Annotated in this window: 108 protein-coding genes, 2 tRNA genes and 2 pseudogenes (1 of these 112 cut by a window edge); 33 read left to right on the top strand and 79 right to left on the bottom strand. The window is 62.4% G+C overall.

From position 1 onward, the window contains the following. The 7 genes from QMK32_RS11255 to QMK32_RS11225 form a co-directional block, all read right to left on the bottom strand. Positions 1-754 carry the 5' portion of a deoxyguanosinetriphosphate triphosphohydrolase gene (locus QMK32_RS11255; protein ID WP_283475338.1) on the bottom strand. 524 nt of this gene lie to the left of the window's left edge, so the window shows 754 of its 1,278 coding nt (coding positions 1-754); it begins with the start codon at positions 752-754; its stop codon lies off the left edge, out of view. Next, a complete protein-coding gene (locus QMK32_RS11250; RefSeq protein WP_283475000.1) occupies positions 751-1,470 on the bottom strand; it encodes a YdcF family protein in 720 nt (239 codons plus the stop codon). Before QMK32_RS11250 ends, QMK32_RS11255 begins: the two co-directional genes overlap by 4 nt. Positions 1,471-1,587: 117 nt before the next feature. Then, a complete protein-coding gene (locus QMK32_RS11245; protein ID WP_283474999.1) occupies positions 1,588-2,556 on the bottom strand; it encodes an oxidoreductase in 969 nt (322 codons plus the stop codon). Positions 2,557-2,776: 220 nt separating this feature from the next. Beyond that, complete coding sequence (locus tag QMK32_RS11240; RefSeq protein WP_283474998.1) at positions 2,777-3,385, bottom strand: response regulator transcription factor; 609 nt, start codon at positions 3,383-3,385, stop codon at positions 2,777-2,779. Further along, positions 3,382-4,503: a sensor histidine kinase gene (locus QMK32_RS11235; protein WP_283474997.1), complete on the bottom strand. Its 1,122-nt coding sequence runs from the start codon at positions 4,501-4,503 to the stop codon at positions 3,382-3,384. The genes QMK32_RS11240 and QMK32_RS11235 overlap by 4 nt, the downstream gene beginning before the upstream one ends. Positions 4,504-4,546: 43 nt before the next feature. Then, positions 4,547-5,335: an ABC transporter permease gene (locus tag QMK32_RS11230; protein ID WP_283474995.1), complete on the bottom strand. Its 789-nt coding sequence runs from the start codon at positions 5,333-5,335 to the stop codon at positions 4,547-4,549. Then, the gene (locus QMK32_RS11225) at positions 5,332-6,243 is read right to left on the bottom strand and encodes an ABC transporter ATP-binding protein (protein WP_283474992.1); all 912 of its coding nucleotides are present in this window, start codon (positions 6,241-6,243) and stop codon (positions 5,332-5,334) included. Before QMK32_RS11225 ends, QMK32_RS11230 begins: the two co-directional genes overlap by 4 nt. Positions 6,244-6,345: 102 nt before the next feature. Here QMK32_RS11225 and QMK32_RS11220 point away from each other — a divergent pair, with 102 nt between their 5' ends. Further along, a complete protein-coding gene (locus tag QMK32_RS11220; RefSeq protein ID WP_283474991.1) occupies positions 6,346-8,376 on the top strand; it encodes a TPM domain-containing protein in 2,031 nt (676 codons plus the stop codon). 86 nt (positions 8,377-8,462) lie between these two features. Here QMK32_RS11220 and QMK32_RS11215 read toward each other — a convergent pair whose 3' ends face one another. After that, a complete protein-coding gene (locus QMK32_RS11215) occupies positions 8,463-9,848 on the bottom strand; it encodes a glycine--tRNA ligase (protein ID WP_136171884.1) in 1,386 nt (461 codons plus the stop codon). A gap of 326 nt (positions 9,849-10,174) precedes the next feature. Between QMK32_RS11215 and QMK32_RS11210 the strand changes: the two genes are divergently transcribed. Next, positions 10,175-10,462 (top strand): ArsR/SmtB family transcription factor, encoded by a 288-nt coding sequence (locus QMK32_RS11210; protein WP_136172813.1) that lies wholly within the window; start codon positions 10,175-10,177, stop codon positions 10,460-10,462. Positions 10,463-10,470: 8 nt separating this feature from the next. Continuing rightward, on the top strand, positions 10,471-10,911 hold the full coding sequence (locus QMK32_RS11205) for a Fur family transcriptional regulator (protein ID WP_283474989.1): 441 nt from the start codon (positions 10,471-10,473) through the stop codon (positions 10,909-10,911). 22 nt (positions 10,912-10,933) lie between these two features. Here the strand turns inward: QMK32_RS11205 and QMK32_RS11200 are convergent, their stop codons facing one another. From QMK32_RS11200 to recO, 3 genes are read right to left on the bottom strand one after another with little or no spacing between them, the layout of a single operon-like run. Beyond that, the gene (locus tag QMK32_RS11200) at positions 10,934-11,329 is read right to left on the bottom strand and encodes a hypothetical protein (RefSeq protein WP_269304265.1); all 396 of its coding nucleotides are present in this window, start codon (positions 11,327-11,329) and stop codon (positions 10,934-10,936) included. After that, the gene (locus tag QMK32_RS11195) at positions 11,322-12,140 is read right to left on the bottom strand and encodes an isoprenyl transferase (protein WP_283474986.1); all 819 of its coding nucleotides are present in this window, start codon (positions 12,138-12,140) and stop codon (positions 11,322-11,324) included. The genes QMK32_RS11200 and QMK32_RS11195 overlap by 8 nt, the downstream gene beginning before the upstream one ends. After that, a complete protein-coding gene (gene recO, locus QMK32_RS11190) occupies positions 12,097-12,921 on the bottom strand; it encodes a DNA repair protein RecO (RefSeq protein ID WP_269304551.1) in 825 nt (274 codons plus the stop codon). The genes QMK32_RS11195 and recO overlap by 44 nt, the downstream gene beginning before the upstream one ends. A gap of 68 nt (positions 12,922-12,989) precedes the next feature. On the opposite strand from recO, the gene QMK32_RS11185 reads away from it, so the two are divergent. The 3 genes from QMK32_RS11185 (at position 12,990) to QMK32_RS11175 (ending at position 16,825) form a co-directional block, all read left to right on the top strand. Next, on the top strand, positions 12,990-14,393 hold the full coding sequence (locus QMK32_RS11185) for an amidase (protein WP_283474985.1): 1,404 nt from the start codon (positions 12,990-12,992) through the stop codon (positions 14,391-14,393). Positions 14,394-14,491: 98 nt separating this feature from the next. Further along, positions 14,492-15,382 carry a hypothetical protein gene (locus QMK32_RS11180; RefSeq protein ID WP_283475337.1) on the top strand — a complete coding sequence of 297 codons (891 nt, stop codon included), beginning with the start codon at positions 14,492-14,494 and terminating at the stop codon, positions 15,380-15,382. 111 nt (positions 15,383-15,493) lie between these two features. Further along, positions 15,494-16,825, top strand: a complete 1,332-nt coding sequence (locus QMK32_RS11175; RefSeq protein ID WP_283474984.1) for a diacylglycerol/lipid kinase family protein — start codon at positions 15,494-15,496, stop codon at positions 16,823-16,825. Here the strand turns inward: QMK32_RS11175 and QMK32_RS11170 are convergent. Beyond that, positions 16,813-18,027 carry a cation:proton antiporter domain-containing protein gene (locus QMK32_RS11170; RefSeq protein ID WP_283474983.1) on the bottom strand — a complete coding sequence of 405 codons (1,215 nt, stop codon included), beginning with the start codon at positions 18,025-18,027 and terminating at the stop codon, positions 16,813-16,815. The genes QMK32_RS11175 and QMK32_RS11170 overlap by 13 nt on opposite strands. Positions 18,028-18,112: 85 nt before the next feature. Then, positions 18,113-19,465 (bottom strand): hypothetical protein, encoded by a 1,353-nt coding sequence (locus tag QMK32_RS11165; protein WP_283474982.1) that lies wholly within the window; start codon positions 19,463-19,465, stop codon positions 18,113-18,115. Positions 19,466-19,730: 265 nt separating this feature from the next. Here QMK32_RS11165 and QMK32_RS11160 point away from each other — a divergent pair, with 265 nt between their 5' ends. Continuing rightward, entirely contained in the window at positions 19,731-20,039 is a 309-nt protein-coding gene (locus tag QMK32_RS11160) for an amphi-Trp domain-containing protein (protein ID WP_283474981.1), read from the top strand. A 167-nt stretch (positions 20,040-20,206) separates the two neighbouring features. Next, positions 20,207-20,587 carry an SHOCT domain-containing protein gene (locus QMK32_RS11155; protein WP_269304278.1) on the top strand — a complete coding sequence of 127 codons (381 nt, stop codon included), beginning with the start codon at positions 20,207-20,209 and terminating at the stop codon, positions 20,585-20,587. Positions 20,588-20,800: 213 nt separating this feature from the next. Here QMK32_RS11155 and era read toward each other — a convergent pair whose 3' ends face one another. The 8 genes from era to hrcA all read right to left on the bottom strand — a co-directional run bounded on the left by era (position 20,801) and on the right by hrcA (position 28,641). Further along, positions 20,801-21,715 (bottom strand): GTPase Era, encoded by a 915-nt coding sequence (gene era / locus QMK32_RS11150; RefSeq protein WP_186628249.1) that lies wholly within the window; start codon positions 21,713-21,715, stop codon positions 20,801-20,803. A gap of 68 nt (positions 21,716-21,783) precedes the next feature. Continuing rightward, the gene (locus QMK32_RS11145; protein WP_283474980.1) at positions 21,784-23,094 is read right to left on the bottom strand and encodes a hemolysin family protein; all 1,311 of its coding nucleotides are present in this window, start codon (positions 23,092-23,094) and stop codon (positions 21,784-21,786) included. Continuing rightward, entirely contained in the window at positions 23,091-23,633 is a 543-nt protein-coding gene (gene ybeY / locus QMK32_RS11140; RefSeq protein ID WP_084344756.1) for an rRNA maturation RNase YbeY, read from the bottom strand. The genes QMK32_RS11145 and ybeY overlap by 4 nt, the downstream gene beginning before the upstream one ends. A gap of 39 nt (positions 23,634-23,672) precedes the next feature. Then, positions 23,673-24,689, bottom strand: a complete 1,017-nt coding sequence (locus QMK32_RS11135; RefSeq protein ID WP_283475336.1) for a PhoH family protein — start codon at positions 24,687-24,689, stop codon at positions 23,673-23,675. Positions 24,690-24,816: 127 nt separating this feature from the next. After that, positions 24,817-25,584 (bottom strand): alpha/beta hydrolase, encoded by a 768-nt coding sequence (locus QMK32_RS11130; RefSeq protein ID WP_283474977.1) that lies wholly within the window; start codon positions 25,582-25,584, stop codon positions 24,817-24,819. Next, the gene (locus tag QMK32_RS11125) at positions 25,584-26,357 is read right to left on the bottom strand and encodes a 16S rRNA (uracil(1498)-N(3))-methyltransferase (protein WP_283474975.1); all 774 of its coding nucleotides are present in this window, start codon (positions 26,355-26,357) and stop codon (positions 25,584-25,586) included. The genes QMK32_RS11130 and QMK32_RS11125 overlap by 1 nt, the downstream gene beginning before the upstream one ends. Before the next feature lie 2 nt (positions 26,358-26,359). Continuing rightward, positions 26,360-27,514 (bottom strand): molecular chaperone DnaJ, encoded by a 1,155-nt coding sequence (gene dnaJ / locus QMK32_RS11120; RefSeq protein WP_283474973.1) that lies wholly within the window; start codon positions 27,512-27,514, stop codon positions 26,360-26,362. Between the two features lie 83 nt (positions 27,515-27,597). Then, positions 27,598-28,641 (bottom strand): heat-inducible transcriptional repressor HrcA, encoded by a 1,044-nt coding sequence (gene hrcA / locus QMK32_RS11115; protein ID WP_269304291.1) that lies wholly within the window; start codon positions 28,639-28,641, stop codon positions 27,598-27,600. 211 nt (positions 28,642-28,852) lie between these two features. Between hrcA and QMK32_RS11110 the strand changes: the two genes are divergently transcribed. Continuing rightward, positions 28,853-29,158 (top strand): type II toxin-antitoxin system VapB family antitoxin, encoded by a 306-nt coding sequence (locus QMK32_RS11110; RefSeq protein WP_084344746.1) that lies wholly within the window; start codon positions 28,853-28,855, stop codon positions 29,156-29,158. 53 nt (positions 29,159-29,211) lie between these two features. Here QMK32_RS11110 and hemW read toward each other — a convergent pair whose 3' ends face one another. Next, on the bottom strand, positions 29,212-30,420 hold the full coding sequence (gene hemW, locus QMK32_RS11105; protein ID WP_283474971.1) for a radical SAM family heme chaperone HemW: 1,209 nt from the start codon (positions 30,418-30,420) through the stop codon (positions 29,212-29,214). Between the two features lie 407 nt (positions 30,421-30,827). Between hemW and QMK32_RS11100 the strand changes: the two genes are divergently transcribed. The 6 genes from QMK32_RS11100 to QMK32_RS11075 are packed head-to-tail and all read left to right on the top strand — an operon-like array spanning position 30,828 to position 37,003. Further along, positions 30,828-32,552: a nitrite/sulfite reductase gene (locus QMK32_RS11100; protein ID WP_283474969.1), complete on the top strand. Its 1,725-nt coding sequence runs from the start codon at positions 30,828-30,830 to the stop codon at positions 32,550-32,552. 8 nt (positions 32,553-32,560) lie between these two features. Then, positions 32,561-33,259, top strand: coding sequence for a phosphoadenylyl-sulfate reductase (locus QMK32_RS11095; RefSeq protein ID WP_283474967.1), 699 nt, complete (start codon positions 32,561-32,563; stop codon positions 33,257-33,259). Continuing rightward, positions 33,256-34,200: a sulfate adenylyltransferase subunit CysD gene (gene cysD / locus QMK32_RS11090; protein WP_283474966.1), complete on the top strand. Its 945-nt coding sequence runs from the start codon at positions 33,256-33,258 to the stop codon at positions 34,198-34,200. Before QMK32_RS11095 ends, cysD begins: the two co-directional genes overlap by 4 nt. Continuing rightward, a complete protein-coding gene (locus QMK32_RS11085; protein WP_283474964.1) occupies positions 34,200-35,510 on the top strand; it encodes a sulfate adenylyltransferase subunit 1 in 1,311 nt (436 codons plus the stop codon). The genes cysD and QMK32_RS11085 overlap by 1 nt, the downstream gene beginning before the upstream one ends. Next, positions 35,507-36,256 (top strand): sirohydrochlorin chelatase, encoded by a 750-nt coding sequence (locus tag QMK32_RS11080; protein WP_283474962.1) that lies wholly within the window; start codon positions 35,507-35,509, stop codon positions 36,254-36,256. Before QMK32_RS11085 ends, QMK32_RS11080 begins: the two co-directional genes overlap by 4 nt. Positions 36,257-36,298: 42 nt before the next feature. Then, positions 36,299-37,003, top strand: a complete 705-nt coding sequence (locus tag QMK32_RS11075) for a hypothetical protein (RefSeq protein ID WP_283474960.1) — start codon at positions 36,299-36,301, stop codon at positions 37,001-37,003. Here the strand turns inward: QMK32_RS11075 and QMK32_RS11070 are convergent. From QMK32_RS11070 to QMK32_RS11050, 6 genes are all read right to left on the bottom strand, one after another. After that, the gene (locus QMK32_RS11070; RefSeq protein WP_283474959.1) at positions 36,993-38,051 is read right to left on the bottom strand and encodes a sulfate/molybdate ABC transporter ATP-binding protein; all 1,059 of its coding nucleotides are present in this window, start codon (positions 38,049-38,051) and stop codon (positions 36,993-36,995) included. The two genes, QMK32_RS11075 and QMK32_RS11070, sit on opposite strands and share 11 nt — an antisense overlap. Then, complete coding sequence (cysW, locus tag QMK32_RS11065; protein ID WP_283474957.1) at positions 38,051-38,851, bottom strand: sulfate ABC transporter permease subunit CysW; 801 nt, start codon at positions 38,849-38,851, stop codon at positions 38,051-38,053. The genes QMK32_RS11070 and cysW overlap by 1 nt, the downstream gene beginning before the upstream one ends. Further along, positions 38,848-39,711 carry a sulfate ABC transporter permease subunit CysT gene (gene cysT, locus QMK32_RS11060; RefSeq protein WP_283474956.1) on the bottom strand — a complete coding sequence of 288 codons (864 nt, stop codon included), beginning with the start codon at positions 39,709-39,711 and terminating at the stop codon, positions 38,848-38,850. Before cysT ends, cysW begins: the two co-directional genes overlap by 4 nt. Before the next feature lie 5 nt (positions 39,712-39,716). Then, positions 39,717-40,739, bottom strand: a complete 1,023-nt coding sequence (locus QMK32_RS11055) for a sulfate ABC transporter substrate-binding protein (protein ID WP_283474954.1) — start codon at positions 40,737-40,739, stop codon at positions 39,717-39,719. A 239-nt stretch (positions 40,740-40,978) separates the two neighbouring features. Continuing rightward, the gene (locus QMK32_RS25265) at positions 40,979-41,071 is read right to left on the bottom strand and encodes an Ms4533A family Cys-rich leader peptide (RefSeq protein WP_349307561.1); all 93 of its coding nucleotides are present in this window, start codon (positions 41,069-41,071) and stop codon (positions 40,979-40,981) included. 146 nt (positions 41,072-41,217) lie between these two features. After that, positions 41,218-41,448: a hypothetical protein gene (locus tag QMK32_RS11050; RefSeq protein ID WP_283474952.1), complete on the bottom strand. Its 231-nt coding sequence runs from the start codon at positions 41,446-41,448 to the stop codon at positions 41,218-41,220. 79 nt (positions 41,449-41,527) lie between these two features. Between QMK32_RS11050 and QMK32_RS11045 the strand changes: the two genes are divergently transcribed. After that, a complete protein-coding gene (locus QMK32_RS11045; RefSeq protein WP_283474950.1) occupies positions 41,528-43,570 on the top strand; it encodes a glycoside hydrolase family 15 protein in 2,043 nt (680 codons plus the stop codon). Positions 43,571-43,604: 34 nt separating this feature from the next. Here QMK32_RS11045 and QMK32_RS11040 read toward each other — a convergent pair whose 3' ends face one another. Together QMK32_RS11040 and lepA are read right to left on the bottom strand one after the other, a co-directional pair. Then, positions 43,605-44,618, bottom strand: coding sequence for a nitronate monooxygenase (locus tag QMK32_RS11040; RefSeq protein ID WP_283474948.1), 1,014 nt, complete (start codon positions 44,616-44,618; stop codon positions 43,605-43,607). Continuing rightward, positions 44,615-46,456: a translation elongation factor 4 gene (lepA, locus tag QMK32_RS11035; RefSeq protein ID WP_269304317.1), complete on the bottom strand. Its 1,842-nt coding sequence runs from the start codon at positions 46,454-46,456 to the stop codon at positions 44,615-44,617. The genes QMK32_RS11040 and lepA overlap by 4 nt, the downstream gene beginning before the upstream one ends. A 114-nt stretch (positions 46,457-46,570) precedes the next feature. On the opposite strand from lepA, the gene QMK32_RS11030 reads away from it, so the two are divergent. Continuing rightward, a complete protein-coding gene (locus QMK32_RS11030) occupies positions 46,571-47,134 on the top strand; it encodes a type II toxin-antitoxin system PemK/MazF family toxin (protein ID WP_283474947.1) in 564 nt (187 codons plus the stop codon). Position 47,135: 1 nt separating this feature from the next. On the opposite strand, the gene QMK32_RS11025 is transcribed toward QMK32_RS11030, so the two are convergent. Beyond that, positions 47,136-47,906, bottom strand: coding sequence for an aquaporin (locus QMK32_RS11025; protein ID WP_269304319.1), 771 nt, complete (start codon positions 47,904-47,906; stop codon positions 47,136-47,138). A gap of 315 nt (positions 47,907-48,221) precedes the next feature. Here QMK32_RS11025 and rpsT point away from each other — a divergent pair, with 315 nt between their 5' ends. Next, positions 48,222-48,482 (top strand): 30S ribosomal protein S20, encoded by a 261-nt coding sequence (gene rpsT / locus QMK32_RS11020; RefSeq protein WP_084344722.1) that lies wholly within the window; start codon positions 48,222-48,224, stop codon positions 48,480-48,482. Positions 48,483-48,537: 55 nt separating this feature from the next. Here rpsT and holA read toward each other — a convergent pair whose 3' ends face one another. The 20 genes from holA to QMK32_RS10920 all read right to left on the bottom strand — a co-directional run bounded on the left by holA (position 48,538) and on the right by QMK32_RS10920 (position 72,170). Beyond that, on the bottom strand, positions 48,538-49,512 hold the full coding sequence (gene holA / locus QMK32_RS11015) for a DNA polymerase III subunit delta (RefSeq protein WP_283474946.1): 975 nt from the start codon (positions 49,510-49,512) through the stop codon (positions 48,538-48,540). 51 nt (positions 49,513-49,563) lie between these two features. After that, positions 49,564-51,129 (bottom strand): ComEC/Rec2 family competence protein, encoded by a 1,566-nt coding sequence (locus QMK32_RS11010; RefSeq protein WP_283474945.1) that lies wholly within the window; start codon positions 51,127-51,129, stop codon positions 49,564-49,566. Next, positions 51,126-52,001: a ComEA family DNA-binding protein gene (locus QMK32_RS11005; protein ID WP_283474943.1), complete on the bottom strand. Its 876-nt coding sequence runs from the start codon at positions 51,999-52,001 to the stop codon at positions 51,126-51,128. The genes QMK32_RS11010 and QMK32_RS11005 overlap by 4 nt, the downstream gene beginning before the upstream one ends. A gap of 133 nt (positions 52,002-52,134) precedes the next feature. After that, positions 52,135-52,968 (bottom strand): DegV family protein, encoded by an 834-nt coding sequence (locus QMK32_RS11000; protein ID WP_283474941.1) that lies wholly within the window; start codon positions 52,966-52,968, stop codon positions 52,135-52,137. Continuing rightward, positions 52,965-53,726, bottom strand: coding sequence for a diglucosylglycerate octanoyltransferase (gene octT, locus QMK32_RS10995; protein WP_283474939.1), 762 nt, complete (start codon positions 53,724-53,726; stop codon positions 52,965-52,967). Before octT ends, QMK32_RS11000 begins: the two co-directional genes overlap by 4 nt. Next, the gene (locus QMK32_RS10990; protein WP_283474937.1) at positions 53,713-54,378 is read right to left on the bottom strand and encodes a histidine phosphatase family protein; all 666 of its coding nucleotides are present in this window, start codon (positions 54,376-54,378) and stop codon (positions 53,713-53,715) included. Before QMK32_RS10990 ends, octT begins: the two co-directional genes overlap by 14 nt. Beyond that, positions 54,375-54,764, bottom strand: a complete 390-nt coding sequence (rsfS, locus tag QMK32_RS10985) for a ribosome silencing factor (protein ID WP_084344710.1) — start codon at positions 54,762-54,764, stop codon at positions 54,375-54,377. Before rsfS ends, QMK32_RS10990 begins: the two co-directional genes overlap by 4 nt. Beyond that, complete coding sequence (nadD, locus tag QMK32_RS10980) at positions 54,761-55,534, bottom strand: nicotinate-nucleotide adenylyltransferase (protein WP_283474934.1); 774 nt, start codon at positions 55,532-55,534, stop codon at positions 54,761-54,763. The genes rsfS and nadD overlap by 4 nt, the downstream gene beginning before the upstream one ends. A 75-nt stretch (positions 55,535-55,609) precedes the next feature. Beyond that, the gene (locus QMK32_RS10975) at positions 55,610-57,028 is read right to left on the bottom strand and encodes a vWA domain-containing protein (protein ID WP_283474932.1); all 1,419 of its coding nucleotides are present in this window, start codon (positions 57,026-57,028) and stop codon (positions 55,610-55,612) included. A gap of 1 nt (position 57,029) precedes the next feature. Next, the gene (locus tag QMK32_RS10970) at positions 57,030-57,917 is read right to left on the bottom strand and encodes an AAA family ATPase (protein WP_283474930.1); all 888 of its coding nucleotides are present in this window, start codon (positions 57,915-57,917) and stop codon (positions 57,030-57,032) included. A 21-nt stretch (positions 57,918-57,938) separates the two neighbouring features. Continuing rightward, a complete protein-coding gene (locus QMK32_RS10965) occupies positions 57,939-59,222 on the bottom strand; it encodes a glutamate-5-semialdehyde dehydrogenase (protein WP_283474929.1) in 1,284 nt (427 codons plus the stop codon). Between the two features lie 95 nt (positions 59,223-59,317). Continuing rightward, positions 59,318-60,280 (bottom strand): D-2-hydroxyacid dehydrogenase, encoded by a 963-nt coding sequence (locus tag QMK32_RS10960; protein WP_283474927.1) that lies wholly within the window; start codon positions 60,278-60,280, stop codon positions 59,318-59,320. Then, positions 60,277-61,728 carry an MFS transporter gene (locus QMK32_RS10955; protein WP_349307560.1) on the bottom strand — a complete coding sequence of 484 codons (1,452 nt, stop codon included), beginning with the start codon at positions 61,726-61,728 and terminating at the stop codon, positions 60,277-60,279. The genes QMK32_RS10960 and QMK32_RS10955 overlap by 4 nt, the downstream gene beginning before the upstream one ends. A gap of 98 nt (positions 61,729-61,826) precedes the next feature. Next, on the bottom strand, positions 61,827-63,050 hold the full coding sequence (locus QMK32_RS10950) for a M20 family metallopeptidase (RefSeq protein ID WP_283474925.1): 1,224 nt from the start codon (positions 63,048-63,050) through the stop codon (positions 61,827-61,829). After that, on the bottom strand, positions 63,047-64,318 hold the full coding sequence (locus QMK32_RS10945) for an aminotransferase-like domain-containing protein (protein ID WP_283474922.1): 1,272 nt from the start codon (positions 64,316-64,318) through the stop codon (positions 63,047-63,049). The genes QMK32_RS10950 and QMK32_RS10945 overlap by 4 nt, the downstream gene beginning before the upstream one ends. Before the next feature lie 3 nt (positions 64,319-64,321). Beyond that, the gene (locus QMK32_RS10940; RefSeq protein WP_283474921.1) at positions 64,322-65,650 is read right to left on the bottom strand and encodes a M24 family metallopeptidase; all 1,329 of its coding nucleotides are present in this window, start codon (positions 65,648-65,650) and stop codon (positions 64,322-64,324) included. Between the two features lie 136 nt (positions 65,651-65,786). After that, positions 65,787-66,512, bottom strand: coding sequence for a GntR family transcriptional regulator (locus QMK32_RS10935; protein WP_283474920.1), 726 nt, complete (start codon positions 66,510-66,512; stop codon positions 65,787-65,789). Between the two features lie 14 nt (positions 66,513-66,526). After that, positions 66,527-67,987 carry an NAD-dependent succinate-semialdehyde dehydrogenase gene (locus tag QMK32_RS10930; protein ID WP_283474919.1) on the bottom strand — a complete coding sequence of 487 codons (1,461 nt, stop codon included), beginning with the start codon at positions 67,985-67,987 and terminating at the stop codon, positions 66,527-66,529. Beyond that, the gene (locus QMK32_RS10925; protein ID WP_283474918.1) at positions 67,984-70,908 is read right to left on the bottom strand and encodes an FAD-binding and (Fe-S)-binding domain-containing protein; all 2,925 of its coding nucleotides are present in this window, start codon (positions 70,906-70,908) and stop codon (positions 67,984-67,986) included. Before QMK32_RS10925 ends, QMK32_RS10930 begins: the two co-directional genes overlap by 4 nt. Next, complete coding sequence (locus tag QMK32_RS10920; protein WP_283474916.1) at positions 70,905-72,170, bottom strand: aspartate aminotransferase family protein; 1,266 nt, start codon at positions 72,168-72,170, stop codon at positions 70,905-70,907. Before QMK32_RS10920 ends, QMK32_RS10925 begins: the two co-directional genes overlap by 4 nt. A 102-nt stretch (positions 72,171-72,272) precedes the next feature. On the opposite strand from QMK32_RS10920, the gene QMK32_RS10915 reads away from it, so the two are divergent. Further along, positions 72,273-73,148: a ribokinase gene (locus QMK32_RS10915; RefSeq protein ID WP_283474914.1), complete on the top strand. Its 876-nt coding sequence runs from the start codon at positions 72,273-72,275 to the stop codon at positions 73,146-73,148. Next, the gene (locus QMK32_RS10910) at positions 73,145-74,041 is read left to right on the top strand and encodes a LysR family transcriptional regulator (RefSeq protein WP_283474912.1); all 897 of its coding nucleotides are present in this window, start codon (positions 73,145-73,147) and stop codon (positions 74,039-74,041) included. The genes QMK32_RS10915 and QMK32_RS10910 overlap by 4 nt, the downstream gene beginning before the upstream one ends. Positions 74,042-74,055: 14 nt before the next feature. On the opposite strand, the pseudogene QMK32_RS10905 reads toward QMK32_RS10910, so the two are convergent. The 3 genes and pseudogenes from QMK32_RS10905 to crcB (QMK32_RS10895) form a co-directional block, all read right to left on the bottom strand. Beyond that, positions 74,056-74,382 (bottom strand): annotated as a pseudogene (locus QMK32_RS10905) (aldo/keto reductase); the annotation flags it as partial. Between the two features lie 161 nt (positions 74,383-74,543). Beyond that, positions 74,544-74,915, bottom strand: coding sequence for a fluoride efflux transporter CrcB (gene crcB, locus QMK32_RS10900; protein WP_283474911.1), 372 nt, complete (start codon positions 74,913-74,915; stop codon positions 74,544-74,546). Continuing rightward, positions 74,912-75,346 (bottom strand): fluoride efflux transporter CrcB, encoded by a 435-nt coding sequence (gene crcB, locus QMK32_RS10895; RefSeq protein WP_283475334.1) that lies wholly within the window; start codon positions 75,344-75,346, stop codon positions 74,912-74,914. The genes crcB (QMK32_RS10900) and crcB (QMK32_RS10895) overlap by 4 nt, the downstream gene beginning before the upstream one ends. Before the next feature lie 135 nt (positions 75,347-75,481). On the opposite strand from crcB (QMK32_RS10895), the gene QMK32_RS10890 reads away from it, so the two are divergent. From QMK32_RS10890 to QMK32_RS10870, 5 genes and pseudogenes are all read left to right on the top strand, one after another. Then, positions 75,482-77,587: a RecQ family ATP-dependent DNA helicase gene (locus QMK32_RS10890; RefSeq protein ID WP_283474909.1), complete on the top strand. Its 2,106-nt coding sequence runs from the start codon at positions 75,482-75,484 to the stop codon at positions 77,585-77,587. Between the two features lie 205 nt (positions 77,588-77,792). Beyond that, positions 77,793-78,293 (top strand): annotated as a pseudogene (ectA, locus tag QMK32_RS10885) (diaminobutyrate acetyltransferase); the annotation flags it as partial. Between the two features lie 48 nt (positions 78,294-78,341). After that, positions 78,342-79,616, top strand: a complete 1,275-nt coding sequence (gene ectB, locus QMK32_RS10880; protein WP_283475333.1) for a diaminobutyrate--2-oxoglutarate transaminase — start codon at positions 78,342-78,344, stop codon at positions 79,614-79,616. Between the two features lie 45 nt (positions 79,617-79,661). Further along, a complete protein-coding gene (locus QMK32_RS10875) occupies positions 79,662-80,060 on the top strand; it encodes an ectoine synthase (protein WP_136171832.1) in 399 nt (132 codons plus the stop codon). Positions 80,061-80,318: 258 nt separating this feature from the next. Beyond that, the gene (locus QMK32_RS10870; RefSeq protein WP_283475332.1) at positions 80,319-81,131 is read left to right on the top strand and encodes a Sir2 family NAD-dependent protein deacetylase; all 813 of its coding nucleotides are present in this window, start codon (positions 80,319-80,321) and stop codon (positions 81,129-81,131) included. A 30-nt stretch (positions 81,132-81,161) separates the two neighbouring features. Here the strand turns inward: QMK32_RS10870 and proB are convergent, their stop codons facing one another. The 6 genes from proB to ndk all read right to left on the bottom strand — a co-directional run bounded on the left by proB (position 81,162) and on the right by ndk (position 89,131). Next, positions 81,162-82,268: a glutamate 5-kinase gene (proB, locus tag QMK32_RS10865; protein ID WP_283475331.1), complete on the bottom strand. Its 1,107-nt coding sequence runs from the start codon at positions 82,266-82,268 to the stop codon at positions 81,162-81,164. Between the two features lie 40 nt (positions 82,269-82,308). After that, complete coding sequence (gene obgE, locus QMK32_RS10860; RefSeq protein WP_269304363.1) at positions 82,309-83,757, bottom strand: GTPase ObgE; 1,449 nt, start codon at positions 83,755-83,757, stop codon at positions 82,309-82,311. Between the two features lie 181 nt (positions 83,758-83,938). After that, positions 83,939-84,202 carry a 50S ribosomal protein L27 gene (gene rpmA, locus QMK32_RS10855; RefSeq protein WP_072802495.1) on the bottom strand — a complete coding sequence of 88 codons (264 nt, stop codon included), beginning with the start codon at positions 84,200-84,202 and terminating at the stop codon, positions 83,939-83,941. 60 nt (positions 84,203-84,262) lie between these two features. After that, entirely contained in the window at positions 84,263-84,574 is a 312-nt protein-coding gene (rplU, locus tag QMK32_RS10850; protein WP_084344673.1) for a 50S ribosomal protein L21, read from the bottom strand. A 215-nt stretch (positions 84,575-84,789) separates the two neighbouring features. Then, positions 84,790-88,212 (bottom strand): translation initiation factor IF-2 N-terminal domain-containing protein, encoded by a 3,423-nt coding sequence (locus tag QMK32_RS10845; RefSeq protein WP_283474905.1) that lies wholly within the window; start codon positions 88,210-88,212, stop codon positions 84,790-84,792. 505 nt (positions 88,213-88,717) lie between these two features. Continuing rightward, positions 88,718-89,131: a nucleoside-diphosphate kinase gene (gene ndk / locus QMK32_RS10840; protein ID WP_084344669.1), complete on the bottom strand. Its 414-nt coding sequence runs from the start codon at positions 89,129-89,131 to the stop codon at positions 88,718-88,720. Between ndk and QMK32_RS25360 the strand changes: the two genes are divergently transcribed. Beyond that, positions 89,118-89,273: a hypothetical protein gene (locus QMK32_RS25360; protein WP_442972356.1), complete on the top strand. Its 156-nt coding sequence runs from the start codon at positions 89,118-89,120 to the stop codon at positions 89,271-89,273. The two genes, ndk and QMK32_RS25360, sit on opposite strands and share 14 nt — an antisense overlap. On the opposite strand, the gene QMK32_RS10835 is transcribed toward QMK32_RS25360, so the two are convergent. The 6 genes from QMK32_RS10835 to QMK32_RS10810 all read right to left on the bottom strand — a co-directional run bounded on the left by QMK32_RS10835 (position 89,214) and on the right by QMK32_RS10810 (position 97,076). After that, positions 89,214-89,618, bottom strand: coding sequence for a DUF4233 domain-containing protein (locus QMK32_RS10835; RefSeq protein ID WP_283474901.1), 405 nt, complete (start codon positions 89,616-89,618; stop codon positions 89,214-89,216). The genes QMK32_RS25360 and QMK32_RS10835 overlap by 60 nt on opposite strands. Continuing rightward, on the bottom strand, positions 89,615-91,039 hold the full coding sequence (gene folC, locus QMK32_RS10830; RefSeq protein WP_502943570.1) for a bifunctional tetrahydrofolate synthase/dihydrofolate synthase: 1,425 nt from the start codon (positions 91,037-91,039) through the stop codon (positions 89,615-89,617). The genes QMK32_RS10835 and folC overlap by 4 nt, the downstream gene beginning before the upstream one ends. Continuing rightward, complete coding sequence (locus QMK32_RS10825; protein WP_283474897.1) at positions 91,039-93,741, bottom strand: valine--tRNA ligase; 2,703 nt, start codon at positions 93,739-93,741, stop codon at positions 91,039-91,041. The genes folC and QMK32_RS10825 overlap by 1 nt, the downstream gene beginning before the upstream one ends. Before the next feature lie 69 nt (positions 93,742-93,810). Next, positions 93,811-95,832: a S9 family peptidase gene (locus QMK32_RS10820; protein ID WP_283474895.1), complete on the bottom strand. Its 2,022-nt coding sequence runs from the start codon at positions 95,830-95,832 to the stop codon at positions 93,811-93,813. Positions 95,833-95,868: 36 nt separating this feature from the next. Continuing rightward, a complete protein-coding gene (locus tag QMK32_RS10815) occupies positions 95,869-96,654 on the bottom strand; it encodes a SigB/SigF/SigG family RNA polymerase sigma factor (protein ID WP_084344662.1) in 786 nt (261 codons plus the stop codon). After that, complete coding sequence (locus QMK32_RS10810) at positions 96,654-97,076, bottom strand: ATP-binding protein (RefSeq protein ID WP_283474894.1); 423 nt, start codon at positions 97,074-97,076, stop codon at positions 96,654-96,656. Before QMK32_RS10810 ends, QMK32_RS10815 begins: the two co-directional genes overlap by 1 nt. 294 nt (positions 97,077-97,370) lie before the next feature. Between QMK32_RS10810 and malQ the strand changes: the two genes are divergently transcribed. Together malQ and fdhD are read left to right on the top strand one after the other, a co-directional pair. Then, entirely contained in the window at positions 97,371-99,503 is a 2,133-nt protein-coding gene (malQ, locus tag QMK32_RS10805; RefSeq protein WP_283474892.1) for a 4-alpha-glucanotransferase, read from the top strand. Positions 99,504-99,568: 65 nt separating this feature from the next. Next, positions 99,569-100,393 carry a formate dehydrogenase accessory sulfurtransferase FdhD gene (fdhD, locus tag QMK32_RS10800; RefSeq protein ID WP_283474890.1) on the top strand — a complete coding sequence of 275 codons (825 nt, stop codon included), beginning with the start codon at positions 99,569-99,571 and terminating at the stop codon, positions 100,391-100,393. 73 nt (positions 100,394-100,466) lie between these two features. Here fdhD and clpX read toward each other — a convergent pair whose 3' ends face one another. The 5 genes from clpX to QMK32_RS10775 all read right to left on the bottom strand — a co-directional run bounded on the left by clpX (position 100,467) and on the right by QMK32_RS10775 (position 105,094). After that, positions 100,467-101,747 (bottom strand): ATP-dependent Clp protease ATP-binding subunit ClpX, encoded by a 1,281-nt coding sequence (gene clpX, locus QMK32_RS10795; RefSeq protein WP_269304391.1) that lies wholly within the window; start codon positions 101,745-101,747, stop codon positions 100,467-100,469. 313 nt (positions 101,748-102,060) lie between these two features. Further along, on the bottom strand, positions 102,061-102,702 hold the full coding sequence (locus QMK32_RS10790) for an ATP-dependent Clp protease proteolytic subunit (protein ID WP_084344656.1): 642 nt from the start codon (positions 102,700-102,702) through the stop codon (positions 102,061-102,063). A 48-nt stretch (positions 102,703-102,750) separates the two neighbouring features. Next, a complete protein-coding gene (locus QMK32_RS10785; RefSeq protein ID WP_283474888.1) occupies positions 102,751-103,401 on the bottom strand; it encodes an ATP-dependent Clp protease proteolytic subunit in 651 nt (216 codons plus the stop codon). An 81-nt stretch (positions 103,402-103,482) separates the two neighbouring features. Beyond that, the gene (tig, locus tag QMK32_RS10780; protein WP_283474886.1) at positions 103,483-104,859 is read right to left on the bottom strand and encodes a trigger factor; all 1,377 of its coding nucleotides are present in this window, start codon (positions 104,857-104,859) and stop codon (positions 103,483-103,485) included. A gap of 161 nt (positions 104,860-105,020) precedes the next feature. Next, positions 105,021-105,094 (bottom strand) — tRNA-Pro (locus QMK32_RS10775). A 224-nt stretch (positions 105,095-105,318) separates the two neighbouring features. Here QMK32_RS10775 and QMK32_RS10770 point away from each other — a divergent pair. Beyond that, a tRNA-Gly gene (locus tag QMK32_RS10770) sits at positions 105,319-105,392 on the top strand. A 65-nt stretch (positions 105,393-105,457) separates the two neighbouring features. Here the strand turns inward: QMK32_RS10770 and QMK32_RS10765 are convergent. The 3 genes from QMK32_RS10765 to QMK32_RS10755 all read right to left on the bottom strand — a co-directional run bounded on the left by QMK32_RS10765 (position 105,458) and on the right by QMK32_RS10755 (position 107,616). Next, positions 105,458-106,210, bottom strand: coding sequence for a maleylpyruvate isomerase N-terminal domain-containing protein (locus tag QMK32_RS10765; RefSeq protein ID WP_283474883.1), 753 nt, complete (start codon positions 106,208-106,210; stop codon positions 105,458-105,460). A gap of 102 nt (positions 106,211-106,312) precedes the next feature. Beyond that, on the bottom strand, positions 106,313-107,110 hold the full coding sequence (locus tag QMK32_RS10760; protein ID WP_283474881.1) for an Fpg/Nei family DNA glycosylase: 798 nt from the start codon (positions 107,108-107,110) through the stop codon (positions 106,313-106,315). Between the two features lie 2 nt (positions 107,111-107,112). Further along, on the bottom strand, positions 107,113-107,616 hold the full coding sequence (locus QMK32_RS10755; protein ID WP_269304399.1) for a ribose-5-phosphate isomerase: 504 nt from the start codon (positions 107,614-107,616) through the stop codon (positions 107,113-107,115). A gap of 16 nt (positions 107,617-107,632) precedes the next feature. Here QMK32_RS10755 and QMK32_RS10750 point away from each other — a divergent pair, with 16 nt between their 5' ends. Continuing rightward, the gene (locus QMK32_RS10750; protein ID WP_283474879.1) at positions 107,633-108,310 is read left to right on the top strand and encodes a DUF429 domain-containing protein; all 678 of its coding nucleotides are present in this window, start codon (positions 107,633-107,635) and stop codon (positions 108,308-108,310) included. 28 nt (positions 108,311-108,338) lie between these two features. Here the strand turns inward: QMK32_RS10750 and QMK32_RS10745 are convergent, their stop codons facing one another. After that, the gene (locus QMK32_RS10745; RefSeq protein WP_283474877.1) at positions 108,339-108,956 is read right to left on the bottom strand and encodes a mycothiol-dependent nitroreductase Rv2466c family protein; all 618 of its coding nucleotides are present in this window, start codon (positions 108,954-108,956) and stop codon (positions 108,339-108,341) included. 154 nt (positions 108,957-109,110) lie between these two features. Between QMK32_RS10745 and pepN the strand changes: the two genes are divergently transcribed. Further along, a complete protein-coding gene (gene pepN / locus QMK32_RS10740) occupies positions 109,111-111,684 on the top strand; it encodes an aminopeptidase N (protein ID WP_283474875.1) in 2,574 nt (857 codons plus the stop codon). A 99-nt stretch (positions 111,685-111,783) separates the two neighbouring features. On the opposite strand, the gene QMK32_RS10735 is transcribed toward pepN, so the two are convergent. From QMK32_RS10735 to QMK32_RS10725, 3 genes are all read right to left on the bottom strand, one after another. Beyond that, a complete protein-coding gene (locus QMK32_RS10735; RefSeq protein WP_283474872.1) occupies positions 111,784-112,275 on the bottom strand; it encodes a DUF5130 family protein in 492 nt (163 codons plus the stop codon). Further along, positions 112,262-112,513 (bottom strand): aa3-type cytochrome oxidase subunit CtaJ, encoded by a 252-nt coding sequence (ctaJ, locus tag QMK32_RS10730; RefSeq protein WP_269304407.1) that lies wholly within the window; start codon positions 112,511-112,513, stop codon positions 112,262-112,264. The genes QMK32_RS10735 and ctaJ overlap by 14 nt, the downstream gene beginning before the upstream one ends. A gap of 62 nt (positions 112,514-112,575) precedes the next feature. Next, a complete protein-coding gene (locus tag QMK32_RS10725) occupies positions 112,576-113,238 on the bottom strand; it encodes an HNH endonuclease (RefSeq protein ID WP_283474871.1) in 663 nt (220 codons plus the stop codon). 284 nt (positions 113,239-113,522) lie between these two features. Between QMK32_RS10725 and QMK32_RS10720 the strand changes: the two genes are divergently transcribed. Together QMK32_RS10720 and QMK32_RS10715 are read left to right on the top strand one after the other, a co-directional pair. Continuing rightward, positions 113,523-114,401: a mechanosensitive ion channel family protein gene (locus tag QMK32_RS10720; protein WP_283475330.1), complete on the top strand. Its 879-nt coding sequence runs from the start codon at positions 113,523-113,525 to the stop codon at positions 114,399-114,401. 50 nt (positions 114,402-114,451) lie between these two features. Further along, positions 114,452-114,847, top strand: a complete 396-nt coding sequence (locus QMK32_RS10715; protein WP_283474869.1) for a globin — start codon at positions 114,452-114,454, stop codon at positions 114,845-114,847. Between the two features lie 5 nt (positions 114,848-114,852). On the opposite strand, the gene QMK32_RS10710 is transcribed toward QMK32_RS10715, so the two are convergent. Next, a complete protein-coding gene (locus QMK32_RS10710) occupies positions 114,853-115,320 on the bottom strand; it encodes a cupin domain-containing protein (RefSeq protein WP_283474868.1) in 468 nt (155 codons plus the stop codon). Between the last annotated feature and the right edge of the window lie 23 nt (positions 115,321-115,343).

The raw sequence follows: 115,343 nt of genomic DNA, 5'->3' as shown, positions 1-115,343 counted from the left end.
ATTCCCTGATGCCGAGTTCGGCCAATGCGCGCTGTTCGGAACGATCGCCGAGTGCTCTGAGGTCGATTCTGGCGCCGATCACGCCGTCTTCGACATCGTGGACCGAGTACGCGACGTCGTCGGCCCAGTCCATCGACTGGGCCTCGAGGCACTTGCGCCGGTTCGGTGCCCCCGCTCGAACCCAATCGAGGATCCAGCCGTCGTCCTCGTACGCGCCGAACTTTGCTCCGGGCGAGGGCCGCAGCCACGGATATTTGATCGCCGCATCGAGAGATGCGCGAGTGAGATTGAGGCCGACGCTGGTGCCGTCGGCGTCGAGGGTCTTCGGTTCCAGACCGGTAAGGATTCGTAGGTTCTGCGCATTGCCCTCGAACCCGCCGCAGTTCTCGGCGACCTCGTCGAGCGCTCTCTCCCCGTTGTGCCCGTACGGCGGGTGACCGATGTCGTGTGCGAGCCCCGCCAGGTCCACCAGGTCCGGATCGGCGCCGAGTCCTTCGGCGATGCTGCGCCCGATCTGCGCCACCTCGAGCGAATGCGTCAATCGAGTACGCGGGGTATCTCCGTCACGCGGCCCGGTGACCTGAGTTTTGTCGGCCAACCTCCGCAGCGCGGCGCTGTGCAGTACTCGTGCTCGGTCGCGCGCGAACGCGCTGCGGTGGGATGCATTCTCCTGACCACCGTCGAGCCCTGCCGTCTTACGCGGTTCCGCGACGAACCGTTCGAGGTCGTGATCGGTGTAGCCACTCACCGCTATTGCCCTGCCGTGTAGGAGAAGTCGGCGGTGAAGTGGGTGAGCTGATACCACAGCAGTGCGCCGGTCTCGCGAGCAATTCCGTGGGCCTGCGATTCCCTGGTGTACACCGCAGGGCCCGTCCTCGTCGGCGAGGTCCATGCGTCGAGGCCTGCATCCCTGGCCATCGTGCGAGTGCGCAACGAATGCCACGGGTCACTGACCAGCACCACGGACGATCTTCCCTGCTCGCGGAGAGTATCGCTGACCGCCTCGATGCTTTCGAGAGTGTCCGAACCCTCCTCGACAGCAGTGATCTTGTCCGCGGGTACACCTTGTTCGATCAGATAGTTGCGCCCCGACGCGGCCTCGGTGAACAGGTCACCTTCCTGCTTGCCGCCGACGGTGACGATCTCGGGTGCCACACCCTGTTCGTACAGGGAGGCGGCCTGATCGAGGCGTGCCTCGAACACAGTCGACGGAGTACCCGAATACTGGGCCGCACCGAGAACCACGATCGCCTCGGCCGGGGAATTGTCGTCGATCCGCGCCACTTGCCAGACTCGAACGGCCGTGCCGCCGACGACGAGGAGACCCATCAGCACGACGCCCAGGATGAGCCGCGTCGTCCATCGTCTGAGCGTGCCGAAGAAGCCGAGCCGGTCCGGGACGGCTTCGTAGGTCTCGTAGGGATCCCCTTGAGGTTCGCCGTACCGATCGCGGTCGAGAGTCGAGTTCACTCCTCGAGTTTGCCAGCCTCACGCGCCTGCGGTCGCCGAGGCCTCACAACCAGCGGCGTTCCTCCGGGTTATCAGCTGAGGTACTGCCTTGCCCCCGGGTCGGCTCCTGTCTCGCGGTCAGGCGAGAGCGTCGAGGCCGGTGAGTTCGGCGGAGAGCGCCCACAACCGGGCGGCCTGCTCAGGGTCGGTCGCCCAGGGGTGCACGCCGGAGGGGGACTGGTCGTCCGGCGACGGGGCCGCGATGTCGACGTCGTCGAGGTAGACCCCACCCAGCCCGACCAACTGAGGGGAGGTCGCGGCCCAGGTCGCGGTGGCCGCACCGGCCTCGGGCGACTTGAACACGTCAGTCATCAGGGGGGTGCCCTCCTGATCGATCCACCCACGTTCGACCATGTCGGCCTTCGGCATGTGCCGTTGCAGCGGGGTGAGAATGCCGCCGGGGTTCACCGCGAAGGCTTGGAACCCGTGGGATTTGGCAAGCGAATTCAGGTGGACGGCCAAGAGCACGGCGGCGGTCTTCGACTGGCCGTAAGCCAGCCAGGGGTCGTAGGCTTCACGCTCGAACATCACGTCGTCCCAGCGGATGCCGGAAAGGGCATGCGCCGACGATGACAGCGCGACGACACGGGCGCCGCCCGCCGCGCGAGCAAGAGCGGGCCAGAGCCGGTTCAACAGCGCGTAGTGGCCGAGGTGGTTGGTAGCGAACTGTGCTTCCCACCCGTTCTCGACCCGGGTCTCGGGGCAGGCCATCACGCCAGCGTTGTTGATCATCATGTCGACCGCACGGTCGGTGGCCAGGAAACGCTCGGCGAACCCTTGCACGCTCGCTTGGTCGGCCAGGTCGAGCTCATCGACCTCGACCCCCTCGATCCCGGCCAGTTCCGCAGCCGCCACCTCGGCCCGCCGCGCCGGCACGACCACCCGGGCGCCCGCCTTGGCGAGCGCCCGGGTGGTCTCGATGCCGATGCCGGAATAGCCGCCGGTGACGATCGCGAGCCGGCCGGTGAGGTCGAGGCCGACGAGTACCTCGTCGGCGGTGGTCTGGTGGCCGAAGCCGGAGCCGAGCGGAGCCTGGGGTGTGGTCATTCCGCGACGGTACAACTTAGAGCGCACTCCGTGGCAAGCCTGCGGGGTACGAAGTCACGAAAAGTCAGGACACCAGCACGTCGAAGGCTGCTAGGAGCCGTCGCGGTAGCGAGGTCGCAGGCAGCACCTCGAAGGCCGATGAACGACCGATACTGTCGCACTCTCCGCACTGCCACTCGAAATGCTAGTTGCTCGCGCGCACTCAATGCTCGTCGAGACCTCACAACCAGCCACGATCGAGAGCGATATGAACTGCTTCGGCGCGTGTGCTCGTGCCGGTCTTGCCGATGGCTGCGGATAGATGATTACGCACTGTGCCCTCGGACAGGTGCAACGTTTGTGCTACCCGGGCTGCCGTGCCCCCTGCTGCCGCTTCTCTGAGCACTTGCTGCTCACGGGCCGTCAACGGCGACACCCCGGCCGTCAGTGTCTCCGTGGCCAGCGTCGGGTCGACGACGCGGAGTCCCATGTTCACGCGCCGGACCGCATCGGCGAGCTGACGAGCCGGGGTGTCCTTGACCACGAATCCGTCGGCGCCTGCGTCGAGGGCGCGCCGCAGATAACCGGGTCGGCCGAAGGTTGTGACGATCAACACTCGACACGAGGGCACGTGAGTGCGCAGTTCCGCGGTGGCAGCGATCCCGTCGATACCCGGCATTTCCACATCGAGGAGCGCAACGTCGGGTGTGTGTTGCAGCGCCGCGGCAACGACCTGATCGCCGCGGCCGACTTCGGCCACCACCTCGAGGTCGGATTCGAGCTCGAGTAGGGCCGCCAGAGCTCCGCGCACCAACGCTTGATCGTCGGCGAGCAACAGTCGAATTGTCATTGCGACATCACTTCCACGCGAAAACCACCGGATTCTCCGCTGCCGAGCACGAGTGTGGCGTTGGCAGCTTTCACTCGTTCACCGAGACCGCGAAGACCATTGCCCCCGGAGTCCGCATTGGTAGCCATCCCGCGGCCGTCGTCGGACACGACGATCGACGTCGGATCGAGTGCGACGAAGCATCGTCGCGCACCACTGTGCCTGATGACGTTGGTGACACCCTCACGCAATGCCCAACCGAACAGTTCACGGTTTCGCAGAGGGACATCGTCGGCGTCGGCAGGCAGGTCCGCTCCGATCCCCGCGGCGTCGAGCGCCGATCGTGCATTGCCGAGCTCCACCGCGATGTCCACGCGCCGAGCACCACTGACCGTGCTGCGCACATCGCCGAGAGCCTCCCGTGCGAGTGCTTCGACCTGTGCGATCTCGACGGCGGCTCGCGCAGGGTCGAGGTCGATCAGACGTCCGGCGAGTTCGGCTTTGACGGTGATCACGGTGAGTGAGTGTCCGAGGATGTCGTGGACATCGCGCCCCATTCGTTCGCGTTCGGCTACGACGGCGAGGTCCGCCAATTGTTGTCGGGCTTCGGCAAGTTCGTGGTTTCGGCGGAAGATCTGCGTAATACCCCAGGCGGCAAGGGCACTCACGATGAGTTGGAACCCGAAGAAGCTGTCAGGTTCCCAGTCCGGCACGAATCGCGGCAGTAGTTCGACAGCTGCGAGCATCGCAGCAACGAGCGTGACCGACTGAATCGAAGGCAGGATCATCACAGCAAGAACTGCGATGTAGATGGTCAGACCGAAGGCGGTCGTCCCCAGCATCAGCGAGAGCAGGGCCGTGATCGCCAGCATCGAGGCGAGTGAACTCCAAGCCAGCGCCGAGGACATCGGCCGATCGTGGCGGTGTCCGTGCCGAAATGCCCAGAACGTACCGAGAAAGAGCAGCGCGAACCCGACCACGAGTGCCAGCCCAGCTATCCGAGCGAACCACGAGGGCTTGGCGAGTACCTCGCCGATGGGATAGGCGAGGTAGATCAACCACGCCGCAGCGAAGATCGGGCCGAACCGCCAGAAGTGGTCGCCACCCTCCTGCGCCTGTGGATCGATCTGCTCACTCATGCTGCCTACGTTATCGGTGTCGGCAGCATGAGTAAGCGAAGAATCAGACACGTTGGGTATCGCGACGGAACAGCACGGCGGCACCGAAGATGAATACGCCTGCCCACACGGCGAGATTGAGCACGGCCACCGCGAGGGTAGCGGCGCTGGGATCGGTGAAGGGAGCGCGTGCCACCGTGGCGAGCCCGTAGAGCGGGGTGAATTTGGAGACGAAAGGGAACCAGCCGCTGTCGGCCAGCGGCACGAAGAGCCCGCCTGCGAACGCGAGAACGGCGAGAACTGGGCCGAGTACCTGCATGACGTTCTCGGACGGCAGGAGATATCCCATGAACAATCCGAAGGCCGCGAAGACCGAACTACCGAGCCATGCAATGACGCCCGTCGAGATCCACACCCAGATCGGCATATCGGCGCCGAAGACGGAAGCTACCGCGAACACGACGACGATGGAGGCAAGTCCCATGGTCATCGCCACTGCCATCTTGGTGACGATGTAGGCGACCGGCTTGAACGGGGTCAAACGAAGTTGTCGACTCCATCCCTGTGCACGTTCGACGGACACCATTGCGCCCCCGCTGGTAGCGGCGAGCATTGCCCCGTAGACCGCCATGCTGATGGCGATGAACGCGGTGACGTTGCCGTGTGCGAACGCGTAGTTCGACGAGTAATCCGACGCGGTCCCGAAGATGACGAAGAACACCGGCGGCATGACGAGGGTGAACAGCACCGTCCGACGGTTACGAATCAATCTCTTGATCTCCAGGCCGAGGAAGGTGGGGCTGAATCCACCGAGCTTCAGGGTCGGACGTGAAGTCGTGTGTGTTGCAGTCATATCGAACTCCCTGCGAGATCCGATGGATGGTCGGTGGTCAGTGCGAGAAATGCGTCTTCGAGTCCCCGAGAAACAATTTCGAGGTCGACGGCGTCGATGCCGAGTAAATAGCGCGCGACGGCGTCCGAGTCCTGTCCGTGGACGATCACTCGATCTCCCCGCGTTTCCACCCGGTCGACCCCCGGAAGGGCCAGGAGTGCTCGCTGGTCGACGTCGACTGCCGTGGCAGACACGGTGCGACCCGAGGCCAGGTTCTTGACCTCCGCGGCACTGCCGTCGGCGACGATCCGCCCGTGGCGAAGCAGCACGATGCGATCTGCATAGGCATCGGCCTCGTCGAGATAGTGGGTAGCGAAGAGAACGGTGCGCCCGCTTCGCGCATCGGAGCGAATGGCGTTCCAGAAATCACGTCGCCCCTCCACATCCATCCCGGTCGTGGGCTCGTCGAGAACGAGCAGATCAGGCTCGGGCAGAAGTGCCAACGCGAACCGCAGGCGTTGCTGCTCACCGCCCGAACACTTCGCGACACGCCGATCGGCGATGGCGGTGATTCCGGCGCGTTCGATGACCTCGTCGACCGGTTGTGTCCGCGGAAACAATGCAGCGGTGAGCCGGACCGTTTCGCGCACCGTGAGGTCTCTGAGCAGACCGCCGGACTGCATCACGGCCGAGACCCGCCCCGCGCTGATCGCGTCTGCGGGTGTCTCGCCGAAGATGCTCACCGTCCCGGAGTCCGGTCGCACCAAACCGAGCATCATGTCGATGGTGGTCGTCTTCCCTGCGCCGTTGGGGCCGAGGAAGGCCACCACTTCCCCCGGCTCGATGCGCAGACTCACATCCGCGACGGCTCGGACATTTCCGAAAGATTTGCTCAGGTGGTCCAGATGCACCGAAGGTGTCGTTGTCATGAGATCAACACTGCTCGCGTCGAGGGCGTCGAACCCCTTCCGTGCGTCATGTTCTCGGCATGACATGTGTCATGGGTTGCCCTCCCGGTAAGTTCGGTACCTATGGCAGTCGATCAGGCAGAGCACCGACCCGCGTTCATTGCGGTCCGGAGAGTTCTCGCATACAGCGCACTCACCACCGTCCTGGGATTCACCGCTTTACTCGGCCCCGCCGGGACCGCCTCGGCCGAACCGCCGTCGCGCCTCGACACGCAGATCACCGACGAAGTGCAGGTGCTCGACGAGCAGAGCACCGGAGATATTCAGGCCGCGATCGACGATCTCTACGACAACAGCCGTATCCGACTCTGGGTTACTTTCGTCTCCGATTTCGACAACTTGTCCTCCGAGAGCTGGGCAGAACAGACGTACACCGCGAGCGATTTCGGGCAGCGGGACGTACTTCTTGCTGTAGCGACGGACGGTCGGGCGTACTACCTCGGCGTCGACAAGTCCTTGACGGAGATCACCGCGGCGGAGCAAGAGTCGATCCGCGTCGATCAGATCGAGCCGGCGTTGGCACAGCGAGATTGGTCCGGTGCGGCCATCTCCACCGCAGGAAGCCTCGACGAGGCCTACACCTCCTCCGGCTCGGACGGGTCCGGTACACCGTGGCTGATCGGCGCGGGCGCAGTACTCGTCGCCGGCGGCGGAGCCGTCGCCTACTCCTCTCGCCGAAAGAGGAAGCTGCACAAGGCGAGCATCGAAGCTGCGCACACCATCGATCCGACCGATACTGCGGCACTCAGCGCGCTTCCGCTCGATGTACTCGATGCTCGCGCCCATTCGATGCTCGTGGAGACGGACAACGCCGTGCGCGCAAGCAAGGAAGAGTTGACCATCGCACGATCGGAGTTCGGCGATCGAACTGCAGCGCCCTTCATCAGTGCATACCAGGAAGCAAAGAAAGCACTCGCGTCCGCATTCGAAATGCGGCAGCGTCTCGACGACGCCATTCCGGAAACGCCGGATCAACGACGCTCCATGCTCATTCACATCATTTCCTCGTGCGGCCGAGCCGATCACGAACTCGACTCTCGCGTAGCGGAATTCGAATCGATGCGAGATCTGCTCATCAATGCCGGATCGAAGCTGGATTCCCTGACGCAGACCGTCGTCGGCTTGACTGTCCGAATCCCCGAGTCTCAGCAGATTCTCGAACAATTGCGCACCGAATTTGCGCCGGCAGCGCTCGCATCGATCGAAGCGAACGTCGATATGGCTCGCGAGGCAATCGAACTCGCCGAGTCGAACATCGCCGTCGGCCGAGAGGCAGCTGCACGACCCGCGGGCAAGCAGGGTGAACTGGTCTCCGCCGTCCGAACCGCAGAAAAGGCAGCCGAACACGCACGCGTCTTGCTCGACGCAGTCGACCACGCGCAGAGCGATATCCGTAATGCGATAGCGACGCTTCCGGCCGCCATCGAAGAGGTGCGTAAAGACATCGCCGATGCTGCAACGCTCAGTCGGCACGGTGGGCCCGATTTGGACAAGACGCGCGCGGCGGCCGAACAGGCACTGCGCAACGCCGAGGCGTCCCAGGCATCGGATCCGCTCGGAAGCTACAACCAACTCGTTGCTGCAGATCAACAACTGGACGCAACGATCGAAGACGCGACCGAGGTGAAGGAGCAGGAGGAGCTTATGCGCGCCCGACTCGCGCGTGACATCGGCGGAGCTCAGTCGCAGATCACCGCCGCCAAGGACTACATATCGACCAGGCGCGGCGGCGTCGGAGCCGAAGCGCGAACCCGCCTCGCCGAGTCGGAACGTCATTTCGAGGCTGCTCGCCAGCTGGAGTCCTCGGACCCGGCGAAGGCGCTCCAGCATGCTCAGGCCGCAGCACAATTGGCCACGCAGGCATCTCAGAGCGCGCAGGCCGACGTCCGAGACTGGGAAGATCGCAATCGCCCACGCGGCGGCGGTGGCGGTGGGAATGTGGCCGGCGCGGTCCTCGGCGGAATCCTCATCAACAGCGTCCTACGCGGCGGGGGCGGCGGCTTCGGCGGAGGCGGAGGCTTCGGCGGCGGCGGAGGCTTCGGGGGCGGTGGCGGAGGAGGCGGAGGTTTCGGTGGCGGCGGCGGCCGGTTCTAGGCGGGTGCGCGCGTCCGGTCGGTGAGAAATTCGAACCTGTGTCGAGGTGACCGAACACGACGTTCGGGCACCTCGACTCGGGCGTTCTAGGCTCCGAGCAACCGCTGCGCGAGGTAGCCCTCGACCTGATCGAGAGCGACCCGCTCCTGCGCCATCGTGTCGCGCTCGCGGATGGTGACGGCATGGTCGTCGAGGGTGTCGAAGTCGACGGTGATGCAGAACGGCGTACCGATCTCGTCCTGGCGACGATATCGACGGCCGATGGCTCCGGCGTCGTCGAATTCCACGTTCCAGTACTGACGCAATTGCTGTGCCAGATCCTTCGCCTTCGGCGTCAGATCGGCATTACGCGAGAGCGGCAGGACGGCAACCTTGACCGGCGCGAGGCGGCGGTCGAGCTTGAGTACGACGCGCTTGTCGACGCCGCCCTTGGCGTTGGGTGCCTCGTCCTCGGAGTACGCGTCGACGAGGAATGCCATCAGCGAACGAGTCAGACCGGCCGCCGGCTCGATGACGTACGGCGTGTAGCGGGTGTCGGTGGCCTGCTCGTAGTAGCTCAAGTCCTGGCCGGATACCTTCGAGTGCACCGAGAGGTCGTAGTCGGTGCGGTTGGCAACGCCCTCGAGCTCGCCCCAGGCGCTTCCCTGGAAGCCGAAGCGGTACTCGATGTCGACGGTGCGCTTGGAGTAGTGCGAGAGCTTCTCCTTGGCATGCTCGTACAGGCGCAGGTTCTCCGGGTCGATACCGAGGTCGGTGTACCACTTCATGCGGTAGTCGATCCAGTACTCGTGCCACTCTTCGTCCTCGCCGGGCTTGACGAAGAATTCCATCTCCATCTGCTCGAACTCGCGAGTGCGGAAGATGAAGTTTCCGGGGGTGATTTCGTTGCGGAAGCTCTTGCCGATCTGGCCGATGCCGAACGGTGGCTTCTTGCGGGATGTCGTCAGCACGTTGGCGAAGTTCACGAAGATGCCTTGAGCGGTTTCGGGCCGCAGGTAGTGCAGCCCTTCCTCGTTGTCGACCGGTCCGAGGAACGTCTTGAGCAGGCCGGAGAACGCGCGCGGTTCTGTCCATTGGCCCGGGTCGCCGGTCTCGGGATCGCGGATATCGGCTAGGCCGTTCTCCGGCGGATGCCCGTGCTTCTCCTCGTACGCTTCGAGAAGGTGATCGGCGCGGTAGCGCTTGTGGGTGATCAGCGATTCGACGAGCGGGTCACTGAAAGTCTCGACGTGACCCGACGCTTCCCAGACCTGACGCGGCAGAATGACCGAAGAGTCGAGGCCGACGGTGTCTTCGCGGCTGGTGACCATGTTTCGCCACCACTGCTTCTTGATGTTCTCTTTGAGCTCGACGCCCAGCGGGCCGTAGTCCCAGGCAGACTTGGTACCGCCGTAGATCTCGCCGCAGGGGTATACGAGACCTCGACGCTTGGCGAGGTTGGCGACGGTGTCGACTTTGGACTTGGGTGCCACTGGCGGAGCTCTCCATCTTCGGTGTTCGAGGGGGTCGTTGCAGGCGCTTGGCCTCGCGCCAGCCTATCGGTCGGGCGGCGTATCTCCGAACGGTCCCCATTTGGTTTGACATGCATACTCCTGCATATCAAAATGGAAGTGATTTGCATTAACACCAAGTGCGTGGGCCTGACACCGACGAAAGACGTTCGAAACGTAGGGAGATCCTCTTGGCAACGATAGAGACGAACCCGTCCCACCGGAGCGGTGATGCTGCCGACGATTCCCCATCTCAGGCTCTCGACGACCATTCCCACGACCCGTTCGCATCTTCTCCCCCGGCACCGATTCCGCCGAAGGAAACCCTGGCAGCCGCAGGCGACATCCTGCGCGCTCTCGCTGCACCGGTACGTATCGCGATCGTGCTTCAACTACGCGAATCGGAACGCTGCGTACACGAGCTGGTCGGCGCCCTCGGCGTCACCCAACCGTTGATCAGCCAGCACCTGCGCGTTCTCAAGGCTGCCGGAGTCGTCCGCGGTGAGCGCAACGGCCGCGAAGTTCTCTACCGTCTCGTCGACGACCATCTGTCTCACATCGTCGTCGACGCCGTCGCACATGCCGAGGAAGGCTGAAAACACCCATGACCGACAGTTCGTCGACCGATACTGCCCGTCCCCGAAAGCCCGTCATTGCCGGAGTGCGGGCTACCAAACAACGGAGCGCGATCTCCGACCTCCTGGACAGCATCGAGGAGTTCCGATCCGCTCAGGATCTGCACGACGAACTCCGCAAGCGCGGAGAAGGCATCGGCCTCACCACCGTCTACCGCACGTTGCAGACCCTCGCCGACGCAGGCACCGTGGACGTTCTTCGCCTCGACACCGGCGAATCGGTGTATCGGCGATGCTCGTCCGGGCACCACCACCATCTGGTGTGCCGGCTCTGTGGCTACACCGTGGAGGTCGAGGGCGTAGACGTAGAGAAATGGTCGCAGGATGTCGCCGAGGACAACGGGTTCAGCGACGTCAGCCACACGGTCGAAATTTTCGGCACCTGCAGCGAATGCCGAGCCAACTCCTAGCTCAGCCCTCCACAAGTAAGCCTCAGGGCAAGAGCCCTACCCGTGCCTTCTCGACGCCTGCGAGCACGAGAACCAGCATCGTCATCAGCGGTTCGTCGTCGAGGCCGCTGGCCGGAAATGTGTACCGCAGCAGTACGTCGGCCATCTTTCCGTTGACATTGACCGAGATCGAGCCGAACTGCGACTCGGCGTTTCGGTCTGCGACCTTCTTGTGCAGCGAGGCCTTCACCGGGCGATCCCACGCCAGAACCGCGGTCAGAGAAAGCACTTCGAGGCCCGGCGACAGCACGAGCGAACGCAACGAGCACAAGGCCCCCGCGTAGTCGAACCCCAGCGACCCCTCGTCTGCCACTGTGACGGTAGCGAACTGGGTCAGCGCAATCTGGGCGCGGGATTGCAGGGACAACTGTTCACTCATACTTGACTCCACCGAATCTGCGGTCTCTGGAAGCGAATTCGACACATGCCGCCCACAGATCCCGGCGGTCGAAGTCCGGGAACAGCTTCTTTTGAAAGACGAACTCCGCGTAGGCCGATTGCCACAGCAGGAAGTTGGAAGTGCGCTGCTCACCGGACGGCCGCAGAAACAGGTCGACGTCGGGCATGTCGGGCTCGTCGAGATACTTGGCGACGGTCGCTTCGGTGATCTTCTCCGGATCGAGTTTTCCCTGTGCGACCAGCCGCGCTATTTCCTTTGTCGCGTCGGCGATTTCGGCCCGTCCGCCATAGTTGACACACATCGTCAGCGTCATGACGGTGTTGTGCTTCGTCAACTCCTCGGCGACCTCGAGCTCCTTGATCACACTGCGCCACAGGCGAGGTCGACGGCCGGCCCATCGAACGCGAACACCCATCTCGTTCATTTCGTCGCGTCGACGCCGAATGACGTCGCGGTTGAATCCCATCAGGAATTTCACCTCGTCGGGACTACGCTTCCAGTTCTCCGTCGAGAACGCATAGGCCGAGAGCCATTTCACGCCGATGTCGATGCAGCCACTGACCGTATCCATGAGCACTGCTTCACCGCGCTCGTGTCCCGCGGTACGCGGCAGGCCTCGGTCCTGCGCCCACCGACCGTTGCCGTCCATGACCAATGCGACATGTTGTGGGATCAGCTCGGGTTGCAGGATCGGCGGCCGGGCGCCCGACGAGTGCGGGTCCGGTGGGCGTACAGCGATCTCCTCGTCAGGCCGGGTACGCGGTTCGCGTCGTCGAATCACGGTCTTCATCCTGCCCGACGGTGGATATTCGGACCGACTCAGCCTCGGCCTGATGCGGCTTCGATCGTTCGATCAGGGGCAACGTCCGCAACTGACGCTCGAGATGCCACTGCAGATGTGCGGCAACTAGGCCACTCGTCTGACTACGCACGACAGCCGACGTCGTCTCGGTGTAGACCCACTCACCACGCTCGAGGGCAATCATCAGGTCGAGTACACCGGCCATCGGGGTCGCTGCCCCGGGCGGCCTGCAGTGAACGCAGACGGAGCCGCCGGCCGCGACATGGAACGCCCGATGTGGGCCGGGAGCGGCGCACCGGGCGCACTCGGTCAACGACGGCGCCCACCCGGCGTACCCCATTGCACGCAGCAGGAAGGCGTCGAGGATCAGTTCCGGTGGCCGCGCCCTGTCACTGAGTGCACGCAGGGCTCCGACCGTCAGTTGATGCAGGCGCCTCGCTGGCGCGTGCTCCTCGCCTGCGAGACGCTCGGCGGTCTCCAACACCGCGCACGCGGTGGTGTAGCAACCGTAGTCCGAGACGATGTCGCCACCGAAGGCATTGACCGTGTGGACCTGGGTGATGATGTCGAGGTTACGACCGGGATGAAGTTGCACGTCGATGTGTGCAAACGGTTCCAGGCGAGCACCGAACTTCGAGGTGGTGCGCCGCACGCCTTTCGCCACCGCACGGACGATTCCGTTGTCTCGGGTCAGGAGCGTGACAATCCGATCGGCCTCGCCCAGCTTGTGCTGGCGCAGCACGACTGCGTTGTCCCGATAGAGCCTCACGTCCTCCATACTCCCACGCTGGTCCGGCGGTTCCCATCTCCCTCGCGCAGGTTCGATACTGTGCCAGCGTGGACTTTTCTCGCGCGACCCTCGTCGAACAGGCCGCAGCACTCGCAACAGGCCGCATCACATCAGTTCAGGCCGTCACCGAGTCGCTGGACCGGATCGAGAAGAGTCAGCCATCTCTCAATGCGTTCCGCATCGTGCGAGGTGACGCCGCACTGCGGGAGGCCTCGGAGGCCGATCGACTACGTGCAACAGGGCACACTGCTCCCCTGCTGGGCGTGCCGATCGCGGTCAAGGACGACGTGGATGTCACTGGTGAACCGACGGCCTTCGGATGTGCCGGAGAGTTCCCGCGGGCAACCGTCGATTCGGAGGTGGTGCGCAGACTTCGCGACGCCGGTGCCGTCATCGTCGGTAAAACGAATAGTCCAGAACTCGGACAGTGGCCGCTCACCGGTGGAAGCGCGTTCGGGCACACTCGAAATCCCTGGAGTCGCACGCACACGCCCGGCGGTTCGTCCGGCGGGAGTTCGGCGGCGGTTGCCGCCGAATTGGTCTCGGCTGCGCTGGGTTCCGATGGTGCGGGCTCGGTGCGCATTCCGGCGTCGTGGACCAATCTCGTCGGAATCAAACCGCAGCGTGGACGCATCTCGACGTGGCCCCAGCCCGAGGCCTTCAACGGCATCACCGTCATCGGCCCGCTGGCGCGGACCGTCGCTGATGCGGCACTTCTGCTCGATATCGTCTCGGGTAGTCACGACGGCGATGTGCACAAGCCCGCTCCGTTGCAGGTCTCGGACGCGGTCGGTCGCAATCCAGGCCCGCTCAGGATCGCGCTGAGCCTGCGCAAGCCGTTCATTCCGACACCCTCGAAACTGGACCCCGAGATCTCGGCGGCGGCCTACGAGATGGCAGCGGTGCTGCGGTCATTGGGCCATCACGTCGTCGTTGACGATCCGAAATACGGAATTACGTTGGGGCTCAATTTCCTTCCCCGTTCACTGGCCGGAGTGGCAGCCTGGCTCGATCAGCTCCCGGATGCGTCGCTGGCCGATCCGCGGACCCGCGCCAACGCAAAACACGGGCGCGCCCTCTCCGGCGCCCCGCTGCGCGCAGCTCGCGCCGCGGAACCGCGGATCCGGCGTCGTATCGGCCGAATATTCGACGAATACGACATCGTGCTGGCTCCGACGACGGCTACTCCACCGCCGCTGATCGAAGCAATCGACGACAAAACCAACAGCGAGACCGACCGCATCATCACCGAACACTGTCCCTACACCTGGCCGTGGAACGTTCTTGGATGGCCGAGTGTGAACATCCCGGCCGGCTTCACCACGAACGGCCTGCCGATCGGTCTGCAATTGATGGGCCACGAATCCTCGGAACCGCTGCTGGTCTCCGTTGCCGCACAACTGGAGAACGTGCTGCAATGGCACCTCGAGCGACCCGAACAGTGGTGGTGAGCGGCACCGTCGACCTACTCCCACTTCATCTGCCACGGACGAAGACACACCCACCCAACCGGAGTTGAGTCGACGGGGTGAGGCCGACAAAATTGTCCGTGGTTCTGGCCCGGGAGGCTCGCCACGCGCGAACCGAAGCAGATGGCTGGTTCGAGAGAACCTCACCCGGCAGGACGTTTCGGCGGGTGATCGAAGAGATCGTGGCAATCGAACTCTTCGATCGTGCAATGACGCTCGCCGCCAAGATCTTCACGTCGGTTCTCCCCGTCATCATTGCCGCCACGATGTTCTCCGGTTGGGACCTGGTAGCCCACGGAATAGACGATCAGTTCGGATTCAATCCTGCCTCGGGACCCGGCGGAAGTGGTGGACTCCAGGCGACGGATCCGTCGTTTGCGACCTTCGGCGTAGTGGGGCTGTTGATGATCGTCATCAGCGGCACCTCGTTCGCTCGCACCCTCACCCGGATCTACGGGAAAATCTGGAACATGCCGCCGAGCGGTCTGAATCATGCCTGGCGGTGGATGGTGGTCCTGTTCATAGTCGCCATGTCGGTACCGCTGCTCGGAATCGCCCGCTCGGTTGCCGAGCTCAGGTTCGTCGGCAGACCCCTGGCACTCTTGGTGGAGTTCGCCGTATGGCTGTTCGTGTGGGTACTCACCCCGCATCTGCTCACAGGAGGCTGGGTATCCGGCCGAGTGCTGTGGGCGACCGGTGCTCTCACCGCGGCGGGGCTCACTGCTTTTCGCGCCGGAGGACGCGTCGTCCTCCCCCGAATCACCGAGACAGCAGAAGCACAATTCGGCCAGTGGGGTCTGGTATTCACTTCGATCAGCTGGCTGTTCGGATATTCCGTCATCATCGTCGGTGCCGCTGCTGTCACCAAAGCTCTTGCCCTCGACGAAGGACCGATCGGCCGGGTTCTTCGTGGTCCGGAACCCGCGCTGGTTCCCGAGTCCACCGATCCCTCGACCCCGGGCGATCCGTGAAGGTAGGTGCGGGCAAATTCGCCCATGGTGGGCGACGCGCGCAGCGGGCACCTGGCATTAGCGTCGAGGACACGGTCGATGTAGAAGCACGCTGATCACTGAGGTGTCGTTATGAGTCTTCACTACGAACAACGCTCTTCCGTCAGGCAGCGCTGGTCGGCCCGGGCTGCATTCGGCGCGGTGATCGGCGCGGTGGCCGTGCTCGTCGTGTTCGCGGGCGCACGGACGCTGGCGTTGTTCGCGGTGACCGTCTGTGCCCTCGTCGTCGGCGTCGCGGCTTTGTTCTGGTTCCTCACGAGTCGAGGTGTGTTCCGATGGATTTCGCTGACCATCGCGGTTCTCGCGCCGATCGTGGTCGTCGTCTACCTTGTTCGCGCGCAGCTGTTGTGGGTGGCGATACTAGCTCTCGGACTTGCCGCACTTGCCGCACTGTCCGCCCGGGCCGCCCTCGGTGGCGCTACCAAGGATGCGCCGACGCCCGAGCACGCTGCGTCGATTCCGAAAAGCCCGTTCCTGATCATGAATCCGCGATCGGGTGGCGGGAAGGTAGGACGATTCGATCTGAAGAAGCGAGCCGAGGCCCTGGGTGCGGAGGTGGTGCTACTCGAAGGACCGGACACAGTCGACGTCGAAACTGTGGCCAGGAAAGCTGTGGAGCGGGGCGCAGACCTGCTCGGGGTGGCCGGCGGTGACGGGACTCAAGCTCTCGTTGCCGGTGTCGCCGCCGAGTACGACCTTCCGTTCTTGGTGATCAGTGCTGGAACTCGCAATCACTTTGCGTCGGATCTCGGGTTGGACCTCACCGATCCGGGCCGATGTCTGGACGCGCTGTCCGATGGCGTCGAGCTGCGTGTCGACCTCGGCACCATCGACGGGCGAACTTTCGTCAACAACGCCTCCTTCGGTGCCTATGCGCAGGTAGTGCAGAGCCCCGCGTACCGCGACGCGAAAACCGGAACGATCCTGCAGATGCTGCCGGACGTGATCGCGGGCCACGACGGTGCTCGATTGATCGCCCACCTCGGCGATCTCGAGATCGAAGGACCGCAAGCCGTACTGGTGAGCAATGGACCGTATCGAACTCACGATTTGGTCGGCCTCGGACATCGGGCGCGGTTGGACCACGGCCTTCTCGGCGTGGTGACGATCTCGGTGAGCAGTGCACGTCAAGCCGTTGGACTCCTCCGCCGTACACATCGACACGGACTGACTCAACATCTCTCGGGCGATATCACCGTCGACGCGGACGAACCGATGATTCCGGTCGGTGTCGACCGTGAGGCTCTCATGCTCGGGACCCCGGTGCGCTGCACCATCACCCCGCGCGCTCTCCGCGTCCGCGTACCGCGGGTTCGTCCCGGAGTTCGCCCGCCCACACCGGCGATGGACTGGGTTCGACTCTTCCGACTCGCTCGGCCGCAGCGAGTCGGTCACGTGCGTTGAGAGGACGATCGATACCACCTCGAGTATCGCCCGGCGAGCGGGGCCGCGGTAAGTCCATGGGCCACAACGGAAAGCCCGATCGTGATCACCGCGGTCGTCAGTAGAAGACTCTCGTGGGGCAATTCGTAAGGTTCTTCGACGATGAGGATGACGAAGACGATGGTAGCGAGACCACGCGGCCCGAACCACCCGACGAACCCAACGGTCGGTGCCCGGGCGTGCAGACCGATCATTGCCACTGCGACGGGCAGCATGCGGACAACGGTGAGGCTCACCACGGCATACCCGAGTACGGCCCAGGACAGACTACCGAGTGCGGGCCCGAGCAAGACAGCACCGTAGACGATGAATGTCACTGCGCTGGAAAGATCCCCGAATTCCTCGATCAGGTGTGACACGTCGCCGCCGGCCCGCCTGCGGATGACTCCGAACGCCAGCCCTCCGACGAATGCTGCGATGAACCCGGAGCCACCGACCCCGACGGCCGCGGTGTAGGCGAGTGCAGCAGCCGCTACCGGGACGATCTGAACCCACAACGGATCAATCGAATCTCGGCGTCCGGCGAGGACGAGGACAGTTCCCGCAACGGCTCCCGCAACGATGCCTGCGGCGACACCGTAACCGATCTGCTCGAGAACCAGGACGGCGGCGGCACCACCTCCGATCGTTCCGGTCTCCGTGTGTGCAATCGCAAGCACGACCAAGAAGATCGGCACGCAGATGCCGTCGTTCAGCCCGCTCTCGACGTTGAGACCTTGACGGACCACCGTCGGTAGTGACGGCAGAGTCACGACCGCCTTCCCGAGTGCGGCATCGGTGGGGGCAAGAATGACGGCGAGCAGAATCGCTTCCGGCAGCGAGAATTCGTCGAAAATTACAAGTACGGCAACGATTCCGAGCGCGATCGTCCCTGGAAGCCCGAGCGCGAGCAATCGGACAGGCAGCGCAAGCTGGCGCCGTAGTGCGGCAAAGTCGATGCGCGAGGCGTCGACGAACAACACCAACCCGAGCGTCAGTTCGGCGAGAAGTTTGACCGCTTCACCGGCGTAGTCCAGTTCGATCAAATCGGACCCTGCTACACCCAGCGCTAAGCCTCCGACGGTGAAGACGATCGGCGCAGTGATCGGGGTTCCGTCGATGCGTCCCGAGATCGCGGCGAACGCGATCAGGAGACCGGCGATGGCGGGCACCGCCCATGTCATGGCCGCACACCTCCGAACTGTCTCGAACATTCGGCAGCGTCCGGACATATCGTCTCGAACACGCTGCCCTCGAACAGGTTCCGCATTATGTCGGTCGAGCGTCGTCCGGCGAAACCTCACCGAGCGCGGGCCGCACAATCAGCTCCACTACCAGCAGAGCTGCGACGGCGACGAGCACTGTTACTGCCACGACAGCACCGGAGGGATACCCCCAGAACACCAGTGTCATCACCGCGATCGCGACGATTCCCGCACGAAGAGGGAGTCGCAACTGCGCGACCACGGACTCGAACCGATTCGGTGCCCGTCCGCCTGCACGACCCCTGATCGCGTCGACGCCTTTGCCGTAGGCGGAGCGAACCGCCACTGCCGATCCTGATGAACCGGTGAGATATCCGACGATTGCGATCACCACCGCAAGCACGAATACCGCGCGCAAGGTCGTCCTGAGCGGCACCAGGACAGTGTCGATCAGTACCGTAGCGGCTTGCGGGGACAACACATCGGCGGGGATCGCATCGAGATACAGCGACCGACCGATGCTGATCGCGACGGCGAGCAGCGCCATGGCCACAGCGAGGCTGACTCCGACGAGCGCACCTGCCCGTCGGCGCATGCCCTTCGGGCTAGCCCAAACCGCACCCACGGCTGCGAGCAAGGTCAACCATGGAAGCACCCCGGATGCTTTGTCCAGCAACGATGTTGCGCGTTGCGCCTTGACCAGGTCGGGTGCCTGGAACAGTACGAAGGACTTGTCGATCGACGGTATTTTGTCCGCGAACGCGAAGCCACGCTCGGTCAGCTTGGCGCGCACCTTGTCGATGATCGGGGTGAGCGAGATGCTCACCGTGCCATCGTCGCTGACCACGACGGCCGCTCGGGTGTTGCCGGTCAGCACGGCCGTCAGAGCTTGATGCGCCTCTCGGTTGGCCTGAATCCACAGTGTTTCGAATTCGTCGGAGGACACCAGAGAGTCCACCGTCTTGTGCACGAACGACTCGGCCTGGTCCGCGATGACCGGGGCGAGACCGACAACCGCGGGTGGCACGCGGGGCGCGTTCTCGGTGATCGAGGTCAAGGCTTCGGCGGTGATCGACTCGACATCGAGACGCGTCATGATCTCGTTCGTGATTTGATCTGCGAGCTCACCCTGCAGCACCGGATTCGAACCCAGCGGCGTCACCGTCTCGACATAACGGTCGGCATCGAGAATCTCGCTGCGCGCATACCGGGCAAGTACCGCGGAGAAGCCCAGAACTGCGACCAAAACCAGAAGCAGGATCGCTGCGATCCAGCGCACTGTCGAATGCCCGGCGCGGGTTCGAGGTACTGCGGTCGGTGTGCGCTCCTCGCGCAGTTCGGCCAACTCTCGCCGCAAACTGTCCAGCTCCCCCCGCTCAGTCGCGCTGAGTGGTTGTTCGGAGCCTGGTGAATCCATGTTCGGCCTCTTCTCCGGTGGGCACAATCAGGGCCAAGCAACTGCTCCCTCATCGATGACCTTGCGCGGCTCCGGGCCCAACTGCATCATTCGTATCGGGTGACATTCTTCTTCGAGAAGCGGTATCCGCCTCCGGTCCGCCCACACGTGGGACGGTGAAGTTCTAGGGTCGGAGCCAACTGATCAGGAAGCGGTCCTGCCCTGGTGGCGGCAGTCTAAGTGAGAAGTTTCGAGTATCCGATGCACATCGAAGTCAGGAGTCACGATGGCAAAGCTGGAATTCAAACGCGTATCCGAAATCTCCCGCAAGGAGGTGGCAGAACGAATCATCGCGCTCGGCCACGCTCTCGCCAGTGGTTCGGAAGTGGAGTTGGGGTCGGGTGGCGACTCGATCTCGATCGTCGTCGCCGATCGAGTCCGGTGGGAACTCGAAATCGAAGTGGACGGAAACGAAACCGAGATCGAAATCGAGATCAGCTGGCGAGACGCTCCTTCCGAGGCTGCTGACAGCGCGCCGGCAGAGAAGCGCGATCCGCCGCGTCGGGCGCGGGCACGCAAGTCGACCCCGAAGTAGGACCTGAAATGGACGCAGACCTCACCCGCCTCGGATGACGCCACGGCCCCCGAGGAATTTTAGAGTTGAAGCGTCGAGAGAGCTCGAACCAGCTGTCCGTCACCCCGAGTCGCGACCATCGGCCGGAGTCTCGCAGACCGATGTCCAAGTTCGAAGGAGTTCGAAACATGATCGATTCATTCTGGGAACTGATGTGGTACACGCTGATCGTGTTCGCGTTCGTCGCGTATTTGATGATCCTGTTCCAAATTGTCGGCGACCTGTTCCGTGACCGCACCATGTCTGGTTTCGTCAAGGTCATTTGGATCATCCTGCTTGTCGTAATTCCGTACCTCACGGCCTTCGTCTACGTGATCGTGCGCGGTCGCGGCATGACGACTCGACACATCGAGGCACAGCAGTCGGCCATGGAGGCAACCGATCAGTACATCCGAGAAGTCGCGGGCAAGTCCTCTGCCGAGCACATCGCCGACGCCAAGGCACTGCTCGACGCCGGCACCATCAACCAATCCGAATTCGAAGCGTTGAAAGCCAAAGCAATGAGCTGATTGCCTTGCTGCGACCGGGGTCCACAAAAGGAAGGAACGCACATGAGTTCTCTTGTCCTGGAGCTACATCACGTCGTGCAGCGGATGCGCGGACCCCGGCACAGGCATCACCATAATTGCCGATCTCGTCGGCGCAACCACGTGCATACGCTCCTCGCGCACCATTCGATCTAACCGAGGGCGCGATCTAGAGGGGGGCTCGACCCGATCGAATCAAAACCCGAGCTTGCCCATCTGCTTGGGATCGGTCTGCCAGTCCTTGGCGATCTTGACGTGCAGGTCGAGGTAGATGCGAGTACCGAGCAGCTTCTCGATCTGCAAGCGCGAGTTGGTACCGACCTCTTTCAACCGAGCACCGCCCTTGCCGATGATGATCGCCTTCTGGCTCGAGCGTTCGATGTAGAGGATGGCGTGGACGTCGAGCATGTTGTCGTGGCCCTCGCGGGGAGTGATCTCATCGATGACGACGGCTAGCGAGTGGGGAAGTTCGTCGCGAATGCCTTCGAGCGCGGCCTCTCTGATCAACTCCGCCATCAGGATTTCTTCTGGCTCGTCCGTCAGTTCCCCGTCCGGGTAGAAGGCAGGGCCGGGTGGCAATTCAGAGGCGAGCAGGGCGACCAGCTTCTCCACCTGCTCACCCGACTCGGCAGACACCGGAATCACGTGGCTGCTCTCCCCCAGCAACTTCGACAGAGCCATGAGCTGCTGTACGACGCGTTCTTTCTTGACCTTGTCGATCTTGGTCACGATACCGATCAGCGTCGTCTTCGGCGAGATGTGGCGAACCTGCTCGAGAATCCAACGATCACCCGGCCCGATCTTTTCGTCCGCGGGGATGCACAGTCCGATGACGTCGACCTCGGAATACGTGTCCTGCACCAGATCATTGAGTCGCTGCCCGAGAAGTGTTCTGGGACGGTGCAATCCAGGGGTGTCGACGAGAATCAACTGCGCATTCTCGCGGTGAACGATCCCACGAATGGTGTGGCGCGTTGTCTGCGGACGCGATGAAGTGATGGCGATCTTGGAACCGACGAGCGCGTTGGTCAGCGTCGACTTTCCGGTGTTCGGCCGACCTACGAAACAAATGAATCCGGACCGAAAATCTTCTTCGCTCGAATCAGACATCGAGCACCTCCCAGCTCTTCCCGCCGCGCGATGCGGCCGGGATGGTTGTATTCGTTCTGCCGCACAGCTCAGGCATCGGACGCTTCTGTCGACGATTCCTCGTCGTGATCGTTCTCGAACCTCTCCACCAGAACGGTCGTGACTCGCACTCGCCCCTTCTGATCGGCGCCGCCTTCGCCGGTGAATGCCAAGCCGTGCGACTGCACACGCGAGCCTGGAAGCGGTACTCGTCCGAGCTCGTAACCCAGGAGACCACCAACGGTGTCGACATCCTCGGATTCGATGTCGATGCCGAACAACTCGCCGACGTCATCGAGTGGTACGCGCGCAGACACCCGATAGCGTCCGTCACCCAAGTCTTCGATAGGGGCAACTTCACCTGCGTCGTACTCGTCGGCGATCTCTCCGACGATTTCCTCCAACACATCCTCGATGGTGACCAACCCTGCAGTTCCGCCGTATTCGTCGATGAGCACGGCCATGTGCTTACGGTCACGCTGCATTTCGGCGAGCAAACTATCCAACGGCTTGGAGTCCGGTACGAATACTGCCGGCCGCATCACGTCGGTCACCTTCACACCGCGTCCGCCATCGGTGGAGTAGTACGTCTGCTGCACAAGATCTTTCAGGTACACGACGCCGATGATGTCGTCGACGTTCTCACCGATCACCGGAATCCGGGAATGCCCACTGCGCACGGCGAGCGAAGTCGCCTGTCCCGCTGACTTGTCAGACTCGATCCATACCATTTCCGGCCGCGGAACCATCACCTCGCGAGCCGAGGTATCACCGAGTTCGAAGACGGACTGAATCATTCGGCGCTCGTCGTCAGCAACCACTCCACGCTCGCGGGCCATGTCGACCAGTTCACGCAGTTCGATCTCGGATGCGAACGGGCCGTTGTGGAATCCGCGCCCCGGCGTGATCGCGTTGCCGATCAAGATCAGCACGCGGCTCACCGGACCGAGAATCCAGCCGAGGCCTCTCAACGGAAGTGCCGCGAACAGTGCAATCGAGTACGCGTGTTGGCGCCCGAGCGTTCTGGGACCGACGCCGATGACAATGTAACTGACCAACACCATCACGACGGCAGTCACGAGAAGCGCGATCGTTTCGTCGAGAACACCTATCAGCCCACCCGCGAGTAGAACTGTGGCAACGATTTCGCACAGGATGCGAAGAAGGACCGTCAGATTCACGTATCGAGGGCGGTCCGCGACGATGGTGAGAAGGCCGATAGCGCCCGGGCGCCCATCTTTGACCATGTCCTCGACACGAGCCCGCGAGACGGTGTTAAGTGCCGAATCCACGGCTGCGAACAAACCTGCGATCGGTACGAGAACGACTGCTGCCACTATCAGCGCAGGCGCATCGCTCACAGGTTGTCGCCGCCGACGAAGCCGGTTTTGCCGAGCAGTCGACTGTCCCTGGCCGCCTGCACTTCGGCTTCTTCTGCGCGACGGAGATCCTCGTACCACTCCGCCAGAATGCGATTCTGAAGAGCGAACATTTCCTTTTCTTCATCCGGTTCGGCGTGGTCGTAGCCGAGTAGATGCAGGACACCGTGGACAGTCAGCAATGCCAACTCGTGTTCGAGAGGATGGCCGGCGGCTGCAGCCTGATCTGCGGCGAAGGACGGGCACAGGACGATATCGCCGAGCATCGACGGTCCCGGCTCGGGAGAATCAGGACGACCGCCGGGCTCGAGTTCATCCATCGGGAACGACATCACATCCGTCGGGCCCGGTAAGTTCATCCACCGCATGTGCAGGTCAGCCATGGTGGACGAATCGACGAGAACCATCGACAGTTCGGCCGCCGAATGCACGTCCATACTGGCGATAGCGAACCGGGCCACACTTACGAGATCCGTTTCGGAGACTTCCATCCCCGATTCGTTGGACACCTCGATACTCATTGCTGCTCACTCTTTCGACAAGGGACTTTCGAGCAGATTCTATCGGCGAGCAGAGCGCGGCCCTCCAGAGCGTCGCTGTGCCCGATTGCTCAGCGAGAGATCTTGGTTGTTCGTGGACTCGAACCGCTCGTAAGCATCGACGATCTCCGACACCAGGCGATGTCGAACCACGTCGCTACTGGTCAACTGTGCAAAGTGAATGTCGTCGACGTCGTTGAGTATCTCCGACGCAGCCCGTAGCCCCGAACGTGCGCCACCGGGGAGGTCGACCTGAGTGATATCGCCGGTGACGACGATCTTCGAGCCGAATCCCAGCCTGGTGAGGAACATTTTCATCTGCTCGGCGGTGGTGTTCTGCGCCTCGTCGAGAATGATGAACGCGTCGTTGAGGGTCCGACCGCGCATATACGCCAGCGGAGCGACCTCGATGACACCTGCCTGCATGAGCTTCGGAATCGCCTCGACATCCATCATGTCGTGGAGTGCATCGTGTAGCGGGCGTAGGTACGGATCGATCTTGTCGTGCAACGTGCCGGGCAGAAAGCCGAGACGCTCGCCTGCTTCCACCGCGGGCCGCGTCAAGATGATCCGGCTGACCTGCTTGGCCTGCAACGACTGGACCGCCTTGGCCATCGCCAAATAGGTCTTGCCGGTACCAGCGGGGCCGACACCGAAAACGATCGTGTTGGTGTCGATCGCATCGACGTAGCGCTTCTGATTGAGCGTCTTCGGCCGGATGGTCTTGCCTCGACGAGAAAGAATGTCCAGGCTCAGCACTTCGGCGGGTGACTCGGCAACACCTTCGGTCAGCATGCCCACTGTCCTGCGTACCGCATCGACGGTCAGCGGCTGCGCGCGCTTGGCGACGGCGGCCAACTCGGAGATGACCCGCTCGGCGAGCGCGACGTCGGCCACCTTGCCACTCAAAGTGACTACGTTTCCACGGACATGGATGTCGGCACTCAGAAGCTGCTCGAGGGTCCGCAGGTTCTCGTCGGCGGGTCCTAGGAGCGGGAGAACGGCCTCGGGCGCAAGCTCCATGCTGGACCGAACCATGCGTTCGGTGGGAAGTTCGCTGTGTTCGCTCACGTGGTGGCTATGGCCTGCTTTCCGATGTCGACGAGCATGAAATGGACGGGGCTTGATTCGAGTTTAACGCCCATGCGAATTACAGCATTCCCATTTACCTGCCGGTACCGGCGAGCACCGCAGTCACCGAGCGCTGCCAGCTCTGCGACCCGGTCTCGAGAAACGCGACGTGGTCCTCACCAGGAACGATCGTCAGTTCGGCGTGATCACCGGCTGCGCGTGCCGCTGCCACATAGAGTTCGCTCTGCGACACCGGTACCAGCGTGTCGAGCGATCCATGAATGCAGTGCATCGGGATTGCGGTAGGAATGCGGTGCATCGGCGACGCCGCCCGATACAGCTCGGGCGCGTCCTCGTAGGCGGCGTCGAGCAACGCGAGGACGGCAGGATTGACTATTCCCGACGCCGGTCCTGTCACCAAGTCCAGAACACCTGCCTGCGTCACGATCAGCGACGGGGTCAGCGCGCCGCTGCGCCGTCCTGCCAGCCAGGCGGCGAGGTGTCCCCCGGAAGAATGACCGAGCACTCGGATGTCTGCGAGATCGAGTGAGATCGAATCGAGTTCGGCGGCTATGCCGATCAGTGCGTCGAGCGCTGCGCCGACGTCGTTGCTCACTTCGGGCCACAGACCGCCTGCGCCGACGCGGCGATACTCGATGTTCCAGGCTGCGACACCTGCTCGCGCACATTCGACGGCGTACCGGGTGCCGAGGCTGGAGCTGTACTGGCCACTCCAGGATCCGCCGTGAACGATCATGACGACAGGTACGGGAGTGCCGGTTTCAGCGGCGGAGCGCTCCGGGAGATAGAGGTGGCCGTACTGCTCCTCGTGCTCGCCGTAGCTGATTTTGGTTCGTTCCACTAAGGCTCACGAAAGTCGAGAGGCTGCTGCGCCCAGCGGCCCGTCGAGACACCGATCGCACCCAGTGCAACGGCCGCAGCGGTCGAGGTCCGCAGAACCGTCGGGCCCAACACGACAATTCGCGCTCCGGCGGCAGTCAGTCTTTCTACTTCACTGTCGTCCAAACCACCTTCGGGACCTACCACCAACAACACTTCGCTCACCGAACGCAGCGGCAACTCCGAGAATCGCTCGGTTGCCGATTCATGAAGCACTGCAACGATTCCCCCGCGGGAGACGACCCCACGCACGAGTGCGAGTACCGCCGCCGTGTCATGGAGTTCGGCGACGTCCGGAACGAACGGCCGTCGGGACTGCTTGGCAGCGGCGGCAACAGTACTGCGCCACCGAGCGACACCCTTGGCTGTTTTCGCACCTTCCCAACGCGCGACGCATCGGGAGGATTGCCACGGCACGATGGAGTCGACGCCCGCTTCGGTCGCCAGTTCTACCGCCAACTCCGAGCGATCTGCTTTGGGCAGCGCTTGGACGAGCCCCACCGATGGTGTCGGCCGCGGCATGTCCGATCGAGCATTGACGGTCATTTCGAGGCGGTCACGCTCGGCGGAGATCACGACGGTGTCCGCGACGCCGCCGTGCCCGTCGGAAAGCAGAATTCGCTCTCCTACTCGAATCCGCCGCACCGTCGCGGCGTGGTGGCCTTCTTTCCCGTCCAGGACGGCGGTGCTACCGACTTGGGGCAAGGGATCGAGGTAGAAAACGGTGGCCGCCATCGTCAGCGACCGCTGAATGCTTCCCGGAGCCTCGAGAACAGCCCACCGCTGTGCTGGGAACCGATGGTGACGACCTCGGCTGAATCGCGGTCTCGCAGGGTCTTCAGGTCATGGAGGAGCTGAGTCTGCTTGTGGTCCAGACGTGACGGCACCACGACCTCCAGGTGCGCGTGCAGGTCGCCTCGAATTCCGGATCGGAGCTTCGGCATACCGTGACCACGCAGTACCGCGACTGCTCCGGGCTGAGTGCCTTGATCGACGACGATGTCCGTCGGTCCGTCGATGATCGCGTCGACCGACACGGAGGTACCGAGCGCTGCGTCGACCATCGGGACACGAATCGTGCAATGCAGATCTTCGCCGTCGCGGACGAACACATCGTGCTGCTGCTCGACGATTTCCACGTAGAGGTCACCTGCGGGTCCGCCACCCGGGCCGACTTCACCCTGCGAAGCGAGTCGAATCCTCATGCCGTTGCTGACACCGACCGGGACCTTGACAGAAATGTCTCGTCGCGATCGAACGCGACCGTCGCCACCACATTTACGGCACGGGTCGGGGATGGTCTCCCCGGCTCCGCGGCAGGTCGGGCACGGCCGTGAGGTCATGACCTGACCGAGGAATGAACGCTGAACGGACTGAACTTCGCCTGCGCCACCGCAGGTTTCGCAGGTCACGGGCTTGGAGTCGCCGTTGGTACCCGCACCGGTACACAGGTCGCACAGGATCGCCGTGTCGACGGTGATGTGCTTGGTGACACCCGTCGCGCACTCGTCGAGCGTGAGTTTCGTTCGTAGCAGCGAGTCGGCACCCGGCTGAACGCGACCACGGGGTCCGCGACCACTGCCGCCTCCCTGGCCGCCGAAGAAGGCCTCGAAGACATCTCCGAGTCCGCCACCGAAACCGCCGCCACCGAAGCCGGCTCCACCGCCGCCACCTTGCTGAAGCGGATCTCCACCGAGGTCGACGACACGTCGCTTCTCTGGATCGGAGAGGACCTCGTAGGCAGTCGAGATGTCCTTGAATCGGGCTTGCGCGCTCTCGTCCGGATTCACGTCGGGGTGGAGTTCACGCGCAAGTTTGCGGTAGGCGCGCTTGATCTCTTGGTCCGATGCCTTCTGGCTCACACCGAGCGTCCCGTAATAATCCCGTGCCACGTAAGTCTCTTTCGTTTTTGTCGATCCGGTCTGCGCTTACCTCCGCCTTCGCGGTGCGGCAAGCAATGTCTGTTGTCCGGTGATCAGCGCTCGGCGAGAACCTCGCCGATATACCTCGCAACGGCGGCGACCGATGCAATTGTTCCCGGATAGTCCATGCGTGTGGGGCCCAGCACTCCCATACCCCCCAGAACCATGCCAGCCGAACCGTACCCAGTGGAAATCACCGAGGTTCCGCGCATCTCCTCGACCTGCGTCTCTTCACCGATTCGCACCGTCACGGTTCGCGTGTCCTGTGTCACAGCGAGCAGCTTGAGCACGATGACCTGCTCTTCCAATGCTTCGAGAACAGCACGCAACGAACCGGGGAATCCAGCGTCACCTGCAAAATCGGCGGCATTTCTTGTCAGATTGGCGGTACCGCCGAGCACCAAACGTTCCTCCGAGTGCTCTACCAGGGACTCGACCAACACAGTGGCAGATCTGATCATCGCGTCGCGCAGGGGTTCGGGGGCATTCTCGGCGAGTTCGGCCACGGCCGCCGACGCGGCGGCGAGCCGCTTTCCTTCGAGCGCTCCACCGAGCAGTCTGCGCAGTTTCGCCAAGTTCTCGTCGTCGATGACATCGCCCAGTTCGACGATGCGCTGATCGACGCGCCCGGAGTCCGTGATGAGCACCAGGAGCAACCGGGCTGGCGTGAGCGCAACTACTTCGAGGTGGCGAACCGACGACACCGACAACGTCGGATACTGAACCACGGCCACCTGGCGGGTGAGCTGTGCAAGCAGTCGAACCCCGCGGCGAAGAACATCGTCGAGGTCTACGCCGTTTTCGAGGAACTCGAGAATGGCACGCCGCTCGGCAGACGAGAGTGGTTTGACGTCGGCGATGCGGTCGACGAACTGACGGTAACCCTTGTCCGTCGGTACCCGACCGGAGCTGGTGTGAGGCTGTGCAATGTAGCCCTCGGCCTCCAGCGCAGCCATATCGTTACGCACCGTCGCGCTGGACACACCGAGGTTGTGACGTTCCACCAATGCGCGCGACCCGACAGGCTCCTGGGTGGAGACGTAATCAGCAACTATGGCCCGAAGAATTTCGAACCGACGGTCATCAGTGCCCGACATCGGTATCCACCTCCACATCTGCTCTGTTCATGACAAATACCGGGTCGGGGCGCGAACAGCCGGTTGACCGCACTCCCCCGGCCGACCCGTCTGTCGAGTCTAGTGGCCGTGGAGCAGTACCCACCGCTAGGCCTTAGTGTGGACAAGTGGGTTACTCGACTGCGACAACGGACATAGCTGTGACGAACTACACCGAATCGAGGGTCACACCGTGATCTTCAAAGGTGTCCGCGACGGAAAGCCGTACCCCGAGCACGGCCTGTCACTGCGGGACTGGTCCAAAATTCCACCTCGTCAACTACGCCTCGACGACATAGTCACCACCACGAAGGTTCTCGAACTCGACCGCCTTCTGTCCGAGGATTCGACCTTCTACGGCGATCTGTTTCCGCACGCGGTCCACTACCGCGGGGTGGTCTACCTCGAAGACGGCCTACACCGAGCCGTACGTGCGGCCCTGCGGAACAGAACCGTTCTCCATGCCCGCGTGTTCGACTACGACGCACTGAGTGCGTGAGTTTCCAGAGTTCGAGTTTCCAGTGCTCGTCTTGTGGGTGATCGAACGACCGCTCACGCGGCGATAGTGCGGACGACCGCGTCGGCCAGTAGACGGCCGTGATCGGTGAGGACGTAGCGATCGTGCTCGACCACCATCAGGCCGTCGACCACCAACTGGTCAGCTGCCGCGCGCTCGGAATACGCAAGCACATCGGCCGGCAGTCCAGTTCGTAGACGGATCTTCAACATCAGCTCTTCCAGGTGAAGGTCCTCACTCGTGAGCAGTTCACTACCTGCGACGGGGAACTCACCCGCTTCCAACCGGTCCGCATAGCGAGCGGGGTGCTTGATGTTCCAGAACCTGGTTCCACCGATGTGACTGTGCGCGCCAGGACCGGCTCCCCACCAATCTCCGCCATCCCAGTAGCCGACATTGTGTTTGCATTCGGCAGCGTCATCGGTCGCCCAGTTGGACACTTCGTACCAGTGCAGTCCAGCGCCGGACAACACCGAGTCGATCCGCTCGTACCGACTGGCCAGCACGTCATCGTCGGGAGCCGGTAGCTCGCCGCGTCGAACCTTGCGCGCCATGGCCGTTCCGTCCTCGACGATCAACGCATAGGCCGACACGTGATCGACGCCCGCCTCGAGAACTGCTGCAAGGGAGGCGTCGAGATCCTCCGCGCGTTCACCGGGGGTCCCGTAGATCAGGTCGAGGTTGACATGGCCGAAGCCCGCTGCCCTGGCCTCTTTCGCCGCGGCAACAGCACGTCCGGGCGTATGCGTTCGATCGAGCACCGCGAGAACGTGCGGGGCGGCCGACTGCATGCCGAGCGAAATCCGGGTGAAGCCCGCGGCGCGCAGCTTTTCGAAAAATGTCGGCGACGTCGATTCCGGATTGGATTCCGTCGTCACCTCGGCGCCCGTCGTCAACCCGAAGCTGCCACGGACGGCGTTCAGCACATCGGTGAGGCCGTCCCCACCCAGAAGCGAGGGCGTACCTCCGCCGACGAAGACCGTGTCGGCGGTTGGCACCGATCCTGCGCGATCGTTCATGAGCGCGGCGGCGGCATCCAATTCACGACGCAATCCGGTCAGCCACGACTGCGGCGACGCGGATGTTCCGAGCTCCCCGGCGGTGTAGGTGTTGAAATCGCAATAGCCGCATCGTGTCGCACAGAAGGGCACGTGCACGTAGATCCCGAACGGCCGCGAACCGACGCCGTCGAATGCCGTATCTGGCAGTTCGAGTGAGACTGCAGGCGAGGTGGGAAGGTTCACGCTCTCCAGTGTCCCAGAACCTGAACAGTCGACTCACCACACGGACAGCGTCCCGAAATGCAGGCGCTCAGCCAGCCCATTTACCCCGAAATCGAGGTAAATACGTCGCCGCGGTCGGCACTTGCCATATGACATGGCACAATAGGCTCCGTGAACGACTCTGGGATCCGATTGGTGGCGCGACGCCACGTCGATCTCAAGCGTGTCTGCAGCTCTTCGTGTCGATGCCGTAAGAGTGTGTAGCTGAGCCCTGCGTCTCGTTCGATGCGCACGCTCACCCCCGCTCGGAATTCGAACTGAGCACGTTTCTTCTCACAAGCCCCGATCCAACCGAACGCGTGTGCAAGCGGTGAGTTTCAGCCCCCACCCTTTCACCGTCCGGCAGAGAAAAGATGCAGGAGCCTTTGATGTCGTCGACAACCGACGCGACAACCGGCGCGAAATCGCCTGATGTTGCGCCCAGAGAGCGCACCGCACGGCCCACCAAGCGCCGCGCCGAAGGTCAGTGGGCCCTCGGATACCGCGAACCCCTCAACGCCAACGAGCAGGCGAAGAAGGACGACAACCCGCTGAACGTGCGGGCGCGCATCGAGAACATCTACTCCAAGCAGGGGTTCGACAGCATCGACAAGGGCGACCTGCGTGGACGCTTCCGTTGGTGGGGCCTCTACACCCAGCGTGAGGAGGGATACGACGCCACCTTCACCGGTGAGGAGAACGTCGACCTCCTCGAAGCCAAGTACTTCATGATGCGAGTGCGATGCGACGGAGGCTCTCTGAACCTCGAGCAGTTACGGACCATCGCGGGCATCTCGCAAGAATTCGGCCGTAACACCGCCGACCTGTCCGACCGCGAGAACGTCCAGTTCCACTGGATCGAGGTCGAGAACGTACCGGAGATCTGGAAGCGACTCGAGGCTGTCGGCCTGAAGACCACCGAAGCCTGCGGCGACTGCCCCCGCGTCGTTCTCGGCTCTCCCCTGGCCGGCGAATCCCTCGACGAGGTGCTCGATACCACCCCCGCTATCGACGAGATCGTGCGCCGCTACATCGGCGACCCTCGTTACTCCAACCTGCCCCGCAAGTTCAAGACTGCGATCTCCGGCCAGCAGGACGTAGTCCACGAGATCAACGACGTCGCGTTCATCGGCGTGAACCACCCGGAACACGGTCCCGGACTTGATCTCTGGGTCGGCGGCGGCTTGTCCACCAACCCGATGCTCGCTCAGCGGGTCGGCGCCTGGATTCCGCTCGACGAGGTTCCCGACGTGTGGGAAGGTGTCGTCTCGATCTTCCGCGATTACGGCTACCGCCGTCTGCGCGCAAAGGCCAGACTCAAGTTCCTCATCAAGGATTGGGGAATCGAAAAGTTCCGCGAAGTCCTCGAGACCGAATACTTGAAGCGTCCCCTCATCGACGGCCCGGCACCAGAGAAGCCGACGCGGCCCATCGACCACGTCGGTATCCAGAAGACCCAGAACGGACTCAACGCAGTCGGTTTCGCGCCGATCGCGGGCCGCGTTTCGGGAACCATTCTCGCTCGGGTTGCCGACGCCGCCGAGAAGGCCGGCAGTGATCGAATCCGCTTCACGCCCTTCCAGAAGCTGATTATCCTCGACGTGGCCGAAGAAACCCTCGAGCCACTGATCGCCGACCTCGACGCACTGGGCCTGCCTGCTCGACCGTCGCACTGGCGCAAGAACCTGATGGCCTGCTCCGGCATCGAGTTCTGCAAGCTGTCGTTCGCCGAAACGCGCAAGCGCTCACAGGTTCTCGTGCCCGAACTCGAAGAGCGTCTGGCAGACATCAACGCCCAGCTCGACGTACCGATCACGATCAACATCAACGGCTGCCCCAACTCCTGCGCCCGCTCACAGGTCGCGGACATCGGATTCAAGGGCCAACTGGTCGACGACGGTGAAGGCAATCAGGTCGAAGGCTTCCAGGTTCACCTGGGCGGCAGCCTCGGCTTCGACACTACTTTCGGCCGAAAGCTACGCCAACACAAGGTCACCAGCGTCGAGATGGGTGACTACATCGATCGCGTCGTACGGCAGTTCGTGAAGAACCGCAACGAGGGCGAACGTTTCGCCGAATGGGCCGTGCGAGCAGACGAGGCGGATATGCGATGAGAACTCGAATGAATCTTTCGGTCGAGGAGTTGAAGGCGATCGCGGAGCGTGGTGCTCGCGAACTCGACGGAGCCGACGCACACGAATTGCTGGCATGGACCGAACGCGAATTCGGAACCGACTACATCGTGGCGTCGAACATGCAGGACGCAGTCCTGGTACACCTTGCAGCCCAGGTACACCCGGGCATCGACGTCCTGTTCCTCGAAACCGGCTATCACTTCGCGGAAACCATCGGCACTCGCGATGCGGTAGAGGCCGTCTACGGTGTGAAGATCGTCAACGCCCGCGCCGAACTGACTGTGCCACAACAAGATGCAGTAGAGGGCAAAGATCTTTTCGCTCGCGAGCCGAATCGATGCTGCGCCATGCGCAAGGTCGCTCCCCTGAAGAAGGAGCTTGCAAACTACAGCGCCTGGGTTACCGGCATCCGTAGAGTCGAATCGCCCACCCGCGCGAATGCGCCACTCATCTCCTTCGACGACGGCTTCGGCCTGGTGAAGATCAATCCGATCGCAGCCTGGTCGGACGAGGACATGCAGAACTACATCGACGAGCACTCCATACTCGTCAATCCGCTTGTCGACGAAGGCTATCCATCAATCGGGTGCGCACCTTGCACCGTCAAGCCCGCCCCCGGCGCCGATCCGCGTAGCGGACGGTGGGCCGGTAAGGCCAAAACCGAATGTGGGTTGCACGCATCATGACACTGGACACGACAGCTGTAGAAACTCACCGAACACTGCTCGACAGCGATCGATTCGATACACTCGACGCGCTCGAGTCCGAGGCGATCCACATTTTTCGTGAGGTAGCAGGCGAGTTCGAGCGCCCGGTCATTCTCTTCTCCGGCGGCAAGGACTCCACCGTTTTGCTGCACTTGGCGATCAAGGCCTTCTGGCCTGCGCCACTTCCGTTCTCGCTGCTGCACGTCGACACCGGCCACAACCTGCAGGAAGTGCTGGACTTTCGCGACTACATAGTCGCCAAGTACAACCTCCGCCTGCACATCGCCAGCGTCGAGGACTACATCGCCGACGGCCGGCTCACCGAGCGTCCCGACGGCATCCGCAACCCCCTTCAGACCGTTCCGCTACTGGACTCGATCTCGGAGAATCGCTTCGACGCCATCTTCGGTGGTGCACGCCGCGACGAGGAGCGCGCTCGCGCAAAGGAGCGCATCTTCTCCCTTCGCAACGCGTTCGGCCAGTGGGACCCGAAGAAGCAGCGTCCGGAACTGTGGAACCTCTACAACGGTAAGCATTCGCCGGGTGAGCAGGTTCGGGTGTTCCCGTTGAGCAACTTCACCGAACTCGACATCTGGCGTTACATTGCCCGCGAAGACGTCGAATTGGCGTCCATCTACTACGCCCACCAGCGCCCGGTGTACCAGCGCGATGGAATGTGGATGACTCCCGGCGTGTGGGGCGGCCCGAGCGAATCCGAGGAGCTGAAGACTCTGTCGGTTCGGTACCGGACCGTGGGCGATGGTTCCACCACCGGCGCAGTTCTCTCCGATGCGGCGGACAACGACGCGATTCTTGCCGAGGTCGCGGCATCTCGGCTCACCGAACGTGGTGCCACTCGCGGAGACGATCGTGTTTCCGAGGCTGCCATGGAAGACCGCAAGCGCGAAGGATACTTCTGATGAGCAACTCTCGTTCCGGTACACAGCTTCTACGGCTTGCCACCGCGGGCAGTGTCGACGACGGCAAGTCCACTCTGGTCGGACGACTGCTCTACGACACGAAATCTGTTCTTGCCGACCAGATCGATGCCGTCACTCGGGCATCGGTCGACCGTGGACTGAGCACGCCGGACCTGTCACTGCTGGTCGACGGCCTGCGTGCCGAGCGCGAACAGGGCATCACGATCGACGTTGCCTACCGGTACTTCGCGACGCCCGCGCGTTCGTTCGTTCTCGCCGATACGCCCGGCCACGTTCAGTACACCCGTAACACCGTCTCCGGTGCGTCCACAGCTCAGCTCGTCATACTTCTCGTCGATGCACGCAAGGGCGTCATCACGCAAACACGTAGGCATGCAGCGGTTCTCGCACTGCTCGGGGTACCAAAGCTGGTATTGGCGGTCAACAAGATCGACCTCGTGGAGAATCCGGAGCAGGTATTCGCGGACATCTCGGAAGAATTCAACTCTCTGACGAGTTCACTCGGCTGGGCTACCGAGGATGTCACCGAGATACCGGTGTCCGCCCTTCATGGTGACAATGTGGCTGTGCGCTCGACCAAGACCCCGTACTACGACGGCCCGACGCTGATCGAGCATCTCGAGTCCGTCCCGGTGGACGCGGAACCTCATCGAGTCGGACTGCGATTCCCCGTGCAGTATGTAATCCGTCCGCGCACAGCCGAATTTCCGGACTACCGCGGCTACGCCGGCCAAGTCGCAGCGGGAACGGTGTCCCCCGGTGACGAAGTCGTCGTGTTGCCCTCGGGGGTACGCACGACCGTCGAGCGCATCGATACGGCCGATGGCGAACTCGGATCGGCCCATGCCGGCCGCAGCGTCACGTTGATTCTCGCCGACGACGTCGATGTATCTCGAGGTGACACCATCGCGTCCCCGCAGGATGCGCCGGAGGCCCTCGGCGAATTCGACGCCACTGTGTGCTGGCTCGCCGAGAAGCCTCTGCGGCCCGGTGCACGCCTGCTACTCAAGCACGGAACGCTTACCACGCAGGCCATTGTCGGCTCGCTGGTGGAGCGGTTCGACGAACAGAAGTTGACGTCCGAGCCGTCACCGGAATCGCTGGAGCTCAATGACATCGGTCGAATCTCGGTTCGTGTTGCCGAGCCGATCGTGGCGGATGACTACCGGGTCAACCGTCACACCGGAAGCTTTCTGCTGATCGAGCCGAACGGCGGAAATACCCTCGCTGCCGGTCTGGTCGGCGATGCGTTGTCCGCCGTCGAGCTCGGGACGCCGACACCGGTGTGAGCGTGCTGATTGCCACCGCTCACGGTAGCCGCGATCCGCGCTCGGCTCGTACGGTGCACGCAGTTGTCGATAGAATCCGACTTCGGCGCCCGGATGTGGATGTGAGAGTGGCGTTTCTGGACCTCACGGAGCCACACGTCGATCGAGTGATCGACGATGTCGCGCTTGCGGGCGCCGACTCGGCAGTCGTCGTTCCGCTGCTGCTCGGGAGCGCGTTTCATGCGAGAGTGGACTTGCCGACGATGCTCGATGCGGCACGGCAGCGGAACCCCGGATTGCCGCTGGTGCAGGCCGACGTACTGGGCGAGGACCAACGGTTGGTCGATGCCGTTCGCTCACGCGTATTCGACGCAGGCGTCGACGTCGACGACCCCGATGTCGGTGTCCTTCTTGCCGCTGTCGGATCCTCGGACGGTGCCGCCAACGAACGCACTCGTGCCATTGCTCGAGACGTTCTCACGGGAACTCGTTGGCGCGAGGCCGTGACATGCTTTGCGACCGTGCCGAATTCGGGTCCTGCCGAGGCTCTCCAGCTCCTGCACAGCGCCGGTGCGAGAAAGATTGTGCTCGCGCAGTGGTTCCTCGCACCGGGGTTGCTGACCGACCGGGTATCCGCAGTTGTGGACGCATCAGGTTTCGAGGTCGTCCGAGCGGACGTCATCGGTGCGCATTCGTCGGTGGCCGAGGTGGTGTCCCATCGTTACGATTGCGCTCTGTCGCAGACTGCCCGACCGGTTCTTCGCTGAGGGTCCTGACCTGTCTTCCGACACTCCTGCGAGACTGTCGAGATGGACGATGAGTGGTCGGACGAGGATCTTCAACAGGATATCTCCGAGGGGCGTTGGGTTGCCGACAGCGTAACGTTCGCCCCCACTACGACAGTGGGATCCCTCGTCCCCGCGGGCTTCGACGCTTACGCCCGAATTTTGTACCCGGTATGTCTGTCGACTCCCGACGGCGGCAGCCGCCTGGTGCGTTGGTCCGACATTGCACGTCACACCGGCACGATCGCCCACGCCGAGATGGAACTCCACGCGCTCACAGCGAAAAGAGGACCTGGGTTCCTTCGCTCGGATCCCCCTACCCCAGCTACACAAGTCTTCGACTGGCACGAACAACTCGAGGGAGTGGTACAGGTGCTTGCCGAGCACACCAGCACGCCCGACGACTGCTGGTTCGCATTCTGGGAAGGCAACACCTCCCTCGACGACATACGCATGACTGCACCGACAGTCACGATCGGCGGCTTCGATTACTTTCTGCTCAGAGGACACGGCGCACGCGCCACACAGCCCTTCCGCGCACTTGCACCGCACATCTGGTGGCCCGCCGACCACTCATGGTGCGTGGTCGCCCACTTCGATTTCCCCTGCGTCTATCTCGGAGGAAGCCGTCAGGCGGTAGGGGACGTACTCGCCATGCCTGAAATCGAGGCGTGGCCGGCGCGAGTCGACCAGATCGTGACTGCAGACAACGATCACCTCAATTCATAGATCTTCCGGCCGGCGCCATTGTGCCCTTGGAATTGAGGATCTTCGGGATCCGTGTGGCGCGTACGTACACCGTCTCTCCGGCGTTGAGTTGGAGCGCTTCACTGTCGCCGCGAGTGATCTGCGCAGTGAAGGGTTCTCCGGTTGCAGCATTCTTCAGTTCGACCTTCACCTCGAACCCGAGACGTACGACGCGTTCGACGATGGCGCGAGTCACGCCCGCAGATTCTGCTGTCCCGTTTTCCTGCGCCAGCGACATGCTCGGATCCCGACCGACGCGAATGTCGTGCGGTCGGACCAGTAGTCCGTTGAGCTTTGCGACCTGCCCGAGGAAGGACATCACGAAGTCGTTCTCGGGACGATCGTAGAGGTCCTCGGGGGTACCGACCTGCTCGATCCGTCCCTTGTTGAGCACCGCGATCCGGTCGGCGACGTCGAGTGCCTCTTCTTGATCGTGTGTCACCAATACCGTCGTGACATGCACCTCGTCGTGCAATCGACGCAGCCAGGTCCGAAGGTCCTCACGGACCTTCGCGTCGAGGGCGCCGAACGGCTCGTCGAGCAGCAGCACTTGCGGGTCGACCGCGAGCGCGCGTGCCAGTGCCATACGCTGCCGTTGGCCGCCCGAAAGCTGCGCCGGAAATCTGCTTTGGAAGCCGGCGAGGCCGACGATCTCGAGGAGTTCGTCCACCTTCCGCTTGATTTCCGGTTTCGGCCGCTTCCTGATCTTCAGTCCGAATGCGACGTTGTCCCGAACGCTGAGGTGCTTGAAGGCTGCATAGTGCTGGAAAACGAATCCGATCTCACGACGCTGGGGGCTCACCCACGTCACATCCTGGCCGGCCAGGACCACCTGACCGGAGTCGAGTTGCTCGAGGCCTGCAATCGACCTCAGCAAGGTCGACTTACCAGAGCCGCTGGGGCCGAGCAACGCCGTCAGCGAACCCTTCGGGATGTCGATGCTGACGTTGTCGAGTGCGGCGAAGTCGCCGTATTTCTTGTTGGCGCCGACAACGGAGATCTCGATCTCGTTGTTCTTCGATCCGGTCATTACTTCGTCCTCTTTTTGTCGAGGGCAGTCATCAACAGCAATACGATGACGGCAATTGCCATGAGCAAGGTGGATGCAGCGTATGCACCCGCTTGGTTGAAGTCCTCGTATCGTGAATTCACCAACAGCGTCAATGTCTGCGAGACGCCAGGCAAGTTGGTCGACACCATGATCACGGCGCCGAACTCTCCGAGCGAACGCGCAACGGTCAGGACGATTCCGTACGTCAGGCCCCAGCGAATAGCAGGAAGTGTGATCCTCCAGAAGGTCTGCATCGAAGAAGCCCCCAACGTCGATGCAGCTTCTTCCTGCTCTTCACCGATTTCGTAGAGCACCGGCTCCACTTCGCGCACCACGAAGGGCAGCGTCACGAAAATCGTCGCTATCACCATTCCTGGCAGAGCGAAGATAATCTTGAAGCCGAGACTCTCGATGCCACCGAACCAACCGTTTGCGCCCCACAGCAGGATGAGCGCGACGCCGGTGACGATGGGCGACACCGCAAATGGAAGGTCCACGATGGCCTCGAGGACGCCCCTTCCCCGGAATCGTCCACGCACGAGTGCAAGAGCAGTGATGACTCCGAACACGACGTTGATCGGTACGACGATCGCGACGATCAGCAGCGAAAGTTGCAGTGCCGACTGGGCTGCCGGCGTTGTTATCAGTCCCCAGAACTCGGCGATCCCATTTTCGAATGTCCGATAGAGGATGGCGCCGAGCGGAAACAACACCAGTGCAGCGAGATAGAACAACGCAACGACCCGCAGAGAGAGCTTGACCGGGATCCCCAGCTTCATCGGATCTGTTCCTCTCTTCGAGCGAGTCGACTTCCTACGATGCGAAGAACGAACAGCACGACGAACGCCAACGCAAGCAAGACGACCGAGATCGCCGCTGCGTCGACCTGATGGTCGTACTCGATCAGTTCACGGATGTACTGGGATGCGATCTGCGTTTGCCCTGGGATGTTGCCGCCGATGAGTACAACCGATCCGAATTCGCCGATGGCCCTGGCGAATGCCAATCCGGCACCACTCAGAACTGCGGGCATCAGCACCGGAAGCACGATGCGCCGGAAGATGGTCCAGTTCCCTGCCCCCAGCGATGCCGCGGCTTCTTCCACCTCTTTGTCGATCTCGATGAGTACGGGTTGTACCGCTCTCACTACGAACGGCAAGGTTACGAACAGCAACGCGACGACGACAGCGGGCCTCGTGGCATTGAAGACCAGGCCGATGGGACTGGTCGGGCCGTAGAGCGAGAGCAGCACCAGGCTCGCCACGATCGTCGGCAGTGCGAACGGCAGGTCGATCACCGCATTGACGAATCGTTTGCCCGGGAACTCGTCTCGAACGAGCACCCACGCGATCAGTGTGCCGAGGAAGAGGTTGATGATCGCGGTGGCCGCCGATACTTCCAGCGTCACCCTGAATGTCGCAATCGCACGCGGCTGGGTTACCGCATCCCAAAAGCCGGCCAGCCCGTTGTCGAACGATTTGACCAACAACGCTGCAAGCGGCAGCAATACGATGATGCTCAACCACAGCACGGCCACTCCGAGGCCGAGTGGGCCGACGGAGCCGGGACCGCGGAACTTGCGCCCCTTACGCGAAGTTGCGCGCCATGACCGTGACTCGGCCTCAATAGTGGTCGACATGGTTGCTACTTGGTGTTTTCGCTGTAGATGGTCGTGATCGCACCGCTGTCACCGAACAAATCGGCGTCGACCTGACTCCAACCACCGAGATCGCCGATAGTCCGCAGCTTCTCCGGAGTGAAGAACTTGTCGGAGTACTCGGCTGCAACGTCCGGGTTGGCGGGGCGGAATCCGGCCTCCGCCCAGATCTTCTGTCCCTCGTCGGTATAGATGTAGTCGTTGAGCGCATTGGCCAATTCGAGCTGGCCGCTGGTGTTCACCACAGCTACGGGATTGTCGATTCGGAAAGTATCGGCCACATCGATGTGCTCGACCTTCTCGCCCTGCTCTTCGATGAGGAGTGCCTCGTTCTCGTAGCTGATCAGCACGTCGCCCTGCCCCTGCAGGAACGCCTCGGTCGCCGCGCGACCCGACTCCGGTTGCACCGGAAAGTGTCCCGAGACGAGCTTGCGAACATAGTCGAGACCCGCCTGCCGATCCTGACCGCCGTTGCTCTTTGCCGCATACGGCGCGAGCAGATTCCACTTGGCCGAACCGGAACTGAGCGGGCTCGGGCTGATGACCTGGACATCAGGGGCGAGCAGGTCGTCCCACGTTCGAATATTCTTCGGGTTCCCCTCACGGACGACCAAGGTGACGACCGAACCGAAAGGCACACCGCCGTAAGCGTTCTGGTTCCAATCCTCGTCGACCTTGCCCGCCTTGACCAACCGTGTCACATCCGGCTCGACGGAGAAATTCACGATGTCTGCCGGGGCACCGTCGACCACTTTGCGTGATTGGTTGCCCGAGGCGCCGTAGTCGGCATTGATCGAACTGTCCTCGCCCGCTTCGCTTCCCGCGAATGCAAGCCCAATCGCATCCCAGCCGTTCTTTGGCACTGCGTAACCGACGAGGGTCAGGGCGGTGCCGCCCGAGGATCCGCCCGAGTCACCGACGACGTCGCTGGATCCACCTCCGCAGGCGGAAAGAACGAGAGTTCCCACCGCAACGAAGGTGGTGAGCAGGTAGCGAGAGCTGTGTCTCATCGAAAAGGAGCCTTTCATCTGTTCAGTCCGTTCGAAGCCGATTCGCGGCTGTACGAGAGGACGGTGTGCGGGCACGCATGCGCGGAACGAGAGACCAGCGCAGCGAAAGTAGAGAGGCGGCCGGTCGCCTGGAGAGATGTCCGGCATCCACGTCGAACAAGCAGCGCAGCCAACGACAGGTCGCAGCGAGCAAGCAGGCTATGACGCCTGACCGTCACAGGGCCCGAGCGCCAGGAGGTCTATGGACAACAGTCGATATCGGCAACTGCGAGCATGCCGACCGCAATCAACGCCAACTCATGGCGGACTCGGTACTCGGCAGCGGCAGACACGGACAGAAATCTAGCAGAGGATCCTGGTGGACTCTAATTCCTCGATCGGCCCCGGCGTATATACGTCGACTACCTGGTCAGAAACCAGGCGATCACGACGAGAACGAGTAAAGCGAACAGTGCTAGCGAGACCCTCGACCGTGGCATCAGTGGCCTTCCGTTTTCGACGTTTCTTGAAATGGGGCTTCCAGCTCGGCCTGAGAGTGAGCATCTCGACCCAGCACTCGCAGCAATGCTGCAAGAACTCGGTCGAACAGGACCGCGAGCCCGAATGCAACGGGTACGACCACCAGCAGCACTACGAGCGACTGTGGAATGAACGGGAGAGCGATGATCCACAGTTCGATCCCGTCCCACCAGGTCGCTATCGCATCCACGCCCCTCACTCTATCGGTCCGCCACGCCGAGAAAGCCCGGCGGTGGACGACGGGCACCCACACCGATGATGATTGGATCATGACGGCATTCGAGAACGAGTCGACAGTAGTTCCCGTAACCGACGGCACTGTCCTGGCAGCGGGGGTACCCGACGCCGACGGGCACCACTCACAAGGTGCTCTGTCCAGTACGGAGGCCCCAGTTTCCAGCCTCACCTCCTATCGAAGCGCATTCCCTCCGATCGACGATTATGCGTTTCTGTCCGATTGCGAGACGACATGCCTCATGGCCAGGAACGGTTCGGTGGAGTGGATGTGTATCCCACGCCCCGATTCCCCGAGCGTGTTCGGTGCGGTACTGGACCGTAGCGCCGGCCACTTTCGGGTCGGCCCGTACGGCCAGTCGGTTCCAGCTGCCCGACGCTATCTGCCCGGCGGCTTGATCGTCGAGACGACGTGGCAGACCGAGACCGGATGGCTCGTCGTCCGCGATGCGTTGGTGATGGGTCCGTGGCACAACACCGATCAGCGTTCCCGGTCACACAAGCGGGCACCGACCGATTGGGATGCCGAGCACATCCTTCTCCGCACGGTCAAATGTGTCAGCGGCACCGTCGAATTGGAGATGAGTTGCGAGCCTGCATTCGACTACCACCGTGCTCCCGCGCAGTGGGAGTACACCGGCAAGGTCTACGAGCAAGCAACAGCTACATGCGAGGCCAGTACTGACGGAGACCAGCCGACGCTGACCCTGACAACCAACCTTCGTATCGGCATCGAGGGCCGAGAAGCTCGCGCTCGTACCCGCATGGCCGAGGGTGACAACATATTCGTGGCGCTCTCATGGTCCGATCTCGCCGCACCTGCAACATTCGAAGAAGCCTCCGAGAAGATGTGGCGTACCGCCGAATGTTGGCGTCAGTGGATCACCATCGGACGGTTCCCCGACCATCCGTGGCGCGCCTACCTGCAGCGCAGTGCGCTCACTCTCAAGGGTCTCACCTACGCACCCACCGGCGCCCTGTTGGCCGCGTCGACGACATCTTTGCCGGAAACACCCGGTGGAGAACGTAATTGGGACTACCGGTACACCTGGGTACGCGACTCGACCTTCGCTCTGTGGGGCCTCTACACGCTCGGTCTCGACCGCGAAGCCAACGATTTCTTCTCGTTCATGGCCGATGTGTCCAGGGCCGAGAACGGCGATGCCAACCCACTCCAGGTGATGTACGGCGTCGGCGGTGAGAAGACTCTCGAAGAGAGCGAGCTGCTCCACCTGTCCGGTTACGACGGCGCACAACCGGTCCGCATCGGAAACGGCGCGTACAACCAGGAGCAGCACGATATCTGGGGGACGATGCTCGACTCGGTGTACCTCCATGTGAAGTCACGCGAACATGTACCGGAGTTCTTGTGGCCGCTACTCAAGCGACAGGTCGAAGAAGCGATCGCGAACTGGCGCAAGCCCGACCGCGGAATCTGGGAGGTGCGAGGCGAACCGCAACATTTCACCTCGTCCAAAATGATGTGCTGGGTAGCGCTCGACCGCGGCTCGAAGCTTGCCGAAATTCACGGCGAGAGCGGTTATGCCGACCAATGGAACGATATTGCCGACGAGATCAAAGCCGATATCCTCGAGCATGGCGTCGACTCTCGCGGGGTGCTGACTCAGCGGTACGGACACGCTTCTCTGGACGCGTCATTGCTGCTGGCGCCGTTGCTCAGATTCCTCCCACCCGACGACGAACGCATCAAGGCGACAGTGTTGGCCATCGCCGACGAACTCACCGAGGACGGGTTGGTGCTCAGGTATCGCGTCGACACGACCGATGACGGTCTGGCGGGCGAAGAAGGAACCTTCACCATTTGTTCTTTCTGGCTGGTGTCGGCGCTCGTGGAGATCGGCCACCTACAACGTGCCAAGCATCTGTGCCAACGTTTGCTGGGATACGCGAGTCCGTTGAAGCTCTACGCCGAAGAACTCGATGCGAAGACCGGTCGGCACCTCGGCAACTTCCCGCAAGCATTCACTCACCTAGCGCTCATCAATGCCGTTGTCCACGTCATTCGAGCGGAGGAAGCTCAGGCCAGCGGACACTTCAAGCCCGCGCACGCCCACTGAGTTCCCTCAATACCGGCCACTCGACGCCGGACCATCAACGCCGTAGCTGCTGCGCCCATTCGGCCAGCAGCTCGGCAGCGGGGACCGCCCTGGCTCTGAGGTGGCCCGTGCCTGCCCACATCGACAGCCCCGACGGATCACCCGCAGCGGCAGCCTTGGCCCGCATGGGGCCTGTGAGGTAGTGCACGTCCGGGTAGGCCAGCGGTGCCACGTCGGAGTTCTCCGAGATGAACTCGTTTACGAGCCCACGTGCTGGACGGCCGGAAAACGCGCGGGTCACCGCGGTGCCGGACGCCTTCCTCAGCTGCTCTCGGTGGACCGCCCTGGTACCGGCCTCCGGGGTATCGAGAAAGGCCGTGCCCAGCTGCGCGGCGTGCGCCAATCCTGACGACACCAGCGGTGCGATGTCGTGTCCGTCCATCAATCCGCCCGCAGCAATACGTGGAAGAATCGACGCCGCCCGCACGGCCTCGAGTACGCCGGTCAACGGAACATTCGGGGCCGAACCATCGAAACTTCCTCGATGGCCGCCGCTTTCGGGGCCTTGCACCACGAGTGCGTCCACCCCGTTGGCTTGCGCCTCCTGCGCCTCCGACCCGCTCGTCACGGTGCACCAGACCTCAGTGCCTACTTCGTGCAGCGCAGCGACCTCCGCAGCACTGAACGTGCCGAACGTGCTAGTCACGAGGGGAACCGGGTGCTCGACGAGCCAGCTGAATTTGTCGGCGTAGTAGTCGTCGCGGCGCGGCAACTCCCCCGGTTCGACGTCGTACCGCGCAAACCATGACTCGAGATGCCGCGCATACGCAGCGACATCGGCGCCTGTCGGGTCGTCCGGGATGAACAAGTTGACGCCGAAAACGATGCCTCGCATCGAATCTACCTGCGCGGCAAGCTTATCGACGTCGAGTAGGGCACCGCCCAGCATTCCCAGTCCACCCGCGTTCGACACCGCTGACGCGAGTTCCACGGTCGAGGGCCCACCGGCCATCGGCGCACTGATCACCGGGACACGAAGCCCGTCGAGGATGACCGTGGAGCGAATCACTTCTTCGGCTTGTCCGTCGACGACTCCGAAGACAATGCGGCAACGAAGGCTTCTTGCGGAACCTCGACCCGACCGATGGTTTTCATCCGCTTCTTGCCCTCTTTCTGCTTCTCGAGGAGTTTGCGCTTACGGCTGATGTCACCGCCGTAGCATTTAGCGAGCACGTCCTTACGGATCGCGCGGATGTTCTCGCGAGCGATAATCCGGGACCCGATAGCAGCCTGAATGGGCACCTCGAACTGCTGGCGCGGAATCAACTCTTTGAGCTTGGTGGTCATCTTGTTTCCGTACGCGGCCGCGGCATCCTTGTGCACGATCGCCGAGAAGGCGTCGACTGCCTCGCCCTGAAGGAGGATGTCCACCTTGACCAGAGCTGCGCTCTGCTCGCCGATCTCCTCGTAGTCGAGGCTCGCGTAGCCACGGGTACGCGACTTCAAGATGTCGAAGAAGTCGAAGATGATTTCGGCCATGGGAATCGTGTAGCGCAGTTCGACACGCGTCTCCGACAGATAGTCCATACCTCCCAGCTCGCCGCGCCTGCCCTGGCAGAGCTCCATGATCGAACCGATGAACTCGCTCGGGGTGATGATGGTGCACTTCACCATCGGCTCGAAGACGTCGCGCACCTTGCCCTCAGGCCAGTACGACGGATTCACCACCACATGTTCGGCGTTGTCTTCCATCTCGACGCGATACACCACGTTCGGGGAGGTGGAAATCAAATCGAGGTTGAATTCGCGTTCTAGGCGCTCACGGGTGATCTCCATGTGCAGCAACCCGAGGAAGCCGCAGCGGAAACCGAATCCGAGCGCGACCGAGGTCTCGGGCTCGTAGGTGAGTGCAGCGTCGTTGAGTTGCAACTTTTCGAGTGCGTCACGCAGGTCCGGGTAGTCGGAACCGTCGAGTGGGTACAGGCCGGAGTACACCATCGGGCGGGGTTCGCGATAACCGGTGAGGGGTTCCGTCGCGCCCTTGCGCGCCGTGGTGACGGTATCGCCGACCTTCGACTGTCGAACGTCTTTGACGCCGGTGATCAGGTACCCGACCTCGCCGACGCCGAGACCCTTGGTCGCTTTCGGGTCGGGTGAGACGATCCCGACTTCGAGAAGTTCGTGAGTCGAGCCGGTCGACATCATCGTGACCTTCTCGCGGGGATTGAGAGCCCCGTCGACCACTCGGACATAGGTGACGACGCCACGATAGGTGTCGTACACGGAGTCGAAAATCATTGCCCGCGCCGGCCCGTCCGGATTCCCGACTGGCGCGGGAACAAGCTTGACGACCTCGTTCAGCAATTCCTCGACGCCGACACCCGTCTTGCCAGACACGCGAAGTACGTCTTCCGCTTCGCAACCGATGATGTGCGCGATCTCGGCGGCATAGCGGTCGGGGTCCGCTGCGGGAAGATCGATCTTGTTCAGGACCGGAATGATCGTCAGCTCTTTTTCGAGCGCAAGATACAGGTTCGCGAGCGTCTGAGCTTCGATCCCCTGCGCGGCGTCGACCAGCAACACTGCCCCCTCACAGGCCTCGAGCGCACGAGAGACCTCGTAGGTGAAGTCGACGTGGCCGGGTGTGTCGATGAGGTGGAGTACGAACTCCTCGCCGTCGACCAACCACGGAAGGCGAACGTTCTGCGCCTTGATCGTGATGCCGCGTTCACGCTCGATGTCCATACGATCGAGGTATTGAGCCCGCATCGATCGGTCATCGACGACGCCCGTGAGCTGCAACATCCGATCTGCCAGCGTCGACTTGCCATGGTCGATGTGGGCGATGATGCAGAAGTTCCTGATCCTGGACGGATCGGTGAACGTCGTGTCGGCGAAGCTGGGCACTTACGATCCTTTGGCCGGGGAGAGGAGCGAACGGACAGACCCCATCTTCCCACGTCTCGCGCTCGAAGACTTCCCCGGCTGGCCGTTCGCGCGGAATGACTAGACTGTTGTCGCATGGCTGGGAACTGGAGCAAGTTCGGTAAGGAATTGAGCAGGATCGCGCGGCGCGAGGGCCCGAGACTGTTCCGTCAACTTCAGAGTTCGGGCGCCCTCCAGAAGGGCATCGATGCCCTGTCGAGTAAAACCTCCTCCGGTCCGACCGTCGATCCAGGGCGTCCGGTTGCGTCGCACACGGTCCCGACCGCACATCGCGCACGACGGGTCGAATACTCCCCCGATCTCGATGGGAAAGCCGATCCCGGTGAAATCGTGTGGACCTGGGTCACCTACGAAGAAGACGTGAATCAGGGCAAGGACAGGCCCGTCCTCGTGGTCGGACGCGATGGCGACGTCCTGCTCGGATTGATGCTGTCGAGTCAGAGCAAGCGCGATGGTGAACGAGACTGGGTCGCCATCGGTTCGGGCTCCTGGGACAGCGAGGGACGGCCTAGTTGGATTCGACTCGATCGGGTCCTCGACGTCCCCGAATCAGGGATTCGACGCGAAGGTGCGGTACTGAACAAGTCGAAGTTCGACATCGTGGCGTCACGTTTGCGCACAGACTTCAGCTGGACCTGATTCAGGAGTCGAGACGGTTGTATCGGCCGAACACGCCGCGATAGATGAGGGCACCCAACGCTCCGCCTAGCAGCGGAAACACGACAAAGAGCCAGACCTGAGAAAGCGCACCGGGTTGCCACACCGCGACGGCGAGGCTTCGAGCGGGATTCACCGACGTGTTGTCGATCGGGATGGCAACCAGGTGGATGACGGTGAGTGTGAATCCGATCGATACCCCCGCCAGTGGAACGTCGGAGATCTGATCGGTCGACGCCAACACCACGAAAACGAGCAGCGCGGTCAGCAGCACCTCGATGACGATCGCGGCGCCGATGCCGTAACCGTTCTCCAGCACACCCCCGAGCGGGCCCTTGATTGCAGAGGGGCTGTGCGCGCCCCAACCGTTTGCGCCGAGTCCGTCCACTTTTCGGTCGTACGACGGGAGACTGTTCGCGACCGCGAACAGCGTCGCGCCTGCGATGAGTCCGCCTATTACTTGAGAGAGGACGTAGAGCCCCGCTTTGGCGATCGACAACCGCCCCAGTAACAACTGCCCCATGGTGACGGCGGGATTGACGTGGCAACCGGAGATCGGGCCGATCGCGTAGACGAGAAACAGCAGTGTCAGACCGAAAGCGAGTGCAACGCCGAGGTTTCCGACTTTATCCCCCGCGAACACTGCCGTACCGACGGCGGTGAACACGAGCACGAAGGTGCCGATCGCCTCCGCGACATACTTTTTCGTGTCGGAGATTACTTCCGGTTCCGCATACTCCTGTGCTGTCGACATGTCCCCACCTTGATGAGAAGGTATTCCCGACCAAATTCTGTCGAGCAGTAGGATACGTCAATCATGTGATCTCCACCACACATTCAGGTAGTGGACCTGCCACCGGCAGCGACTTCCGATCAGCACTCCACAGAGAGAGTTTTTCAGCCTCCGCCCTCGGCATCCATGCCGAGAACGTCGCCGATTTAGGTTATGTCTGCCAGTGCTGGTATTCTCGACCTTCGGCGCTGGGCCCAACAGCTCGGCAGCATACTTCGGGCATTTCAGCATGGATCGCCCTGACCGGAATACCGACGAAGACAGAAGGATTTACGCGTGGCAAACATCAAGTCCCAGAAGAAGCGGATTCTCACCAACGAGCGTCAGCGACTGCGCAACCAGTCGGTGAAGTCTTCGCTGCGGACGGTCATCCGTTCCTTCCGTGATGCCACTTCGACCGGCGACAAGGACAAGGCCTCGGCATTGCTCCTCACTGCAGCTCGCCAGCTCGACAAGGCAGCAAGCAAGGGCGTCATCCACAAGAACCAGGCGGCCAACAAGAAGTCGGCACTGGCTCTCGCGGTCAACAAGCTCTGATCTTCACGTAACAAAAGAACCCGCTCGGATTGCCGAGCGGGTTCTTTTGCGTGCCCTACCTGCTGCTCAGTTCCGCCACCACTGACACTGCACGCTCGACGGCGTAGTCGAAATCGGCGGCTTGCCCCTTCACGTCTGCATTCAGCTGAGCCACGATCTGCAAGGCTTCTGCGATCGTTCGACCGTTCCACGTGCGGGCCTGCCCCTGTGCCTTCTTGATCTTCCAGGGCGGCATGCCCAGCTCTCCCGCCATCCGGAAGGGATCTCCGCGTCCTGCCGACCCCACCAGCGCAATGGTGCGTACCGCATCTGCCAACGCATCGGCCAGAAGCACGTGCGGCACACCCCGGTGCTGCGCCCAGCGCAAGGCCTCCAACGCGCCGGGACGGTCCCCCGCTACTGCCTTGTCCGCGACGTCGAAGCCGGACACTTCTGCTTTGCCGGAGTAATACCGACGTACAGCGGCGACATCGACCTTGCCACCGGTGTCGGCAATCAACTGCGAACATGCAGCGGCTAGTTCGCGGAGTTCGGAACCGACCGACTCGACTATTGCGTCGACTACGTCACCGCTGACCCGGACCTGTGCGGCGGTGAACTCGCGTTTGACGAAGTCCACTCGCTCGGATGCCTTGGTCAGCTTCACGCACTCGTGGGTCACGGCCCCACTCTTCTGCAGCGATCCGACCAGAGCCTTTGCGCGCCCACCGCCAGAGTGCATGACGATCAGCACTGCGCCGGCCGGCGGGTCTGCCGCCGCATCGACAACGATGGCCATTGCGTCCTTACCTGCTTCGGCCGCGGCCTCGAGCACTACTACCCGATCCTCGGCGAAGAGCGAGGGGCTCAGCAGCTCGGCCAATTCCGGGGCGCTGGCGTCACCGGCACGAAGCTTCGTCACCGGGAGATCTTCACCGGGTTGTTGAGTCGATCTGATCTGCCCGACGATCGACGCTACTGCGCGGTCCATCAGCAACTCCTCGTCGCCGAGGACGAGATGGAGGGCTGCAGGTGGGGTATTCGCATTCACATGTGCGATCGTGCCATGCCGGTCCGACCTTTTCCGAACTCCATGCAGCTCTCACGCCCGAAGTCCCGTGAGCCAGAACAACACGAGGACTACGCAGAGACCGCCGAGGATCCAGCGGGCGAGTTGTAAGCGCAGTGCGAGTACGAGGACGACGAGCGCACCGACCACCGCTGCGGCACCGGGAACGCCGCTGGTGATCTCGAACCCGGCCCCGGGTACCGACGCGGCCCACTGTGCGACGGAGATCAACCACCACAGTGGGGCGGATGCCACCAGAACTATCAGCGATGCGGCACCGGTGGCGAAGGTCGCTACGACGGCCACGATCGCACCGATCACTGTGATGGGCGCCACGAGTGGAGCCACGGCTACGTTCGCCACCACACCGACCGCTGAGAACGTGCCCGACATCCCTGCCACCACTGGTGCCGTCACCGCGTGGGCGGCGGCTGCCACCGCCACGATCTCGGCGCTCGCTCTCCCCCATCCATGTCTGCGTAGCCAGTCCACCCACACCGGAGCCAAGACGACCAAACCTGCCGTCGCCGACACCGACAGCGCGAACCCGAAGTCCACGGCAAGTTCCGGCCACCAGGCGATCAGTCCGAGTACCGCGGTACACAGAGCTGGTACCGCTTGGCGCCTGCGTCCGGTGACAAGTGCCAGCAGTCCGATGCTTCCCATCACTGCCGCCCGCAGCACACTCGGAGACGGACGCGCGATCACCACGAAGATCAGCAAAATCAGAGCGCACACCGATGCCGTTGTGCGCGGGCCAGTTCCGATTCCTCGGGCGAGCAGAAGGACAGCACCGAGCAGGATCGAGAAGTTCGCACCGGAGACCGCCGTCAGATGAGTCAGACCAGCAGCCCGGAAATTGTTCGCTGTCTCTTCCGGTAACGCGGACACGTCGCCGACCACCAGTCCCGGCAAGAGACCGCCCCGGTCCGGCGGCAACGACGTCGAAGCGACGAGGGCGAGATTCGATCGGACATGCCGAGCGGCCGCGGCGAGAAGTCCGGGTTTCGAGACCGAGGTCGGCGGGCCGTCGACTCGCACCACGGCCACGGTGAGGTCTGCGCGGTCCGGTACGGACAGCTGCCCGCGGAGCGTCACCTCTTGGCCTGGTACCAGGTCGTCCCAACCGTCGGTAGGTGCGATGACCAGTACACGTCCACCGACGCGGTGTGGTGTGCCCGCAATATCCATTTGCGTCAGCTCGGCTCGGACCGTCACGGTCTCGGGCCCAGCGGAGCGTGACGATCGCGGATCTTCACGCACGGTCACGGCTGCGCTGATCCAGGCCTGCCGTTCTGCGGCTCGGCCGACAGGGCTTGTCTCGAATACTCCGACGTGTATTGCGGCCGCTGCGGCGAAGCACGCTCCCAGAACGAGCATCGCCACCACGCCTGGCACCACGCGCCGAACCGAGACGGACTGTTCCGAAGCCACTGCAGCACCGGCAACACCGATCACAGCAGCGGCAACACCGAGCGCAGCGGCGAGAATTGTCACCGCTGCGGATCCGGCCAACACGCCGAACACCATCGCAGCCCAACACAGCAGAGTCGACGGGACCAGCCGAAAATCGTAGGGACGGATCTCCGGTTCGGTCACACGAACACCTGGCTCCGGAGCTTCTCGAGACGAACGGGTCCGATACCGTCGACCTCGCCGAGTTGAGTGACATCGGTGAACGGCCCGTTCACCTCACGCCACGAGACGATGTTCGCGGCGGTTACCGGGCCTACTCCCGAGAGGGCATCCAGCTCGGTTACCGTTGCGGTGTTCAGATTCACCGTGCCGGTGTTGGAGCTGCCGGCAACCGGTGCTCCGGTCGATTCCGACTTCTCCGTCGTACTCGAACTTGCTTGGGCGCCTGAGGTTCCCGAAGCCGCCGACACCGTTGCGCTCACCAGAGGCCGCGGATCCGGCGGGATGGCCCCGACTACGATTTGATCGCCGTCGGTGACCTTCGCTGCCAGGTTCAGTGCCAAGACGTCCGCTCCGTCGAGCGGACCTCCCGCCGCAGCCAATGCGTCTGCCACCCGCGAACCGGGAGGCAGATGGATCAGACCCGAAGACGACACCAGTCCGACGACACTGACTACGACGTCTACTGCAGGAACCGGCTCCGATCCTTCGCTGGGGTGACCGGACTTCGACGGTGTCGCAGCAGCCCCGGACTCGGGTGTCACCGCCGGAAGCGGCGGCACTGGAACGACTTCCGGAGAATCACGAAGAAACCCGAAGCCGGCCACGAGGACGACGAGCAGGCCGACGCCGCACAATGCGAACATGCCTTTCCGCCCCGGATCGAGTCTGGCACCTCGCCAACGCTCCGGAAGATACGGCGAGAGCGCCGTCGTGCGGCCTTCTTCTACATCGAGCCAATTATCTTGTGCCGAAGCATCATCGATACTTTCAACGGACTCGGGATCGCTACCCGAACCAGTCAGTGATCGTAGTCGCTCTTCGGGTCTCGCCATGTCACGGACACTAACGACGGCGACATCACTTCGGCACAGAATTGCGTGGTCACCGATTGCCCTGTGGAACAAGGCCTCGCCTGTGGACAACACCCCTCGCACAACCGAAAACTCTCGAGCGACAGGACAGTGGTCACACCTGCGGGCACACCGCGACACCCACTGCGCCTGGACCCACATGAGCCCCGACAACAGCGCCGAACGGCAGCGTTTCGAGCGTGACGATCTGCGGGATGCGGTCGGCGAGCATCGAAGCAACGGTCGCCGCGCGGGCTTCGCACTGCATATGATGAACGGTGAGCGCAACCCCCGATTCTCCCGATACGGCGGCAACCGCCTCGACGAGCTTGCCGAGTGCCTTCGTAGAGGTCCGAGTCTTTTCTTTCAACACGAGCTTTCCGTCGGCCAGGTGGAGCACAGGCTTCATGGCAAGCGCCGTCCCCAACAACGCTGCCGCCGCCCCGATCCGCCCGCCGCGGCGTAAATGATCGAGTCGATCGACCACGATGAAGCATCGAGTCCGGGCGGACACCGCCACGGCTTCGGCATAGACCGAATCGAGACTGCCGCCGCCGGCAGCAACACGCGCCGCCGAAAGTGCGGCGTAGCCGACTCCCATGCCCACAGCAGCCGAATCCACGACGCGAACACGATCACCCAGTTGGGCGGCGGCTTGCCGTGCCCCATCCCAGGTGCTCGACAGTCCACGCGAGATATGGACGGCCACCACTCCAGCACCGTCACTTCGCTCGAGTGCCGCGCCGTACAGATCGACCAGCTCGCCCGGCGAGCTGCCCGCGGTGGTCACCGGTCCGTCGGCGGCAAAGTCCTCGGGGATGTCGTCGATACCTTCGCGGAGATCGACGCCGCCGACGAAGACGTGCAGTGGTGCGATCGTGATACCGGCACTGCGCGCGGCACCAGGTTCGAGGCACGCCGAAGAATCGGTCACTACCGCGATGGTCATAGCGCGGTTCCCTGTGCCTTGCGAAGTTCGACCAGCATCGCTTCGGCCACGGCGACGTGCGCGTCCCAGCCCCAGTGGATCCCGTCCGGGTTGGCGTTGTCGGAGTAGATGTTCTCGCGGACTGCTTCTGCAAGGTCGACCAAGGGGACGCTCGTGCTCTCACTCCAGGTGCGTAGTGCGCGCTCGGCCGCTGGTCGACCTGCATGGACCTTGCCGTATGCGTCACTGCGATGCACTGAGGGCAGTGTGCCGATGACGGGAAGCTCCGGTCGAACGTATGCCAAAGCAGCGCGCGCCTGCTCGAGATAATCGACACTCAGCTTCGGTGGCAGCGCTACCGGCCAGCGCAGATGCGCGAATCTCGGTTGTACCCACTGATATCCAGCTCGAACGACCCGCCGCAGCGCAGGCGGACGGACGTAACGAATTTGCTCGCGTAGAGCCGTCGGCAACGGTGACGGCAACGAGTCCATTCCGCCGACACCGAAAACGACTGCACCCGCTTTCGGGATGGCAGCCCAGACTCGCGGATCCTGGGTCAGAGCCCACCAGACATCACGACTGGTCCAGCCGATTCGGGCAACCAACTCGACCCGCCATCCGAGCTCGGCCGCGACGAGGTTCGGCCAAATTCTCGGATCATCAACCGGCAGACCACCTTTGGGGCCGTAGTAACTGAGGGAATCGGCGAGCACCAGCAGTACCGGCGGAGCATTCTTCTCGGCCACAGGCGGTGCGTAGTCGTCAGAGGATGTCATTGGCCACTCGCGCCGACGCGTTCCAGACATCCAAGCGCCAACCGAGGTCTTCGCCCTCCCCGTGAGTGCTCAGCTGTACCCAACTCGTGTTGGAGAGACCACCGAGAACCGGCCAGCGATCGACCGGAAGGTCGAGTAGCGAGGCGGTGAGAGCGGCGATCAATCCGCCGTGCGCGACGAGCACGACCGGTCGATCAGAGGCGTCGGCCCCCCACTCTGGTAGCTGCTCCAGAAGTTCTTCGACGACGGGCACACTGCGACGGGCCACGTCGAGACGGCTTTCACCCCCGGGTGGTGTGATCGAAGCGTCGGCGCGCCACTTCAGACGCGCTCCAGGTGCCTGCACATCGACATCGAGGTGCGTGAGCCCCTGCCACTGACCCAGGTGCGTCTCACGCAACCGCGCGTCGGTCGAGACCGGCAGTCCCGAGGCGTCCCCGAGTGCGACGGCGGTGTCGAAAGCGCGAGCAAGGTCCGATGAGACCACGCTCAGCGGCGAACGCAGTGTCAGTTCCGCTGCCGCAGTTTTGGCCTGTGTGCGCCCCAGCTCCGACAGATCGGTATCGAGCTGACCCTGCATCCGGCTCGTCGCGTTGTATTCGGTCTGACCGTGGCGCAGCAGGATCAAATGCCGCTTGACGGCAGCGCTCACTGCTCCGTTTCCGGTTCCGCGCGCTCGCCGAGCCCCGGAACCTCCACGGTCGGGCAGTCCTTCCACAAACGCTCGAGTGCGTAGAAGTTGCGCTCGTCCTCGTGCTGAACATGGACGACGACGTCCACATAGTCGAGCAGCGCCCATCGACCCTCGCGGGTGCCTTCTTTGCGCACCGGCTTGAAACCGGATTCGCGCAGGGTGTCCTCGATGCTCTCCACGATCGCGTTGACCTGACGCTCGTTCGATGCCGAGGCGATCACGAAGCAATCGGTAATGAACAATTGATCCGACACGTCCAACACAACCACGTTCGTTGCGAGCTTGTCGTCGGCTGCGAGTGCCGCAATTCGCGCCATTGCGACGGCCTCGTTTGTTGCAGTCACTTGACTTCTCTCCCACTGTTCAGGCTCGAGTCCTCGGTCACTGCGCTGGTGACGGACTCTGCCGGTTGCTGTTTTTGTGGCGCAGGCTCCGACATGGTGACGGAGCCGTCGAGACGCTGTGCGCCCCTGGGTCGGTATAGGTTTCTCTTCGAGATGTACTGCACCACGCCGTCGGGTACGAGGTACCAGACCGGGCGATTCTCGCTTGCTCGGAGCCTGCATTCGGTAGAGGAGATTGCGAGTGCAGGGATCTCGATGAGCGTAAGCGCATCCGGTGACAAGTCTTGCAGGTGATCCGCCAGGTGCTCGACACCCAATTCGAACCCCGGTCGCGATACGCCGACGAATTTCGCCAGTTCGAAGAGTTCCTCCCAGTTCTGCCAGGTGAGGATACTCTCCAGCGCATCGGCTCCGGTGATGAAGTACAGCTCCGCAGTGGGATGCTGCGCGCGAAGATCGCGCAGTGTGTCGACGGTGTAGGTGAGCTTCTCGCGATCGACATCGACTCGGCTGACCGAAAACCGCGGGTTGGAGGCGGTAGCGATCACTGTCATCAGGTACCGGTCCTCGGCCGGGCTGACAGACTTACCTTCTTTCTGCCACGGCACACCGGTCGGAACGAAGATGACCTCATCGAGATCGAACGTATTGGCAACTTCACTCGCCGCTACGAGGTGCCCGTGGTGGATCGGATCGAAGGTTCCACCCATCACGCCCAGCTTTCGGCGCGTTGCCGAATCGGAGGCTACGGCCGGAGATGGTTGCTGCACGATTGTCGAGCTTACTTCGCCCCGGCAACGCGTCTTCGGCCAGACACCGTCCGGAGGTCCCGGTGGGCTCGAAGATCACACCGGGAGCAGTCTCGACACGATGTCGGCCAGCTGCTGCGCCGAACGGCACTCGTACATGTTGATGACCTCGCGATAGACATCGGCGGCGGAATCGCCGGACCCCCATTGTCCGATCGGCTCCGGGTTGAGCCAATAGGCATGCTTGGCGACCGACACCGTGTGGGCCAGGGCGGCGACCTTCGGATCACGGTAGTTCGTCCGGGCATCACCGAGTATCAACACCGAGGTCCTGGAGGTGACGGATTGGGCGAATCTGTCGTCGAAAGTCTGGAACGCATTTCCGTAGTCCGAGTGCCCGTCGAAGGTGATCAGATCGGACTCGCGGATGATCCGCGACATCGCAGCGCCGAGATCGGCACTGGAATCGAAGAACTGCGTCACCTCGTCGGTCGAGTCTATGAAAGCAAAGATTCGGACCTTCGAAAACTGCTCGCGGAGAGCATGAACCAACAGCAACGTGAAATGACTGAAGCCGGCGACCGAGCCCGACACGTCGCACATCACCACCAGTTCGGGCCTGAACCGACGGGGCTTGCGCTGCACGAGATCGATCGGTACGCCGCCGGTGGACATGGATTTGCGCAGGGTCCGACGCAGGTCGATCGAGCCGGCGCGGCTTCGGCTGCGTCGCGCAGCGAGCCTGCTGGCCAGAAGCCTGGCAAGCGGTGTGACGCTGCGTCTGAGTGCCACCATTTCGGTGTCGGACGCACGAAGAAAGTCGACTTCCTCAGCCAACTTGGGAACGCCGTAACTTGCCACTCGCTCGCGTCCGAGTTGCTCCGCTGCGCGACGCCGGGTCTCGTTGTCGATCATCTTGCGAAGATCGGCGATACGCGCTGCAGCGGTGCGCTTGGCGACCTCGTCCTCGTACGGCGACGAGGACCGGTCCGAACCGGTCGGCGCGTTACCGAGAAGACCCTCGAGAATTTTGCTCAGCAACGTATCGGGTGCGACGTCGCGTAGCGCCTGATACGCAGAGAACGACGGCCCGTTCGTCGAGGTGTACTGCCCGAGCTCCTCGACCATCTGTGCGGCGAGCATTTCGGTGAGGCTCACCGCCTCCGGGCTGCCGTCGACGAGCAGCTCGGTGATGAGTTCGCGTAGCGCAGTGATGTCGACCTCGCCGTCGGCTGCGCGCGGAAGGGCAGTGTCGATCTTCCCCGCGTCCCGTTGCCCTGACGCCGCTGGAAACCACAGATCGAAGAGAGCGTCGAACGTGTCACGGTGCGTGGGCCGACGAAGGAGCGAGCATGCAAGCCCCTCGCGAAGCGCTTCGCGGTCCAGCATATCGAGCACCGAGAGCACTCGACCTGCGTCGATGGTTTCGGACGGCCCGACCGCGATCCCGCGTTTACGCAACGCGGTGACGAAATCCACGAGGTGACCGGGCAGACCGTGCGGAGGTGACTGCATGTCAGTTCAGCCGAAGCTCGGCCGCAGCTTTGATCTGGTCGGATTGGTGTTTGAGGACGACACCGAGGGTGGCTCGGACCGCGTCGTCGTCCAGGGTGTCCATTCCGAGTGCGAGGACAGTGCGACCCCAATCGATGGTTTCGGCCACCGATGGCAGCTTTTTCAGTTGCATCGCGCGCAACACTCCGATTGTGCGCACCATCTGCTCGGCAATCGCTTCCGGAAGCTCCGGCACTCGACTGGCGAGGATTCGCAGTTCGAGATCGGCGTCGGGGAAGTCGAGATGCAAGTAAAGGCAGCGCCGCTTGAGCGCTTCCGACAACTCACGGGTTGCGTTCGATGTCAGGATGACGAACGGCTTCCGCGTTGCGGTGATGGTCCCCAATTCGGGAATGGTCACAGCGAAATCGCTGAGTACCTCGAGCAGCAAACCCTCGATCTCGACGTCGGCCTTGTCTGTCTCGTCGATCAGCAGAACGGTTGGATCCTCGCGTCGAATGGCCTGCAGCAATGGCCGGGCAAGCAGGAACTCTTCGGAAAAGACGTCCAGCTTCGTCTCGTCCCAATCCTGATGCCCGGCCGAGCTCGACTGAATGCGCAATATCTGCTTGGCGTGATTCCACTCGTACAGCGCTCGTGCCTCGTCGACGCCTTCGTAGCACTGCAGTCGAATCAGTTCGGCGCCGGTCGATTGAGCGACGGCACGGGCAAGTTCGGTTTTCCCGACTCCTGCCGGGCCTTCGATCAGAAGTGGCTTGTCCAGTCGATCGGCAAGGAACACCGATGTTGCTGTGGCTTTGTTCGCCAGATAGCCGGTCTCGCCGAGCCGGGTGACGACGTCGTCGACGCTTGCGAACAGCGGCGGCGACGTCGGTAGTGCTCGATCCACGTCTGCTCCTTCTGCTTCTTCTCAGACCGCGCGGGTATGTCCTTCGCCCCAGACGGTCCATTTGGTGGAGGTCAGTTCCGGCAGGCCCATGGGCCCGCGAGCGTGCAGTTTCTGCGTCGAGATTCCGATTTCTGCGCCGAACCCGAACTGCTCTCCGTCGGTGAATGCTGTCGATGCGTTGACCATCACGGCTGCGGCGTCGACCCGGGCAGTGAACTCTCGGGCCGCGCTGAGGTCTGCGGTCACGATTGCTTCGGTGTGTCCGGTGCCGTATTCGTCGATGTGCGCGATGGCCTCGTCGATACCGTCGACGACCTTGAGGGCGACGTCGAGGGACAAATACTCCTCGGTCCAGTCCTGTTCGGTGGCGGGCACGAGCCCGGGTAGGTCGCCGTGCACGACGACGCTATGGCTCTGGAAAGCCTGTAGGAGCTGCGGGACGGCAGTCTCGGCGATTGCCGCGTCGACCAGGACGGTCTCTGCTGAATTGCAGACGCTGACGCGTCGAGTTTTCGAATTGAGAACGATCTTCTCGGCCATGAGAAGGTCGGCCGCGGAATGAATGTAAATGTGGCAGTTACCCACTCCGGTCTCGATCGTCGGTACCGTAGCATCTCGCACGACGGCCGCGATCAGTCCCGCGCCGCCGCGCGGGATCACGACGTCTACCAGCCCTCGTGCCTGGATCAAATGCGTGACGGAGGACCGATCCGCGCTCGGAAGCAGTTGCACTGCGTCGACCGGAAGACCGCTTGCTGCCAGCGCATCCTGCAACACCTGGACCAGTGCGGCATTGGAACGGGCAGCGGACGAAGATCCCCGCAGCAGCGCCGCATTTCCTGATTTGAAGGCAAGTCCGAACGCATCGACCGTGACGTTGGGTCGGGCCTCGTAGACCATGCCGACGACGCCGAGGGGCACCCGTACCTGGCGAATCTCCAGCCCATTGGGCAAAGTCGAACCACGTACGACGCCGCCGATAGGATCCGGCAGCCCTGCGACCTTCCGCAGGCCCGCAGCGATACCGTCGATACGTGTGTCGGTGAGTCGAAGTCGGTCGAGCAGTCCTTCGTCGGTTCCGGCGGCGCGCGCGGCGTCGACATCGGCAGTGTTCGCGGCCAGTACCTCGGGAACTGCCGCCAACAGGGCATCGGCTGCAGCATGCAGCGCAGCGTCCTTGGCTGCGGTCGTCATCAGCGCCAAGGTCTTCGATGCCACGCGTGCGCGTCGGGCCGCGGTGTGAACCTGCTCACGCGTATCGAGTTCACCGATGGTCGCGTTCGCCGAAACAGGTGTGACCGTCATGCCCTACACAGTAGCCAGCGACTTCTTCCAGCAAGATGCGGTGCCCGGTGAACCGAAGTTCCTCGGCCCGACGCTGAGGATCCCCGGGCCCGACGCTACGGAACGAACCCCAACTTCTTGTCGACGACGTTCTGAAGTTTCTCCGCGTTTGCATACCGGTGAAAGTTGGACACGAAGACTTCGGCCAGTTGCCTCCGCCACCCGGTGGCATCCCCGCTCATGTGCGGGGTCACGACGAGGTTCGCGGTGGTCCACAGCGGATCGTCCGCCGAGAGTGGTTCGCTGTCGAAGACATCGAGCGCAGCGCCGGCTACGTGTCCGCTGCGCAGATTTTTCACGAGCGCATCGGTGTCGAGCAGTTCACCCCTGCCGACGTTGACAACCCGCACACCCGGCTTCACCGCAGCCAGAACGCTCGCGTCGACGAGTCCTCGGGTTGCCTCGGTCAGCGGGGCAACCAAAACAAGATAATCGACGTCGTGCACGACGACGCTGAGGTCGGAACTGGCATGAACGACGCCGAAATCGACATCTCCTGCGCGTGCAGTTCTTCCCACGCCCGACACCGTCATACCTACCGCCGACAACAACCGGGCAATCTCGCGCCCGATTGCACCGGTGCCGACGATCATCGCGTGTGCAGTATCGATGCGTTCGGTCTCGCGGTGCTTCCAGACTCGCTGTCGCTGCAGCTCGGCTGACTCCGAAGATTTCTTGGCAAAGCCGAGAATGTGAGCGAGGACGAACTCTGCTATCGGCCTATCGAAAACTCCTCGCGAATTCGTCACCACCACATCCGAAGCCACGAGATCGTCGAACATCAGGGAATCGACGCCCGCAGCGGCAATGTGGATCCACTCGAGCTTGTCGAACCGATCCCACACCTGCCGTACGGCAGGCGAGAAGAAATCCCACAGCAGCAGAACATCCGCTCCGGAGACCGCGTCGCCGAGGGTATCCACCGTCGCATAGCGCACGTCGGCCATTTCGGCCACCGACTCGAGGCCTTCGGGGACATTGTCGGCGTGAAATACCACGACCACCGGCCGAGTCGTCATCTCGACTTGTATCCGACCAGTTCGATGCCCTGAGCGGCCAACTCGGCGTCGTTGTCACCGGGACACTGATTTCCGCGAAGCGAACGCCCGGCCGTCTCCGGCATCAGAAGAATCGGTACGAATGCACTAGCCGCGGCCAGCATCATGTACCAGCCTGGGATCAGGTTCGATCCGGTCCGGTCGATGAGAAATGTCAGAATGAGCGGAGCTGTACCACCGAAGAGTGAAGTGGACACGTTGTAGCCGATTGCAAAGGCGCCGTAGCGAACCTGCGTCGGAAAAAGTGCCGGCAACGTCGAGGATACGCAAGACAACATGATCACGAGGAGAATTCCGAGCCCGAGCAGACCCACGGTCTGGCCGACGATGCCGGTATTGATGATCAGCAGAAACAGCGGAACACTGAACACGAAATAGCCGACACAAGCAGTGAGCAACAGCGGCTTTCGACCGACCCGATCGGACAAGGCACCGATCGGATTGATGATGGCCATCAAGATCAGCATGATGACGACAAGCGTGAAATTCGACTGTGTGGTGCTGTGCCCCAACGTGTCACTGAGGTAGGACGGCAGGAAGGTGAGCACCGTGTAGTACGCAATATTGAGTAGCAGCACGAAACCCATCAGAATGAGGATCCGCTGCCAGTAGGTCATCGTGGACTTCAGCGAGGCGATCGCTCCGCCCTGCGAGCCTTCCGAGATGGTCTCGCCGTCGGCCTTGGCCTCGGCGAATACCGGCGAATCTTCGAGTCGGGTACGCAACCACAGCGCCACCATGCCGAGAGGAAGAGTCAACAAGAACGGAATACGCCAACCCCATGCCTCCATGGTGTCGTCTCCGAGACCGAGGTTCAACAAGGTGCACAGCGTCGCGCCTGCGACAGTGCCTGCCAGCGTACCGAATTCGAGAAACGAACCGAAGAAACCTCGACGCTTGTCGGGCGCATACTCCGCCATGAAGACAGCCGCACCACCGTACTCACCGCCGGTCGAGAATCCCTGCACCAGGCGGCACACCAACAAAAGAATCGGAGCGAAGATCCCGATGCTGTCGAAGGTAGGCAGGATGCCGATCGCCGCGGTCGCCAGGGACATCATCGTCACGGTCAGGACGAGCACCTTTTGGCGACCGATTCGGTCACCGAGAGGTCCGAGTACGATCCCACCGATCGGCCGAATGATGAACGATGCCGCCAGAACTGCGAATGTCGAGAGCAGGCTCGCTCCCCCATCCTCGGATGGGAAGAAATTCGCAGCGATGTACACCGCCAAGTAGCCGTACACGGCGTAGTCGAACCACTCGACGGCGTTACCGAGGGCAGAACCACCGATAGCGAGGTGGAGAGTCTTGGTTTCTTTCGGGGTCAGTTCCTTGGTGTTCGGCGGATACCCTGTGATCGGGTGACCAACTGCATCTACTGTCGGGCTTTTGGGTGACTGAGTCACTGTCCAATACCTCTCGCTTTGTGAAAAAATGGAGCGTCGGGTTGGTCCTGTGCAGCGGTTCACGTTACTTGCGCGTACGTCTCGGTTTCCTACAACCCCTACGTTGTGGCCATAGCACCTGGTAACGCCACACTTCTGCACGCAATCAGTGCATACGCCGCTGCGCTGTCACACAATTGGCGCACCGCCACGGACTCGTTGGGCTGGTGGGCCTGCAATTCGATCTCACCCGGACCCAGCACGATAGCGGGAATACCCATGTCTCGCACAATGAAACCGCCGTCGCACGACGCAGTCCAGATATCGGTGCCGTGATGGCCGGCGGAATCGGCCACTGCAGTGACAGCCGATTGCACGATATCGGAATCTTTGCTGGTCAGAAAGCCTGGCATCTCCATCGAGACGTGCACTGTTACCTCGATCCCGTCGCCGATGATCCCGGCCGCGGCAATGCGTCGATGCAGCTGGGCCGCCACGATCTGAGCATCTTCTCCTGGTAGCAACCGCCGGTCCACGGTGATCACAGCACAGTCGGCAACCATCGAGGTCCCGGTTCCGCCGGAGACAGTACCGACGTTGAACGTTGCTGCTCCCAGCACCGGGTGAGCGCCGGCACGTAGTTCCTCGCCTATCGCGTCGATCACTACGATTATCTGCGCCGCCGCCGAGATTGCATTACGCCCGTTGGACGGCCGCCCTGCATGAGCCGAACGCCCCCGTACGGTGATCTCGAGATTCGCTGCACCTCGACACCCGATGATGGTCATCAGATCCGTAGGTTCGGCGACGATACACCGAGAATAGCTACGGCGCTTGCCTGTTCGTACGAAAGACCCAATTCCCAGTCCGGTATCTTCCTCGTCGACAAGACACGCCAACGATACGGGCGCGGAACCTACTGCACCGCAACGCTTCAGGGCGGCCATAGCGACTACGACGGCCGCTAGTCCACCCTTCATATCGCATGCGCCCCGTCCGTACAGGCGCCCGCCGCGCACTGTTGCCGCGAAGGGATCCCTCGACCATCCGCCTCCTGCCGGTACGACGTCGGAGTGCCCGAGAAACAACACACCAGGTTCTTCGCTTCCCCCGACCGACACCATGACGTTCGGCCGTCCCGGTGCAACCTCGTCGATCTCGATGTCGAATCCGAGCTCGCGGCACGTGTCGGCCAGCACTTCGGCCACGCATTCCTCGGTACCACCGGGGTTTTCTCCCCCCGCATCGATCAGCGCCGACGCCAGCGCCACCAGCTCACCTTCGTCGATCGCAGCCAGTACCCGAGCCTCCAGTTCGGCTCGACTGTTCGATCTTCCCCTCATCGAGTGGAATCGGCATTTCGTCGAATGGCATGTGCAGTCCGCGGCACGGAATCGAGAGATCGAAGCGAGAGCGACTTGTCCACTGCCGCTGCCAGTCGCTTGACGCCCTCGTCGATACGCTCGGGCGAGGAAGATGCAAAACACAGCCGCAGGGAATCTTCGAATTTGCCGCCGACCGACAACGCCGGGCCGGGAATGTAAGCAACGCCTTCGGCAAGAGCGACTTCGAACAGCGCCTGTGTGGACAGCGCGGCGGCGTCGCCTCTCAGTGTCGCCCAGAGAAAGAAACCGCCTTCCGGGTCGGTACTCGAGATCCGATCACCGAAATACTTGTCGAGACTGCGTTGCATTGCGATTTTGCGTGGGCGATATACCGCACTCAACGAACGCAGATGCGTCGCGAGGTGTCCTCGTCGGATGAATTCGGCGATCATTCGTTGCCCCGGAAGGTTGGTGCACGTGTCCATCGCCTGCTTGGCGTTGATCAATAGCTGTCGCGCCTCGGGCGCCGCGTCGACCCAACCGACTCGAAGCCCGGGGGCGATCATCTTGGAAAAGGTCCGCACCGAGAAGAGGAGTGGATCGTTTGGGCTCAGAGATTGGAAGCTCGGGATGTGTTCGCCCTCGAATCGGAGCAGACCGTACGGATCGTCGTCGAGAATGACCGAACCCCATCTGTGCGCCAATTCCAGCAGCAACTTTCGTCGCGCCAGTGACATCGTTGTGCCCGAGGGGTTTTGAAAGTTCGGGATGACGTAAATCATCTTGGGCAGCCGGCCTGCGGCCTCGACCAGATCGGGCAGCGCCTCCACCACGAGGCCGTCGGCATCCATCGGCGCTTCGAGCACGTCGCCCCCGTAGCTCAGGACGGTGGCGGTCCCGTTGGTGTACGTGGGACTTTCGACGATCACGAGATCCCCAGGATCGACGAACAGCTTGCATGCAAGATCGAGGCCCTGCATACCACCGGACGTGATGACGATGCGATCAGCAGACGACGGTTCACCGACCGAATCGAGATATCCCAGGAGCGCGTCGAGCAGGCCCGGGTCGCCCTCGGTGGCCGCGTAGTCCATGGCATCGGCCGTGAGAACGGTAGCGGCGATCTCCGAAAATAGTTCGGCTGGAACGGTTTCCGAAGCAGGCGATCCCATCGCGAACCGGACGATATCGTGCTTTTGAGCGGCGAGAAGCGATGTCGACGAGTCGATCACCGATCCCACCAGCTTGTCGGTGCGCAGGGACCACGGAATGGTGGTGGCGATCATGTCTCACTCCTTCGTCAGTAGTTGCCGCGGGAAATCGGTGAAAGTCTCGACGCCGCGTTCGGTCACGCGAACGGCCTCGGATACCTCGTATCCGTAGTCGTCCATCCACATTCCTCCGATGATGTGGAACGTCATGTTCTCGGTCAGGACCGTGTCGTCGTCGGTTCTGATGCTCACTGTCCGCTCGCCCCAGTCGGGCGCGTAGGCGATACCGATCGAGTACCCGATGCGCGACGGCTTGTGCAGTCCATGCTTGGCAAGACTGACGTTCCATACCTGCGCAAGTTCGGTGGTGCTGGCGCCGGGACGAACGGAGTCGAGGACCTCGTTCAGCGCCTCACCGGTGGCACGAGCCAGGTAGTCGAGCCGCTTGCTCGGCTTACCCAGAACAATCGTGCGGGCCATCGGGATGTGGTAACGCCGGAATACACCGGCAAGTTCGACCACAGTGGTCTCACCTTCGACGAACACCTGATCCGTCCAGGTGAGGTGAGGAGTGTCCGCACCTGCTCCGGTCGGCAGCATCGGCACAATTGCCGGATGGTCGCCACCGAAGTCGACGGTGCCCTTGATCTGCGCATTCATGATCGCCGCCGCCGCGTCGCACTGCCGCAGTCCGACGCCGATCGCATCGAAGGCCGCCCCCATCGCTGATTCGCACACCCGCGCGGCACCCCGCATGAGGTCGATCTCGGCCGGGCTCTTGACGACGCGAACCCAATTGATCAACTCGAACGAGTCGGTGAACTGGTACTCGGGCAGTGACTTCACCAAGGCTTCGAACGCTTTGGGGCTGAAGTAGTAGGAATCCATCTCCAGGCCCACCAGACCGTGGGAGAAGTTGTTGACCACTCCCAGTTCGCGCAATTTCTGTGCAACCCATACGAACGGGTGTGTTTCCTTGCGCTGCACGAATGTTTCCGGGTACCCGAAGGTCTGGTCCTGAGGCAGCCAGGAGGTACGGAATGCGCCGTTGGCGTCCATCTCCCTGGCGAAGAAGTACAGGTCGCCCTCGAGCGGCACGTACAGGACTTGCGGTGTGTAGAAGGAGAGCGCGTTGTAACCCAACAGGTAGTAGAGATTGGACGGGTCCGTGACGATCAGCGCCGTGAGATGCTGCCGGGCCATTCGCTCTCGCACTGTGGCCAGGCGATGGGAGTACTCGTCTTCGGTGAACGTGATCGGCGTGCTGTTGGGAAGGTCTGCATACTCCGCCAGCCCGGGGGCATGGCGTGGACCGACAGCGCTGGTGAATGTGACTGCTGGTTCGACTGGATTGATCGGTTCGACTGGGTGCCCGGACTCGTTCACTCGTACCCCCTTTCGGGGCATCGCGGGAGGCTCGAGGCCTCAAGTGCATTTTGCAGATTGTTGACAATCAGGCTATGCGGAAGAGTCCAGGTGCTGCAAGAGAACTCGTGTTACTTCTTCGTTTCGATCAGTCGCACGCTGTCCACAACGTGCACGCTCAGTCGGCCACGGCGCCGACGCGGCCGCCGAACCCATCGGCAGCCGCCTCGGCCTGCATGGACCGACTCAGATCATGAATCGCAGTGTCCATGTGCTCATGTAAACCTGCTTCGAGTGCAGCCCAATCCGAACCCAGGAGTAGGTCCACCAACAATTGATGCTCCTCGACCAACGCCTCGGGCCGGAAGTAGGCCGTCTCCAAGTTGGCCATACAGATGCGCGCCTCCGCTGCCAATGTGGCGTACATCCTCGACATCCGACTGTTCGACGTCGCAGCAACCATCGCCGTGTGGAACGCCAGGTCCCGCTCGGCCAGACCGAACCAATCCGCTGAGTCGATGAACGGTTGCATCTGGTCGACAATTGCCGACAACTCCGCCGCCGTCGCCTTCAGGACGGTGATCTCGCCGTGGACGAGCGTCCATGCGGCACCGACTTCGATCGCCGCGCGGGCCTCGTATATCTCGGCGACGTCGTCGACGCTGAGCTCGACAACGAACACACCGCGATTTCGGTAGCTGATCAACAAGCCTTCCTGATTCAGCCGCTGGAGCGCTTCGCGAACCGGGCCACGCGAAATCCCCAGCTCGGCAGCAACATTGGCTTCGTTGATCTGCTCGCCCGGTGCATAGGATCCGTCGATGATGCAATCACGAATCTGATCGGCTATCACCATCGACGTATTTCGGGCATCGATCGGGGTCAATCTTCGGGAACCTGACATATGCAAACCTCCTGCTAGGACCTAGGGATTGCGAAGTATTTGTATTCCAAGAACTCGTCGATACCGACTTTGCCGCCTTCGCGGCCGAGTCCGGACTGCTTGACGCCGCCGAACGGGGCAGCGGGGTTCGATACGAGACCGGTGTTGATGCCCACCATCCCCACTTCGAGCCGCTCCCCCATACGCAATGCGCGATCGATGTCCTGCGTGAAAACGTAACCCACAAGCCCCCATTCGGTATCGTTGGCAAGCGCGATCACTTCGTCCTCGGTGTCGTACGGAACGATCGCGGCAACGGGACCGAAGATCTCGGTCGACATGAGATCGGATCGGGCGTCGACATCGTCGAGCACCGTCGGAGGGTAGAAATATCCTGGCCCAGGATCCTCTTGCCCACCCACCACCGCCCGAGCACCGCGCGCGAGTGCATCGTCGACGAGGCGTTGCACCTTGGCGCGGCCGCTGCGATCTATGAGCGGCCCCACTTCGACACCGGGCCGGTTGCCGGCACCGACTGTCAAGGCACCCATGCGAGCAGCGAGCTCGGCAGCGAAATCCTTGGCGAGCGAGCGGTGGACGAGAAACCTGTTGGCCGCTGTGCATGCCTCGCCCATGTTGCGCATCTTGGCCACCATCGCCCCGTCGACGGCCCGGTCGAGATCAGCGTCCTCGGCGACGATGAACGGGGCGTTCCCGCCGAGTTCCATCGACGTCCGCATCACGGTCGGAGCTGCCTGCGCCAGCAAAATCTTCCCGACGGCGGTGGAGCCGGTGAAGCTGATCTTCCGCGCCGAGCCGCTGGCCATCCACGATCCGACGACGCCTGCGGCGTCGGTCGTCGGGACCACGTTGACTACGCCGTCGGGAACCCCTGCTTCGAGGAGGATCGCGGCGAGCGCGAGCGCGGTCAGCGGAGTCTGTTCGGCCGGCTTGAACACCACCGTGCATCCGGCAGCAAGCGCGGGGCCGATCTTTCGGGTGCCCATCGCCAATGGAAAGTTCCACGGCGTCACCAGAATGCTAGGACCGACCGGGGCTCTGGTGACGATGATGCGGTTCTTCCCATCGCCGGTCAGCGTGTGGTCGCCCGAGATGCGGACCGCCTCTTCGGAGAACCATCGAAAGAACTCTGCGCCGTATGCGACTTCGCCTCGGGCATCGGCGAGCGGCTTGCCCATCTCTGCGGTGATGATGGCCGCCAGTTCCTCGGTCCTGGCGATGATCAAGTGGAATGCACGAGAAAGAATCTCGCTTCGAGTGCGCGGTGCCGTCTGCGCCCAGGACTCCTGCGCTTCGACGGCGGCCGCCATCGCGGCCTCTGCATCGCTGATGTCGGCATCGTCGACGGCGGCGATCAATTCGCCGGTTGCGGGATCGATGACGTCGAACTTCCTCCCGCTGTTCGCTGTTCGCCAGGTCCCGCCGATGAACAGCTGGGTCGGCGAGGTGATGACCGGGCGCGTCATGGACGTCATAGCTGATGCCCCTTCCTGGGGGTCTGGGTCGAACGTGTCGAAGGCGCGGGATCGAGGAGTTGCGCGAGGTGCATCGAGGCGGACGCGCTCTGATTGCCGGTCAGTTGGCGCACCTGCATGTGGCAGCTGAAGCCGTCGGTCAGGATCGGCCTGGTCGGATCAGCGCGTCGTACCGCTGGTGCCAGGGCCTGTTCGGCGACTTTCATGCTCATGTCGTAGTGATCCGGTTCGAAGCCGAAGTTGCCTGCCACCCCGCAACAACCGGTCGCTTCGTCGACTCCGCCGATCCCCACGGCAGCAAGCGCCTTTCGCTGTGTGGCTTCGCCGAATACTGCGTACTCGTGGCAGTGGGTCTGCACGGTGACTGCTTCGGGGACGTCGGCCGACGGACTCCACCCCGCGGCTGCCAGCTCGATCACCGCGCCTGCGAAACTCTGCACCCGTGCGGCGACCCGTCGAGCCGCCTCGGTGCCCACCAGTTCGGGCATATCCTTGCGGAGCGTTGCCGCACAGCTCGGTTCGGTGACGACGATCGGCCGATCGGTGCCATCGTCCAGTGCGGCAACAGTTCTGCTCAACTGCTTCTTGGCGGTTGCCAGCTGCCCCGTCGAAATCCACGTCAACCCGCAGCACACGTCGGTCCTGCACTCTGCTGTCCGGTTGCCCTCGACGAGAACGCGAACCGCGGCACCGACGATGTCCGGCCGAAACCCCTTCGTGAAGGAGTCGATGAGCAGGACGACATCACCTCCCGGTACGGATCCCGCTGTCTGCGTGCGTAGTTCCCGTCGCGAGGCGAACCGCGGGAGCGGTCGCTTGGTCGTGAGACCGCCGATTCTCGCAGCGATCACGCCGGTTCGCGGGGACATCGCGCGGTTGAGTACCGGTGCCAGGATCGACGTCACTTTCAACCAGCGTGGCAGCCAGCCCAGCGAGTAGTGCGCCATCGGGCGCAACTTCCCCGCGTAGTGATGATCGAGAAACTCCGACTTGTAAGTCGCCATATCCACCCCGACGGGGCAGTCGGTTGAACAGGCCTTGCAGGACAAACACAGGTCGAGCGATTCCTTGACATCCTTCGAAGCCCACCCTGCCGCGACCGTCGCGCTACTGCGAACCATGTTCTGAAGGACGCGGGCACGCCCACGGGTCGAATCCTTCTCGTCCCCGCTCGCTCGATAGCTCGGGCACATGACGCCACCGGAGGTGGATCGGCAGCGCCCGACGCCGACGCATGCCTGTGTTGCGTGCACGAACGGATCCAAGTCCGGCTTCGTTCCGATCTGATGCAGCTCGAAGGTCGTCTTCCATTCACGATTCGGAACACCCTGCAATGCAAGGTCGTTCATCATCGGCATCGGATCGACGATGCTGCCCGGATTCAGGACGCCCGCAGGATCCCAGATGCGTTTGAACCGCGCGAATGCGTCGAGCATCGAGGTCGAGTACATGATCGGCAGTAGTTCCGACCGTGCCCGACCGTCTCCGTGTTCACCCGACAATGAACCGCCATGCCGGACTACCAGTTCGGCGGCTTCACGTAGGAAGGTCGCCATCACCGCTCTTCCGACGTCACTGCGTTGGTCGAAAGTGATACGGACGTGCATGCACCCGGCGCCGAAATGCCCGTACATCACGCCGGTGAGCGAATGCGCGGCAAGAAGGTCACGGAAGTCTGCGAGGTACGCGGCCAAATTCTCGGGTGCGACTGCGGAATCCTCCCAGCCGGGCCAGGATTCGCCGCCGCCGGCAAGACGCGCCGACAATCCCGCACCATCCTCCCGCACACGCCACAGCGATTTTCGTTCCGCGAGGTCTGCGACGATGCGCCCATCCTTCAACCTGCCGAGCTCACGTAAGCGCTCGAGCAATCGCCCAGCCTTGTCCTCGACTTCGGCGAGGTTCTCGCCATCGAGATCGACGTAGAGCCAGGCGTTTCCCGAAGGCAAGCCTTGAACCGAGTCCGCTCCCCTTCGGTGCTGCATCGTCTCGACGATCTTCTCGTCGATCCCTTCGACCGCCGCCGGCGAAAATTCGAGGATCGTCATGACATCCTCGGCTGCTTCGACGACATCGGCGTATCCCAAACTCAACAGCAGCGCAGCAGGCGGGACAGGAACGAGCGCGACGGTCGCGGCGACGACGATCGCGCATGTACCTTCGCTGCCGACGAGGGCACGTGCGACGTCGAAGCCGTTCTCCGGCAACAACGTCGACAAGTGAAACCCCGAAACCTGCCGTGGAATCCGACCGAGTTCGAGTCGAAAGTCGGCTAGATTGTCCGACACCAGAGTACGGAGTTCGGAGGTGATTCGGGCCGCTGCGGCGACTGCGACGGCGTCGTGAGGATCGAGGGCCGTGACGCCGGAACGTGTCGCCCGCAGCACCACCCCGTCGACAGTGACAATGTCGAGAGCGATCGTGTGGTCGGCTGTCCGGCCGTACCGGACCGAATGATTGCCGCAGGCATCGTTGCCGATCGCACCGCCGACAGTTGCTCGTGATTTGCTCGATGGGTCGGGTGCATAAGTCAACACGCCGCCGCTCGCCCCCGACACGGTCTCGGCGAGTTCCGAGAGCACGATCCCCGGCTCGACCACGGCCGACTTCGATTCGACGTCGATCGAGAGCACGGTATTCATGTGCCGCGAGAAGTCGAGGATCACACCCTCGCCGATCGCGTTGCCTGCCATCGATGTTCCCCCGCCGCGGCTCACGATCGGTATGTTGCCCTTCACGCACGACTTCACTACTGCGCACACGTCCGCGGTGCTGCGAGGAAACACCACGGCGACCGGAGGCACGCGATAGTTCGACGCGTCGTACGAATACTCGGCCAGGCGCCGCGAGGTCACATCGACGTCGACGCCCGTCCTGCGCAGTTCGTCGAGGACCGGTCCGACGCCGCTGATCACCGTCACAATGCGCGCTTCAACGTTCGGGCGATGGCATCGAGCCCCTCGGTCACCTCGTCATCGGTGACGACAAGCGCAGGAATGACTCGTACGACATTGCCGAAGGCGCCGCAGGTAAGCAACAGCAGGCCTTCCGATATTGCGGTCTGCTGGACGCGGCCGGCAGCAGCGGCGTCGGGTTTGCCGTTCTCGTCGACGAATTCGAGGGCCTGCATCAGACCGAGTCCGCGAGCGTCGCCGATGGCCGAGTACTGCGTTTGGAGTGCCACCAGGCCGTCGAGCAGCACGTCGCCCTGTCGGCGCGCGTTCTCGACAAGGCCTTCGTCGCGGACGACGTCGAGCGTGGCCACAGCGGCAGCGGCGGCGACAGCGTTTCCGCCGTAGGTGCCACCCTGCGATCCCGGCCACGCCTTGGACATGAGGTCGGTCGACGCTGCGATCGCCGAGATCGGGAATCCCGAAGCCAGGCCTTTGGCGGTGATCACGATGTCGGGGGTCGCGGTCGAATGCTCGTGGCCCCAGAACTTTCCGGTCCGTCCGACACCGGCCTGGACCTCGTCGACGATGAAGACGATCCCGTGCTCGTCGGCGCGTAGACGCAGCCCTTCGAGGAACGCGGGTGGAGTGGGCAGGTAGCCACCGTCGCCGAGCACTGGTTCGATGATGAACCCAGCGGTGTCTGCCGGGCTCGACATGGTCGCGAGGAGGTAGTCGAGTTCCTGCAGTGCGAAAGCGATAGCGGTGTCCATGTCCCAGCCGTAGCGAAAGGCATAGGGAAACGGTGCGATGTGCACTCCGCCCATGATCGGAGAGAATCCGGACCGGAACTTGGTACCGGCGGTGGTGAGCGACGCCGCAGCAACGGTGCGCCCATGAAATCCGCCATGGAATGCGATGATGTTCGGCCGACCGGTTGCCATGCGCGCCAATCGAATTGCAGCCTCGACGGCCTCGGAACCGGAATTGGCGTAGAAGACACTGTCGAGCCCGGCAGGCAGAACCTCTCCGAGTTTGTCGGTGAGTTCGAGCAGCGGCTTGTGCATGACGGTGGTGTATTGCGCGTGGATGATCTTGCCTACTTGATCACGTGCCGCTTCGACGACGCGCGGATGACAATGCCCGGTGCTGGTCACACCGATGCCCGTGGTGAAATCCAGGTACCGCTTTCCGTCGGTGCCGTAGATCCAGCTGCCCAGTGCATGGTCCACGACAACCGGAGTCGCTTGCTTGAGTGCGGGGCTGAGGTGCGTGCGTGTCGGCGCGGTCATGCGATCCATCGTGGTGGAGCATTTGCAGATTGTCAACAATCTGCAACGTGCAAACTTCATGCGCACATGTAGGCCACCGTGGACGCCGCATATCGTCGTGGAATGACGACTCCGCGCATCGTTGTCCTGGGCAGTATCAACATGGACCTGACCACAACGACTCGACGCCTACCCGAACCCGGCGAAACCGTCCTGGGTGACTCCTTCGACACTGCACAGGGAGGAAAGGGAGCGAACCAGGCGATCGCGGCGGCACGAGCAGGCGCCGACTCCGCATTCCTCGGGGCGGTAGGCGACGACGCATTCGCTGCCGACCTCGAACGAAGTGTCAGGAAGGCCGGTGTCGACGTGTCCGGACTCCGACGCACCGACGGTCCGAGCGGGATCGCAGCTGTGACCGTCGACTGTCACGGAGAGAACTCGATCGTCGTCGTCCCGGGCGCCAACGCCACGATGTCCACCTTGACCGATCGTGAACTCGATACCATTGCCGCCGCGGATGTGCTGCTGTGTCAGTTGGAAATTCCCCTCGACACGGTCGTCGCCGGCGCCGTTCACGCCCGAACCCACGGCGCTGTGGTCATGCTCAACCCCTCCCCTGTTCGACCACTGCCGGAGACCCTCGTCGACGTCGTCGACGTCCTGGTCGTCAACGAGTCCGAAGCCGACGCTGTCGGCGGAAGCGTCCTCGATCGCATTGCACACGTCGTCACCACGCTCGGCGCCGCCGGAGCTCGGTACCGCGGACCGGCGTCGACGTTCGAGGCTCGAGCACCACGGATCGACGCCATCGACACCACCGGTGCCGGAGATGCCTTCACCGGAGCATTGGCTGCACGCTGGCTGCAGGGCCCCGAGGACTCCGTCCGATGGGCTTGTGCAGCAGGGGCATTGGCCGCGACACGTCGTGGCACCGGAGCATCGTCGGGAGCGCGATCGGATATCGACGCGCTCATCGCGGATGCAGCACGACCATGACACTATCTCCGCGGGTCCCCGATCTTGCCGCGCTCGACGTGATGGTCTCGGTCGCACGGCTGGGCAGTATGAGCGCAGCCGGACGGGAACACGGATTGAGCCAGCAAGCGGTCAGCGCACGAATTCGGGCAGCCGAGCGCGACATCGGTCTCCGTGTGTTCGACCGCACCAGCCACGGCGTGATGCTCACGCCCGAAGGTGTCGCCGTTCTCGAGTGGGCAGGGAACGTTCTCGGCGCCGCCGAAAAGTTTGCGACAGGTGTCCAATCCCTCCTGCGGGAGGAAAATGCGAGCCTCACCGTGGCTGCGAGCATGACGGTCGCAGAGCATCTGTTGCCGGGCTGGATCGTCCTGATGCGGGCTAGGTTTCCGGACGTACGAACGCAGATGCGGTTGATGAACTCGGCCGAGGTTGCCCACCAGGTCCTCGCGGGTCGAGCCGATATCGGATTCGTCGAAGGACCGGAAATCCCGGACGGCCTCGGAATTCGCATCGTGGCAACCGACGAACTCGTCGTCGTCGTCCCACCGCAGCACCCGTGGGTGTCACGAGGCTCGGTCACCGTCGACGAACTGGCCGCAACAGCACTCGTCCAACGCGAACTCGGATCCGGTTCCCGCACCACCTATGAGAGCACCGTGCACCCGACGGTACCGCCGCTGCTGGAACTCAACTCGGTCACCGCGATCAAATCGGCCGTGGTGACTGCGAACGCACCGACGGTCCTGTCTTCGTTGGCGGTCGCGGCCGACCTTCGCGATGGCCGATTGACACGGATCGACATCGACGCCGTGACGATGCCGCGGGAACTGTGCGCGGTGTGGGATCTGCGTGAACCTCTTCGCGGCCCACGCCGAGACTTCCTGGACATCGCCACCTCACCGCGTACTTGATCGCCGACCCGTCTTCAGTACCTGGAGCCGACCGCCGCAGGTGCATTGCTCAGGAGGTCGAGATCCTCGGGCGACAGATCGAGCTGTGCCGCAACCAGATTGGCGTCGAGATGATGGGACTTCGTCGTGCCCGGGATCGGGATGACGTGACTTCCCTGCGCCAGAACCCATGCCAGCGCGATTGCTGCCGACGTGGTCTCATGGCGACGCGCAACCGATGCGAGAACATCGACGATCGAACGGTTCTTTTCCGCCGCAGCCCCGGAGAACCTGGGCAGGGTGGATCTGAAATCGCTGAACGCGAGGTTGGAGGTATCGAGATCTCCGGTCAGAAATCCGCGACCGAGTGGTGAGCCCCAACGCCCGCACCTTGCCGGCGGTCATCTCGTCCGAGAGCGGGGATCGTGCGGGTCGGAACACTCACTTCTACTCCTACGGGTGTCGAAGCCGAAGAGATCTACGCGAAGTTACGTCCTCCAGCCGAGGATCGCTCGGCCCTTTTTCAGACGATGCCTGCGAGCACGAAACCTGCGGCGCAGGCTCCGACCGAACCCACCAAGGTTCCGACCGCGGTGGCCAGCGCGAGTGAACGCTTACCGACCTGCACGAGTCGAACAGTTTCGAAGCTCGCCGTGCTGAAGGTCGTGTATCCGCCGCAGAACCCGGTGCCGATGACCGTCTGCAGATCGGTCGCCCCTTGCGCGAGGACGACGAGCCCGGCAAGAAATCCGACGAGCATGGATCCGGAAATGTTGATGCAGATCGTCGCCCACGGGAACAGCGTTCCTTGCACCTTGGATTTGACGAAGGAATCGCCAACGAATCGGCAGACTGCTCCGAGCGCGCCTGCCAGCGCCAACAGGAGGACGATCATCTCGCCGACCGATCGACATGCATCGAGGCGCCGACGACGATCCCCGCCCACGCGGCGAGCGCACCGAGGAATACCGTCGATATTCCGTACGCAAGCGCTGTCACCAGGTAGCCGTCTCTGGTGAGTAGTACTGCTTCCAGCGCAAACGTGCTGTATGTGGTGAAAGCACCGCAGAACCCGGTGCCTGCGAGCAAGCGAATCCGTTGCCTGACACCGGCGTCAGCACCACGTCGTGCCATGTTCTCGAGCAGAACACCGAGCATGAACGCTCCTAGCAGGTTGATCGACAACGTGGCAACGGGCCAACCTCGGATCACCTGCGGAAACGCGATCTCGATTCCATAGCGCATCGCGGTGCCGATCACGCCGCCGACGAAGACGAGAGCGAGTGCCCTCGGACGAAGATGCAGAGGCCTCGCAGGCGCGGTCATCTGCGCCGCGTCGTCGTCCACATCTGGATCGAACGGCAGGTCTTCCTCCAACAAGGGCACCTCCTCGTGTGTTCGATGAAGCGTAATCGCCCTGCGGGCGGTGAAACTGTCGGACACGTGCGGCACGATGAACAGATGAGCACCACCGAACCGTCGACGGTAGACCTGCGCGCAGATGCGGAGCGGCTCCTTCGGGAGCTGGCCGGGCCCACTGCCGGTCTTCGCGAAGATCAGTGGACGGCAATCGAGGCTCTCGTTGTTCATCGCCGCCGCGCGCTGGTGGTGCAACGCACTGGTTGGGGAAAGTCGGCGGTCTACTTCATCGCCGCAAAACTGCTCCGCGCTCAGGGACTCGGACCCACAGTCATCGTCTCACCGTTGTTAGCACTGATGCGGAACCAGGTAGTTTCCGCCGAGCGCGCCGGTGTGCGGGCCGCAACCATCAACTCCGGGAACATGACCGAGTGGGAAGACGTCCATGCCGATGTCGCTGCGGGCAGACTCGACGTGTTGCTCGTCAGCCCGGAGCGGCTCAACAACCCGGACTTCCGCGACCAGGTGCTGCCCTCACTTGCAGCAGACGCGGGCCTCGTGGTCGTAGACGAAGCACACTGCGTTTCCGACTGGGGACATGACTTCCGTCCCGACTACCGACGCATTCGAACGCTCATATCCGAACTGCGCGAGGGGATTCCGGTATTGGCTACCACTGCCACTGCAAATGACCGCGTCGTGGCCGATGTCGCCGCGCAACTCGGTGTCGGTGGCGGGGACACCCTCGTTCTCCGCGGCGGACTCGAACGCGAGTCGCTCCACCTGTCGGTGGTCCAGATCGAGAACACCACCGAGCGCGCGGCGTGGCTCGCAGCTCATCTTGCCGAACTCCCGGGGTCCGGAATCATCTATGCCCTGACGGTCTCCGCAGCACGCGACCTCGCGAGCCTGCTGTCGGATCAGGGCTTTGCCGTGTCCGCCTACACCGGCCAGACCGACCCCACCGAACGCGAAGCGTTGGAATTGGACCTGCTGAACAACGAGGTCAAGGCCCTCGTAGCCACATCCGCACTGGGCATGGGCTTCGACAAACCGGATCTGGGATTCGTCGTCCACATGGGCGCACCTTCGTCCCCCATCTCGTACTACCAGCAGGTCGGCCGTGCGGGTCGCGCCACCGACCGCGCCGAAGTCATCCTCCTGCCAGGCCACGAAGACAAGCAGATCTGGAGCTATTTCGCGTCCGTAGCCTTCCCGCGAGAACACGTCGTTCGGCAGGTCATCGACGCTCTCGACCCCGTCAAGCCGCAGTCGACCCCCGCGTTGGAGCCGTTGGTGGATCTCAACCGGAGCCGACTCGAGATGGTCCTGAAGGTGCTCGACGTCGACGGGGCGGTTCAGCGCGTGCGAGGCGGATGGATTTCGACCGGTCAGTCGTGGGCTTACGATGCACCGCGCTACGAACGCCTGGAGCAAGCCAGGGACGCAGAACAGCAAGCAATGGTCGACTATCAGCGCACCGATGGGTGCCGGATGGATTTCCTGCGGAGACAGTTGGACGATCCAGGCCTCGGCGCCGAGCCGCATCCGTGTGGCCGGTGCGACAACTGCACAGGAAAGGCTTACTCACCTCAGGTGGACGCCGCAGCTGTCCATTCTGCGCGTGAGCGTCTCGATCGCCCGGGACTCGACCTGCCTCCGCGAAAGCAATGGCCCAGCGGGATGAAGAAACTCGGAGTCTCCCGCTCCGGCAAGATCACCGACGGCCCCGAGCCCGGCCGTGTTCTGGGCCGCCTCACCGACTTGGGTTGGGGTGGGCGCCTGCGAGCAGCCCTCGATGCACCCGACGGTCCAGCTCCCGACGCCCTCGTGCAGGCCTGCATCGCGGTACTGGCCTCGTGGGACTGGGCGAAGAGACCGACCTCCGTGATCGCGCTGGAATCGTCGACGCATCCGGCGCTGGTTCGTTCGATCGCAGGCGAGTTGGCCCGCATCGGACGGCTCGACGATCTCGGAACTCTCGCCCTCCGGCCGGACCATCCGCGAGTGACGGCCGCAAATTCGGCATTCCGTGTGGCCGGCCTCGTCGATTCCTGGCTCGTTCCAGACCTGAACGGGGTCTCCGGACCGATCCTTCTGGTGGACCTGGTTACCGATACGGGGTGGACTTTCACTTGCGCCGGCTCGGCCCTGCGCGCCGCAGGTGCAGATGCGGTACTCCCGTTTGCTCTGGCAACTCCGAAGTAGTCCTAGATATCGGTAAGACCACACTTGGCATCGGACGGAACAGGCCGAGTTACCGCACCCTCCTCGACCAGTTGCAACGGCAACAAGCCCAGTTTGTGACCAGGATCACATTCACGCTGCCACCTGCGAAAGGACGGGTGTTTTCGACACCAATTTCGCTAGCCACGTGAAATGCCAAGGGCACCTTGTTACGTTTACCTTTGCTATGAAACCCGCACAGCTGAGAGCAACCACAGTCACTGCGCCGGACGCAGTGAAGTTTCGTAAGCCAAAGATCTCCGACGGAGTCCGGCTCTGGGAAATCGCAAGAGATTCAAAGGTGCTCGATCTCAACTCGAGCTATTCGTACGTTTTGTGGTGTCGAGACTTTGCAGCAACCTCGGTCGTATCCGACGTCGACTCTCGCGCAGTGGGATTCGTCACCGGTTACACCCGACAGGATTCTCCCACGACATTTTTCGTGTGGCAGGTCGCAGTCGATGCTGATCAACGGGGTAAGGGCCTTGCCGGCCGGATGCTGAACGAACTTCTCGATCGCCTTACCCCACAGGGCATCACACACCTGGAAACAACGATCAGCCCGGACAACGAAGCGTCGATCGCACTGTTCACGGCCCTTGCTCGAACACGAGGGACCGACATTGGAAAAACAGATCTGTTCGCGCCAGACGATTTTCCTGATAGCCACGAAGCAGAGGAACTCTACACAGTAGGGCCGGCCGACGTGCGCGCCAGCGAAAGGAACACGCAGTACATGACGGACAAGACCGACACCACCGAAAAGCCGGACGTATTCGAAACCATCGAGTCCGGCGTTCGTAGCTACAGCCGCCAGTGGCCGGCAGTGTTCAAAACTGCCAAGAATTCGACGCTGACCGACGAGAACGGGCGCGACTACCTCGACTTCTTCGGCGGGGCAGGCGCACTGAACTACGGCCACAACAATCAAATCATGCAGGACGCGTTGGTCGACTACATCACCAGCGACGGCATCACACACGGCCTCGATATGTCCACGGTGGCCAAGCGTGAATTTCTCGAGACGTTCAAGAAAAAAATTCTCGACCCGCGCGGCCTCGATTACAAAGTTCAGTTCCCCGGCCCGACCGGCACGAATGCCGTCGAAGCTGCACTGAAGTTGGCTCGCAAGGTCACCGGTCGCGAGTCGATCATCAACTTCACCAACGCTTTTCATGGCATGACACTCGGTGCGCTCGCTGTGACCGGAAACTCGATGAAGCGAGCCGGCGCCGGAATCCCGTTGGTGCACAGCACACCGATGCCGTATGACAACTACTTCGGTGGAGTCAACGAGGACTTCCAGTGGTTCGAGCGCGTTCTCGACGACTCGGGCAGTGGATTCAACCGCCCGGCAGCGGTCATCGTAGAGACCATCCAGGGCGAAGGCGGCATCAACGTCGCGCGACCGGAGTGGTTGCGCGCACTGTCCGATCTCTGCTCGCGGCGCGACATCTTGCTGATCGTCGACGACGTTCAGATGGGTTGCGGCCGCACAGGCCAGTTCTTCTCCTTCGAGGACTCGGGCATCACGCCGGACATCGTCACCCTGTCGAAGTCGATCGGCGGCTACGGCATGCCGATGGCACTGACACTGTTCAAGCCAGAACTCGACGTCTGGGGCCCAGGCGAGCACAACGGCACCTTCCGCGGATTCAATCCCGGCTTCGTGACCTCGAAGGTCGCGATCGACCATTACTGGTCCGACGACAAGTTCGAGAAGGAGATCCTCGCGAAGGGCGAGCACATTCGTGATCGCTTCATCGCGCTGTGCGCCAAGTACGATGGCGTTTCCACTCGCGGTCGCGGCATGGTTCAGGCTCTCGTATTCGACGATGCAGAACAAGCAGGCAAGGTCGCCAAGCTTGCTTACGAAGAGCACCTGCTGGTGGAAACTGCCGGCCCGAAGGACGAGGTTGTCAAACTTCTTCCGCCGCTGACCACCACGATCGAAGAGCTGGATCGCGGACTCGACATCCTCGAAGCTGCGACAGCAAAAGTCTGCTCGTAGACCACTTCTCACGTGTCGAATGTTTGCTGAAGGGAGCTACACCACATGATCGTACGTACCACCCAGGAAATCACCGGAACTGATCGAGACATCGAGAGCGAGGATGGACAGTGGCGCAGTAAGCGCATCATCCTCGGCGGTGACAGGGTCGGATTCTCGTTCCACGAAACGACCATCAAGGCCGGGACGGTGAACAACTTCCACTACGCCAATCACGTCGAGGCTGTGTGGCTCATCGAAGGCGAAGGCACCCTCACCGATCGCGAAACCGGTGAAACCTACGAACTCGGTGCAGGATCGATGTACCTGCTGAACGGTAACGAGCGGCACACCGTCGAGCCGCGTACGCAGATGCGCATGTTGTGCGTGTTCAACCCTCCCGTAGTGGGCAACGAAACCCATGACGAGAACGGTGTGTACCCCCTCGTCGAGGTCCCCGCGTAAGTCGAAATCCTGACGTAGGTGAGGTGTCCACGTAGACGGACTCCGTATAGCTCCGCCCCACTCGACTTCAGTCGAGTGGGGCGGAGCTATTTCTGCAATCCGATCCGCTGAAGGGACCCAGCAGGGCTCGGCGTCGTAGTTTTTGGGTCCAAGCCTTCAGCTGCTGGCATCGACCCCCTGTGTCCACCCGCGCGCTACCCTGGTGACGTGCCTGCCCCCGCTCGTTCAGCTGCCGCAGCGACAACCCGACTCGACCAAATGGTCGCGCTGTTGTCGGGAAGATCCATCGCGGTCGTCTCCGGAGCCGGCATGTCCACCGACTCCGGTATCCCGGACTACCGGGGGCCGGACTCACCACCTCGTAACCCGATGACCTATCAGCAGTTCACCGGCGATCACGAGTTCAGACGCCACTACTGGGCACGGAACCATGTCGGTTGGCGACATATGGATGCGGCAAGACCGAACGACGGCCACCGCGCGCTGGCCCAGCTCGAGCGCCGAGGGATTGTTTCCGGGATCATCACCCAAAACGTAGACATGTTGCACACCAAAGCAGGTAGCCGAAGAGTCATCGACCTCCACGGCGTTTACGCGCGAGTACGGTGCCTGAACTGCGAGCGACTGGTTTCCCGCTTTGCTCTGGGACAACGCCTAGATCGCGAGAACCCTGGCTTCCTCGACAGCGTCGCGCCGGCCGAAGGCGTCGAGATCGCCCCCGATGCCGACGCGATCATCACCAGCACCGCACACTTCCGGATGGTCGACTGCGAGTACTGCTCCGGCATTCTCAAACCGGACATCGTTTACTTCGGGGAGAGCGTGCCCAAGCCAAGAGTTGCCGACGCTTTCGACCTCGTCGATCAGTCCGATGCACTTCTGGTTGTCGGATCTTCTTTGACGGTCATGTCGGGTCTACGGTTCGTCCGACGCGCGGCGAAGGCCGAGATCCCGATCGTGATCGTCAATCGCGGAATCACCCGGGGCGACGAATTCGCCACTCTCACAAGCGCTGCCGGGTGCTCTGAAACGCTCACCGCACTCGTGGACACCCTGCCGTCACACCTATGAACGACAAGCGTCGCGGCGGCCGACCATAGATCAGACCGGCACCAGATCGTCGGCATGCACCACTGGACGCTGTAGCTCGGGAGTGAGATCGCAACTGGACCTACCGAGCATTCCGCTCAGCTCCGACGCGTCGTACGCCACCACTCCCCTAGCCACGAGTTCGCCATCCGGGCCGATCAGCGACACGACGTCGCCACCGTAGAACCGACCCTCGACGGCGGTGAGTCCCGCAGACAGTAGCGACCGCCGCTTCGTTGCGACCGCGTGTACGGCACCTGCGTCGAGGTATAGCTCACCTCGGGCGTCCGCAGCATGACGTACCCAGAATTTGCGCGAGGACAGTCGAGTGGAACGTGCGGTGAAAGCTGTGCCCACCGCAGCCGTCGTCAAAGCTTCCGCTGCGTCGGAAGCGGCTGCCAATAGGACCGGAACGCCTGCATCGGCCGCCAATCGGGCAGCGGACAGCTTGGACGCCATCCCGCCTGTTCCTAGCGCGCCTCCGGAACCGGCGACGACTCCATCGAGATCTTCCGGGCTCGCGACCTCGCGGATCAGTGTGGCGTCACCTTTGCGCGGGTCGCCGTCGTAGAGACCGTCGACGTCGGACAACAACACCAGCGCGTCGGCACCGACGAGGTGCGCGACGAGCGCGGCGAGACGGTCGTTGTCACCGAATCGGATTTCCGTGGTCGCGACCGTGTCGTTCTCGTTGATCACGGCCACTGCCCCGAGCACACGCAACCGATCGAGGGTGCGCTGGGCGTTGCGATGATTCGTGCGCCGGGCAATGTCCTCGGCGGTGAGCAACACCTGGCCGACGGTTCGTCCGTATCTGGCGAACGAGGTACCCCAAGCGTGCGCAAGAGCAAGCTGGCCGACGCTCGCTGCGGCCTGTTTCGTCGCGAGATCGCGCGGACGGGTCGTCAGACCCAGTGGTGAGAGTCCGGCGCCGATGGCACCGGAGGACACCACCACGACATCGGATCCAGCACGCATTCGTGCTTCGACAGCATCGGCCAATCGGTCGAGCCTGTCGACGTCGAGTCCGCCGACCAGTGAGGTCAGTGCCGAGGAGCCGATTTTCACGACTACCCGTTTGGCACTGGCCACAGCGGTCCTGGCCCCAGTCGAATCCATTGCAACCGAAGAGGATTCAGAATTCACCGGAACCTACACTTCACTCTTCGGGGTCGAGTCCGCGGCGGGCCCGACGTGCGTGTTTGCGCTCGTCCGCACCGATTCGCTCCACCTGATCGAGCCTCGCATCGGTGCCACGACCGGTCATGGTGATCTCCACACCCGCCGGCGTCTGTGGCTCCCAATCGAAGGAGACATCACCGATGGTCACAGATGCACCCGGCTGAGCGCCCTTCTTGATCAGCGCATCCTCGACGCCGAGGCGGGCGAGACGGTCAGCCAGGTAGCCGACTGCTTCGTCGTTGCTGAACTGTGTCTGGAGCACCCAACGCTCCGGGCGCGTGCCGAGAACGATGAACCCACCCTCGACATCGGGATCCTTGATGACCTGGAAACCCTCTTCGTTGCGTGCGACAGGACGAAGCACCGGTCGGCGCTTCTCGGCCGGAGGATGAGCGAGACGGTAGTCCTCGACCATTTTGCCCAGCGCGAAGATCAAGGGCTTGAGGCCTTCACGGGTGATCGTCGAGATTGTGTAAACAGGCCATCCGCGGGCCTCGAACTCCGGCGTCACCATCTCGGCGAGCTCGGCGCCCTCGGGAATATCAGCTTTGTTGAGCACGACGATGCGCGGCCGATCGGCTAGGTCGCCGAGACTCGCGTCGCCCAACATTGCCGGCTTGTAGGCCGCCAACTCCGCTTCGAGGGCATCGACGTCGGAGATGGGATCTCGACCCGGATCCAGGGTTGCGCAGTCGACGACGTGCGCCAGAACGGCGGTACGCTCGAGATGTCGAAGGAATTCGAGACCGAGGCCCTTTCCTTCGCTCGCGCCGGGAATCAATCCGGGGACGTCGGCCACCGTGTAGGTGGTGTCACCGCTCGAGACGACGCCGAGGTTCGGAACCAACGTGGTGAACGGGTAATCGGCGATCTTCGGCTTCGCGGCAGAGAGCACCGACACCAGCGAGGACTTGCCTGCAGACGGGAAGCCGACGAGACCGATGTCGGCGACCGACTTGAGCTCGAGCACCACATCGCGCTCGATACCTTCTTCGCCGAGCAGCGCGAATCCAGGTGCGCGACGCGCCTTCGAGGCGAGCGCGGCGTTGCCCAAGCCTCCGCGACCACCGGGTGCAGCAGCGTATCGAGTGCCCTCGCCGATCATGTCGGCCAGGATGCGACCATCCTTGTCGAGCACCACAGTTCCGTCGGGCACCTTGAGGATCAGATCCTCGCCGTTGGAGCCTTCGCGGTTGCCGCCCATGCCCTGGGTTCCATTGCTGGCTTTGGCATGCGAATTGAAGTGGAAGTCCAAGAGTGTGTGGACATTGCTGTCGACGACGAAGATGACACCGCCGCCCTGCCCACCGTTTCCGCCGTCTGGACCACCAAGCGGTTTGAACTTCTCGCGGTGAACCGAAGAGCAGCCGTTGCCGCCTTTACCGGCGCTGACGTGCAGCACCACGCGGTCGATGAATCGTGACATGACTGCCTTCGATCCTTCCTCGGTCGAGAATGCGACCGAAATATTTCGATGCCCACAAATACGATAAGGGCGGACCGGGCAATTTCACCCTGGTCCACCCTCATCGTCGAGATCGAGCGCGTCGAGACTTTCGCGGCGTTCGCCTTACGAAAGTTTTCCGACGCAGATTGTGCAGCGGAGACTAGGCCTCTACTGCGACCGGAACGATGTTCACGGTCTTGCGTCCACGCTTGGCACCGAATTCGACTGCGCCTGCGGACAGAGCGAACAGCGTGTCGTCGCCACCACGGCCGACGTTGACGCCGGGATGGAAGTGCGTGCCGCGCTGACGAACCAGGATCTCGCCTGCGCTGACGGTCTGGCCACCGAAACGCTTGACGCCGAGGCGCTGCGCATTCGAATCGCGACCGTTACGGGAGCTTGATGCACCCTTCTTATGTGCCATGTTGCATACCCTCCTCGGGGTGAATGTCAGCGCTGAAAAGTCAGTACTGAACAGACCTGGTTACTTGATGCCGGTGACCTTCAGGACAGTGAGCTTCTGCCTGTGTCCCTGGCGCTTGTGGTAGCCGGTCTTGTTCTTGAACTTGTGGATGCGTATCTTCGGACCCTTGGTGTGCTCGACGACCTCACCGGTTACCGAGATCTTCGCCAGCTTGTCGGCATCGGTGGTCAGATCGGATCCGTCTACGACGAGGACCGGAGCAAGCGAGACAGCAGTGCCGAGCGCTCCCTCGATCTTCTCGACCTTGACGAGGTCACCAACAGCGACCTTGTACTGCTTTCCGCCGGTCTTGACGATCGCGTACGTTGCCATCGGAGGGCTACCCCTTGCTTCTTCGAACTTGCTCGCATTGCCCATGGCAACACGACTGGTCTGGATCGTGCATGTGATTCTTGCGGTGTTACTTACTACCGGGTGCGTCCGCCGCCGCACTCGACCGAACGTCGAGGCACAGCAGAAAGTTGTCACCGGCAGCGACCTTGTCAGGTTACGGCAGACGGGCAGTCGTGGTCAAACTGCCCGTCGACTCACATATCCGCATCCACCGGCGGCCCTGCCGGGCGTGCCGCCGCCCGACGTCGGCGAGGCTTCTTCACGGGCACCTCGTCCGTGGTGGGAGCACTGGAAACCGGTTCGGCGGCCGTCGTGACCGCAGGCTCCGGCGGCACTGCCGGCTCCTCGTGTGTAGCAGGAATCACGAATACGGCAGCTGCGTCGGGAGTCTCGGCCGTCGGTGCCGCTGCCTTGCGAGCAACACGGCGACCACGACGCGCTTTGACGACCGGTTCCGGCGACTCCTCGGCGACAGCTGAGTCTGCTGTCTTTTCGACAGCATTCTCCGGGAGCGTCGGGTCCGGCTGTACCTCGGACGACACCGTCCCGGTCGATTCTGGCTCGGTCGATTCTGGCTCGATGTCCCGGCCTCGAGCACGAGCCACCTCGGCGGCATCGATGATCCTCGGCTCCGAAGACGTACTCGAATCCGAGTGTGCATCGAGCACCTCGGCTGGAGTGACATCGTCGACAACGTCGTCGTGATGCGCAGCCATGGCGAGGGCCACGGGGTGTGCACGCTTCACCGACGGGTCCGGTGTGTGCTCGTGCGCCTCGGGCTGGCTCTTCGTTGCAGGACTGTTCGTATTGTCAGCCGCGTTGTCGGTCTTGTCGCTGTCCGACTTGTCGTTGTCGGATCTGTCGCGACCGCGGCGTTTGCGCGGCGTACTCGAATCGGAGCGCGGTGAAGAGGACCGCGAGCCGTCATCGGTCTTCGCCTCGACCGGGTACGGGTGAACCATGATCCCCCGGCCCTGGCAGTGTTCGCACGTGGTCGAGAACGCTTCGACGAGACCAGTGCCCATCTTCTTACGCGTCATCTGAACGAGCCCGAGTGACGTCACCTCGGACACCTGATGGCGCGTCCGGTCGCGACCGAGGGACTCGGTAAGCCGGCGCAACACCAGGTCCCGGTTGGATTCGAGCACCATATCGATGAAGTCGACGACGATCATTCCGCCGATGTCGCGTAGACGCATCTGCCGAACGATCTCTTCGGCGGCCTCGAGGTTGTTCCGCGTCACCGTCTCCTCGAGGTTGCCGCCTGCACCGGTGAACTTGCCGGTGTTGACGTCGACCACGGTCATCGCCTCGGTGCGATCGATGACGAGCGTGCCTCCGGACGGTAGCCAGACTTTACGGTCGAGCGCCTTGGCCAACTGCTCGTCGACCCGATGCGCTTCGAACACGTCCGGGCGACCGGGCTCGGCGATGTGGCGCTCGAGCTTGTGCAGCATGTCCGCTGCCACCGTCTCGATGTACGAAGACGTCGTGTCCCAGGCCTTGTCACCTTCGATGACAAGTTTGACGAAATCCTCGTTGAACAAGTCACGGATAACCTTGACCAGCAGATCAGGCTCTTCGTACAGTGCCTGCGGTTGAGAACCCTTGCCTGTTTCCGCCTTGGCCGACGCTTCTTCGATAGTCGCCCACTGTGTCTGCAGACGGATCACGTCACGCGCGAGCTCGTCTTCACTGACGCCTTCGGCTGCGGTACGGATGATCACCCCGGCCTCGGGAGGAACGATGTCGCGAAGAATCTCCTTCAGACGCTTCCGCTCGGTGTCGGGCAACTTGCGACTGATACCCGTCGAGCTGCCACCGGGTACATAGACCAGGTAGCGGCCCGCTAGCGACAGCTGAGTCGTCAGACGTGCACCCTTGTGCCCGACCGGATCCTTGCTCACCTGCACCAAAACCTGGTCACCCGGCTTGAGCGCCTGTTCGATCTTGCGAGAGTTGCCACCGAGACCTGCTGCGTCCCAGTTGACCTCTCCGGCATACAGGACGCCGTTACGACCACGGCCGATATCGATGAACGCAGCTTCCATGCTCGGCAGTACGTTCTGCACACGGCCGAGGTAGACGTTGCCGACCATCGACGCGGACGCACTACTGGTGACGAAGTGCTCGACCAGCACGCCGTCTTCGAGAACGGCGACCTGTGTGGTCACTCCGTTGTCGGGGAACGACTTTTCCCGGACGACCATGACGCGGTCGACCGACTCGCGACGTGCCAGGAACTCCGACTCGGTGAGAATCGGTGGCCGTCGGCGTCCGGCGTCACGTCCGTCGCGGCGGCGCTGACGTTTCGCTTCGAGTCGAGTCGAGCCGGTGATTCCCTGGACCTCGTCCTTGCTACGGGACTTGTTCCGCGGTTCGCGCTCGTGCACGACGGTGTTCGGTGGGTCGTCCTCGGTCTCGGTGGACTCGGACGAGGCATCACCGGTGCTGCGGCGACGACGACGTCTGCGGCGGCGGCGGCTCGAACCGTCGGACGAATCCTCGTCGTCGTCGTTTTCGTCGGCCGAGTCGACCGGCGAATCGACCGGCGAATCGACCGACTCTTCCGATTCCGTATCCGCAGCCTGCTTCTGGGCATCGTCGGTATCGCTGGATTTGGCGTTCGAACGACTACGACCACGGCGACGTGAACGACGCTCGCCCGCAGGCTTGTCGTCGTTCTCGGAGTCGCTATCCGAATTGTCGGAATCGGCACTCTGCGCGTCTGCTACGTCGGAATCAGCGGGGTCGGATTCAGCCGAGCCGGATACGGGAGCATCGGACTCGGAAGAGTGCGTGTCCGAAGACGACGACGCTGCGTCCTCACTCGAATCGTCGTCACCCTCGGAGGCATCGTCCGAATCTTCGTCCGAACTACCATCGGCAGACTGTTCCCCACGTCCGCGGCCACGACCACGGCGACCGCGCCGACGCCGCCTGGGTTGCGACTGATCGTCGTTGTCTTCCGAATTGTCGGCATCTTCGGAGGTGTCCGAGGTGTCCGAGGTGTCGACTGTGTCCGAGATATCCGTTGTGTCAGTGGTGTCGGCGACTGCATCCGGGGCGGCCTCGACAGCGGGCTCACCGCGAACGGGACCCTTGTCCGGCTCGACGACTGGATCGGCGGCGAGAACCGATGGATCTTCGACGGCAGGAGTCGATGTGGGCTCAGCGGCAGGACCTGCGGCTTTCCGGCTTCGTCGACGCTTGGGAGCCTCGACGATCGCTTCCGGCTGGAGGAACACCGGAATCGCGAACGCAGGGCGCGCGGGAGGACTGTCCACTGCCGGCTCTTCGACAACAGGCACCGGCTCGACCACAATCGCGTCGGCCTTCACCACTGCTGCAGCCGGCGTCTCGGTCGCAGGTGAGAACGAGGAATACACCGTCTCGGCGACGTCGCGTCCCAGGCTCGACTGCGCGCTGCGCGCCTCTATTCCAAGCTCACCTAATTTGGCGAGTACCTGTTTACTGGTGACGCCCAGAATCTTCGCGAGTGCATGCACTCGGAGGCGCTCGGGGAACGCCGGACTTCGGCTGGATGACGATTCGTCATCGACCGAACTTCCTGAGTTCGAATTCTGTACATCTTCGGGCGGGGCTTGGTCGGCCACGTAAGTCTCCTCGGGCCCCCGGGCGCGTCCACCTGAGTCGAAGCTGGTGCGACGCGGCCACGCGAGAGCAATCCTAGTGTGCTGACGTCGGTTTGACGCCAGATCGTAAGTCGCGCTCCGCACGGAGTGCACCGTCCACAGCGAGTGGTCGGCGTACGGATGCACGGTGCCTGGCTGGATGGCTATGGTGTCCCGAGTCCGAGCGCCTGATCATCAAGCATGCCGCACGTGGGAGGTCTTCCTACGTGTTCGGCAGCGATGACGGGCATCGCACTGCGGGTGTCATCCGGTCACTTTCACGAGAACGTCACTTGCGTGACGCTCGTGTTCGGTGTTGCACAAAACTGGTAACGGCAAAATTTTTTTACTGGCAAAACTTGTCGAGGTAAAGCGTGTTGTGAAAGCAACCTTCACGAGTATCCCACACCGGGTGAAGCGAACCTGCCACGCCGCACCGATCTTGTAGTCGGCGGCACGGCGGGCGAGCCCGAACTAGTGTCGAGAATCAGGAAAGGCTTGGAAACCACAACGCGATCTCACGCTCGGCGGACTCGACGGAGTCCGATCCGTGCACGAGGTTCTGCTGTCCGTCGAGGGCAAGATCTCCGCGGATGGTTCCTGGAACCGCCTTCTCGACCGGGTCGGTGCCTCCCCCGATCTGGCGGAACGCAGCGATAGCTCTCGGTCCTTCCAACACCGCGGCGACGACGGGTCCAGAGGTGATGAACTCGAGTAGCGCTGGGAAGAACGGCCTGTCCTTATGTTCGGCGTAGTGCGCGCCGGCCAGTTCGAGGGAAACGGATTTGAGTTCCAGTGCTGCGATACTCAATCCCTTCTTCTCGATTCGGCCGAGAATCTCGCCTACGTAGCGGCGGGCAACTCCATCTGGCTTGATCAGTACAAGGGTGCGCTCGGTCACGAAAGTAGACAGTAGTGGACGGACCCCGACTACCTACGCTCAGACCCACCGCGGAGTGCCGATATTCGCCGGATTCGCAGTCTCAGTCCCGCTGACCTCTGAGCATGCCGCGTTCGATCCGTCGAGTGATGTCCCGCCGTAGGTACAGCAGATATATCCACACCGCGAGGAACACCACTCCCACGATTGCGATCGACAGGTGAATGAATCCACCGAGCAGAACGAACACCTGAAGAGCGAGATTGATCTGCATCGCCTGCGGTCGTCCTTGCATACCTGCGGCAAGCACGAACGCCACGGCCATCCCCACCAGGTACAACGTGGAGAACCAACCGAGGCCGCCCCCGACCGTCGACACGACGGGTAACGCGAGCAAAACGACGATGGCCTCGAGAACGAGGGTCCCTGCCGTGACTCCGCGGAAGCCTTTCCACGGATCGATTGCCGGCGGCTTGAACTCGCTACCGCCCTCCCCTGCCTCACTCATACTGGCTCCTTTCCGAACAATGTTCGAGCTGCTCCGGCGGTGACTACCGATCCGGTGACGATCACCCCGGCACCCGAGACGGCCTCACCGGGATCTGCAACTTCCTCGGCGAGCCCGATGGCGGTCTCGAGCGCGTCGGCGAGCGTCGGGGCGACGACCACGCGTTCGTCGCCGAACTTGGCGACGGCCAGGCCTGCGAGTTCCTCGACGTCCATGGCTCGCGGTGATCCGTTGTGTGTGACGACGATTTCGTCGAACACCGGCTCGAGCACCGTCAACATGGCCTCGACGTCCTTGTCTCCCATGACACTGACGACTCCGACCAGTTTTCGGAAGTCGAATTCATCGGTGAGAGCCGCAGCGAGAGCTCTGGCCCCGTGTGGGTTGTGTGCAGCGTCGAGAAACACCGTTGGAGCATTGCGAACGCGTTCGAGCCTGCCAGGATTCACGATGGACGCGAAGGCCGCTCGAACGATGTCCACGTCGAGTTGATGATCGGCGCCCGCGCCGAAGAACGCCTCGACCGCGGCGAGCGCCAACGACGCGTTCGTCGCCTGATGCTCTCCGTGCAGCGGTAGGAAGATATCGGTGTACACCCCACCGAGACCTTGCAACTCGAGTTGTTGACCGCCCACGGCGATCCGACGCGCGAGCACCCTGAATTCCGAACCCTGCCTGGCGACGGCAGCATCGGCTTCCACCGCGGCGCGCAACAGCACGTCGGCAACTTCGGGCTTCTGCTCGGCCAAGATGGCGACGGTGTCTCGCGGCACGAGCCGCTCCGGTGCTTTCTTGATGATTCCGGCTTTTTCTTTGGCGATACCACCGAGATCACCACCGAGAAACTCGACGTGGTCGATATCGATCGGGGTGATCACAGCTACTTCACCGTCGACAACGTTGGTGGCATCCCATCTACCACCGAGACCGACCTCCACGACGGCGACCTCGATCGGCGCCTCCGCGAACGCCGCGAACGCCATGGCGGTGGTGACCTCGAACTTGCTCATACGTGGTCCGCCTGCGGCCTCGGACTGCGCGTCGACCATCTCTACGAACGGAGCGATTTCGTTGTAGGTGTCCACGTACAACCGCGGCGAGATCGGGATGCCGTCGACACTGATCCGTTCGGTCGCCAATTGCAGATGCGGACTGGTGGTCCGGCCTGTTCGGCGGTGAAAATGCGTCAGCAAGGCATCGATCATGCGGGTCACCGATGTCTTACCGTTGGTACCGGCAACGTGAATCGACGGGTACGCCTTCTGCGGTGATCCCAAAAGGTCCATCAGCGCCGCGATCCGCGCGGTCGACGGCTCGATCCTCGTCTCCGGCCACCGCTTGTCCAGTTCTGCCTCGACAAGCGCCAATTCGGCCATGTCCACCGGACTGGGTCGGGAAGGAGCTGAATAGGATTCGGACACTACTGCCCCATCGTTTCTAGCCGGGCGTTGATTCGCGCAATCTCTTCGACCGCGATCTGCTGCCGGCTCTTGATTTTCTCGACCACGGCGTCCGGGGCTTTGGCGAGAAACGCCTCGTTGCTCAGTTTGCTCGTGGTCTGGGTCAGTTCCTTCTCGGACGCGGCGAGGTCTTTGACCAGACGCGCGCGTTCGGCAACGAGGTCGACGGTTCCCGAAGTGTCGAGCTCGACCGTCACCGTCGCCTTCGTCAGTCGAACCTCCACGGAGGCCGTGACGGTGAAATTTTCGGCAGGTTCGATCAGTCGCGCAAGAGCGCGAGTGGCATGAACCTGAGTGGACAGATCGGCGTCGGTGATCCCGACGAGCCTTGCACCGACCTTCTGCGACGGTTTGAGACCCTGATCGCTGCGGAAGCGTCGAACCTCGGTCACGAGCTTTTGCATATCTGCAACACGCTGTGCAGCAACCACATCCGCGATGTCTCCGGATGCGGCGGGCCACGATGTGATGACGATCGACTCGCCGCCGGTCAACACCTTCCACAACGTTTCGGTGACGAACGGGATGACCGGATGCAAGAGCCTCAGTAGCGCATCGAGCACGTTGCCGAGCACGGTACGAGTCGAATCAGCCTGTGCGGTATCACCGAACTGCACTTTGGCGATCTCCAGATACCAGTCGCATACTTCGTCCCACGCGAAGTGGTACAACGCCTCACAGGCCTTGCTGAACTCGTAGCGCTCGAATGCGACGTCGACCTCGGCGCGCACTTCGTCGAGGCGATCGAGAATCCACCGGTCGGCGTCCGTCAGTTCCGCTCGCGCCGGAAGTGGCGCAGGCGCAGCGCCGTTCATCAAGGCGAACTTGGTCGCGTTGAACAGCTTGTTGGCGAAGTTACGTGAGGACTGCGCGTGATCCTCGCCGACCGACAGGTCCGCACCCGGGTTTGCACCACGAGCGAGGGTGAAACGCAACGCATCTGCCCCGAAGCGGTCGACCCAGTCGAGTGGATCGATACCGTTTCCTCGGGACTTCGACATCTTTTTCCCGAACTGGTCACGCACCAGCCCGTGCAGGAAGATGTCCTTGAACGGCACCTTATTGCCGGCCTCCCCCGAACCCAGTGCCGGATCGGATGCGACGTAGGTGCCGAACATCATCATGCGGGCGACCCAGAAGAATAGGATGTCGTAGCCGGTGACCAGAACGCTGGTGGGGTAGAACTTGGCGAGCTCATCGGTTGCATCGGGCCAACCCATAGTGGAGAACGGCCACAACCCGGACGAGAACCACGTGTCGAGGACGTCGGGATCCTGCACCCAACCCTCGGGCGGCGTTTCGTCGGCGCCGAGGCACACCGTCTCACCGTTCGGGCCGTACCAGATAGGTATGCGGTGACCCCACCACAGCTGACGCGAAATGCACCAGTCGTGCATGTTGTCGACCCACGCGAACCAGCGGGGCTCTTGACTCGCCGGATGGATAGTCGTGTCGCCGTTGCGAATTGCATCACCTGCAGCGGCTGCGAGCCCATCGACCTTGACCCACCACTGCAACGACAGACGCGGCTCGATCGACTCACCGCTGCGTTCGGAGTGTCCGACGCTGTGCAAGTAAGGACGCTTTTCGGCAACGACGCGTCCCTGCTCGGCCAGCGCCTCACGAACCTTGATTCGGGCCTCGAACCTATCCATGCCGTCGAACTCGGTTCCGGTGTCGGCAATCCGACCTGCCTTGTCCATGATCGTGGGCATGGGCAGGTTGTGCCGCAGCCCCATCTCGAAGTCGTTGGGATCATGGGCAGGGGTGATCTTGACTGCGCCCGTGCCGAATTCGGGATCGACGTAGTCGTCGGCGATGATCGGGATCTGTCTGCCGGTGAACGGGTGCTCCAGGGTCGTTCCGAGCAGATGTTGGTAGCGGGCATCGTCCGGGTGAACTGCCACCGCAGTGTCGCCGAGCATCGTCTCGACGCGAGTGGTAGCGACGACGACGTGGGGCTCGTCGTCGTTCAACGAGCCGTACCGCAGAGAAACGAGCTCGCCTTCGACGTCCTCGAACTTGACCTCGATATCGGAAATGGCGGTCTGCAGCACGGGTGACCAGTTGACCAGCCGCTCCGCCCGGTAGATCAAGCCGTCGTCGAACATTCGCTTGAAGATGGTCTGTACTGCCTTCGAGAGGCCATCGTCCATCGTGAAGCGCTCGCGTGACCAGTCGACGCCGTCACCGATGCGGCGCATCTGGCCGCCGATGGTGCCTCCCGACTCACGCTTCCAGTCCCACACCTTGTCGATGAAGAGTTCCCGGCCGAAGTCTTCTTTGGTCTTCCCCTCGGCCGCGAGCTGCTTCTCCACCACGGTCTGCGTCGCGATACCCGCATGATCCATCCCCGGCAGCCACAGGACCTCGAATCCGAGCATGCGCTTACGACGGCTCAACGCGTCCATCAACGTGTGATCGAGCGCGTGACCCATGTGCAGACTTCCCGTCACGTTCGGTGGGGGAAGCACGATCGAGTACGGAGGCTTGTCGCTCGTGGCGTCGGCTTCGAAGTAGCCTGCGTCGACCCAGCCCTGATAAAGCTCGGCCTCTACCGCGCTCGGGTCCCAGCTCTTCGGCAATCCGGTTGGGTCGCTACCCACGCTGCGGTCCTGGGCGTCGGCGGGGTTGGCTGGGTTCTCTGGCACTGAACTGGTCACCGGTCGATTCTAGTTGTCAGCCGATTCGATACCGACAGGCCCACTACCGGCCCCACTGCCGGTGCTCGGTCAGCCCAATATCTCGGGGATCTCCGTCTCGATTCCGAGTAAGTGTTCGGAAAGGAACGACAGTACGACCTCGTACCAGATCTTGGCGTGCTGTGGAGTGAGGACCCAGTGATTCTCGGACGGAAAGTACAACATCCGATGGTCGGTCTTTCCTTCGTCATCGGTGGGAAGTCCGGATTCGCTGAGCAGTTCGAACCACAGACGAAGACCTTCACCGATGGGTACGCGATAGTCCTTGTCTCCGTGAATGACCAGCATCGGCGTATCGATGTCTGCCACGTACAGGTGCGGTGAGTTCTCGAAGGCCATCTCGGGTGACATCTCGCGCTGCCAGTAGTACGCGGCGTCGGTCGTGGGGCCGAACTGGTCGAGCGCCCATAGGCCGGCGTGGGTGACGATCGCATCGAAACGGTCGGTGTGGCCGGCGATCCAATTCGCCATGTATCCGCCGAAGGATCCTCCCATCGCGGCGGTGCGTGTGCCGTCGACCTCGTCGAGCGCGGCAGCAGCATCGGTGACGGCCATCAGATCGGTGAACGGTTCCTTGCCCCACCGCCCCCACCCACGATCTACGAAACTCTGGCCGTAGCCGGTGGACAGCGCTGGGTCCGGCAACAACACCGCATATCCCTGCGCGACCATCACCCAGGGATTCCAACGCCACGACCACGTATTCCAGGAAGACAGTGGCCCTCCGTGCACCCAGAGCAGAAGCGGTGCCGGTGCCGACTCCGACGCATCGGCCGGTAGGGCAAGCCACGCGCGAACATGCCGGCCGTCCTCGGTCACGGTCTCGACCTCGGTCAGTGTTCCAGGCAGCGCCGGTAATGGGTCCGGGAGTGCCAACGGATACACCACACCCGACTCGATGTCGATCCGAACCGGATGCATGGGTTGCAGGTACGACGCCTCCAATGCCATCACGACCCCGGTCGACGCCACGTGGAGGTGGCTGTACGCGGAATCGGTGGTGGTCACCGGGTTGGCCCCGCCGTCGCGCACCAGGAATACCGGGGCACGACCCCGGTCGTCGGCGACCACCAACACTCCGGTGCCATCGGACAACCACACCGGATTCGACGGCCACCGATCCCATCCAGGAGCCAGATCGGACACCGTTCGATCTTCGAATACGTACTGTTGCAATGTCATTCGAGGCGCTTGTTCCGGCGTCGACAACGATTCACGGACGAAGGCCACTCGTGAACCATCCGGTGAGATCGACGGCGAACCAAGATCGGCACCATCGTCGTCGACGATCGTGGTGCGCGTTCCGGTGTCGAGGTCGACTCGGATCAGGACAATGCGCGAAGTTGCCAGGGCTTTTCGAACCGTCCAGGTCGACACGACGAACGAACCGTCGGCGCTGATGCTGTAGGACGCCTCGTGAAGAGCTCCTTCGGCGTTCGCCGTGACACGACGGGGGTCGCTGTCACGGTCGCCGACATACAGATGCGGGGTCGCCGGTCCGAGGTCTTTATCCCAGTGGCGAACAGGGTAGCCGGTGTGCAGAATTGCGCCGACCTTCTTGTTCTTACGCAACTGACGAAGCCGCTCGTCTTCCTCGTCGGTCCCGGCAGAACGCATGACCTCGGACATCGCCACGAAACGTGAAGAATGGCTCGCTGTTTCCACACCGGAGTAACCGGCGCCACGCTTCGAAACAACGTGGGCCTCACCGACACCAGCAGGCAAGCACCACACCGCTACCGACTCGTCGTCCTCTGACGTTCGACGCAGAAAGTAGAGGTCTCCGTCGGCGGTGAACGCGGGACCGCTCTCGCCGTGTTCGCTCCACGTCAAACGCCGGGCGGGAGCCGAACCCTCGACGTCGATTTCCCAGAGAGCGCCGACATAGGCCACCTTGTCGATGTCGAGCCTTGAAACGACGACGACGACTCTCGATCCGTCCACGGACATCGCCATATCCGACACCCGCGGCGCCGCCAGGTATCGATCCAGGTCGTCGAACACTGTGGCTACTGCAGGTGGCACCTGGGCACTCCTCGAGGCTGAAGACATCGTCGCCCGATGCTACGGCGCGGAGCCGACTCGCGGTCAGCTCGGCCCGAGTTCCTCGCGCAGTTGGGTGAGCGTTCTCGACAGAATTCTCGACACATGCATCTGTGAAATGCCCATGCGGTCGGCAATCTGGGTCTGCGTCATCGAACCGAAGAATCGCAGAACGACGATCTGCCGCTCACGCTCAGGCAGCTTCTCGAGCGCCGGCCGCACGGTGAGGTAGCTTTCCATCTTCTCGAGTTCCGGGTCGTAGTCGCCGAGGGTATCCATCAGCGGCAAGCGATCCTCGCTCACTACCGAGTCGACGGATACCGTCTGATAGGCGCTGCGAGCCAGCAGTGCCTGCGATGCTTCTTTGACATCGATGCCAAGTTCAGCGGCTATCTCACTGGCCGTCGGCGCGCGGCCCAGCTTTTGCGATAGGGACCCCACCGCGCCCGAGATCATGGAGTTGAGCTCTTTCATCCGCCGCGGGACGCGGACCGACCAACCAGCGTCTCGGAAGTACCGACGCGCCTCACCCATGATGGTCGGAACTGCGAAGGAAACGAAGTCGGATCCACGTTCGATGTCGAACCGATCGACGGCATTGACGAGACCGAGCCTCGCGACCTGAAGCAGATCTTCGTGAGCTTCACCGCGACCACCGAAGCGTCGCGCGATGTGCTCCGCGAGGGGCAGGCATCGAGTGATGATGCGATCGCGAAGAACTTGCCGCTGCGGTGAATCCTTGTCCAACAACTGCATCTCTTGGATGAGTGGGACTACTTCGCTGTAGTCGTCGGACTGACGCCGCGCGGTCTTTTCGTACGGCGCAGGCACTAGGTGTTGCTCCTCCGCTTGACCACGTCCACCGACACGGACATTCCGTCTTGTGTGGACTGCTCGCTCATCGCGATCGAATCGGTCAATGTCTGCAGAACGTGCCAGCCGAAGCTATCGGACTTCGGCACCTGATCGGGAACCAGGACCGAACTCGAAGAAATCCGTATGCCGACGTCGCTCACGGTGAAAGCACAGGTGAGCTCTGCACCGGGTAGCGCCCCGGCGATCAGTTCCGAGCACACCTCGTCCACTACCAACTTGATGTCGGCAATGTCGTCGAGGGTGAAATCACCAAGGACCGCAAGCGTTTCGGCGACCGCACGTACCACCGGCAATTGCTCGGCGTCCGCGACAACGCGCAGCTCGACCGGCGCGCCAGAGTTTCGCTCCAGCTCTTCGATCTTGCCGACGCCAGTCATCCGCTCTCCCTATCAGTCGTCCAAAAGTCTCTGTCGGTCGAAGTCAAGTGGCCCCTTAGGAACGCAACTGCATCGGCCGGAGTCAGAGTACCCGGGTCGTCGGAGTTCAATCCTTGCGAGTTCCTTCGCTTCCCACGCCGGTCCATTTCCTCACGATGCCGACACAGACCTGGACACTGAACGACAACTCTCCCGACGGTAGAGCGCTCGGGCGCGAGGTTCATTCTCGCGTCGATCGGCGGCTGCGGTGTGTCAGCAGGTGACGTGAACTGTCGGTACTGGCACGATCAAGCTGTGGACTACACAGCGCAGTTGGCCGAACTCGCCGAAAGATCCGGTATCTCGACGTCCTATCGGGGCTGGGATCAGGCCGAGCACGAGGTATCCGAGCAGACCCTGCAGCAGATACTCCGAGCACGAGGCATCGCCGCCGAGAACGAAACGGAGGTTGCCCAGTCCCTTGTCGATCTCGACGAGGCACCGTGGCGCCGCATGGTCCCACCGGTCGGCGTGACGATTTTCGGTGAACCGCAAACCGTGGAAATTCATGTGCCCCATGGAGATCCCGTCACCGTCACGATCACGACAGAAACCGGTGAGCTGGTTCTGCTACAGCAGGTTCAGATCTGGGTCGAACCACGCGACATCGACGGCGAGCCAGTCGGCCGCGCCACTTTCGATATTCCCGGCGACATCCCTCCCGGCTGGCACACCCTGACCGCGGTGAGTGCGCCTGATTCCAACCACGCGACGACAGCGCAGTGTCCGATCGCGGTGACACCGAAGCGACTCTCGACCAACGATGCATTGACCAGTACACAGCGAACCGGTCTTCTGACGCAGTTGTACTCCGTCCGCTCGAACAGGTCATGGGGCGTCGGTGACTATGCCGACCTGGCCGATCTGGCCGCCGTGGCAGGTGGAACCCATGGGTTCGACTATCTCCTCGTCAACCCGATGCACGCCCAGCGTCCCGCCCCACCGGTGGAGGCATCCCCCTACCTGCCCACCACGAGGCGCTTTTTCGACCCGATGTACATCCGGGTCGAGGACATCGCGGAAACCGCGTACCTGAGCCGTGATCAGTACGCCAAGGTTCGCGAAGCGGCACGCAGTTTCGTCAAGGCGAACAAGCGCACCCGCAGCATCGACCGCGACCCATCCTTCCGCGCCAAACTTCGCGCCTTGAAGCGTATTCACCGCGTCGAGCGTTCAGTTGCACGGAAGAACGACTTCGACGCGTTCGTCGCGAGGGAAGGAAAGGGTCTCGACGACTTCGCCCTGTGGTGCGCACTGGCCGAGAAATATCGACCTGATTCCCCGGTCTGGTCGAGCACAGCGGCGCATCCGAACACCGACTTCGCCACCGGCCAGCGCAGGGACCTCGCCGAACGTATCGATTTCCACAAATGGTTGCAGTGGATCTGCGACGAACAGCTCGACCGTGCGCAGCGCGTCGCCGTTGCATCCGGAATGGACATCGGGATCATGCACGATCTGGCGGTCGGGGTGCATCGACAGGGAGCCGACGCCTGGACGTTGGGAGATGCCCTGACCGCAGGCGTCACCGTCGGGGCACCACCGGACAACTTCAATCAGCAAGGCCAAAACTGGAACCAGCCGCCGTGGAACCCGGACAGACTCCGCGAACTGGGCTATGCGCCGTATCGCGACATGCTGAGAACGGTGCTTCGTCATGCCGGCGGCGTACGTGTCGACCACATACTCGGGCTATTCCGACTGTGGTGGATTCCAGAAGGCTCCGCAACCCCGGGCGAAGGAGCATACGTCCACTACGACTACGAGGCTTTGATCGGAATCCTCGTCCTCGAGGCCGAGCGTGCCGGGGCTGTGGTGGTCGGCGAGGATTTGGGCGTTTTCGAGCCACGCGTGCAGGAATATCTGGGGCAACGTGGGCTTTTCGGTACTTCGATTCTGTGGTTCGAAAATGATCATGGAGCACCGATTGCACCGGAGAATTACCGCACGCTGTGCCTCACGTCGGTCACCACACATGATCTCCCGCCCACCCTCGGATATCTGAGGGGAGAACATATCGCCCTTCGCGATCGGCTCGGACTACTCGAACGAGATCTCGACGCCGAGATCGAGCAGGACACCGCAGGCCGGGAAGCAGTGCTCGATCTCGCCCGTGAGCGGGGTCTGCTCGCGCCAGGTGCCTCCGAGCAAGAGTCCATCGAAGCGTTGTATCGGCTCATCGTTCGGACCCCTTCGCTCCTGCTGGGAGTTGCACTCGTCGATGCAGTGGGCGAGAACAGAATTCAAAACCAGCCCGGCACCGATGAGACTCAATACGAGAATTGGCGGGTTCCACTGGCCGACTACAATGGGAAGGCGGTCTGGGTCGACGACCTTGTCGATCATCCACGGTTGCTGGCCCTCGTAGCTGCACTGAGACGGGGGTAGACCGCGGTCCGCCACCGAGAGTGCACAATCGAGGAATGAACCAACCCACCAAGAGTGCTTGACCGATGGGACGCATCACCACCCGCAGGCCCGTGGTTCGGCTGAGGGGTCGGGTCGAGACGACTCGCCCCGACACCCTCGTCGTCGAGGAGCCGTTGGAGATCCGCGTGAACGGCACCGCACTGGCTGTCACGATGCGTACGCCCGGACATGACGTGGACCTCGTCCATGGTTTTCTGCTGACTGAGGGCGTCATCACAAGCCGAGACGATATCCGGATCGCGCGCTACTGCGACGGCGTGGACGACACCGGACAGAACACATACAACGTGCTCGACATCGAACTCGCGGCGGGAGTCGCACCGCCTGAGCCTGGAGTGGAACGCAATTTCTACACGACCTCTTCGTGCGGTGTGTGTGGAAAGGGATCACTCGACGCGGTCCGCTCCAAGACCACGTACTCCCCTGTCGTCGACGACGTTCGCGTCAAGTCCGAGGTGTTGGCGATGCTACCGGACCGGTTGCGTCAGGCTCAGAAGATCTTCGATACCACCGGCGGCCTGCACGGCGCAGCGTTGTGTGACAGCGACGGTCAGGTCCTCGTTGTTCGCGAGGACGTGGGTCGGCACAATGCCGTCGACAAAGTACTCGGATGGGCGACCGGTGAAGGACTCATACCGTTGCGAGGCCACATATTGATGGTGAGCGCTCGGGCATCGTTCGAATTGGCGCAGAAGGCAGTGATGGCCGGCGTCCCAATTCTTGCCGCAGTGTCGGCGCCGTCTTCGCTCGCCGTGGATCTCGCGGAAGAGTCCGGACTGACGGTCGTCGGGTTCCTTCGCGGCGAGAACATGAATCTGTACTCGCATACCGAGCGCATCCTGCGTTGAAAGTCCACCGGCCGAGCCGAAGACGAGTGAAGCCCCGATCATCTGATCGGGGCTTCACTCGTGCATATGAGAGCTACGCGGACTTTTCGCGACGCTCGGGGCGTTCGGGCTTGCGTGGAACGATTGTCGGCAACACATTGTCGTTGACGGTCTCGGAAGTCACGACGACCTTGGCAACGTCGTCGCGGCTCGGAATGTCGAACATCACCGGGTTGAGGACCTCTTCGAGAATGGCGCGGAGCCCACGAGCCCCTGTACCTCTCAGGATTGCCTGATCAGCAATAGCTTCGAGCGCGTCCTGAGTGAACTCCAACTCGACATTGTCCATCTCGAAGAGTCGACTGTACTGCTTGACCAGCGCATTCTTCGGCTCCGACAGGATGGTGACGAGGGATTCCTTGTCCAGATTGGTCACCGAGGCGATAACCGGGAGACGCCCGATGAACTCGGGGATCAGACCGAACTTGATCAGGTCCTCCGGCATGACCTCGGCAAAGTTGTCTTGGGTGTCGAGTTCGGCCTTCGACCGAACCTCCGCACCGAAGCCCAGACCGCGTTTACCGATCCGGTCCGAGACGATCCTCTCGAGGCCTGCAAAAGCACCGGCCACGATGAACAACACGTTTGTCGTGTCGATCTGAATGAATTCCTGGTGTGGATGCTTGCGACCACCCTGCGGAGGCACACTCGCCTGGGTTCCTTCGAGAATCTTCAACAGCGCTTGCTGCACACCCTCACCGGACACATCCCGAGTGATCGACGGATTCTCACTCTTGCGAGCGATCTTGTCGACCTCGTCGATATAGATGATGCCGGTCTCGGCTCGCTTCACATCGTAATCTGCTGCCTGAATCAACTTGAGGAGGATGTTCTCGACATCCTCACCCACGTAGCCGGCCTCGGTGAGTGCTGTGGCATCCGCTATCGCGAACGGCACGTTGAGCATCTTTGCAAGTGTCTGAGCCAAGTAGGTCTTGCCACATCCGGTGGGTCCGAGCATCAGGATGTTGGACTTGGCCAACTCGACGGTCTCACCCCGCGCATCGCGAGCTTTGTCCCCGGCCTGAATGCGCTTGTAGTGGTTGTAGACGGCCACGGCCAGCGTGCGCTTGGCAGTGTCCTGACCGATCACGTAGTTCTCGAGGAAGTCCCGAATCTCGGCCGGCTTCGGCAGATCGTCGAGTTTGACCTCGCTCGACTCCGCGAGCTCTTCTTCGATGATTTCATTGCACAGGTCGATGCACTCGTCACAGATGTACACACCAGGCCCTGCGATGAGCTTCTTCACCTGCTTCTGGCTCTTACCGCAGAAGGAGCACTTCAACAGATCGCCGCCGTCACCGATGCGTGCCATATTCGAGGTTCCTACTTCCTTGTTCGCGTCCGGCCGGTAGACACCATCACGATGTCGGTCCAGTCCTCGGCAACTTCTCGATCCACAACTCGTTCATGCCCTGAAGCGACCGTACCCGTGTTCGACGACCATGGGTGAGATGTTTCCGGTGATTCGCTGCCCAACTTATTCCGACCCCAACGTCTTGCTGGTCGAAGACAGCCGAAGCGTGTGAACGTTCGTGCTGAACAGGGTTGTCGGACGGGGTTGTCGGACGTAGAAGAGCTTGACCTACGCCCGACAACGAGAGGTCTCACGGAGAGACCTGGTTGTACTACTTCTGTGCCGACAACTTTCGGTATTCGAAAACCGTGTCGATGATTCCGTAGTCCTTCGCCTGCGCGGCGGTCAGAATCTTGTCACGATCGGTATCCTTGCGGATGACGTCGGGATCCTTACCGGTGTGCCGTCCAAGTGTGGTCTCCATGAGACGACGCATACGCTCGATTTCCGCAGCCTGAATTTCGAGGTCCGAGACCTGGCCCTGAATGCCACCACTCGATGGCTGGTGGATCAGCACACGCGCATTCGGCAGAGCGGCGCGCTTCCCCGGTGTACCTGCGGCGAGCAACACGGCCGCCGCAGATGCTGCCTGTCCGAGGCAGACGGTCGCCACGTCCGCACGGACGTACTGCATGGTGTCGTAGATGGCCATCAGCGAGGTGAACGAACCACCTGGCGAGTTGATGTACATCGTGATGTCACGATCGGGATCGAGACCTTCCAACACGAGCAGCTGGGCCATGACGTCGTTGGCCGACGCGTCGTCGACCTGGACGCCGAGGAAGATGATGCGCTCCTCGAACAGCTTGTTGTACGGGTTGGATTCCTTCATGCCGTAGCTGGAGTGCTCGACGAAAGAAGGCAAGATGTACCGCGAGGACGGCATCTGATTGGGATCGAACAGGTTTGTCATCGTTTCTCCAAGATGTAAGTGATCGAGGGATCGCCGGTCCGGGCGGATCTAGTCGCCGATTCCGCCGGCCTGCCGTGCACGGCTGACGACATGATCGACGAACCCGTACTCCTTTGCCGCTTGGGCGGTGAACCAGCGGTCACGATCGGAGTCTTCGGTGATCTGCTCGACGGTCTGGCCGGTGTGCAGCGCGATCAGTTCGGCCATTTCACGCTTGGTGTGCGCGAACTGCTCGGCCATGATGGCAATGTCACTGGCACTACCGCCGATTCCGGCCGAGGGCTGGTGCATCATGATCCGGGCGTGCGGGAGTGCGTAGCGCTTTCCCTTGGCTCCGGCCGACAACAGGAACTGCCCCATGGATGCAGCCAAACCCATTCCGTAGGTAGCTACATCGCACTCGGCGAATTCCATGGTGTCGAAGATTGCCATGCCCGCGGTGACGGAGCCACCGGGAGAGTTGATGTAGAGCGAAATGTCTCGGGTGGCGTCCTCAGCGGACAGAAGGAGAATCTGAGCACACAACCTGTTGGCGATGTCATCGTCGACCTGAGTACCGAGGAAGATGATGCGCTCGCGAAGCAGACGCTCGTACACGGAGTCGCTGAGATTAAGGCCGGAGGAGGCCGAAGTCATGACGGGACTCTGCTGACGCGAAGCCGCCGAATTCTGAACAGTCACGGTACCTGCCTTTTCCATACGATCGTTGGTTCCTGATACAGACACTAACGAAAGAAGGCGGCTCCGGAGTCCCGGAACCGCCGTCGTTCGCTGTAAGCGTTACTTGTCTTGTTCACCCTCGGCAGAATCGCCTGCTGCAGGCTCTTCCTCGTCCTCGGGACTACCGAAAAGCTCTGCGGTGTCCACGGTCGCACCGGCCGTGTCAGTCACGTTGACACGGTCGACAACCGAGGCCAAAGCCTTGCCGCGACGTACGTCGGCAAAGATGGCGCCGAGCTGATTTGCCTGCTGCACCTGCTGGATGAACTCCTCGGGCGAGATGCCGTAGCGCTGCGCCTGGAAGATGATCCGCTCGGTGAGCTCGTCCTGACCGACCTGAGTCTGTTCTGCTTCGGCAATGGCATCGAGGAGCAACTGCGTGCGCACCGACTTCTCGGCGGCTTCCTTGACGTCCTTGTCGAACTCTTCACGACTCGAACCCTGCGCCTCCAACATCTCGGCAAGCTTGGCTTCGTCGTGGTCGAGTCCGTGGATGGCCTCGTGAAGCTGGGAGCCGACCTCGGCCTTGACGACAGCTTCCGGAGCCGGGATCTCGAGGGTCTCGAGAAGCGTCTCCAACACCTTGTCGCGGATCTGACCGGCTTGCTCGACCTTCTTCACTCGTTCGACGCGAGTCTTCAGATCGGCGATCAGCTCTTCGAGGGTGTCGAACTCGCTGGCAAGCTGTGCGAATTCGTCGTCGGCCTCGGGAAGTTCGCGCTCCTTGACGGAGACGACCTTGACGGAGACCACTGCTTCCTTGCCGGCGAATTCTCCCGCAACGAGCGTGGAAGTGAAGTCTTTGGACTCGTCTACCGACACGCCGACGATGGCATCGTCCAAGCCTTCGATGAGCTGGCCCGAACCGACCTCGTGGGACAAGCCGCTGGCCGAAGCCTCTTCGACGGTTTCACCGTCGACTGTGGCCGAGAGGTCGATGGAGACGAAGTCTCCGGACTGCACGGGACGAGTCACACCGGTCAACGTGCCGAAGCGCTGGCGCAGCGACAACAGCTGCTCGTCTACCGCTTCGTCGGTGATTTCGAGGGGATCGACCGTGATGTCGATGGTCGAGTAGTCCGGCAGGGCGATCTCTGGACGGATGTCGACCTCGGCGGTGAAGGTGAGCTCCTCGCCGTCCTCGATCTTGGTGATCTCGATATCGGGCTGTCCGATGACCTTGATGTTCTCCGCAGAGACGGCTTCGGAATAGCGAGTGGGAAGGGCGTCGTTGACGACCTGCTCCAATACTGCTCCTCGTCCGACTCGAGCTTCGAGCAGCTTCGCGGGAGCCTTGCCCGGGCGGAACCCCGGCAGGCGGATCTGCTGAGCAAGAGCCTTGTAGGCGCGGTCGAAATCAGGCTTGAGCTCCTCGAAGGGCACCTCAACGTTGATCCGGACTCGCGTCGGGCTGAGCTGCTCGACGGTGCTCTTCACGGGACATGCTCCTTTTGGTGGTCTTACCTTGCTGTCTGAATCATCGTCTACCTGGATCACTGTACGTCCGGGCCACTGCCGGTCTGGTCAACCGAACTGGCGGCGACCCGGCGGTGATTCCTTGATCGAAGCCGGATCCGCAATGGATCCGGCTTCTCTTGTCGGGGTGACAGGAATTGAACCTGCGACCCTCCGCTCCCAAAGCGGATGCGCTACCAAGCTGCGCCACACCCCGTCTACCGCACAAACCTACAGGCACCATTGAACAGCAAATGCATGGACCTTGGAACAGCAGGTGCAGGACCCATTCAACAGTATGCACTATCTGGGGTCGTCAACGGGCCACCGCTACGGCGTCCACAGGTCGTGAGTACAGCCAATTTGTAATCTCGAGCCGAGGTTCTGTAGAGTCTCATAACGCAAGCGGCGCAGATGGCGATCCCATCGAGTCGCTCGCATGCCGATGTAGCTCAATGGTAGAGCCCCTGTCTTCCAAACAGGCTACGCGAGTTCGATTCTCGTCATCGGCTCCAGCAAAAAGTCCGGTCCTGTTCTTCATGGACCGGGCTTTTTTGTATCTGCACTCTGCAAGTCCCCTTCAGATACGTATTCCGTCGTAGAGCGCCTGCGCCACTGCACGATCGCCGACGATGTCGAGGCCGTCCAACGGTCGTCGACGCCAGAGAGTGAGCATCAGGTTCTGCGCAGAACCACGCAGCGCCACATCACCTTTCCGGTGTAGGCGAGATACTGCGACCTCGTCTCCGGTGAAATCGAGGAACAACTCCGCATCGGTCCCGTCATCGGTGTGCACATGGACTGTTCGTCCTGCCACGGCAGGAACCTTCTCGACGGGAAACCTCGTGAGAAACTGCTCCGCCCACTCGACTATTGCGTCCGCAGCACCGGCTGGATCGGCCGATTCGGGTTCTGGGCCCCCGCGCTCGTGGACCGCATCCTGGGCATCGAATCTGTGGACAGTCACCTCGTGTAGCTGCCTCCTGATCCAATAGTCGGCCGAATCGATCCCGGCCCACGTGGCAACTTCCTGCGCTGGATCTACGGCTCGATACGCCGCGAGCATGTGGGCGACGGACTCTCGATAGTCATCGAGGACTTGCAGTCCACGCTCCGGCTTTGCAACGGATCCAACAACTTTCGCCATTCCATCGGATGCAGGCGTTTCGAGTGCAGCAACCGCCATCCGGTGCACGAAGTTGACATGGCGGATCAGCTTTTCCACGGTCCAACCGGGCATCGACAGAACCGGCAACACGAGGTCGTCGAGGGTCAGCGATGCCATCCGCTCGCACTCACGGGTCAGAAGTTCGAACTGCGGGACTGAAGTCATAGCGGCGATTCTCCCTCGCACAGGACATCTCCGCGCGCGTATCCGCCGCACCTTTGGGATGCGTCCGATTAGTCTGGACGACGGTGGAGAGCGAGGTGCTTTCTAACTCGCCTGACAGACCGGGCACCAGAACAGGTTTCTTGCCTGCATCACCGAATGCAGGATCGCGGTCCCACACACACGGCACGGACGTCCCGCTTGGCGATAGACGTACGAGCGCGGCCGTTTCGCGTCGTATCCGACGTCGCCGTGGTCGTCTTCCGGCCGAATGGTGATGATCTTCCCGCGTCGGACACCGATGTTCATCAGGTCGACGAGGTCGAGCCACAGCGCGTCCCATTCGGAATGGTCGAGATCCTTGCCAGGACGCATCGGATTGATCTCGTGGCGAAAAAGAATCTCGGCACGATAGACATTACCCACTCCCGCAAGGACCTTCTGATCCATCAGCAGAGTGCCGATAGCCGTGCGCGACTTCGTAATTCGTGCCCACGCGCGTTCGGGGTCGGCGTCTTTTCGGATGGGGTCCGGTCCGAGCCGCGCCTTGAGTGCGTCGACTTGCTGCTCGGTGTATATCTCGCATGCGGTCGGGCCCCGCAGGTCGGTCCCGTACTGCTCCCCCACCATGCGCAAGCGCACTGCCCCGACCGGATCATCCAGCGGCACGGCCTGTTCGGTGAACTTCCCGTACAGGCCCAAATGAATGTGCACGATCAAGTCGGATTCGTATCGGTGAAGAAGGTGCTTGCCCCACGCCTCTGCCGCGTGGAGAACAAGGCCGTCGATCAGCGCGGCGCCCGAGGTGAACCGTCCCTGAGGACTGCTCACCTCGACCGGCGCCCCGCCGAATCGTCGTTGATGCAACCGAGCCAGTCGGTGCAACGTGTGCCCTTCGGGCACAGTTACGCAGGCTTCACATCGCCGCCGAGGGCTTCGCCCCCGGGTACTGCCGGAGCTACTCCACTGCGCTCGTACTCGGACAAGATGTCGATGCGACGCTGATGACGTTCTTCACCGGAGAACGGTGTCGACAGGAAAGCGTCGACAATCGCCAGAGCCTCGGGAAGTGTGTGCATGCGCCCACCGATACCGATGAGCTGCGCATCGTTGTGCTCGCGCGCCAGTTTCGCGGTCTCGACGCTCCACGCCAATGCGCATCGTGCGCCCGGCACTTTGTTGGCTGCGATCTGCTCGCCGTTACCCGAACCACCGAGGACGAGACCACGGCTCCCCGGGTCGGCGACTACGCGGCGAGCGGCGTCGATACAGAACGCCGGGTAGTCGTCCACGGCGTCGTATTCGAATGCGCCGCAATCGACGGGATCGTGCCCGCTCGCGGTGAGATGTTCGATGATCTGATTCTTGAATTCGAGACCGGCATGGTCTGCCCCCAGGTATACGCGCATGCCTAGAGTCTGACAGGTGGGAGTGCGCGCTGAAAAAACGGTTGCCGGAGTCGACGGCGCAAAGGGCGAATGGGTTGTCGCGATTTTCGACGGCACAGTCGTCGAGTGGAGTGTCGCGGCCGATGTCGATGCTGTTCTCGAGACGACCGCGCGACGCTCGGTGGTCGCGGTGGATATGCCGCTGTCGATGCCGGAGGAGTCGTATCGGATCAGTGAGCTCGCGGCGAAAGCATTTCTGGGCCCGGCGCGGTCGTCGATCTTCCACACGCCGGTATCTGAGGTACTCGACGCCGAGGACTACCGCGAGGCATGCGACATCTCGCGTCGGATCACGGGCAAGGCGATCAGTAAACAGACTTGGCACCTACTGCCTTCGGTGCGGGCGTGGCGGGCAGCTGAGTTCGACCCCGATCGCGTCGTCGAGGTTCATCCCGAATGTTCGTTCCGTGCAATGGCGCCGACGACTGCTTTCGCGTCGAAGAAGACCGGACGCGGTGCAGGTCAACGAATGGCGGCATTGTCGACCTGGATCGACCCACACAATCTTGCCGTGGGTCTCGCCGAGCTACCGCCAGGCCCCGCGCTCGACGACGCGTTGGATGCGGCTGCAGCCGCGTGGTCGGCGTGGCGGTACAGCCAGGGAAAACACCGCACCTTCGGGTCGACGAACGGTCCGGATCGCATCGTTTACTGATCCGGACCACGCGCCGTAGGACTGGCCTCTAATCGAACTGCGGATCCTCGTTACGAGATCTCTTGAGCTCGAAGAAGTGCGGGTACGAAGCGAAGATCACCGAGGCGTCCCACAGCTTGCCTGCCTCCTCCCCGCGCGGAATTCGTGAGAGGACCGGGCCGAAGAATGCGACACCGTTGACGTGGATGGTGGGAGTACCGACGTCGGGCCCAACCTTGTCCATTCCAGCGTGGTGGCTGGTGCGCAGGTCATCGTCGTAGTCGGTACTTTCGGCCGCTTGTGCCAACTCCGCGGGCAGTCCGAGCTCGGCGAGCGACTGCTCGATGACCTCGGTGAAGTCCTTGTTGCCTTCGTTGTGGATGCGAGTGCCCATCGCGGTGTAGAGCGGGAGCAGAATTTGATCCCCTTCGGCGCGGGCCGCAGCAATCGCAACGCGGACGGGTCCCCACGCAGACTTCATCATCTCGACGTATTCCTCGGGCAGATCCTTGTCTTCGTTGAGAACTGCCAGGCTCATCACGTGGAAGTTGGCTTCGATGTCGCGCACCTGCTGGACCTCGAGGATCCATCGCGAGGTAATCCAGCACCACGGACACAGTGGGTCGAACCAGAAATCCGCGGTGTCCTTTTGAGCACTATCAGTCACGTGAGGCTCCTTCGAAGTTTTGTTGACGAGTTGACGTGGGGTCAAACGACGGCGGCTAGCCACGAATTCCGCCGACGCCTGAACCAGCATGCCCGACCCTCGACGTGATGGGATGGTGGCACTACTCATTCCTACTCGAGAAGGTGCCAATTCTGTGGTTGCTCCCAATCTGACTCGCGACCAAGCTGCCGAACGCTCAACTGTGATCGGCACTTCGGCGTATTCGATCGTGCTGGACCTGACCGACGGGTCGGGCAATGCCAGCGAGAAAACATTCCTGTCGACCACCACGATCACCTTCACCGCCACCGCGGGTGCCTCGACCTTCGTAGACATCATTGCCGGCCGAATAAGGTCGGCCACGCTCAATGGATCTGCACTCGATGTCTCCGGCTACGACGAGGAGACCGGAATTGCGTTGACGGATCTCGCCGAGAAAAATGTATTGGTTCTCGACGCCGACTGTGTCTATTCGCACACCGGTGAAGGATTGCACCGATTCGTCGACCCTTCCGACGGTTCGATCTACCTGTACTCGCAATTCGAGACAGCAGACGCCAAACGGATGTTCGCGTGCTTCGATCAGCCGGACTTGAAAGCCACCTTCGATCTCGAGGTCACTGCTCCCGAGAGTTGGAAGATCATCTCCAACGCCCCCCACGCATCGGAACCTACTGCGGGCAAGCACTCGTTCGAGACGACGCCGCTTTTGAGCACGTATCTCGTCGCCCTGATCGCCGGGCCGTACGCCGAGTGGACCGACACCTACAGCGATGAGCACGGCACCATTTTTTTGGGTCTCTACTGCCGCGCCTCGCTTGCCGAGCACCTGGACGTCGAGCGACTGTTCACCGAGACCAAGCAGGGTTTCGGCTTCTATCACGCGAACTTCGGCACTCCGTATGCGTTCGGCAAGTACGACCAGCTGTTCGTCCCGGAATTCAATGCCGGCGCGATGGAGAACGCAGGGGCCGTGACATTCCTGGAGGACTACGTCTTCCGTTCCAAGGTCACGCGCTACTCCTACGAGCGTCGCTCGGAGACGATCCTGCACGAGATGGCCCACATGTGGTTCGGTGACCTCGTGACCATGACGTGGTGGGATGACCTCTGGCTCAACGAATCCTTCGCGACCTTTGCATCGGTGCTGTGCCAGACCGAGGCGACCGAGTACACGAATGCGTGGACGACGTTCGCCACCGTCGAGAAGGCGTGGGCGTATCGCCAGGACCAGTTGCCGTCCACACATCCGATCGCGGCGGATATCCCCGACCTCGCTGCGGTCGAGGTCAATTTCGACGGCATCACCTACGCCAAGGGCGCAAGCGTTCTCAAGCAGCTGGTTGCCTACGTGGGCAAGGAGGAATTTCTCGCCGGTCTCCGCAGCTACTTCGTCGACCACGCATTCGCAAACGCCACCTTCGCCGACCTTCTGGCTGCGCTCGAACACTCCTCGGGCCGCGACTTGTCGGATTGGGGCAACCAGTGGCTGCGTACCACCGGACTGAACACGCTGAGCCCCGACTTCGACGTCGATGCCGACGGCAAATTCACTCGGTTCGCAGTCCTGCAGAGCGGTGCCGCTCCCGGTGCCGGTGAGCGCCGAATCCACCGCATCGCGGTAGGGATCTACGACGACGTCGACGGAAAGCTGGTCCGAACCGACCGCGTCGAGCTCGATGTGGATGCGGCCGAACGCACCGATGTCCCGAGCCTGATCGGCGTGTCACGGGGCAAGATCGTTCTCGTCAACGACGACGACCTCACGTACTGCTCGGTGCGTCTCGACCCCGAGTCCTTGGCGACACTGATCGCGCGCATCGGCGACATCTCCGAATCACTCCCCCGGACCTTGGCTTGGTCGGCGGCGTGGGAGATGACCCGCTCAGCCGAATTGAAGGCTCGCGACTTCTTTGCACTCGTCCAGCGCGGTATTTCCGCCGAGACCGAGGTCGGCGTCGTGCAGCGGTTGTTGTTGCAGGCTCAGACAGCGATCAACAACTACGCGGATCCAGCATGGGCGAAGGAACATGGTCAGTCAGAATTCGCAGACTTGGTACTCGGGCTCGCCCGCGCCGCGGACGCCGGTTCCGATCACCAGCTGGCATTCGTCAACTCACTGACGGGTTCGTCGCTGTCCGAGCGCCACGTCGCTCTCGTGCAGGCACTTCTCGACGGAGATGTGAGCGGCCAAGGCCTCGACGGACTGGACATCGATACCGACCTCCGCTGGCGCCTCATTTCTGCTCTGGCAGGCGCTGGGGCTATCGACAACACCGGTCTCGCATCCCCGGTCATCGATGCCGAGGCTGCACGTGACAACACCGCAGCGGGCGCCCGTTCGGCTGCTGCGGCTCGCACTGTCAGGCCAGACAGTGCAGTCAAAGAACAGGCATGGGCGACGGTTGTCGACGATGACTCGGTCCCGAACATCACCGCGCGCTCGATCATCGGCGGTTTCGCCGGGCCCGATCAGTCGAAATTGCTAGCACCGTACGTGGACCGCTACTTCGATGCGATCAGTGATGTGTGGGCACGGCGGTCGAGTGAGGTTGCCCAGACAGTGGTCATCGGGCTCTACCCATCTTGGTCGATCAGTACCGAATCTGTCGCGGCAGCGGATCGATTCTTGGGCGGGGATCTACCACCCGCCCTCCGCCGTCTGGTGATCGAGGGACGCGCAGGGATCGTGCGTTCACTCGCAGCGCGAGAGTTCGACGCCCAGTAGTGAGGCACTGACAACGAAAACATGTGCCGTTCGATCGACTGATTCGATCGAACGGCACATGTGCTTCGAGGCGGAAAGCCCGGCTGGCCGGCTGACTGTTTACGGGCTGACGATGGCCGCACTCATGACTCGCACCGAGCTGACGAGTCCGTCGATGAGGTTGCCTTCACGGAAAGGGCCGATCGCTGCGGTGATCCCGAGCTGTGCGACTCGATCGGTGGCGCGATCCGATACGCGGCGACCGGTACGGATCTCGATTGCTTTACGGATGGGATCGACTGCAATGAGCAGTGACCGAACTGCATCGGGGGTACTGGGGAATACGGCGTCCGCGCCTGCGGCCACATCCTCGCCCAAGTCTCCGACATAGATGTTGAAGCGGATCTGGGTTGCGCGAGTGGCTTCGGCCAGCGCGTCGTCGATTGCGACGAGGTCCTGAGTTGCGAAGGGAAGCTGGTCAGGGTACGGGTCGCCGAACTGATTGACCGCGGAAATGCGGCCGCTGGACGTCCGTGCCGCACCGTAAGGCAGGTCGTCGACGATGCCATCCGTGACAGCGACATCCGTGCGAGTCAATTCACCACTTGCCACTTGCCGAACCTCCGATCGAATCAGCTGTAGCAGCCGCGTGCGAGCCGTGACCGCCGTGTGGCGTCACCTCGTCCGTTGCGCTCCACAGCACTGAGCCACTAACCCACGGGTCGGACAGGCGGTAGGGGGTGATGTCCAATCCGGGCTGCCTTTTCGCCAGGAAAGACAACGCACCGACGATTCCGACAATCGCGATCGGAATCACCCCGAAAATCAGCAGAGTCTCCAGAATGCTCACAGGACAAGACGGTAGTCGACTTTTCCCTGCAGGTCGACGCCGGGTTCCACCGGTGTCGCGAGTCAGGCCGCACCCTCGCCCAAGTAAGCGAGCCACGCCGGGTCGAGTTCCTTGTTCCCGGCCAACAGTCGCCAGTGCGGCCCCTTGGGCGGGACCAGTTGTGCTCGGAGTGTCCACCCCAGCTCACTGAGCATTTTGTCTGCCTTGCGGTGGTTGCACGGCGCGCAGCACGCGACGCAATTCTCCCAGGAGTGTTCTCCCCCGCGGCTGCGTGGGATCACGTGGTCGACGGTTTCGGCCTTGGATCCGCAATACGCACATCGGAAGCGATCTCGATGCATCAGCGCGGCCCGTGTCATCGGCACGCGCGCTCGATACGGCACTCGGACATAGGTCCGCAGACGAATGACGGAGGGCACCTGCACAGAAAAGTCGGCGGATCTGATGAACGGTCCAGTTGGATCGTCATGAATGACGTCCGCCTTGTTGCAGACGAGAAGGACCACGGCTCGGCGCATCGGCAGCGCAGTGAGCGGCTCGAATGTGGCATTGAGAAGGAGCACTCGGCGTTTGACCCAGGCGGGAAGGCTGTCCTCGCCCACATCTCTTTCTTCGGATGAAACCAACTGCAATTCAGGCGCCCCGGATGCCCGTTCCCGCTGGTCTGCGGGATGGTGGACATCACTGGGCCGGAGTTGTCGGTGACGATGTTGCTTCTTCTTCATGTGTTCTCCAGGGAGAGTCAGCGCCCGCGCATGGCTTGCGCGGAACACGAGAGACAGTGGAACACGAATAGGAGGGCGTGCACACCCCTTTTCTCCACGAACAACGTGGCCGCGAGGTGAATTTCGGGGAACTCGTAGCCTGTTCGCTGGGCGGTGGCGAGATCTCACAACGTCCGTAGACTCTTCGAGTGTCTGTATTCAATTCTCTTCCACGCCCTGACATCGCAGCGTCCGCGATCGACTTGCGAGCATTCGAATTGACCGAGACAAGCCGCGATTGGCTGATGCACAGGCCTCTGCAGGTGCTCGGATATCTGATGCTCGCCATCGTGCTTCGGTTCGTGCTTCACAAACTGATCGCCCGGTTCACTCAACGCACTGCCAGCGAATCGGCCAGGGGCCCGTTATTGCTACGTCCGTTACGAGATAGGGCCCCGGCCACGCTCAAGAGTTCGATTCTGGCCGAGCGCCGTAGGCAACGAGCCAAGACAATCGGTTCGGTTCTCGAGTCCGGCGTATCCGTCGTCATTCTGGCGTGGTTCGTCCTGTCGGTGCTCGACGTCATCGGCATCAACGTCACACCGTTCATTGCCTCGGCCGGCATCGTCGGGGTTGCCCTTGGCTTCGGTGCGCAAAACCTGGTCCGAGACTTCCTGTCGGGGATCTTCATGCTCCTCGAAGATCAGTACGGTGTCGGTGACATCGTCGATCTCGGTGAAGCGACCGGGACCGTCGAGAGCGTCGGACTGCGTGTGACCACCGTCCGCGATATCAACGGCACGGTCTGGTACTGCCGAAACGGTGAGGTTCTACGGGTGGGGAACATGAGTCAAGGTTTCGCGGTCGCTGTTCTCGACCTTCCGGTCGCGCACACTGCGAACCTGGACGAGGCGTGCGCAGTCGCCGAAAGGGCGACGCTTGCCGTCGTTGCCTCCGGTGATTTCGAGGACGACTTGCTCGGCGCGCCCGAGATGCTCGGGGTGAACGCGGTGAGCGCGGACACGGTGACCATTCGAATCACCGTCAAAACCCGTCCCGGCCGTCAGTGGGCGGTTCAGCGGCGAGTGCATCGAGAAATCCTGCAGGCATTCGACGACGCGGGCGTGAAAGCCCCGTACCCGCAAGGGCGGCAGGGCGGCATGCAGTCCGATATGACCGTATAGAGATACTGGTGACCTAGGCCCGCACACGTATGAGTAGAGAAAGAGCAACCATGACCGAACCGCAGCAGACGTTTTACGACGCTGTCGGCGGCGCGGCGACGTTCGAAACACTCGTCGCCGTGTTCTATGACGAGGTGTCGCGCGATGAGATCGTCCGGCCGCTGTACCCGGAAGAGGATCTCGGCCCGGCGGAGCGCCGGATGCGTATGTTTCTCGAGCAGTACTGGGGCGGCCCTCGCACCTACTCGGACGAGCGTGGACATCCGCGGCTACGCATGCGCCACGCGGGGTTCAAGATCGGCCCGATCGAACGCGATGCTTGGTTGCGGTGCATGCACATTGCCATCGCTTCGATCGACTCCAGCATTCTCGACGACGCGCACCGCACACAGTTGGTGGACTACATGGAGATGGCGGCGAACTCCATGGTCAACTCGGCACTCTGAGTCAGTCACAGACCTCGTGGGATCGGAGCGCTTCTTCCGCGTCCGAGCCCCGAGGCCTTGTGCAGTGCCCCACGCAGGTTTCGTGCCAAGTCGAGTGCACGCGACAACGAAGGAGGCAGACTACTACGCAGAATCGCGTGTTTGCGAACGTAGTCCTGTACATCCCACTCCGACCACGTACCCGCGTGGAACAGTGCCGCGTCCCCGGCAACGAGCGTCCGTGGTGGAGAGCCTGCTGCAGAGACTGTCACCGATCCGTCCATGATATGCACGATCTCATCGACGTGGAAGTACCAATTGAATCGGCCGGCAGTGCAATCCCAGACATTGAAGGTGGTAGTCCCATCGAGGGTGCGGGTCCACTCAGCGGATCGCGCGACGGGCTCGCCGTGAAGGATCCAGTCCGGGTTGATCGGGCTGGCATTCAACTGAACTTCACTCAAACGCACGGCCTCGATAGCCATATCGGTCATTACGGGGAGCACTCCTTCATTGC

The sequence above is a fragment of the Rhodococcus sp. H29-C3 genome (genome assembly GCF_030063405.1).
GTDB lineage: Bacteria > Actinomycetota > Actinomycetes > Mycobacteriales > Mycobacteriaceae > Rhodococcoides.
This window is presented reverse-complemented; position numbering and strand designations above follow the sequence as displayed.

Excerpts from the sequence above, each read along its gene's own strand:
- QMK32_RS10870 (WP_283475332.1), top strand. The coding sequence starts at position 80,319 with ATGGTCGCGCTGTTGTCGGGAAGATCCATCGCGGTCGTCTCCGGAGCC.
- QMK32_RS10965 (WP_283474929.1), bottom strand. The coding sequence starts at position 59,222 with ATGACGGTCACACCTGTTTCGGCGAACGCGACCATCGGTGAACTCGAT.
- QMK32_RS11055 (WP_283474954.1), bottom strand. The coding sequence starts at position 40,739 with ATGAGACACAGCTCTCGCTACCTGCTCACCACCTTCGTTGCGGTGGGA.
- cysT (WP_283474956.1), bottom strand. The coding sequence starts at position 39,711 with ATGTCGACCACTATTGAGGCCGAGTCACGGTCATGGCGCGCAACTTCG.
- proB (WP_283475331.1), bottom strand. The coding sequence starts at position 82,268 with ATGGATTCGACTGGGGCCAGGACCGCTGTGGCCAGTGCCAAACGGGTA.
- QMK32_RS10915 (WP_283474914.1), top strand. The coding sequence starts at position 72,273 with ATGACGACTCCGCGCATCGTTGTCCTGGGCAGTATCAACATGGACCTG.
- QMK32_RS10960 (WP_283474927.1), bottom strand. The coding sequence starts at position 60,280 with ATGACGACTCGGCCGGTGGTCGTGGTATTTCACGCCGACAATGTCCCC.
- QMK32_RS11200 (WP_269304265.1), bottom strand. The coding sequence starts at position 11,329 with ATGAGTGAACAGTTGTCCCTGCAATCCCGCGCCCAGATTGCGCTGACC.
- fdhD (WP_283474890.1), top strand. The coding sequence starts at position 99,569 with ATGGGACGCATCACCACCCGCAGGCCCGTGGTTCGGCTGAGGGGTCGG.
- QMK32_RS10725 (WP_283474871.1), bottom strand. The coding sequence starts at position 113,238 with ATGAAGAAGAAGCAACATCGTCACCGACAACTCCGGCCCAGTGATGTC.
- crcB (WP_283474911.1), bottom strand. The coding sequence starts at position 74,915 with ATGATCGTCCTCCTGTTGGCGCTGGCAGGCGCGCTCGGAGCAGTCTGC.
- QMK32_RS11220 (WP_283474991.1), top strand. The coding sequence starts at position 6,346 with ATGGCAGTCGATCAGGCAGAGCACCGACCCGCGTTCATTGCGGTCCGG.
- rplU (WP_084344673.1), bottom strand. The coding sequence starts at position 84,574 with ATGGCAACGTACGCGATCGTCAAGACCGGCGGAAAGCAGTACAAGGTC.
- QMK32_RS10975 (WP_283474932.1), bottom strand. The coding sequence starts at position 57,028 with ATGCAGTCACCTCCGCACGGTCTGCCCGGTCACCTCGTGGATTTCGTC.
- QMK32_RS11230 (WP_283474995.1), bottom strand. The coding sequence starts at position 5,335 with ATGACTGCAACACACACGACTTCACGTCCGACCCTGAAGCTCGGTGGA.
- crcB (WP_283475334.1), bottom strand. The coding sequence starts at position 75,346 with ATGACCGCGCCTGCGAGGCCTCTGCATCTTCGTCCGAGGGCACTCGCT.
- QMK32_RS10875 (WP_136171832.1), top strand. The coding sequence starts at position 79,662 with ATGATCGTACGTACCACCCAGGAAATCACCGGAACTGATCGAGACATC.
- QMK32_RS10930 (WP_283474919.1), bottom strand. The coding sequence starts at position 67,987 with ATGACGTCCATGACGCGCCCGGTCATCACCTCGCCGACCCAGCTGTTC.
- QMK32_RS11235 (WP_283474997.1), bottom strand. The coding sequence starts at position 4,503 with ATGAGTGAGCAGATCGATCCACAGGCGCAGGAGGGTGGCGACCACTTC.
- cysD (WP_283474966.1), top strand. The coding sequence starts at position 33,256 with ATGACACTGGACACGACAGCTGTAGAAACTCACCGAACACTGCTCGAC.
- QMK32_RS11085 (WP_283474964.1), top strand. The coding sequence starts at position 34,200 with ATGAGCAACTCTCGTTCCGGTACACAGCTTCTACGGCTTGCCACCGCG.
- QMK32_RS10935 (WP_283474920.1), bottom strand. The coding sequence starts at position 66,512 with ATGTCAGGTTCCCGAAGATTGACCCCGATCGATGCCCGAAATACGTCG.
- QMK32_RS11195 (WP_283474986.1), bottom strand. The coding sequence starts at position 12,140 with ATGAAGACCGTGATTCGACGACGCGAACCGCGTACCCGGCCTGACGAG.
- QMK32_RS10755 (WP_269304399.1), bottom strand. The coding sequence starts at position 107,616 with ATGCGCGTATACCTGGGGGCAGACCATGCCGGTCTCGAATTCAAGAAT.
- QMK32_RS11175 (WP_283474984.1), top strand. The coding sequence starts at position 15,494 with ATGAGTCTTCACTACGAACAACGCTCTTCCGTCAGGCAGCGCTGGTCG.
- QMK32_RS10785 (WP_283474888.1), bottom strand. The coding sequence starts at position 103,401 with ATGGAAAAGGCAGGTACCGTGACTGTTCAGAATTCGGCGGCTTCGCGT.
- QMK32_RS10765 (WP_283474883.1), bottom strand. The coding sequence starts at position 106,210 with ATGACTTCAGTCCCGCAGTTCGAACTTCTGACCCGTGAGTGCGAGCGG.
- QMK32_RS11155 (WP_269304278.1), top strand. The coding sequence starts at position 20,207 with ATGATCGATTCATTCTGGGAACTGATGTGGTACACGCTGATCGTGTTC.
- QMK32_RS10720 (WP_283475330.1), top strand. The coding sequence starts at position 113,523 with ATGCACAGGCCTCTGCAGGTGCTCGGATATCTGATGCTCGCCATCGTG.
- QMK32_RS11070 (WP_283474959.1), bottom strand. The coding sequence starts at position 38,051 with ATGACCGGATCGAAGAACAACGAGATCGAGATCTCCGTTGTCGGCGCC.
- QMK32_RS10950 (WP_283474925.1), bottom strand. The coding sequence starts at position 63,050 with ATGAGGGGAAGATCGAACAGTCGAGCCGAACTGGAGGCTCGGGTACTG.
- QMK32_RS11135 (WP_283475336.1), bottom strand. The coding sequence starts at position 24,689 with ATGGTTCGGTCCAGCATGGAGCTTGCGCCCGAGGCCGTTCTCCCGCTC.
- cysW (WP_283474957.1), bottom strand. The coding sequence starts at position 38,851 with ATGAAGCTGGGGATCCCGGTCAAGCTCTCTCTGCGGGTCGTTGCGTTG.
- QMK32_RS10790 (WP_084344656.1), bottom strand. The coding sequence starts at position 102,702 with ATGACAAACCTGTTCGATCCCAATCAGATGCCGTCCTCGCGGTACATC.
- QMK32_RS11005 (WP_283474943.1), bottom strand. The coding sequence starts at position 52,001 with ATGGCGAGACCCGAAGAGCGACTACGATCACTGACTGGTTCGGGTAGC.
- QMK32_RS11240 (WP_283474998.1), bottom strand. The coding sequence starts at position 3,385 with ATGACAATTCGACTGTTGCTCGCCGACGATCAAGCGTTGGTGCGCGGA.
- QMK32_RS10820 (WP_283474895.1), bottom strand. The coding sequence starts at position 95,832 with ATGTCTTCAGCCTCGAGGAGTGCCCAGGTGCCACCTGCAGTAGCCACA.
- octT (WP_283474939.1), bottom strand. The coding sequence starts at position 53,726 with ATGACATCCTCTGACGACTACGCACCGCCTGTGGCCGAGAAGAATGCT.
- QMK32_RS10945 (WP_283474922.1), bottom strand. The coding sequence starts at position 64,318 with ATGATCGCCACCACCATTCCGTGGTCCCTGCGCACCGACAAGCTGGTG.
- QMK32_RS11160 (WP_283474981.1), top strand. The coding sequence starts at position 19,731 with ATGGCAAAGCTGGAATTCAAACGCGTATCCGAAATCTCCCGCAAGGAG.
- QMK32_RS11205 (WP_283474989.1), top strand. The coding sequence starts at position 10,471 with ATGACCGACAGTTCGTCGACCGATACTGCCCGTCCCCGAAAGCCCGTC.
- clpX (WP_269304391.1), bottom strand. The coding sequence starts at position 101,747 with ATGGCACGCATCGGTGACGGCGGCGATCTGTTGAAGTGCTCCTTCTGC.
- QMK32_RS11125 (WP_283474975.1), bottom strand. The coding sequence starts at position 26,357 with ATGGCGGCCACCGTTTTCTACCTCGATCCCTTGCCCCAAGTCGGTAGC.
- QMK32_RS11075 (WP_283474960.1), top strand. The coding sequence starts at position 36,299 with ATGGACGATGAGTGGTCGGACGAGGATCTTCAACAGGATATCTCCGAG.
- QMK32_RS11100 (WP_283474969.1), top strand. The coding sequence starts at position 30,828 with ATGTCGTCGACAACCGACGCGACAACCGGCGCGAAATCGCCTGATGTT.
- QMK32_RS11030 (WP_283474947.1), top strand. The coding sequence starts at position 46,571 with ATGGCTGGGAACTGGAGCAAGTTCGGTAAGGAATTGAGCAGGATCGCG.
- QMK32_RS11170 (WP_283474983.1), bottom strand. The coding sequence starts at position 18,027 with ATGACATGGGCGGTGCCCGCCATCGCCGGTCTCCTGATCGCGTTCGCC.
- QMK32_RS11225 (WP_283474992.1), bottom strand. The coding sequence starts at position 6,243 with ATGACAACGACACCTTCGGTGCATCTGGACCACCTGAGCAAATCTTTC.
- QMK32_RS10890 (WP_283474909.1), top strand. The coding sequence starts at position 75,482 with ATGAGCACCACCGAACCGTCGACGGTAGACCTGCGCGCAGATGCGGAG.
- QMK32_RS10710 (WP_283474868.1), bottom strand. The coding sequence starts at position 115,320 with ATGACCGATATGGCTATCGAGGCCGTGCGTTTGAGTGAAGTTCAGTTG.
- QMK32_RS11000 (WP_283474941.1), bottom strand. The coding sequence starts at position 52,968 with ATGACCATCGCGGTAGTGACCGATTCTTCGGCGTGCCTCGAACCTGGT.
- hrcA (WP_269304291.1), bottom strand. The coding sequence starts at position 28,641 with ATGTCGGGCACTGATGACCGTCGGTTCGAAATTCTTCGGGCCATAGTT.
- QMK32_RS11245 (WP_283474999.1), bottom strand. The coding sequence starts at position 2,556 with ATGACCACACCCCAGGCTCCGCTCGGCTCCGGCTTCGGCCACCAGACC.
- QMK32_RS10940 (WP_283474921.1), bottom strand. The coding sequence starts at position 65,650 with ATGCCCCGAAAGGGGGTACGAGTGAACGAGTCCGGGCACCCAGTCGAA.
- QMK32_RS11165 (WP_283474982.1), bottom strand. The coding sequence starts at position 19,465 with ATGGATTCACCAGGCTCCGAACAACCACTCAGCGCGACTGAGCGGGGG.
- QMK32_RS10715 (WP_283474869.1), top strand. The coding sequence starts at position 114,452 with ATGACCGAACCGCAGCAGACGTTTTACGACGCTGTCGGCGGCGCGGCG.
- rpmA (WP_072802495.1), bottom strand. The coding sequence starts at position 84,202 with ATGGCACATAAGAAGGGTGCATCAAGCTCCCGTAACGGTCGCGATTCG.
- era (WP_186628249.1), bottom strand. The coding sequence starts at position 21,715 with ATGTCTGATTCGAGCGAAGAAGATTTTCGGTCCGGATTCATTTGTTTC.
- QMK32_RS10920 (WP_283474916.1), bottom strand. The coding sequence starts at position 72,170 with ATGACCGCGCCGACACGCACGCACCTCAGCCCCGCACTCAAGCAAGCG.
- QMK32_RS10835 (WP_283474901.1), bottom strand. The coding sequence starts at position 89,618 with ATGAGTGAGGCAGGGGAGGGCGGTAGCGAGTTCAAGCCGCCGGCAATC.
- QMK32_RS11025 (WP_269304319.1), bottom strand. The coding sequence starts at position 47,906 with ATGTCGACAGCACAGGAGTATGCGGAACCGGAAGTAATCTCCGACACG.
- obgE (WP_269304363.1), bottom strand. The coding sequence starts at position 83,757 with ATGTCACGATTCATCGACCGCGTGGTGCTGCACGTCAGCGCCGGTAAA.
- QMK32_RS11095 (WP_283474967.1), top strand. The coding sequence starts at position 32,561 with ATGAATCTTTCGGTCGAGGAGTTGAAGGCGATCGCGGAGCGTGGTGCT.
- ybeY (WP_084344756.1), bottom strand. The coding sequence starts at position 23,633 with ATGAGTATCGAGGTGTCCAACGAATCGGGGATGGAAGTCTCCGAAACG.
- ectB (WP_283475333.1), top strand. The coding sequence starts at position 78,342 with ATGACGGACAAGACCGACACCACCGAAAAGCCGGACGTATTCGAAACC.
- QMK32_RS10810 (WP_283474894.1), bottom strand. The coding sequence starts at position 97,076 with ATGACTGGCGTCGGCAAGATCGAAGAGCTGGAGCGAAACTCTGGCGCG.
- QMK32_RS11045 (WP_283474950.1), top strand. The coding sequence starts at position 41,528 with ATGACGGCATTCGAGAACGAGTCGACAGTAGTTCCCGTAACCGACGGC.
- QMK32_RS10910 (WP_283474912.1), top strand. The coding sequence starts at position 73,145 with ATGACACTATCTCCGCGGGTCCCCGATCTTGCCGCGCTCGACGTGATG.